The 94546-nt window shown below is 71.1% G+C and carries 77 protein-coding genes and 6 pseudogenes; 48 read left to right on the top strand and 35 right to left on the bottom strand.

The window, feature by feature from the left end:
- Positions 1–1218, top strand: a 1218-nt coding sequence (locus ACF08M_RS30790) for an IS200/IS605 family accessory protein TnpB-related protein (protein WP_392188535.1), incomplete at its 5' end; no start/stop codon positions are given.
- Positions 1219–1529: 311 nt separating this feature from the next.
- A pseudogene (locus tag ACF08M_RS30785) lies at positions 1530–1736 on the top strand (hypothetical protein); the annotation flags it as partial.
- On the opposite strand, the gene ACF08M_RS30780 reads toward ACF08M_RS30785, so the two are convergent.
- Complete coding sequence (locus ACF08M_RS30780; RefSeq protein ID WP_392188534.1) at positions 1657–2061, bottom strand: RidA family protein; 405 nt, start codon at positions 2059–2061, stop codon at positions 1657–1659. The pseudogene ACF08M_RS30785 and the gene ACF08M_RS30780 overlap by 80 nt on opposite strands.
- 186 nt (positions 2062–2247) lie before the next feature.
- Here ACF08M_RS30780 and ACF08M_RS30775 point away from each other — a divergent pair.
- A pseudogene (locus ACF08M_RS30775) lies at positions 2248–2301 on the top strand (hypothetical protein); the annotation flags it as partial.
- A 69-nt stretch (positions 2302–2370) separates the two neighbouring features.
- Here the strand turns inward: ACF08M_RS30775 and ACF08M_RS30770 are convergent.
- The 7 genes and pseudogenes from ACF08M_RS30770 to ACF08M_RS30740 all read right to left on the bottom strand — a co-directional run.
- Positions 2371–2601: pseudogene (locus ACF08M_RS30770) on the bottom strand (transposase family protein); the annotation flags it as partial.
- A gap of 198 nt (positions 2602–2799) precedes the next feature.
- Entirely contained in the window at positions 2800–3339 is a 540-nt protein-coding gene (locus ACF08M_RS30765; protein ID WP_392188539.1) for a GNAT family N-acetyltransferase, read from the bottom strand.
- 797 nt (positions 3340–4136) lie between these two features.
- Positions 4137–5249, bottom strand: a complete 1113-nt coding sequence (locus ACF08M_RS30760) for an ABC transporter ATP-binding protein (protein WP_392188533.1) — start codon at positions 5247–5249, stop codon at positions 4137–4139.
- A gap of 26 nt (positions 5250–5275) precedes the next feature.
- Positions 5276–6313 (bottom strand): ABC transporter ATP-binding protein, encoded by a 1038-nt coding sequence (locus ACF08M_RS30755; RefSeq protein WP_392188532.1) that lies wholly within the window; start codon positions 6311–6313, stop codon positions 5276–5278.
- Between the two features lie 58 nt (positions 6314–6371).
- On the bottom strand, positions 6372–7352 hold the full coding sequence (locus ACF08M_RS30750; protein WP_392188531.1) for an ABC transporter permease: 981 nt from the start codon (positions 7350–7352) through the stop codon (positions 6372–6374).
- A gap of 95 nt (positions 7353–7447) precedes the next feature.
- Entirely contained in the window at positions 7448–9214 is a 1767-nt protein-coding gene (locus tag ACF08M_RS30745) for an ABC transporter substrate-binding protein (protein WP_392188530.1), read from the bottom strand.
- Between the two features lie 80 nt (positions 9215–9294).
- Complete coding sequence (locus ACF08M_RS30740; RefSeq protein WP_392188529.1) at positions 9295–10329, bottom strand: ABC transporter permease; 1035 nt, start codon at positions 10327–10329, stop codon at positions 9295–9297.
- 365 nt (positions 10330–10694) lie between these two features.
- Between ACF08M_RS30740 and ACF08M_RS30735 the strand changes: the two genes are divergently transcribed.
- The 5 genes from ACF08M_RS30735 (at position 10695) to ACF08M_RS30715 (ending at position 16596) form a co-directional block, all read left to right on the top strand.
- Entirely contained in the window at positions 10695–12338 is a 1644-nt protein-coding gene (locus tag ACF08M_RS30735) for an ABC transporter substrate-binding protein (RefSeq protein WP_392188528.1), read from the top strand.
- 121 nt (positions 12339–12459) lie between these two features.
- Complete coding sequence (locus ACF08M_RS30730) at positions 12460–13383, top strand: ABC transporter permease (protein ID WP_392188527.1); 924 nt, start codon at positions 12460–12462, stop codon at positions 13381–13383.
- A complete protein-coding gene (locus ACF08M_RS30725) occupies positions 13376–14350 on the top strand; it encodes an ABC transporter permease (RefSeq protein ID WP_392188526.1) in 975 nt (324 codons plus the stop codon). The genes ACF08M_RS30730 and ACF08M_RS30725 overlap by 8 nt, the downstream gene beginning before the upstream one ends.
- A 13-nt stretch (positions 14351–14363) precedes the next feature.
- A complete protein-coding gene (locus tag ACF08M_RS30720; RefSeq protein ID WP_392188525.1) occupies positions 14364–15341 on the top strand; it encodes an ABC transporter ATP-binding protein in 978 nt (325 codons plus the stop codon).
- Positions 15331–16596, top strand: a complete 1266-nt coding sequence (locus ACF08M_RS30715) for an ABC transporter ATP-binding protein (protein ID WP_392188524.1) — start codon at positions 15331–15333, stop codon at positions 16594–16596. Before ACF08M_RS30720 ends, ACF08M_RS30715 begins: the two co-directional genes overlap by 11 nt.
- Before the next feature lie 210 nt (positions 16597–16806).
- Here ACF08M_RS30715 and ACF08M_RS30710 read toward each other — a convergent pair whose 3' ends face one another.
- Positions 16807–18939 (bottom strand): alpha/beta fold hydrolase, encoded by a 2133-nt coding sequence (locus ACF08M_RS30710; protein ID WP_392188523.1) that lies wholly within the window; start codon positions 18937–18939, stop codon positions 16807–16809.
- A 166-nt stretch (positions 18940–19105) separates the two neighbouring features.
- Between ACF08M_RS30710 and ACF08M_RS30705 the strand changes: the two genes are divergently transcribed.
- From ACF08M_RS30705 to ACF08M_RS30675, 7 genes and pseudogenes are all read left to right on the top strand, one after another.
- On the top strand, positions 19106–19300 hold the full coding sequence (locus ACF08M_RS30705) for a hypothetical protein (protein ID WP_392188522.1): 195 nt from the start codon (positions 19106–19108) through the stop codon (positions 19298–19300).
- Between the two features lie 72 nt (positions 19301–19372).
- Entirely contained in the window at positions 19373–20296 is a 924-nt protein-coding gene (gene mshB / locus ACF08M_RS30700; RefSeq protein WP_392188521.1) for an N-acetyl-1-D-myo-inositol-2-amino-2-deoxy-alpha-D-glucopyranoside deacetylase, read from the top strand.
- Complete coding sequence (locus tag ACF08M_RS30695) at positions 20293–20739, top strand: DUF6113 family protein (protein WP_392188520.1); 447 nt, start codon at positions 20293–20295, stop codon at positions 20737–20739. The genes mshB and ACF08M_RS30695 overlap by 4 nt, the downstream gene beginning before the upstream one ends.
- A gap of 430 nt (positions 20740–21169) precedes the next feature.
- Positions 21170–22972, top strand: a complete 1803-nt coding sequence (locus ACF08M_RS30690; RefSeq protein WP_392188519.1) for a hypothetical protein — start codon at positions 21170–21172, stop codon at positions 22970–22972.
- Positions 22973–23143: 171 nt separating this feature from the next.
- Positions 23144–23395: pseudogene (locus ACF08M_RS30685) on the top strand (ABC transporter permease); the annotation flags it as partial.
- Positions 23392–24582, top strand: coding sequence for a sensor histidine kinase (locus tag ACF08M_RS30680; RefSeq protein WP_392188518.1), 1191 nt, complete (start codon positions 23392–23394; stop codon positions 24580–24582). The pseudogene ACF08M_RS30685 and the gene ACF08M_RS30680, both read left to right, overlap by 4 nt.
- Entirely contained in the window at positions 24579–25190 is a 612-nt protein-coding gene (locus ACF08M_RS30675; RefSeq protein ID WP_392188517.1) for a DNA-binding response regulator, read from the top strand. The genes ACF08M_RS30680 and ACF08M_RS30675 overlap by 4 nt, the downstream gene beginning before the upstream one ends.
- A 229-nt stretch (positions 25191–25419) precedes the next feature.
- Here ACF08M_RS30675 and ACF08M_RS30670 read toward each other — a convergent pair whose 3' ends face one another.
- A complete protein-coding gene (locus tag ACF08M_RS30670; RefSeq protein WP_392188516.1) occupies positions 25420–26166 on the bottom strand; it encodes a class F sortase in 747 nt (248 codons plus the stop codon).
- Positions 26167–26468: 302 nt separating this feature from the next.
- Positions 26469–27173 (bottom strand): hypothetical protein, encoded by a 705-nt coding sequence (locus tag ACF08M_RS30665; protein ID WP_392188515.1) that lies wholly within the window; start codon positions 27171–27173, stop codon positions 26469–26471.
- A 1000-nt stretch (positions 27174–28173) separates the two neighbouring features.
- Between ACF08M_RS30665 and ACF08M_RS30660 the strand changes: the two genes are divergently transcribed.
- Positions 28174–30624: a HelD family protein gene (locus ACF08M_RS30660; RefSeq protein WP_392188514.1), complete on the top strand. Its 2451-nt coding sequence runs from the start codon at positions 28174–28176 to the stop codon at positions 30622–30624.
- Positions 30625–30814: 190 nt separating this feature from the next.
- Here ACF08M_RS30660 and ACF08M_RS30655 read toward each other — a convergent pair whose 3' ends face one another.
- Positions 30815–31672, bottom strand: coding sequence for a tetratricopeptide repeat protein (locus ACF08M_RS30655; protein ID WP_392188513.1), 858 nt, complete (start codon positions 31670–31672; stop codon positions 30815–30817).
- Positions 31673–31688: 16 nt separating this feature from the next.
- Entirely contained in the window at positions 31689–32690 is a 1002-nt protein-coding gene (locus tag ACF08M_RS30650; RefSeq protein WP_392188512.1) for a GNAT family N-acetyltransferase, read from the bottom strand.
- A gap of 117 nt (positions 32691–32807) precedes the next feature.
- On the opposite strand from ACF08M_RS30650, the gene fdxA reads away from it, so the two are divergent.
- Both fdxA and dapC read left to right on the top strand, forming a co-directional pair.
- A complete protein-coding gene (fdxA, locus tag ACF08M_RS30645; protein WP_362200440.1) occupies positions 32808–33128 on the top strand; it encodes a ferredoxin in 321 nt (106 codons plus the stop codon).
- Between the two features lie 195 nt (positions 33129–33323).
- The gene (gene dapC / locus ACF08M_RS30640) at positions 33324–34418 is read left to right on the top strand and encodes a succinyldiaminopimelate transaminase (protein ID WP_392188511.1); all 1095 of its coding nucleotides are present in this window, start codon (positions 33324–33326) and stop codon (positions 34416–34418) included.
- A gap of 91 nt (positions 34419–34509) precedes the next feature.
- Here dapC and ACF08M_RS30635 read toward each other — a convergent pair whose 3' ends face one another.
- Positions 34510–34881: an ATP-binding protein gene (locus ACF08M_RS30635; RefSeq protein ID WP_392188510.1), complete on the bottom strand. Its 372-nt coding sequence runs from the start codon at positions 34879–34881 to the stop codon at positions 34510–34512.
- 349 nt (positions 34882–35230) lie between these two features.
- Entirely contained in the window at positions 35231–36187 is a 957-nt protein-coding gene (locus ACF08M_RS30630; protein WP_392188509.1) for a hypothetical protein, read from the bottom strand.
- Between the two features lie 80 nt (positions 36188–36267).
- On the opposite strand from ACF08M_RS30630, the gene dapE reads away from it, so the two are divergent.
- Together dapE and ACF08M_RS30620 are read left to right on the top strand one after the other, a co-directional pair.
- On the top strand, positions 36268–37347 hold the full coding sequence (gene dapE, locus ACF08M_RS30625; protein ID WP_392188508.1) for a succinyl-diaminopimelate desuccinylase: 1080 nt from the start codon (positions 36268–36270) through the stop codon (positions 37345–37347).
- Positions 37348–37447: 100 nt separating this feature from the next.
- Positions 37448–38206: a TIGR00730 family Rossman fold protein gene (locus ACF08M_RS30620; RefSeq protein WP_392188507.1), complete on the top strand. Its 759-nt coding sequence runs from the start codon at positions 37448–37450 to the stop codon at positions 38204–38206.
- 125 nt (positions 38207–38331) lie between these two features.
- Here the strand turns inward: ACF08M_RS30620 and folP are convergent, their stop codons facing one another.
- Positions 38332–39204, bottom strand: a complete 873-nt coding sequence (gene folP, locus ACF08M_RS30615) for a dihydropteroate synthase (RefSeq protein WP_392188506.1) — start codon at positions 39202–39204, stop codon at positions 38332–38334.
- A gap of 103 nt (positions 39205–39307) precedes the next feature.
- On the opposite strand from folP, the pseudogene ACF08M_RS30610 reads away from it, so the two are divergent.
- Positions 39308–39691, top strand: a pseudogene (locus ACF08M_RS30610) (cell division protein DivIVA); the annotation flags it as partial.
- A gap of 134 nt (positions 39692–39825) precedes the next feature.
- Positions 39826–40413: a DNA-3-methyladenine glycosylase I gene (locus tag ACF08M_RS30605; RefSeq protein ID WP_392188505.1), complete on the top strand. Its 588-nt coding sequence runs from the start codon at positions 39826–39828 to the stop codon at positions 40411–40413.
- A gap of 54 nt (positions 40414–40467) precedes the next feature.
- Here ACF08M_RS30605 and ACF08M_RS30600 read toward each other — a convergent pair whose 3' ends face one another.
- Positions 40468–41280, bottom strand: a complete 813-nt coding sequence (locus ACF08M_RS30600; protein ID WP_392188504.1) for an enoyl-CoA hydratase/isomerase family protein — start codon at positions 41278–41280, stop codon at positions 40468–40470.
- Positions 41281–41593: 313 nt separating this feature from the next.
- On the opposite strand from ACF08M_RS30600, the gene ACF08M_RS30595 reads away from it, so the two are divergent.
- Complete coding sequence (locus ACF08M_RS30595; protein WP_003966491.1) at positions 41594–41761, top strand: DUF3117 domain-containing protein; 168 nt, start codon at positions 41594–41596, stop codon at positions 41759–41761.
- 182 nt (positions 41762–41943) lie between these two features.
- Here ACF08M_RS30595 and ACF08M_RS30590 read toward each other — a convergent pair whose 3' ends face one another.
- The gene (locus ACF08M_RS30590) at positions 41944–42609 is read right to left on the bottom strand and encodes an O-methyltransferase (RefSeq protein ID WP_392188538.1); all 666 of its coding nucleotides are present in this window, start codon (positions 42607–42609) and stop codon (positions 41944–41946) included.
- 180 nt (positions 42610–42789) lie between these two features.
- Between ACF08M_RS30590 and sigE the strand changes: the two genes are divergently transcribed.
- The 5 genes from sigE (at position 42790) to ACF08M_RS30565 (ending at position 47811) form a co-directional block, all read left to right on the top strand.
- Complete coding sequence (gene sigE / locus ACF08M_RS30585; RefSeq protein ID WP_392188537.1) at positions 42790–43551, top strand: RNA polymerase sigma factor SigE; 762 nt, start codon at positions 42790–42792, stop codon at positions 43549–43551.
- Positions 43548–44618 carry a zf-HC2 domain-containing protein gene (locus ACF08M_RS30580; RefSeq protein ID WP_392188503.1) on the top strand — a complete coding sequence of 357 codons (1071 nt, stop codon included), beginning with the start codon at positions 43548–43550 and terminating at the stop codon, positions 44616–44618. The genes sigE and ACF08M_RS30580 overlap by 4 nt, the downstream gene beginning before the upstream one ends.
- 110 nt (positions 44619–44728) lie before the next feature.
- Positions 44729–46447, top strand: a complete 1719-nt coding sequence (locus ACF08M_RS30575; RefSeq protein WP_392188502.1) for a trypsin-like peptidase domain-containing protein — start codon at positions 44729–44731, stop codon at positions 46445–46447.
- Between the two features lie 99 nt (positions 46448–46546).
- Positions 46547–47032 (top strand): sec-independent translocase, encoded by a 486-nt coding sequence (locus tag ACF08M_RS30570; protein WP_392188501.1) that lies wholly within the window; start codon positions 46547–46549, stop codon positions 47030–47032.
- Between the two features lie 119 nt (positions 47033–47151).
- Positions 47152–47811 carry a hypothetical protein gene (locus ACF08M_RS30565; protein WP_392188500.1) on the top strand — a complete coding sequence of 220 codons (660 nt, stop codon included), beginning with the start codon at positions 47152–47154 and terminating at the stop codon, positions 47809–47811.
- Between the two features lie 104 nt (positions 47812–47915).
- Here ACF08M_RS30565 and ACF08M_RS30560 read toward each other — a convergent pair whose 3' ends face one another.
- Genes ACF08M_RS30560 through ACF08M_RS30550 form a run of 3 tightly spaced genes read right to left on the bottom strand, consistent with a single transcriptional unit; the run spans position 47916 to position 50905 of the window.
- Positions 47916–49049, bottom strand: a complete 1134-nt coding sequence (locus ACF08M_RS30560) for an Mrp/NBP35 family ATP-binding protein (RefSeq protein WP_392188499.1) — start codon at positions 49047–49049, stop codon at positions 47916–47918.
- Positions 49050–49083: 34 nt separating this feature from the next.
- Positions 49084–49641 carry a DUF1003 domain-containing protein gene (locus ACF08M_RS30555; RefSeq protein WP_392188498.1) on the bottom strand — a complete coding sequence of 186 codons (558 nt, stop codon included), beginning with the start codon at positions 49639–49641 and terminating at the stop codon, positions 49084–49086.
- Positions 49631–50905: a magnesium transporter MgtE N-terminal domain-containing protein gene (locus ACF08M_RS30550; RefSeq protein ID WP_392188497.1), complete on the bottom strand. Its 1275-nt coding sequence runs from the start codon at positions 50903–50905 to the stop codon at positions 49631–49633. Before ACF08M_RS30550 ends, ACF08M_RS30555 begins: the two co-directional genes overlap by 11 nt.
- Positions 50906–51109: 204 nt before the next feature.
- Between ACF08M_RS30550 and ACF08M_RS30545 the strand changes: the two genes are divergently transcribed.
- Complete coding sequence (locus ACF08M_RS30545; RefSeq protein ID WP_392188496.1) at positions 51110–51877, top strand: hypothetical protein; 768 nt, start codon at positions 51110–51112, stop codon at positions 51875–51877.
- 109 nt (positions 51878–51986) lie between these two features.
- Here ACF08M_RS30545 and ACF08M_RS30540 read toward each other — a convergent pair whose 3' ends face one another.
- Both ACF08M_RS30540 and ACF08M_RS30535 read right to left on the bottom strand, forming a co-directional pair.
- Complete coding sequence (locus ACF08M_RS30540) at positions 51987–52508, bottom strand: hypothetical protein (RefSeq protein ID WP_392188495.1); 522 nt, start codon at positions 52506–52508, stop codon at positions 51987–51989.
- 12 nt (positions 52509–52520) lie between these two features.
- Positions 52521–53636 carry a magnesium and cobalt transport protein CorA gene (locus ACF08M_RS30535; RefSeq protein WP_392188494.1) on the bottom strand — a complete coding sequence of 372 codons (1116 nt, stop codon included), beginning with the start codon at positions 53634–53636 and terminating at the stop codon, positions 52521–52523.
- Between the two features lie 426 nt (positions 53637–54062).
- Here ACF08M_RS30535 and ACF08M_RS30530 point away from each other — a divergent pair, with 426 nt between their 5' ends.
- Entirely contained in the window at positions 54063–54647 is a 585-nt protein-coding gene (locus tag ACF08M_RS30530) for a suppressor of fused domain protein (protein ID WP_392188493.1), read from the top strand.
- 135 nt (positions 54648–54782) lie between these two features.
- Here the strand turns inward: ACF08M_RS30530 and ACF08M_RS30525 are convergent, their stop codons facing one another.
- Positions 54783–56015 (bottom strand): MFS transporter, encoded by a 1233-nt coding sequence (locus ACF08M_RS30525; RefSeq protein ID WP_392188492.1) that lies wholly within the window; start codon positions 56013–56015, stop codon positions 54783–54785.
- A gap of 157 nt (positions 56016–56172) precedes the next feature.
- On the opposite strand from ACF08M_RS30525, the gene ACF08M_RS30520 reads away from it, so the two are divergent.
- From ACF08M_RS30520 to ACF08M_RS30510, 3 genes are all read left to right on the top strand, one after another.
- Entirely contained in the window at positions 56173–56811 is a 639-nt protein-coding gene (locus ACF08M_RS30520) for a DUF6758 family protein (protein WP_392188536.1), read from the top strand.
- 173 nt (positions 56812–56984) lie between these two features.
- A complete protein-coding gene (locus tag ACF08M_RS30515) occupies positions 56985–57851 on the top strand; it encodes a PHP domain-containing protein (protein WP_392188491.1) in 867 nt (288 codons plus the stop codon).
- 197 nt (positions 57852–58048) lie between these two features.
- Entirely contained in the window at positions 58049–58654 is a 606-nt protein-coding gene (locus ACF08M_RS30510; protein ID WP_392188490.1) for a MarC family protein, read from the top strand.
- A gap of 77 nt (positions 58655–58731) precedes the next feature.
- On the opposite strand, the gene ACF08M_RS30505 is transcribed toward ACF08M_RS30510, so the two are convergent.
- Positions 58732–58884: a hypothetical protein gene (locus ACF08M_RS30505; RefSeq protein WP_093549992.1), complete on the bottom strand. Its 153-nt coding sequence runs from the start codon at positions 58882–58884 to the stop codon at positions 58732–58734.
- Positions 58885–59113: 229 nt separating this feature from the next.
- On the opposite strand from ACF08M_RS30505, the gene ACF08M_RS30500 reads away from it, so the two are divergent.
- Complete coding sequence (locus tag ACF08M_RS30500) at positions 59114–60001, top strand: NYN domain-containing protein (RefSeq protein ID WP_392188489.1); 888 nt, start codon at positions 59114–59116, stop codon at positions 59999–60001.
- A 19-nt stretch (positions 60002–60020) separates the two neighbouring features.
- Here ACF08M_RS30500 and ACF08M_RS30495 read toward each other — a convergent pair whose 3' ends face one another.
- Positions 60021–60869, bottom strand: a complete 849-nt coding sequence (locus tag ACF08M_RS30495) for an alpha/beta fold hydrolase (protein WP_392188488.1) — start codon at positions 60867–60869, stop codon at positions 60021–60023.
- A 337-nt stretch (positions 60870–61206) separates the two neighbouring features.
- On the bottom strand, positions 61207–63075 hold the full coding sequence (locus ACF08M_RS30490) for a DEAD/DEAH box helicase (RefSeq protein WP_392188487.1): 1869 nt from the start codon (positions 63073–63075) through the stop codon (positions 61207–61209).
- 486 nt (positions 63076–63561) lie between these two features.
- Between ACF08M_RS30490 and ACF08M_RS30485 the strand changes: the two genes are divergently transcribed.
- Positions 63562–64296, top strand: coding sequence for a ferritin-like fold-containing protein (locus tag ACF08M_RS30485; RefSeq protein WP_392188486.1), 735 nt, complete (start codon positions 63562–63564; stop codon positions 64294–64296).
- 75 nt (positions 64297–64371) lie between these two features.
- Here ACF08M_RS30485 and ACF08M_RS30480 read toward each other — a convergent pair whose 3' ends face one another.
- From ACF08M_RS30480 to ACF08M_RS30465, 4 genes are all read right to left on the bottom strand, one after another.
- On the bottom strand, positions 64372–64641 hold the full coding sequence (locus ACF08M_RS30480) for a hypothetical protein (protein WP_392188485.1): 270 nt from the start codon (positions 64639–64641) through the stop codon (positions 64372–64374).
- 307 nt (positions 64642–64948) lie between these two features.
- Positions 64949–65176, bottom strand: a complete 228-nt coding sequence (locus tag ACF08M_RS30475; RefSeq protein ID WP_189273568.1) for a DUF3107 domain-containing protein — start codon at positions 65174–65176, stop codon at positions 64949–64951.
- Between the two features lie 141 nt (positions 65177–65317).
- On the bottom strand, positions 65318–65959 hold the full coding sequence (locus ACF08M_RS30470) for a TetR/AcrR family transcriptional regulator (protein WP_392188484.1): 642 nt from the start codon (positions 65957–65959) through the stop codon (positions 65318–65320).
- A 168-nt stretch (positions 65960–66127) separates the two neighbouring features.
- Entirely contained in the window at positions 66128–66343 is a 216-nt protein-coding gene (locus ACF08M_RS30465; RefSeq protein WP_392188483.1) for a hypothetical protein, read from the bottom strand.
- Between the two features lie 109 nt (positions 66344–66452).
- Between ACF08M_RS30465 and ACF08M_RS30460 the strand changes: the two genes are divergently transcribed.
- The 8 genes and pseudogenes from ACF08M_RS30460 (at position 66453) to moeZ (ending at position 76141) form a co-directional block, all read left to right on the top strand.
- Positions 66453–67412 (top strand): alpha/beta fold hydrolase, encoded by a 960-nt coding sequence (locus ACF08M_RS30460; RefSeq protein ID WP_392188482.1) that lies wholly within the window; start codon positions 66453–66455, stop codon positions 67410–67412.
- A gap of 8 nt (positions 67413–67420) precedes the next feature.
- Positions 67421–68704: a DUF3152 domain-containing protein gene (locus ACF08M_RS30455; RefSeq protein ID WP_392188481.1), complete on the top strand. Its 1284-nt coding sequence runs from the start codon at positions 67421–67423 to the stop codon at positions 68702–68704.
- Positions 68705–68827: 123 nt separating this feature from the next.
- A pseudogene (locus ACF08M_RS30450) lies at positions 68828–69253 on the top strand (ABC transporter permease); the annotation flags it as partial.
- 234 nt (positions 69254–69487) lie between these two features.
- Positions 69488–71389, top strand: a complete 1902-nt coding sequence (locus ACF08M_RS30445) for a glycosyltransferase (protein WP_392188480.1) — start codon at positions 69488–69490, stop codon at positions 71387–71389.
- Positions 71390–71468: 79 nt separating this feature from the next.
- Positions 71469–72884, top strand: coding sequence for a hypothetical protein (locus ACF08M_RS30440; RefSeq protein WP_392188479.1), 1416 nt, complete (start codon positions 71469–71471; stop codon positions 72882–72884).
- 216 nt (positions 72885–73100) lie between these two features.
- Positions 73101–74066: an NAD-dependent epimerase/dehydratase family protein gene (locus ACF08M_RS30435; RefSeq protein ID WP_392188478.1), complete on the top strand. Its 966-nt coding sequence runs from the start codon at positions 73101–73103 to the stop codon at positions 74064–74066.
- On the top strand, positions 74054–74878 hold the full coding sequence (locus tag ACF08M_RS30430) for a spherulation-specific family 4 protein (RefSeq protein WP_392188477.1): 825 nt from the start codon (positions 74054–74056) through the stop codon (positions 74876–74878). Before ACF08M_RS30435 ends, ACF08M_RS30430 begins: the two co-directional genes overlap by 13 nt.
- An 84-nt stretch (positions 74879–74962) precedes the next feature.
- Positions 74963–76141: an adenylyltransferase/sulfurtransferase MoeZ gene (moeZ, locus tag ACF08M_RS30425; protein ID WP_392188476.1), complete on the top strand. Its 1179-nt coding sequence runs from the start codon at positions 74963–74965 to the stop codon at positions 76139–76141.
- 86 nt (positions 76142–76227) lie between these two features.
- Here moeZ and ACF08M_RS30420 read toward each other — a convergent pair whose 3' ends face one another.
- The 3 genes from ACF08M_RS30420 to ACF08M_RS30410 form a co-directional block, all read right to left on the bottom strand.
- Positions 76228–77814 (bottom strand): alpha/beta hydrolase, encoded by a 1587-nt coding sequence (locus tag ACF08M_RS30420; protein WP_392188475.1) that lies wholly within the window; start codon positions 77812–77814, stop codon positions 76228–76230.
- Positions 77815–78185: 371 nt separating this feature from the next.
- Entirely contained in the window at positions 78186–79793 is a 1608-nt protein-coding gene (locus ACF08M_RS30415; protein ID WP_392188474.1) for an alpha/beta hydrolase, read from the bottom strand.
- Positions 79794–79988: 195 nt separating this feature from the next.
- Entirely contained in the window at positions 79989–82853 is a 2865-nt protein-coding gene (locus tag ACF08M_RS30410; RefSeq protein ID WP_392188473.1) for a lysylphosphatidylglycerol synthase domain-containing protein, read from the bottom strand.
- Between the two features lie 221 nt (positions 82854–83074).
- Here ACF08M_RS30410 and ACF08M_RS30405 point away from each other — a divergent pair, with 221 nt between their 5' ends.
- From ACF08M_RS30405 to ACF08M_RS30395, 3 genes are all read left to right on the top strand, one after another.
- Entirely contained in the window at positions 83075–83530 is a 456-nt protein-coding gene (locus tag ACF08M_RS30405) for an MGMT family protein (protein ID WP_392188472.1), read from the top strand.
- Between the two features lie 314 nt (positions 83531–83844).
- On the top strand, positions 83845–87366 hold the full coding sequence (locus ACF08M_RS30400; RefSeq protein ID WP_392188471.1) for an ATP-dependent helicase: 3522 nt from the start codon (positions 83845–83847) through the stop codon (positions 87364–87366).
- Positions 87367–87447: 81 nt separating this feature from the next.
- A complete protein-coding gene (locus tag ACF08M_RS30395; protein WP_392188470.1) occupies positions 87448–90909 on the top strand; it encodes a UvrD-helicase domain-containing protein in 3462 nt (1153 codons plus the stop codon).
- A 47-nt stretch (positions 90910–90956) separates the two neighbouring features.
- Here the strand turns inward: ACF08M_RS30395 and ACF08M_RS30390 are convergent, their stop codons facing one another.
- Positions 90957–91730 (bottom strand): hypothetical protein, encoded by a 774-nt coding sequence (locus ACF08M_RS30390; RefSeq protein WP_392188469.1) that lies wholly within the window; start codon positions 91728–91730, stop codon positions 90957–90959.
- A gap of 172 nt (positions 91731–91902) precedes the next feature.
- Between ACF08M_RS30390 and ACF08M_RS30385 the strand changes: the two genes are divergently transcribed.
- Both ACF08M_RS30385 and nudC read left to right on the top strand, forming a co-directional pair.
- A complete protein-coding gene (locus ACF08M_RS30385; protein ID WP_392188468.1) occupies positions 91903–93297 on the top strand; it encodes a dipeptidase in 1395 nt (464 codons plus the stop codon).
- 44 nt (positions 93298–93341) lie between these two features.
- Entirely contained in the window at positions 93342–94289 is a 948-nt protein-coding gene (gene nudC, locus ACF08M_RS30380) for an NAD(+) diphosphatase (RefSeq protein WP_392188467.1), read from the top strand.
- Positions 94290–94546: the final 257 nt, after the last annotated feature.

Genomic DNA, 94546 nt, shown 5'->3' with positions numbered 1-94546 from the left:
TGGTTCAACAAGTCCCGCCGCCTGGCGGTCCTGGAACACCGCCTCGACATGGCGCGTGCCGACCGGGAGGCCGGTGTCGTGCACGTCGTACGCGGCGGCCGGAAGCTGCTGGGCAACCGGCACAACCTCCAAGCCGCGCAGCTCACCGAGGCCGAGTGGCGGGAACGGTGGGAGGCCGAGCGCTGGTTCCTGTCAGCGGACGGGGAGTCCGGGAAAAGGTTCGGGAACGAGACGATCCGCGTCACCCCCGACGGCGATGTGTCCGTCAGGCTCCCCGCACCGCTCGCCGGCCTGGCGAACGCCAAGCACGGACGGTACGTCCTGGCCTCGAAGACCGCGTTCGCGCACCGGGGCCAGGAATGGGCCGACCGCATCGAGAACAACCGGGCCGTGGCCTACCGCATCCACTACGACGTTCAGCGTGGACGCTGGTACCTCACCGCCTCCTGGCAGCGGCCCGTCGTCCAGACCGTCCCCCTTCAGACCGCACGGGAGGCAGGCATGATCGGCGTCGACACCAACGCAGACCACTTCGCCGCCTACCAGCTCGACGTCCACGGCAACCCGGTCGGCGACCCGCGCCGCTTCTTCTACGACCTGTCCGGCACCGCCGCTCATCGGGACGCGCAGATCCGGCACGCCATCACCCAGATCCTGCACTGGGCGAAGGACCGCGGCGTCAACGCGATCGCGATCGAGGACCTGGACTTCACCGCCGAGAAGACCCGCGAGAAGCACGGCCGCAAGAAGCGGTTCCGTCAGCTCATCTCCGGCATCCCGACCGGCAAGCTCAGGGCCCGGCTCGTCTCCATGGCCGCCGAGACCGGCCTGTCCGTCGTGGCCGTGGACTCGGCCTACACCTCGATGTGGGGAGACCAGTACTGGCGCCAGCCCATGCAGACGCCCCGCCGCAAGATGTCCCGTCACGATGCTGCCGGCATCGCGATCGGACGACGCGCCCTCGGACACCCGATCCGGCGACGGACGACACCGCCCCACGACGACCGGAGTGATCGTCATGGGCATCGGACCGCCCAGGCCGGACCAGGCACCCGAGGGCGTGAGGAAACCCGCCCACCCGTCACGGAACGTGCACGCGATGCACGCGCCCGAACGGGGACACAACACGGAACGCGGGAGACCAGCGCATCCAAAACCGTTCGGGATACGCGCAGTGCCGGGCAGTGGGTCCAAGACTCACTCCTGCTCACTGACTAGGAACGGTCGGTGACCTAAGGGCTGTTCCGTAATCCCTGGCGGGCGCACGACGACAGCTACTTCCCCAAGCTCTCGGTTGCGCTCGAGCAGGGGAGGCCCCATCCTCGCCGCGTTGTCGGAACGTCCGAATACATCCAGTATGCGGACGTCTCTCCGCCTTGCGATGCACCGCATCTGACGCCGCGCGCTGATCCACCAGGGATTACGGGACAGCCCTTAGTCGGCGGTAGTACAGCCCAACCGCCAGTCAGTGCACAGCAATTGCGGCTGCCGCGCCGAGCCCCGACCATGCCATGCATTCGCCCGACTGGCGACCCGAGCACTACCAGCAGTTCAACCGCGATCACGCTCGGCTCCGGGCTCCCGGAGAACGTGCCTTCGCACAGCTGAAGACCTGGCGACTACTCCGGCGGGCCAGAATCAAGCCGGACTCCTCGCCTATGGCTTCACATCGAGACGCACGAGCGCGCCGATCTCGACGAGTTGGTCCGGCAGCGCCAAGTCGGAAACGCCCATGACCGTGCTGGTGGGCCGGTGCTCCCCGAAGTACTCGGCGTGGAGGCGTGCCGTCGTGTCGAAGTTCTCGCGCAGGTTTCTCACCAGAACCGTGGTCTCTGCTATCTGGCTACGCTCGGCCCCGAACTGCCTCAGTATCAGGTCCAGATTCTCCAGCGTGGTGCGGACCTGCAGTTCGAAGTCGTCGGCACCCACGAAGTTGCCATGACGGTCATGAGACAGCTGCCCCGACACATAAACCGTGTCACCGACCTGGGCGGCCTGACTGTACCCGTACAACGATTCCCACGGCATGCCGAACCCGAACGCCTTCATTTGAGAACTCATGACTTACTCCCTTGATACAGCTTGTGGGCTGTCAGTTGCAGATAGATTCCTTACATGTAGAAGTTACGGGTTCGTGTAAACGATGCTTGTCTGGCAGCGCCGTCGAAGTGTTCTCTGCGCGCACAAAATTGGCTGCAGTGGGTCCCATTGGGCGCCGCCGGTATTGAGTAGAACCATCACGCCAACATCTACGAGGCCCTGCGGAAGCATCCGGATGTCTTCTCGCGATCCATACTGCTGATCACCTACGACGAGCACGGTGGCCTGTACGACCACGTCCCGCCCATCGACCGGGTGGCGGAAGCCGTCGCCGATGTTCTCGTAGCCGAGGTCGGTCAGGGTGGGGATGCCCAGGGTGGCGGCGAGCCGGTTGAGGGTGTCGACCAGGCCGTGGGCGCGGGCGCAGGTGGTGTCGTGCTCGCGGCCCGGGCGGACCGGGGAGACCCACAGTGGCCAGCCGTCCGGGGCGGCGATGACCTGTACATTCCCGCCGTGGTGCCGGTGTTTCCCGGACCACCACAGGTCCGCGCCGGACAGCGGTTACGCACCGCAACCATCACGTTGCCGAGAAGACCTCACTGTGTACTTGAGGGCGCAGGTGTCCTTTGACGTGGTTCTCTTGACGTGGATCTCTTCGCTTTGCAGCTTCATCCTTCGTCTGGCCTTTCGTCTTGCAGAATGACCTTTCGTCGCGGGCTCGGGTTGTCGAGTTGCGGATCCGCGCTGTCCGGCACGAGCTCAATCGGAGGGCGTGGCCGGGGACCTCAGGCCGAGCCACTGCTCGGCGTCCCAGGCATGGAACCGCTCTACCTCGGTGAACCCCAGCTTCGCCGCGAGACGCATCGAGCTGACGTTGGCTGTCTGGGTGTGGAGCACCACCGGCTCGCCGGGAAGGATGCCGTCGAGCCAGTCGAGTGCCGCCGCGCACGCCTCGGCGGCGTACCCGAATCCCCACGCCCGCGGCAGGAACAGGTAGCCGAGATCGACCTTCCCCACGGCAGCCGGGCGACCGTGCTCCGGTGCTCTCCTGAGCAGGATCTCACCGATCATCGCCCCGTCGAGATCGACGACGAAACACCCGGGCCATTGCCCAGGCACCCCAGGCACCTCGCGCTCAAGCTCGTCATGCGGGCGGGGGCCGCCGAGGTAGGTGTGCACCTCTGGCGACGCCAGCAGCTCGATGAACGCCGCACGGTCCCGGGCCTCGGGCTCACGCAGCACGAGCCTCTCGGTCCTGATCGGGGCAGGTGGCCATGCGACGGGTCCAAGGTCAGTCATGCCAGCCACCCAATCAACAGGCTCGGCAGCGATCAAGACTCCCAGTCCGAGGTCTACGAACAGGCCCCACCCGAACCAGGCGTCCCCACCCTCCGAAAACGAAAGGTTGATCTGCACAACTCCTGCGCCGACCGCGCAGACAAGAACTTCATCCCCCTGACCACAGCCACGGCCCCATGCAACCGCCTGCGGCGCTGGACAGCAGGAACCGAGAACACCCTGGGCCGCGCGGTCCTCCTTGCTGATCACGAGCCCGCCGAGGTCCGAGACGCCCTCGGTGCCGTCCACGCGATTCGGACGCATCTGGTAGGTGAAGGAGACCGGGTGCGAGGCGATGCTCGTGCTTCCGGCCTCGGCAGTCCGAGGGACCGGAAGTTTCACCGGCCTTCGAAAACAGAACCGAAGCAACCACCACCACGTATCGGCTGCGCTGTCTTCGAGCACGCCAGAACGCCAGCCCCATGCCCCACCCCAGAGTCACAAGTTGCTCACATGTCGCTCACAAGCCGCCGAGATCTAAACGCCGCCACCATGTAGCCGTCAAGCACATTTCGCGACTGTTCTCCCTCGATTGCGGAGGCCGCTCCTGCTGGGGCCCCGGACGTGGCGAAGCGTTACGCGGCCGCCGAGGAGCGCGCCGACGTGCTGCTCGCCCCCTGACCGGGAGACACCCGAACGTTTTGCCTCGTGATCGTCTTCTCAGCCTTCACCGGGCAGGCGGATGAAGGGAGGGCCCCAGGGGTTCGGGCCTTCCGTTGTCAGGGGCGGCGTACCGTCATCCCCCGTACGGGGCGACGCTAATCGGACGTCTCCGCAGGGGAGTGTCGGGACCCGGCCTCGGGGTCTTCGGTGGTCTTGTCGAGTTTCGGCCCGTCCGAGGCCGTACGGGCCTTCGGGGCGGATGACACGGACCGGGCGTCCTCGGGGTAGTGGCAGGCCGTCAGATGGCCGTCCCGGCTGCCCTCGGCCCGTACCAGCGGCGGGGCCTCGCTCGCGCACGTGTCCGTCGCCTTCCAGCAGCGGGTGCGGAAGCGGCAGCCGGACGGCGGACTGACCGGGGAGGGCACGTCGCCGGTGAGGAGGATGCGGTCCCGGGCCGGCGTCTCGTCGGCCGTCGCCTCGGGGACGGCGGAGAGCAGCGCCCTGGTGTACGGGTGCCGGGGGTTGCCGTACAGGTCGTCCCGGTCGGCGATCTCCACGATCCGGCCGAGGTACATGACGGCGACGCGCTGCGAGAAGTGGCGTACGACGGCGAGGTCGTGCGCGATGAACAGGAACGCGATGCCGAGTTCCTGCTGCAGCTTCTGCAGCAGGTTCACCACCTGGGCCTGGATCGACACGTCCAGTGCCGAGACCGGCTCGTCGGCCACGATCAGCTTCGGCTCCAGGGCCAGCGCGCGGGCCACCCCGATGCGCTGACGCTGACCGCCGGAGAATTCGTGCGGGAAGCGGTTGTAGTGCTCCGGGTTGAGCCCGACGATCTCCAGCAGCTCCCGTACGCGCGCCTCGCGTCCGCCCGCCGGGTCGATGCCGTTGATCTCCATCGGCCCGGCGACGATCTTGCCGACGGTCTGCCGTGGGTTCAGCGAGGCGTACGGGTCCTGGAAGATCATCTGGATCTCGGAGCGGACCGGCGCCAGTTGCTTGCGCGAGGCGTGGGTGATGTCCTGCCCGCGGTAGGAGATCGTGCCGGCCGTCGGCTCCAGGAGCCGGGTGATCAGCCGGCCCGTCGTCGACTTGCCGCAGCCGGACTCGCCGACCAGGCCCAGGCTCTCGCCCTCGCCCACGGTGAAGTCCAGCCCGTCGACGGCCTGCACCGCGCCCACCGTCCGCCGGATCGGGAAGCCGGCCCGGATCGGGAAGTGCTTGGTGAGTCCGGAGACGTCCAGGAGGGGATCTGTGCTGCTCATAGTGGGGAAGTCCCGTCTCTTGTACGTCAGTTGGCCCGGGTGCCGGCGAAGTCGGCGAAGAATTCGACGCGCTGCTCCGGAGTGAGGTGGCAGGCGGCCCCGCGGCGGTCCACCAGCTCCAGCGGCGGCTGAGCGGTCGCGCAGCGCCCGCCGCCGACCTGTTCGGTGAAGGAGCACCGCGGGTGGAAGCGGCAGCCGGTCGGCGGGTTGAGGAGGCTCGGCGGGGACCCGGGGATCGGCGACAGTGGTACGTCGACCGGACCGTCGAGGCTCGGCATGGACCCCAGCAGGCCCCAGGTGTACGGGTGCTGGGGCGTCCGCAGCACCTCCTTCTTCGTACCGCGCTCCACGCAACGCCCGCCGTACATCACCAGCACGTCGTCCGCGATGTCGGCGATGACACCGAGGTCGTGGGTGATGAAGATGATCGCGGTGCCGGTCTCCTGCTGGAGGTCCTTGAGCAGGTCCATGATCTGGGCCTGCACGGTGACGTCCAGCGCGGTGGTCGGCTCGTCGGCGATCAGGAGCTCCGGGTCGCAGACCAGCGACATGGCGATCATCGCGCGCTGGCGCATACCGCCGGAGAACTGGTGCGGATAGTCGTCCACCCGCAGGTCGGGCTGCGGGATGCCCACCTTGGTGAGCATCTCCACGGCCCGCGCGCGTGCCTCCCGCTTGGAGGCGCCGGTGTGCTTGCGGTACGCCTCGCCGATCTGCCGGCCGATGGTGTGGTACGGCGACAGCGAGGCCAGCGCGTCCTGGAAGATCATGGCCATCTTGTTGCCGCGCAGCCGCTCCAGCTCCCGCTCCGATGCGGCGAGCAGATCCTGGCCGTCGAGCAGGATCTCGCCGTCGATCCGGGTGTGGTCGGCGTCGTGCAGGCCGAGGATCGTCAGGTTGGTGACGGACTTGCCGGAGCCGGACTCGCCGACGATGCCGAGGGTCCGGCCCTTCTCCACGTCGAAGGAGAGGCCGTCGACGGCCTTGACGACGCCGTCCTCGGTCGAGAAGTGAACGTGTAGATCCCTGACCGAGAGGAGGGGCTGCTGATCGGTGCTCGTCACGGGGACGCTCCAGGAGGATGTTGCGGGAGGAGGGGGTGGGCCGGAACGGGGAGCGGGGTCAGGCGAGCCGGATCCGCGGGTCGATGAGGCCGTATACGGCGTCCACGACGATGTTGGCGAAGACGATCGCGCCCGCCGCGACGATGGTGACCCCGAGCAGCATGGGCAGGTCGCTGGTGTCGACCGAGCGCACCGAGAGCTGTCCCAGACCCTGGAGGCTGAAGGTCACCTCGGTGATGATGGCGCCGCCGATCAGCGTGCCCAGGTCGATCCCGAAGATGGTGACGATCGGTCCCATCGCCCCGCGCCAGGCGAAGCGGAAGAAGACCGAACGGCGGGACAGGCCCTTGGCGCGTGCGGTGCGGACGTAGTCCTCACTGAGCTGCTCGACGAGCTGGGAGCGGGTCATACGGGTGTAGTTGGCGGTGAAGATGATCGACAGCACCAGCCAGGGCAGCAGCAGCCCCGATGCCCACTTCGCCGGGTTCTCGGTGAACGGCGTGTACGAGGGCTGTTCCAGCAGGCCCATCTGCTGCACCAGCAGGAACATCGCGATGTAGCCGACGAAGTAGATCTGGAGCGAGGAGCCCAGCAGCGAGAAGGAACTGGCGATCTTGTCGAGCGCTTTGCCCTGCTTGACCGCGGCGAGCATGCCCGTTCCGACACCGATGACCAGGAAGAAGAAGGCCGCGCCCAGCGAGAGCGAAAGGGTCAGCGGCAGCCGGTCCATGATCGTGCCGAAGACCGGCTGGCGGTTGGTGAACGAGTAGCCGAGGCAGGGCGCCGGGCAGTGACCGTAGTTCCCGTAGTCACGCCCCATGAAGATACCGGTCAGCCAGTGCCAGTACTGGACGGGCATCGGGTCGGCGATTCCCAGGTTCTGCTTGATCTGGGTGAGGAGTTCGGGGGTGCAGACCTTGCCGCAGGCCATCCGGGCGGGGTCACGGGGGATCGCGTAGAAGAGGTAGAAGGTGATGGCGCTGATGATCAGCAGGATGACGAGAGCGCCGGTCACACGGCGGAGCAGGAATCGAAACATGGGATCGCGACTTTCCGGGTGTGGCGCCGTCGCCGAGGGAGAGAGCGGGGGGTTGCGAGGGGGAGGGGCGGTCCGGTCGCCCCTCCCCGGTCGCGTCACTTCATGGCGAAGAGCTTGGTGATCGCGATGCCGTTGTTGCCCGAGTCGAAGGCCACGCCGCCGACCTTGGAGCCGTGGAGCCAGTTGCGGATCGGCCAGTAGTCCGGAACGCACGCGGCCAGTTCCATGATCTGCCGGTCGATCGCGCCCCAGGCCTTGTTGGCCTCCTCCAGGTCGGTGATCTTGGCCGCGGCGTCGATGGCCTTGTTGACGCCCGCGTCGTTCAGCTGCGGCCAGTTGGAGGCGCCGTCGGCGATCACGCGGCCGTCGAAGGTGGGCTGGAGGGCGGTGTAGCCACCGGGCCAGTCGGCGGACCAGCCCGCCGCGAACATGTCGAAGTGGTTGTCGATCTGGGCGATCTGGCTGTAGAAGGAGGTCTTGTCAACCTGCTTCGTCACCACGTCGAAGCCGGCCTTGTCGAGCGCGTTCTTGATCGCGACGGCCTGCTTGACCTGGTTGTCGGACTGCTGGAAGGCGATGACGATCTTCTGGCCCTCCTTGCCGGCCTCCTTCAGCAGCGCCTTGGCCTTGACCGGGTCACCCGCCGGCTTCGCCTTCTTGCCGTAGAGGTCGAAGTCGGCGTGGCCCGGGGTGAGCGGGCTGATGATGGTGGTGGCGATCTCGGAGGACGAGGCACCGCCGCGGATCAGCTGGGTCTGCTGCGCGGGCCAGGCGTAGTTGAGGGCCTGACGGACCTTGACGTCCGTGATGCGCGTGGTGTTGATCGCGTAGTAGTACGTCGCCGGGTCGAGGTGGTGCAGGACGCGCTTCTTCAGCTCCGGGTCACCGAGGACCTTCTGGATGCGCTCGGGCGCGATCTCGTTGAAGATCGACAGGGTGTGCTGGTCGTTGCCCTGGTCCGCGATGTAGCGGTCCGTGGAGGCCAGCGACTGGAAGCCGAACTGGAACTGGAACGCGTCCGGGTAGGCGTTGCGGATCGGGTCCGTCTTCGGGTCCCAGTGCGGGTTGCGCGACAGCGACATCGACTTGCCGACCTGGCGGGCGTCGATCTTGTACGGACCGCAGGAGAACGGCTTCTTGTCGTAGTCCTCCTTGTTGTCGTGCGCCTTCGGCACCAAGGAGAAGGACCGCATGCTCAGCATGAAGTTGAAGTCGCCGCGGGCTTCCTTGAGGCGGAAGGTGACGGTCTTGCCGTCGATCTCGATGGAGTCCAGGTGCTTGCCCTCGTAGGGGCCCTGGTACTTCTCGCCGCCGATCAGCCAGTCCTGTGGGTAACGCGGTCCGAAGGTCACGAACTTGGCGAAGAGCCGCTCGAAGGTGTGGCGGACGTCGTCCATCGTGATGTCCGAGCCGTCCTCCCACTTCACGCCGTCCTTCAGGGTGAACGACCAGGTCTTGCCGCCGTCCTTCGTGGTGCCGGCGTCGGTGGCGAGGTCACCCACGAGCGTGGTGGTGCCGTTCTGGGCCACCTTGTAGCCGACCAGACCGCGCATGAACAGCGGGGTGATGAGGAACTCGTAGCTCGTCCAGATCTGCGCCGGGTCCAGGTGGTCGCAGTCCATCTGATCCATCGTGTAGAGCGTGCCGCCCTTGACCGCGCCCGGGACCTCGGGGGAAGGACCGGTGGAGTCGGCCTTGGTGCCGACCAGGATCTCGGCGCCCTTGTTGCCGGTGACCTTCGGGGCGTTCTTGTCGCCCCCCTTGCCGCCGCCCGCGTCACCGCTGCTGCATGCGCTCAGGACAGTGGAGCTCGCGGCCGCCACACCGGTGGCGATCAGGAAGTTTCTGCGGGAGAAAGACATGCGTATCGGTCCTTGTGGTCGGTGGACGAAGCAGGTGCGGCGGGCCGGAGGTCAGCGGCCGGGCCGGGTGGAGCCAAGGCTCAGCGCTTCGACTTCGGGTCGAGCGCGTCGCGTACGGAGTCGCCGAGCAGATTGAAGGCGAGGACGAAGATGATCATCGAGATGCCCGGGAAGAGCATGAAGGTGATGTCGTCCGTGTAGAAGGACGCTCCGCGCTGGATCATCACGCCCCAGTCGGGGGTCGGATCGATGATCCCGACGCCGAGGAAGGCCAGACCCGCTTCGGCCGTCACGAAGGCGGGCAGGGCGAGGGTCGCCTGGATCAGGATCGGCGTCCAGAGATTCGGCAGCAGTTCCTTGAAGATGATCCGGGCGGGGGAGGCGCCGGTCACCTTCGCGGCCTCGATGAACTCCCGCTCGCGCAGGGCCAGTACCTGGCCGCGCAGCAGGCGGGCCATCGACGCCCAGCCGAAGGCGGTGAGGGCGAGGATCAGGCAGATGGCGCGCAGGGACGTCGGGATCTCGTCGTCCGGCGACACGAACAGGCCGTAGACGACAGGCATGAAGGCGATGAAGAAGAGCGTCGACGGGAACGACAGCAGGATGTCGATGACCCGGCCGATGAAATAGTCCGTCTTGCCGCCCAGATATCCGGCGGTGATGCCGACGACCACACCGATGAGCGTGACGAGAATGGTGGCCGCCGCCGCGAGCAGGAGCGAGGTGCGGATTCCGTACAGCAGGAAGGTGAAGACGTCGCGGCCGAGTTGGGGCTCGATGCCGAACCAGAAATCGCCGCTGATACCGCCGTTGGGGAGGGCCGGGTAGCCAAATCCGTTGAGCAGTTCGGGGTTGTCCTGGCCGTACGTCGTGTACGGGTTCTTGCCGTAGAGCTTCGCGATCAGCGGTGCGGCGATCGCGATCACGAAGAAGAACACGACGATGTAGGCGGAGAGCACGCCCGTCCTGTCGCGCTTGAAGCGCCGCCAGGCCAGCTGGCCTGGACTCCGTGCGTCGGCGCCCTTGTCGGGGCCTGCGGGCTGCCGGGACTCCTCAACGACTTCGGCGGTGGTCGTGTCCACCGAAGTGATGGGGGCCGGGGATGGCGTGGTCATCGAGCTCCTGTCCCCGTACGGAAAGCGGCATCCTCCGGACAGGAGGAGCTGAGGGGTTGGAACGGACCCAATCAATCGAGTTGACAACGGTCAATCAGCCGTGAAAGTCCACACCTGGTCTTTAGGTTCTTGACTTGAACTTGACAATGCACAGATGTCCCCCAGGTGGACAGCCGTTTTACGGAACGGGGGAACCGGGGCGACTCGGGCGGGGCGTCCGATCACGGGTGTGTCCTTTTCGTTATGCGGCACACCCGAACGGCTTGATGACGCCCCCACACGTACGGCCGTAGATAGGGTGCATTCGTGTCGTTTTGAGCTGATATTGGGCTCTACGTGTGACGAAGATCTAGAGGAGGCACTCCATGCGCGGAGCCACACAGGCCAAGTGGGCTGCATGCGCGGTGGCCGTCGCCCTGGCGGCGACGGCATGTGGCGGCGGGGGCAGCGGCGGCGGTGGTGGCGGCGGGGGCAGCGGGGCCAACGGAATTGTGAGTTCCTCCTGGGGCGACCCGCAGAACCCGCTGGAGCCCGCAAACACCAACGAGGTGCAGGGCGGCAAGGTTCTCGACATGATTTTCCGGGGGCTCAAGAGGTACGACCCGAAGACCGGCGCGGCCATGAACATGCTCGCCGAGAAGATCGACACCAAGGACAACCAGAACTTCACGATCACCGTGAAGGACGGCTGGACGTTCAGCAACGGCGAGAAGGTCACCGCGAAGTCGTTCGTGGACGCCTGGAATTACGGCGCACTGCTGAAGAACAATCAGAAGAACGCGTACTTCTTCGGATACATCGACGGATACGCCAAGGTCCACCCCGAATCCGGCAGTGCCAGTGCGAACACGCTCTCCGGACTCAAGCTCGTCAACGACAAGACCTTCACGGTCAAGCTGACGCAGAAATTCTCGCTGTGGCCCGACACCCTCGGCTACCCGGCCTTCGCCCCGCTGCCCAGGGCGTTCTTCACCGACCACGCCGCCTGGGTGTCCAAGCCGATCGGCAACGGCCCGTACACCATCGACAAGTACACCAAGGGCTCGTCGATGAACCTGCGCAAGTGGGACGGGTACCCCGGGGCCGACAAGGCGCAGAACGGCGGCATCGACCTCAAGGTCTACACCGACAACAACACCGCCTACACCGACCTGACGGCCGGCAACCTCGACCTCGTCGACGACGTGCCCGCCGCACAGCTGAAGAACGTCAAGGCGGACCTGGGCGACCGGTACATCAACACCCCGGCCGGCATCATCCAGACCCTCGCCTTCCCCTTCTACGACAAGAAGTGGGACACCCCCGGCGGGATCAAGGTCCGCCAGGGGCTGTCGATGGCGATCAACCGTGAGCAGATCACCAGTCAGATCTTCCAGAAGACCCGCACACCCGCCTCCGACTGGACGTCCCCGGTCCTCGGTGCGAGCGGCGGCTTCAAGAAAGGGCTGTGCGGCGCCCCCTGCGAGTTCAACGCGGCGAACGCGAAGAAGCTGATCCAGGAGGGCGGCGGCATCCCTGGCGGCCAGCTCAAGATCTCCTACAACGCAGACACCGGTTCCCACAAGGAATGGGTCGACGCCGTCTGCAACAGCATCAACAAGGTGATGGGCAACAACAAGGCGTGCGTCGGCGGCCCGGTCGGCACCTTCGCCGACTTCCGCAGCCAGGTCTCCCAGCAGAAGCTGGCGGGCGCCTGGCGGGCCGGCTGGCAGATGGACTACCCGCTGATCCAGAACTTCCTTCAGCCGGTGTACTACACCGACGCCTCGTCCAACGACGGCAAGTGGAGCAGCAAGAAGTTCGACGGCCTGGTCGACAAGGCCAACGCGGAGTCCGACAAGGCCACGGCCGTCTCGACCTTCCAGGACGCGGAGAAGGTCCTGGTCGAGCAGATGCCCGTCATTCCGCTCTGGTACCAGAACGGCAGCGCCGGCTACTCGGACCGGATCTCCAGTGTGGCGCTCAACCAGTTCAGCGTCCCGGTGTACGAGCAGATCAAGGTCAAGTGACCCGTTGAAGCCGGGTGGCCGGTGCCTGGAACGAACGCGCCGGCCACCCGGCTTCCTCGTCCCCTCGACGCGTCACTTCCCAGTCCCGAGCCTCTGACCACCGCGACCCCCGGAGCCCTTCATGGGACGTTATGTGATCCGGCGGCTGCTGCAGATGATTCCGGTCTTCTTCGGCGCCACGCTGTTGATCTTCCTCATGGTGAACGTGATGGGCGACCCCATCGCGGGCCTCTGCGGCGAACGCCAGTGCGATCCGGCGACCGCAGCCCAACTCCGTTCGGAATTCGGCCTCGACAAGCCGGTCTGGCAGCAATACGCGACCTACATGGGCAACGTCTTCACCGGCGATTTCGGTACCGCGTTCAACGGGCAGAAGGTCACCGAGCTGATGGGCACGGCCTTCCCCGTCACCATCCGGCTCACCGTCGTCGCCATCGTCTTCGAGATCGTCATCGGCATCAGCCTCGGCGTCGTCACCGGCCTGCGCCGCGGCCGCCCCGTCGACACCACCGTGCTCATCCTCACCCTGATCGTCATCTCCATCCCGACCTTCGTCACCGGTCTGCTGCTCCAGCTCCTTCTCGGAGTGGAGTGGGGCGTCATCAAGCCATCCGTCTCACCGGAGGCGCAGTTCAACGAGCTCCTCGTTCCGGGACTCGTCCTCGCCTCGGTCTCGTTGGCGTACGTCACCCGGCTCACCCGGACCTCGATCGCCGAGAACGCCCGCGCCGACTACGTCCGTACCGCCGTCGCCAAGGGGCTGCCCAGGCGGCGCGTCGTCATCCGGCACCTGCTGCGCAACTCGCTGATCCCCGTCGTCACCTTCATCGGTACGGACGTGGGCGCCCTGATGGGCGGGGCGATCGTCACCGAGCGGATCTTCAACATCCATGGCGTCGGATACCAGCTCTACCAGGGCATCCTGCGCCAGAACTCCCAGACCGTCGTCGGGTTCGTCACCATTCTGGTCCTCGTCTTCCTGGCGGCCAACCTGATCGTCGACCTGCTGTACGCCGTACTCGACCCGAGGATCCGCTATGCCTGAGCAGACACCGGACGGGGCGATCTCACCAGCCGGAGCGGGAGGCGTGATGGACCTGGCCCTGGAGGAGGGCACGACTCTCGGCAGGACGCCGGGCGGCCCCGAGGGCACCGGCCCCGCCGAGAAGGCGCGCAGCCTGTGGTCCGACGCCTGGCGGGACCTGCGCCGCAACCCGGTCTTCATCATCTCCGCCGTGATCATTTTCTTTCTCGTGATCATCTCGATCTGGCCGTCGCTGATCGCCGATCAGGACCCCTTGAACTGCAACCTGGACAAGGCCCAGCAGGGCTCGCAGCCGGGTCATCCCTTCGGCTTCGACGGGCAGGGCTGCGACGTCTACACCCGTACCGTCTACGGGGCCAGGAACTCGGTCACCGTCGGCGTCTGCGCCACTCTGGGCGTCACACTGCTCGGTGGCTTCCTCGGCGGCCTGGCGGGCTTCTTCGGCGGCTGGTGGGACTCGGTCCTCTCCCGCCTCACCGATGTCTTCTTCGGCATCCCGGTGGTCCTCGGCGGCCTGGTCTTCCTCTCCGTGGTCACCAGCGCCACCGTCTGGCCGGTGATCGGCTTCATCGTGCTGCTGGGCTGGCCGCAGGTCGCCCGCATCGCCCGGGGCTCCGTGATCACCGCCAAACAGAACGACTACGTACAGGCGGCACGTGCGCTGGGCGCCTCCAACACCCGGATGATGCTGCGCCACATCACCCCGAACGCCATCGCGCCGGTGATCGTCGTCGCGACCATCGCACTCGGTACCTACATCTCCCTGGAGGCGACCCTTTCGTTCCTCGGTGTCGGCCTGAAACCGCCGGCCGTCTCCTGGGGCATCGACATCTCCGCCGCGTCCCAGTACATCCGCAACGCCCCGCACATGCTGCTCTGGCCCGCCGGAGCGCTGGCCGTCACCGTGCTCGCGTTCATCATGCTCGGCGACGCGGTGCGCGACGCCCTCGATCCCAAGCTGCGCTGAGGAGCCCGCTGCCATGTTGCTCGAAGTGCGCGATCTGCACGTGGAGTTCCACACCCGCGACGGGGTGGCCAAAGCCGTCAACGGGGTCAACTACTCGGTGGCCGAGGGCGAGACGCTGGCCGTCCTCGGCGAGTCCGGCTCCGGGAAATCGGTCACCGCGCAGGCGGTCATGGGGATTCTCGACATGCCCCCCGGGAAGATCGGCGGAGGCGAGATCCTCTTCAAGGACCGCGATCTGCTGAAGATGAAGAAGGACGAGCGCCGGAAGATCCGCGGCCAGGAGATGGCCATGATCTTCCAGGACGCGCTCTCCTCCCTCAACCCCGTGCTCAGTGTGGGGGAGCAGCTCGGCGAGATGTTCGTCGTCCACCGCGGGATGTCCCACAAGGACGCCAGGCTGAAGGCCGTCGAGCTGATGGACCGGGTCCGCATCCCGGCCGCGAAGGAACGCGTGGGGAACTACCCGCACCAGTTCTCCGGCGGCATGCGCCAGCGCATCATGATCGCCATGGCGCTGGCGCTGGAACCCTCGCTGATCATCGCCGACGAACCCACCACGGCTCTCGATGTGACCGTCCAGGCCCAGGTGATGGACCTGCTCGCCGAGCTCCAGCGCGAACTGAACATGGGCCTGATCCTGATCACCCACGACCTCGGGGTGGTCGCGGACGTCGCCGACCACATCGCCGTGATGTACGCGGGCCGGATCGTCGAGACCGCCCCCGTCCACGAGATCTACCGGGCACCCGCCCACCCGTACACCAGGGGCCTGCTCCGGTCGATCCCGCGCCTGGACCAGAAGGGCCAGGAGCTGTACGCGATCAAGGGCCTCCCGCCCAACCTGCTGCACATCCCGCCCGGCTGTGCCTTCCACCCGCGCTGCCCGATGGCCCAGGAGGTCTGCCGGGGCGAGGTACCGCCCCTGTTCGAGGTTGCCGAGCACCGTGAGAGCGCCTGCTACTTCTGGAAGGAGACGCTCGATGCACGCTGAACCGGGGAGCACCCGCGCGGGCGGCGAACCCATTCTGGAGGTGCGCGACTTGGTCAAGCACTATCCGCTGACCCAGGGCATCCTGATCAAGAAGCAGATCGGCGCCGTCAAGGCCGTCGACGGGGTCTCCTTCGATCTGGCGGCGGGCGAGACGCTCGGCATCGTGGGGGAGTCGGGCTGCGGCAAGTCGACCGTGGCCAGGATGCTGGTGCACCTGGAACGGCCGACGGCCGGGGCGATCAGATACAAGGGCGAGGACATCACCAAGCTGTCGGGGCGCGCCCTGAAGGCCGTGCGCCGCAACATCCAGATGGTGTTCCAGGACCCGTACACCTCCCTCAACCCCCGGATGACGGTCGGCGACATCATCGGGGAGCCGTACGAGATCCACCCCGAGGTGGCCCCGAAGGGCGACCGGCGCCGCAAGGTCCAGGACCTGCTGGACGTCGTCGGGCTCAACCCGGAGTACATCAACCGCTATCCGCACCAGTTCTCCGGCGGCCAGCGCCAGCGCATCGGCATCGCCCGCGGCCTGGCCCTGAACCCCGAGATCATCGTCGCCGACGAACCCGTCTCCGCCCTCGACGTCTCGGTGCAGGCCCAGGTCGTCAACCTGCTGGACCGGCTCCAGGCGGAGTTCGCACTGAGCTACGTCTTCATCGCGCACGACCTGTCGATCGTCCGGCACATCTCCGACCGGGTCGCCGTGATGTACCTGGGCCGTCTCGTCGAGACCGGCACCGAGGAGCAGATCTACGACCACCCCACGCACCCCTACACGCAGGCACTGCTGTCCGCCGTCCCGGTGCCGGACCCGATGGCCCGCGAGCACCGGGAGCGGATCATCCTGCACGGCGACGTCCCGTCACCCGCCAACCCGCCCTCCGGCTGCCGCTTCCGCACCCGCTGCTGGAAGGCGCAGCAGCGGTGCGAACTGGAGGTGCCGCTGCTGGCGGTCCCGGCGGTCTTCCGGCTGACGGACACCCCGGCCGGGCACGACTCGGCCTGCCACTTCGCGGAGGAGAAGCAGGTGGTGCCGCCGGAGAGACTGCTGGAGACGCCGATGGCGGAGACGGCAGAGAAGGCAGAGACGGCAGAGAAGGCAGAGACGGCAGAGGGGGCAGAGGGGGCAGAGAAGGCAGAGGCGGCAGAGGCGGCAGAGAAGACAGAGAAGGCGGCGGACGAGGTGGGCCCCTCGGACGCCGTGGAGCAGGAGGACGGGCCGCCGGCCTCCGGGAGCACCCGGGCCGTCTGACCACGGATACGTCAACGCGCGGGCAACCCGGCCGCCCCACGTGCTGGCCCGGCGGGGCACCACCGACACTCCCGCCCCGCACCACCAGGGCCATGGGCAGGGGTACGGCTGTCCACGGCCCGGCGTCCTCGGCCCGCCGCCCCCGTCCCAGCCGCCTCCGGGCTGGTGACGGGCGCGGCCGGACGGGACCGCCGGGGAACCCCGGTCAGGTCACCTCGGCAGCCCCAACGACCGCTTCAGGAAGTCCACCTGGAGCAGCAGCAGATTCTCGGCCACCTGTTCCTGCGGCGTCATGTGCGTCACCCCGCTGAGTGGCAGCACCTCGTGCGGGCGCCCCGCCGAGAGCAGCGCCGACGACAGCCTGAGCGAGTGCGCGACCACCACGTTGTCGTCCGCCAGACCATGGATGATCATCATCGGCCGGGCCTGGTCCGCGGCCTCGGAGAGCCCCTCGTCCGTCAGCACCGAGTTGCGCGCGTACACCTCCGGCTGTTCGGCCGGGTCGCCGAGATAGCGCTCGGTGTAGTGGGTGTCGTACAGCCGCTGGTCGGTCACCGGCGCGCCCACCACCGCGGCGTGGAAGACATCCGGCCGCCGCAGCACGGCCAGCGCCGCCAGGTACCCGCCGAACGACCAGCCGCGGATCGCCACCTTGCCGAGGTCCAGCGGGAAGCGCCCGGCCAGGGCGTGCAGCGCCTCGATCTGGTCGTCCACGCTGAGGGCGAGATTGTCCTTGACGGCCTTCTCCCAGCCCGGCGAACGCCCCGGCGTACCGCGGCCGTCCGCGACGACCACCGCGAAGCCCTGATCGGCGAACCACTGCGACGTCAGATGCGGATTGTGGGCGGCGACCACCCGGCGTCCGTGCGGTCCGCCGTACGGATCCATGAGTACCGGAAGCGGGCCGTCCAGCTCCTTGTACCCGTCGGGGAGCAGCACGGCGCACGGAATTCGCCGTGCGCCCCCTTCGGTGAGGCGGACCCGCGCCGACAGAACCGGCTCCTCCGCGAAGTTCGCGACGGTGGCGATCCGCCTGCCGTCCCGGAACACCTCGGCACGGGCCCCCGGCCGCTCCAGGGCATGGGAGACCAGCACCGTCACCCCGCCCGCGCGGACGGCCGAATGCACCCCCGCCCCTTCGGAGACCCGTTCGACGCCCAGTTCGTTGACCCGGTACACATGGCTCTCGCCGATCTCCGGATCCGTGGCCTCCTCGCCCGCCGACGCCGATACCAGGACATCCGACTCACCGATGTCCAGGACCGCCTGGAGCTGCAACTGCGCCCCGGTCAGCAGCCGGTCGCCGACCGCGAGCACCCGCGCCCCGCCCTCGTCGGCGATCCGCACGAGCCGCCCGTCCGGCGCCCAGGCGGGCACACCGGGGAAGATTTCCAGCCACACCGGGTCCTCGTCGACATGAACCGTCCGCGTCGCACCGGTCTCCGTGTCCACCGCGAGGAAGAGCTGACTCTGCTGGTCACGGGCCTGTACGAGGAGCAGCGGAGCTCCGGCCGACGACCAGTGCACCTGGGCAAGATACGGATGACGAGCCCGGTCCCAGACAACTTCCGTACGGGTGCCGTCCAGACCCGCCACGAAGAGCCGCACCTCGGCGTTGGGGGTCCCCGCCGCCGGATAGGCCACCTCGGCCGGCTCGCGGTCCGGGTTGGCGGGATCCGCGATCCACCACCGGCGCACGGGGCTGTCGTCGACCCGGGCGACCAGCAGCCGGTCCGAATCCGGCGACCACCAGAAGCCCCGTGAGCGCTGCATCTCCTCGGCCGCGATGAACTCCGCGAGGCCGTACGAGACGCCGTCCCCCTCCGGCTCCGCGAGTGCTCGGTCCCCGTCGCCCTCGGCGCCCACGACGCGCAGCACGCCCTTGGACACGTACGCGATGTGGCGCCCGTCCGGCGACGGCCGCGGGTCGATCACGGGGCCGGGCACCGGCAGCGCCCGCGCCGTACCCGCCCGCAGTTCCGCGACGTACACCTTCCCGGAGAGCGCGAACGCGGCCAACTCGGCCGCCGCGTCGACCGCGTAGCCGACGATCCCCGAGGAGCCCTCGCGGCTGCGCTCGCGCCGGGCCCGCTCCTGGGCCGACAGCCGCTCCGCCGAACCGCCCAGCAGGGCCTCCGGATCGGCGACGACGCGCTCCTTCGGGGTGCCGCCCGCAGGCAGGTCCAGCACCCACAGCCGGCCCGACCGGTCCGTGCCGGAGCCCGACCGCAGGAAGACGACCCGCTCGCCGTCGGGTGAGACGGTGAAGGCACGGGGAGCGCCGAGAGTGAACCGCATGGTCCTGGCGTGCTGGCGGGGAAATGAGATCTTCTGCGAAGTCATGGGCCCGAACCTAGTGCCCGACCGCCCGGTCGTGCGCCCCTCGTGCTGCTGTGCTCCGATCAATGCGGTGCGACGGATAGTTATGATCCGTAGCGTTCGGTGGGTATGAACCTGCTGGCTCCGTGTGTGCTGCCCGACCCGACCGTACTGATGGAGGTGAACCGCCGTGGCACTCTCGATTTCGGCGGTGGTGCTGCTGGCGATCGTCGTCTTCCTGCTGATCCGGAAATCCGGACTGAAGGGCGGACATGCGGCGGTCTGCGCGTTGCTCGGTTTCTATCTCGCCAGCTCGTCCATTGCACCCAGCATTTCGAACTTGACCACGAACGTGGCAGGAATGATCGGAAGCCTCAAGTTCTGAGACCCGGCTCGTCGCCGGCCGGTGCGTGGGCGCGGTCGGTCCCCGAGGCGCTCGGCTCGTAGGGTGGTCCCCATGACGGACCATCCCGCCCGGCGTCTGCTTCTGGTGCACGCGCACCCCGACGACGAGTCGATCAACAACGGCGCCACCATGGCCAGGTACGCGGCCGAGGGTGCCCAGGTGACCCTGGTGACCTGCACGCTCGGCGAGGAGGGCGAGATCATCCCGCCCGGCCTCGCCCATCTCGCGGCGGACCGGGAGGACACCCTGGGCCCCCACCGCCGGGGTGAACTCGCCGCGGCGATGAAGGAGCTCGGGGTCACCGACCACCGCCTCCTCGGCGGCTCCGGCCGCTTCCGCGACTCCGGAATGATGGGCGCGGCACAGAACCACCGCCCCGGCGCCTTCTGGGACGCGGACGTGGACGACGCCGCCGGGTACCTCGTAGAGGTGATTCGTTCGGTGCGCCCGCAGGTCCTCGTCACGTACGACCCCGACGGCGGCTACGGGCACCCCGACCACATCCAGGCGCACCGCGTCGCGATGCGCGCCGCCGAGCTCGCCGCCGACCCCGCGTACCGTCCCGGACCGGACGCCCCGCACACCGTCGCCAAGATCTACTGGAACCGGGTGCCGCGCTCGGTCGCCGAAAAGGGCTTCGCGCGCCTGCGGGAGACGGCGCCGGACGCCTTCCCGGGGATCGCCGCCATCGACGACGTACCCGGTGTGGTCGACGACACGAGGATCACCGCGCGGATCGACGGCTCGGCCCACGCGGCCGCCAAGAGAGCCGCGATGCGGGCCCACGCCACCCAGATCGCCGTGGACGGCTCCTTCTTCGCCCTTTCCAACGACCTCGGGCAGCCCGTCTTCACCACCGAGTACTACGAGTTGGTACGCGGCACCTCCGGGGCACCCCGAGGGACCTGCGAGGACGACCTGTTCGCCGGGGTACCGGACGTACCAGGAACGGATGTACCGGGAGCGGAGCGATGAGCGGCGGCAAGCAGCGTGCACCGCGCACCGGAACGCCCTCCGGGGGTGTCCCGGGCACCGGCCTCGCCGCGCCCCTCGACCCCAAGCGGATCGCCGTCTACGTGGGCCTCGCCGTCCTCGGCGCGCTCGTCGGGATCGCCGGGGCGCTGGTCCAAGCCGCCTGGTTCCCCGCCGGACTGCTGCTCGCGCTGGTCGCGTGCGCCGGACTGTTCTACGGCGGGCGCTGTGTCTTCGGCACTCAGCTCGGCGCCCTGGCACCGGCCGCGGGCTGGCTGATTTCGATCGTTGTCCTGCTCGGCGGGCGGCCGGAGGGCGACTATGTCTTCGGCGATGAACTGGGCCTCACGCTCTTCATGCTGGGCGGGATGGCCGTCGCCGTGATCTGTGCCACCATGTCGCGGTCGCCCCGGCCGGGCACCGACACCGGCCGACCTGGCAAGTAAAGTGCCACGTCCGATCCCGTAATGCCCCGTGTCCGTCCGGCGGTCGAACAGTCGTTTCCCTCGGTCGCGGGGTGTCTGTCGGCGGCGGCCAGTATGGTGGTTCGCGCGCCGAGCCGTCCCCTGGCCTGCGGCATGGGGGAAGTACGGGCGGCGGAGCCAATCGGGAGAACCTGCTTTGAGTCGTGAAACTGACAGTTCGTCCTCCGGGCCCCAGGGGCGCGGAGGAGCCGCGTACCCCTCGGGGACGCCGCCGTACGGATCCCGCCAGTATCCGTCGCTGCACCCTACGCAGGACGCCCCGGAGGGGGCCCCGGAGCCTGCGGATCCGCCTCAGTCCGAAGAGCCGAGGACCGAGACGACGCTGACGACGCGCATCCGGATCAACATTCCGGGCTCGCGCCCCATCCCGCCCGTTGTCATGCGTACGCCGATGAGCGACGCCGACACCACCGAAGCCGAGCGCACCGCCAGCATCCCGCGCCCCGGCCCGCCCGCGCCGAGCGGTGCACCGGACGCGTCCGACGCACCGGCCGCCGAGGCACGAGCCGGTTCGGCCACCGCGGAACCGGCTGCCGAGAAGCCGGCCAGGGAGAAGAGCGGCAGCGACTGGTTCGCGCCGCGCAAGGCCCCCACGAACACCTCGGTCGTCGGCGGCAGCGCGCCGGGCGGCACCGACGGCTCCAAGGACGCCGCACCCACCCCGCCCCGCGCCGACCTGCCGTACTTCTCGGACGGTCCGCAGCGCACCGGCGACCAGGACACGCCCCGCCCCCGCGCCAGCGCTCTCGACGAGTTCAGCCCCCGTGCGCCCGCGGACACCGCGTCCGGCGGCCCGCGCCCCACGCCGAACCTCGGAGTGCGTACGGAGGGCCCCTCCGGACCCACCACGGGCCCGGCCACCGGCACTTCGTCCCTGACTCCGGACATCGACAGGGCGGGCGGCCAGGGCGGTCTGCGGGGCTCCGGCGGTCCGGCGGGCCCGCAGGGTCCCGGTGCCCCCGGCGGCGCGCCCCCGCGGATGTCCGACGACACGGCGGTGCTTACGCCCCAGTTCGCGGCCCCGGCCTCCGCCGGAGCCGGCGGCAATGTCTCCGGTGACACGCTGACCAGCGGAATCCCGGTCATCCCGTCGGAGCGCCGCTCGCCGTCCCCGTTCGCGGGCGGGTCCGGTGGCCAGGGTCCCGACCTGACGCCCCGTATCGCGGACGACGCCATGGGCACCGGACCGGCCGGACCCGGCGGCCCCGCCGCCCGCCCCGCACCGGCGGCTCCGGACCCGAAGAAGAAGGGCCGCTCCAAGCTGGTCCTCCTCTGCGCCGGTGCCGTCGCCCTGCTCGGCGTCGCGTACGGCGCCGGGCTGCTGATGAACCACTCCGACGTCCCCAAGGGCACCACGGTCCTCGGCGTCGACATCGGCGGAGGCACGAAGGAGGAGGGCGTCACGAAGCTGGACGCCGCCCTCGGCAAGCGTGCCCAGGCGCCCCTCCAGCTGTCCGTGGACGGCAAGAAGACCGAGCTCGCACCCGACAAGGCGGGCCTCGGTCTGGACAGCCAGGAGACCGTGCGTTCGGCCGCGGGAAGCGACTACAACCCGCTCTCCGTCGTCGGCTCCCTCTTCGGCGGCAAGCGCGTCGTCGACCCCGTGATCCCGGTCGACGAGGAGAAGCTCGGTGTCGCGCTGACGGACCTGGCGGGCGTCTCCGGCTCGGCCAACGACGGCACGATCCGCTTCGAGCCGGGCAAGGCCGTCGCCGTACCGGGCAAGCCGGGCAAGTCGCTGGACGTCAGCAAGTCGATGATCTCGGTGCGCGACGCGTACCGGGCGCAGGTGCAGACCGGCCGGTCGGCCACCGTCCAACTGCCCGTCACCACCCGCGAGCCCACCATCACCCAGGCCGAACTGGACCGGGCGATGAAGGAGTTCGCCAAGCCCGCGATGTCCGGCCTGATCACCGTCAAGGCAGGCCCCAAGCAGATCGATTTCGGCCCGGCGAAGTCGCTGCCGCAGATCCTGACGATGGTGCCGGTCAACGGCCGACTCGTCGAGCACTACGACAAGAAGGCCATCGACACCCTCTGTGACGGCGTCTTCGACGGCATCATGGTCACCAAGGGCGACGGCAAGAAGCACCAGCTCAGTGCGGACGACGTGGCGCAGGCCATGCAGACCGCGCTGCTCGGCAAGACCCCTGCCGAGCGGACCGTCACGATCAAGCTCGACGGCAATGGATAGCCACCCACCCCGGCGAACCGCACCGCGCACCCGCCCCCGGCCGGATCCCCGGCCGGGGGCGGCGCCGTGCGCGACGGGCGTGCACCCGAAGAGAGCCCTGCGGCGGGCCCGTGCGGCAGAGGGCGCAGCAGAGCCGTACAGCCAGGACGCGCGACAGACCCGGCGACAGAGCGCCCGATCACGATGATCATCTACTTCGGGCTCTCCATCCTCGGCGGTCTGTGGATGCCCAGCGCGACCTTCCCGCAGTGGCTCCAGAACATTTCCGAATGGCTGCCCACACACGCGTACGCTGCTCTCGGCCAGGCGATCGAAATGGGCGGATCGCCGCACGCCAAGGACGTCGCCATCCTCTGCGCCTACTTCCTGATCTTCGCGGGTGGAGCGGCCTGGCTCTACCGGAAGGACACCCTGAAGGCGTGAACGACGAGGAGTACGTGGGCACGGGGCGCCCGCCCACGGGCCACCGACAGGTCTGGATCAAGCTGCTCTGGATCGGCATCTGGCTCGCGTTCATGGGCGCACCGGTCACGGACCTGGCCGACGGCGGCCACACTCCGTGGGGCACCGCGCTGGGCGTGCTCGGCCTGCTGGTCTTCGCCGGCGCCTATCTGGTGCTGGTCTTCCGCCACACGGCGAAGGCCCTCGACCGGCGCCTCGTCCAGTCCGCCCTCGCCTTTCTCGGCGCCCTCGCCGTCACCCTCTCCCTGACGCTCGGCACCGCGTGGCTGGTCCTCTTCGTGTACGTCGCGGTCTCCGTCGGCGCCACCATGCCGTTGCGGACCGCCCGTTGGCTGATCCCCGCCGTCACGGCCGTCCTGGTCGGAATCGGCCTGACCGGCGACCACCCCCGTGAGATCATCACCGCCCTGGTCTTCCCCGCGCTGCTCGGCGGGTTCGCGATGACCGGCGTACGGCAGATGATCCGCACGACCATCCAGCTCCGCGAAGCCCGCGCGACGGTCGCCCAACTCGCCGCCAACGAGGAGCGGTTGAGGCTCGCCCGCGATCTGCACGATCTGCTCGGCCACTCGCTCTCGCTCATCACGCTCAAGAGCGAACTGGCCGGGCGGATGCTCCCCGACCACCCGGAGCAGGCGGCCGCGCAGGTCGCCGACATCGAACAGGTCAGCCGCCAGGCCCTGGTCGACGTACGCAGTGCCGTCACCGGCTACCGCCGGCCGACCCTTCCCGGCGAACTGGCCGGAGCCCGTACCGCACTCGCCGCCGCGGGCATCACCGCCGATGTCCCGGCCGAGGCCCCCGACGACCTCCCCGAGAAGCCGGAGGAGGTGCTCGCCTGGGCGCTGCGCGAAGCCGTCACCAATGTCGTACGCCACAGCAGTGCCCGGCACTGCACGGTCGCCCTCGCTCCGCGCCAGACCCTCGACGGCCGGGTACTCGAACTCACCGTCGCGGACGACGGCGTCGGAGCCGCGGGTACGGATCCGGGCAACGGCCTCACCGGAATCGCCGAACGCCTGGCCACGGTCGACGGCACGCTGACCACCCGGCCCGGCACATCCCGTACCGGTGCTTCCGGGGCCGGTAAAGGCTTCACCCTGACCTTGAGTGTTCCGCTCGGTTCCGGCCTAGGATCCACGGAATGAGCGTGATCAGACTCCTCCTCGCCGAGGACCAGTCCATGGTCCGCGAGGCCCTCGCGGCACTCCTCGGTCTGGAACCCGACATCGAGGTGGTGGCCCAGGTCGCCCGCGGGGACGAGGTGCTGGCCGCGGCCCACGAGCACCGCGTCGACGTGGCGCTCCTCGACATCGAGATGCCGGGCATGACCGGCATCGAGGCGGCCGCGGTCCTGCGGCGCGAACTCCCGGCCGTGAAGGTTGTCGTCGTCACCACCTTCGGCCGCCCCGGCTATCTGCGCCGCGCCATGGAGTCGGGCGCCGACGCCTTCCTGGTGAAGGATGCCCCGGCCGCTCAACTGGCAGCGGCGGTACGGAAGGTGCTCGCCGGGGAGCGGGTCATCGACCCCACCCTCGCGGCGGCCGCACTCGCCGACGGGGCGAACCCGCTCACCGACCGCGAACGCGAGGTGCTGCGCACCGCGGCGGACGGCTCCACCAACGCGGAGGTGGCGGCCGCGCTCCACCTCTCCCAGGGCACGGTCCGCAACTACCTCTCGACGGCGATCCAGAAGCTGGCGGTCCGCAACCGTGCGGAGGCGGTCCGGATCGCCCGCGAAAAGGGCTGGCTGTGACGCCCTCGTGTCTCACCACCGGGGTGAGGGGCAGCAGCCGCACCTGAGGCCCGGCGCACTCCTCCCGGTGTGACGGGGCGGGACGGCGGTGCGGGCGGCGGTACGGGAGCGGTGCGGCGTCGGGACGGAAACGGGTACGGGGGCGGTACGGACCCCGAGTCCGTGCCGCCCCCGTACGGCTTCCGGTCCGGCGGGCGCTCGTATCGCGGCGTCGGCCGCCGGTCGGTCGTCAGCCATTCTTCGAGGAGTCGAGGTGGGCGAAGGCCACCACGTTGTCCTCGTAGTCCTTGACGGTCTTGTTGTACGGGCCGCCGCAGGTGATCAGGCGGAGTTGCGCGGACGGGGTGTCGGAGTAGACGCGCTTGTCCGGGAACTTCGCCTTGCTGAACGTCTCGACCGAGTCGACCTTGAACGTGGCGACCGAGCCGTCGGCGCGGATGATGTCGACCGTGGCGCCCGGCTTGAGGAACCGGAGCTGGAGGAACACGGCCGGACCCGTCTTCGTGTCGACGTGGCCCGCGATGATCGAGGCGCCGCGCTCGCCGGGGGTGACGCCGTCCTTGAACCAGCCCACCAGGTTGGGGTCGTTGGCGGGCGGCGGGTTCAGCCGGCCGCCGGCGCCGACGGCCAGGCTGGTGAACGGGGCGTTGACGGCGAGAGAAGGAATCTGCAGCCGGGTCGGGACCGAACGCAGCATCGCCGGGCCGACGGGCGGTTTCGCCGGGTCGACGGGCGGTTTCGACGGGGCGACGGGGCGGGGCGCGGCATGGGAGCCGAGGACCTCGGGCGCGGGCATGGCGGGTGCGACGGCGGCGGGCGGGGCCGGCGGCTTGTCGTCGGCCGAGGTGCCGAAGGAGTTGTAGATGAGGAGCATGCCGAGCCCGGCTGTCACGGCGGGCCACATCAGGGCGCGGCCCAGTGTGGATCCGGGGGCAGACCGGGTGGGGGTGGAGCCGGGCGACTGCGGGGCGGCCATGGGAACGTGCCTTTCACTTGCGCGGTGCTGGGGGAGAGGGGTGTGCTGGAACTCGACCGGTGGGACCGGTGGGAACAAGTGGGGGCAGGTGGGGAAACGAAGTCGCCGCGGCCGCCGCCCCGAGGGACGGCGGCCGCGACAACGTAACGACCGGCTGAGTGGTGGGTCCGGTCAGGCGATCACGCCCCCCGACGACTGACGGCGGCGCAGCTTGTACGCGCCGACGCCGAGACCGCCGAGCAGCAGCGCCGAACCGGCGGCCAGGCCGCTACCGGTCATCGCCATCCCGCCGCCCCCGGCGTTCACTCCACCGCGCGGCTTGCCTTCGTCTCCGCCGCTACCGCCTTCGTCTCCGCCTCGGCCGCCTTCGTCGCCGCCACGGCCACCCTCGTCTCCGCCACGGCCGCCTTCGTCGTCGCCGCGCCCGCCTTCGTCTCCGCCGCGGCCACCTTCGTCTCCGCCGCGACCGCCCTCGTCGCCGCCACGGCCGCCTTCGTCGCCCGTGATGACCCGGGCCATGAAGCCGCCACCGGCCTGGACGCCACCACGAGGCTTGCCTTCGTCCCCGCCGCGACCGCCCTCGTCGCCGCCTCGGCCGCCTTCGTCTCCGCCTCGGCCGCCTTCGTCTCCGCCGCGGCCGCCTTCGTCTCCGCCGCGGCCACCTTCGTCCCCGCCTCGGCCGCCCTCGTCGCCGCCTCGGCCGCCTTCGTCGCCACCGCGACCGCCTTCGTCGCCCGTGATGACCCGGGCCATGAAGCCGCCACCGGCCTGGACGCCACCACGAGGCTTGCCTTCGTCGCCGCCGCGACCGCCCTCGTCCCCGCCCCGGCCGCCTTCGTCTCCGCCCCGGCCACCCTCGTCCCCACCGCGGCCACCCTCATCTCCGCCCCGGCCGCCTTCGTCGCCGCCGCGGCCACCCTCGTCCCCGCCGCGACCGCCTTCGTCGCCACCGCGGCCACCCTCATCTCCGCCGCGACCGCCCTCGTCGTCGCGGCCCCCGCGGTCATTGCCGCGGTCTCCGTTGTTGTCCCCTCCGCGCCCGTCGCCGCGCGAGGACGAGGAGCCGTTGTTGTGTCCCGAGTCCGCCGCCGTGACCATGGCGTAGGCGGAGGGGCCGGTGATGGCGAGGACCGCTGTGACAGCGGCCGTAGCGAACAGCGTGCGGGCAGAGCGCATCGGAACACATTCCTTCCGCCGCGACTGCGCAGAGTGACGGGGTGCCGACTCAGTGTGGAGCAGTGGCGACGTGATCCACCGTCAGCCAAAATGCGGGTCCGCGCCATCGGGGAGCGCCGCATTGGAGCTACGCGGTGGGCCCTTCGGGTGGCGAAATGCGGATAATCACCCGTTGGATTGCATGCGCTGCCGCGCGAGGTTTGGGCAGCGGCGGGCCACTCGTTTGCCGGTGTCCCCGCCCGGCGGCCGGGGCGTCCTCGCGGCCTGTGATCGGCCCTGGGGTGGTGTGAACGCCGTGTGGTATCAGGGGAGTTGAGATGTCTTCGGCGGTGCTTTCAGTGAGATGTGCGTGCGCGGTGCCCGGTGGGAATCCGTGCGGCGTTCTCCGCCGTGGAATCCGCGCGGCGGCGTACGCGGTCCGGAGCCGCGCTGCTTGTCCTCGGCCGCCCCGGTGCGATCGCTGCCCCTGGACCGGCAGCCCGGCCACCCCGTCGCCCCCCGCTCCGCGATACCACGACGATCTGCCTGGAACGGCCCAACGGCAGCGGTGTCGAATACCGGCTGGAGGTGGATGGCACGCCCCCGGACCGGCCGCGCACCGACCGTGATCCGCTCAACCGCAAGGAGTACCTGCTGCACACGGTGCGCAGGATCACCAGACACGGAGAGCAGCACCGAGAGCAGCACCGAGAGCAGCACCGAGAGGGCTCCCGGGACTGCCCACCCCGCCCGTACACACGTGCCCCGACCTGCACGACTCCCGTTCTGCCCCGTTGTAAGGCACCCTGTCTCCCTGCCGCCCGCCACCGCCTGCAGGGAGTCGGTACACCCTTGTCCAGAGCTGAGATCGACCACGAACAGAACCATCTCGACATGCTTCACGCCCGCGTGGAGGCCCTTCGCGAGCACGCCGGGCATCAGCTGACCGGTGTGCTGCGGGAAACCGGCGGCACCCGGCAGGGGCGGCTGGAGCGGGAGGCAGCCGCCGCCCGGTACGCCGGACAGGTCGCGCGGTACGACGCCGCCGAGAACGGACTCTGCTTCGGGCGGCTCGACCTGCGCGACGGGGAGCAGCACTACATCGGCCGGATCGGGCTGCCCGCCGAGTCCGCCGACGAGGACCCGCTGCTGCTCGACTGGCGTGCCCCGGCGGCCCGTGCGTTCTACGTCGCCACTCCCGCGGCCCCGCACGGGGTGCGCAGACGCCGCCACCTCGCCACCCGGGGCCGGAGGGTCGTCCGGCTCGACGACGAAGTGCTCGACCGGGACGGCGTGCCGGACAGCGAACTGACCGGCGAGGCCGCCCTGCTGGCCTCCCTCGACGCCGGACGCACCGGCCGCATGCACGACATCGTCGCCACCCTCCAGGCCGAGCAGGACGCGATCATCCGCTCCGACCACCGCGGCGTCCTCGTGGTCCAGGGCGGGCCCGGCACCGGCAAGACCGCTGTCGCCCTGCACCGGGCCGCGTATCTGCTCTACACCCACCAGCAGTTGGCCTCCCGCGGCGTCCTGGTCGTCGGCCCCAACCCCACCTTCCTCGGATACATCGGCCAGGTGCTGCCCGGCCTCGGCGAGAACAGCGTGCTGCTGTCCACCGTCGGCGAGCTGTACCCGGGAATCCGCGCGGACCGCGCCGAGAAGCCGGAGACCGCCGAGCTCAAGGGGCGTACGGAGATGGCGGCTGTGATCGCCGCCGCGGTGCGCGACCGGCAGGTGCCGACAGCGCCCGGGCTCGGGGCCGCCCCGACCCGGGAGGCGGGGGCGGTCGCGGCGGGGAGCGCACCTTCCGAAGCACCGGCGGGGCGCGGGTTCGAGGTCGAGTTCGACGGGGATATCGTCCGCCTCGACCACGAGGAGTGCGTACGCGCCGCCGACACCGCCCGCGCCACCCGGCTGCCGCACAACCTGGCCGCCCCCGTCTTCCGGCGCGAGATCGTGGACGCACTCGCCCGGCGGTCCGTGGCAGCCACCCGGGACCTCGCCGACCGGCTGGAGGCGGACATCGCCGAGGTGCTCGCCGAGGCCGCTCTCGACCGTGCCGTACGCGCCGACCTGGACGCCCTGCCGGGGCTGCTCGGCGACGACGACTCGGCCATCGCGCGGGAACGCACCGAGGCACAGGGCATCGACGACGCCCGACGCCTGCTCGCCGCCGATGCCGACGTACGGGCCGCGCTCGACATCCTGTGGCCGCCCCTCACCCCGCAGCAGCTCCTCGCCGACCTGTACGGGCAGCGTGCGCGCCTGGCCGCCGCCGCGCCCGGACTCACCGACGGGGAAAGGGAGTTGCTGTTCCGTGAGCCGGACGGCGGCGGTTGGAGCGCCGCCGATGTGCCGCTGCTGGACGAGGCCGCCGAACTGCTCGGCCAGGACACCCGCGCGGCCGAGGCGGCCGCCGCGCGCGAGCGGGCCGAGGGCATCGCGTACGCGCAGGGGGTCCTGGACCTGGCGGCGGGCGACGGGGAGGACGAGGAGGAGGAGGGCGGCCTCGCCGGACTGGTCGACGCGCGGACCCTCGCCGACCGGCACGAGGAACGCACCGCCCGTACCGTCGCCGAACAGGCCTTCGCCGACCGGAGCTGGGTCTTCGGGCACATCATCGTCGACGAGGCGCAGGAACTCTCCCAGATGGCCTGGCGGCTGCTGATGCGGCGCTGCCCGACCCGTTCCATGACCCTGGTCGGCGACGTCGCCCAGACCGGTGACGCCGCCGGGGCCTCCTCGTGGGCGTCCGCGCTCGCCCCGCACGTCGGTGACCGGTGGCGGCAGGCGTCGCTCACCGTCAACTACCGCACCCCCGCCGAGATCATGGCGTCCACCACGGATGTGCTCGCCGCGCTCGGCCCCGGGCTCGAACCGCCGCGCTCCGTACGGGAGACGGGCGTCGCCCCCTGGCGGCTGCGCACCGACGACACCGCCCGTGCCCTCGCCGGCCTGGCAGCGAAGGAGGCGGCGGCGCTCGACGACGGCCGGCTCGCCGTGATCGTCCCCGACGCGCGGCGGGACGAACTGGGGGCCGCGGTCGCCCGGGCGGTGCCGGGGGCGGCGTACGGGGAGGAGCCCGACCTGGAGAACCGGGCCGTGGTCCTCGGCGTGCGGCAGGCCAAGGGGCTGGAGTTCGACGCGGTACTGCTGGCCGACCCCGCGGCCGTCCTCGGCGGTTCGTCGCGCGGCCTGAACGACCTGTACGTGGCCCTGACCCGGGCGACCCAGCGCCTGGGCATCGTCCACGAGGGTCCGGTCCCCGGGGTACTGGCGGCGGTGACGGAGCGGCGGTGACGGAGCGGCGGTGACGGTGACGGAGCGGCGGTGACGGAACGGGAGGGCGGGGTACGGGACGAGGGGGGCAACGCGCCCTTCGGCCGTCGGCTCCTCGGTGGTTTCCTCGCCGACGACCCGGCCGTCTGCGGTGACGAGGACGTCAGTGCTGCGCCGGGCGAAGAGCCCGCAGGTCCCTACGGGACAGCCCTCAGTTCAGCAACGCCCGCGCCGCCCGCGCCCTCCGCCGGATCGCTTCCGCCGCTTCGGGCTCGACCCCGTCGACCACATCCGCGTACTCCTCCATCTCCGCCGCCCCGCGCAGAAACTGCCCGCTCTGTACGAGCAGCTGCGCCCGCTCGTACCGCAGCCGTGCCGGGTGGGAGGGCAGCAGCAGGGAGAGGTCCACCGCCCACAGCGCCACATCCGTCCGTTCCGGACGGGCGGCCGCCCACGCCCTGATGTTGTTCAGGATCCGCAGCATGATCTCCAGCGGCCGCGCGGGCACCAGCATCGACTCCTCCAGCGGCTCCCCGGTTGTCCCCGCCACCAGCAGCTCCGCGTCCTGCCCGGTCATCGGGCGACCGCCGTCGAACGGGTCGGCCAGCACCCGCTCGTCCGGATCGCCGAACCCGACGACGAAATGGCCGGGCAGCGCCACCCCGTACACCGGAGCGCCCGCCCGCCGCGCCACCTCGATCCACACCACGGACAGCAGGATCGGCAGCCCGCGCCGCCGCCGCAGCACCTCGTGCAGCAGCGACGACTCCAGCCGCTGGTAGTCCGCCGACGAACCCGCGAAGCCGCACCGCTCGCCGAGCAGTTCGGCCAGCGCCGAGGCCCAGGCCCGGCCGCCCCGCACCCCGTACGGAAGCCGGCCCGCCAGCTCGTCCAGTTCGATCTGCGCCGCGTCGATCGCAGCCGTGCCCAGTGCCGGGTCGGCCACCGCGCCCAGCAGCAGGCAGAGCAGCGCGAGGTCCGGCCGCTCGGCGCGTGCCTCCTCGGCGAACTGCCGGTACAACTCGTCACGCCCGGGGTGTCCGGGCCGGTCGGGCTGGTGAGGACTCATCGTGTTCGCCGCCCCGTCACGCCGGCCGGAAGTGGTGATACCGGTGATGGACCGCGAACCCCATGCCCTCGTACAGCGCCCGGGCCGCGTCGTTGTCCGTCTCCACCTGGAGCCACGCCGCCGAGGCACCCTCGTCCAGGGCCTTGCGGGCGAGCGCGGCCATCACGCCGGAGGCGAGCCCCCGGCGCCGCTGCGCGGGGTCCACCTCGACGGCCATGAAACCGGCCCAGCGCCCGTCCACCACACACCGCCCGATCGCGGCGGGCGCCGCGTCCCCGGTTTCACCGGGCACGGCGGCGAACCACACCGACGGGCCGCCGCGCAGCACCTCCAGGACATGCGGCCCCGGGGTCTCGAAGCGCTGGTACCGGGAGAGCCACGCCTCGTCGAGGTCCCGGCTCAGCCGTACCCGGGACACATCGGCGTCCAGATCGCCGATCGGCGCCAGCGCGGCGATCCGTACCTCCGCCGTCACCTCGCGCCGCCACCCGCGCTCCTCCAGCTCGGCGCAGAGCAACTCCTGGGTGCCCTCGGCGCCGGTCGCGGTCTGGATGTACGCGGGCAGATCCCGCTCCCCGTACCACTGCCGGACACGTTCGAGTGCCTCGTCGAGCGGCATGCCCGGATCGCCGAGCGGCAGCACGGAGTTGGCGCGCCGGGTGAAGCCCCGGGCGGCGCGCAGCCGCCAGTCGCCCAGCGGCTCGCTCTCCTCGGGCGGCCAGGCACGGGCGCAGACGGGCGCGAGCTCGTCGAAGGAGGCCGCGGGGCCGCGCCGCCGGGCCGGGGCGGCGGGTACGACCTTGCCCGCCACCAGCGTCGATTCCGTGATGCGGACGGAATCACCGCTCTTCGTTGTGATGGACAGCACACCGTTGTCCCACGATGTGAGAACGCCGATCGTGTCGGTGAATTTCGCCCCTTGCGAGCCATGCTCCGACATGCGCCGGACTGATACCCGTTTGCCCACGTCAGCCGGTGTAATTCGGACTTCGAGTTGTCCGCCGACGGTGAATTCCACAGCTCTCTCCGCCCCTCCTGTTCGGTTCGTGCCCGGGAACGGAGATACTAGGTGTGGGCATCGACGACGCCGCGCTCCCGCGCGAGAGCCAACGCCCTACCGAGGAGGAACGACAGCGTGACCTACGTCATCGCGCAGCCTTGTGTCGACGTGAAGGACAAGGCCTGCATCGAAGAGTGCCCCGTCGACTGCATCTACGAGGGCCAGCGGTCCTTGTACATCCACCCGGACGAATGCGTCGACTGTGGAGCCTGTGAGCCGGTGTGCCCGGTCGAGGCGATCTTCTACGAGGACGACACCCCGGAGGAGTGGAAGGACTACTACAAGGCGAACGTCGAGTTCTTCGACGACCTCGGGTCGCCCGGTGGTGCCTCCAAGCTGGGCCTGATCGAACGCGACCACTCGTTCATCGCCGCGCTGCCGCCGCAGAACCAGTAGTCAGCGGCCGGCACGTGCGCCGCCCCGGTCCCGTACGGCTCGTCCCCGTGCGGGGCCGAGGCGTTTTTGCCGCCGGGCGGCCCATGACCCCAGCAGACCCCGTGGGCCCGAGCGGACCTCGTCGACCCGAGTGCGCCTCGTAGCCCGGCCGGGCCTCGTCATCCCCGTACGAGAAATACGAGAAAGCAGAGATCCGTGTCCGCAGTCTCCTCCCGTCTCCCGGTCTTCCCCTGGGACAAGCTCGTGCCCTACAAGTCGACGGCCGCCGCCCACCCGGACGGCATCGTTGACCTGTCCGTCGGCACGCCCGTCGATCCGGTGCCCGAGCTGATCCAGCGGGCGCTCGTCGCCGCCGCGGACAGCCCCGGCTATCCGACGGTGTGGGGGACCACCGAGCTGCGGGACGCGATCACCGGCTGGGTGGAGCGGCGGCTCGGCGCGGTCTCCGTGGCGCACGAGAACATCCTGCCGGTCGTCGGCTCCAAGGAGCTGGTGGCCTGGCTGCCGACCCAGCTCGGTCTCGGCGCGGGCGACAAGGTGGCGTACCCCCGCCTCGCCTACCCGACGTACGAGGTGGGCGCCCGGCTCTGCGGCGCCGAGCCCGTCGTCTACGACGACCCGACCGAGCTGGACCCCGCCGGTCTGAAGCTGCTCTGGCTCAACTCGCCGTCCAACCCGACCGGCCGTGTCCTGCCCAAGGACGAGCTGATCCGGATCGTCGCCTGGGCGCGCGAGCACGACGTGCTGGTCTTCAGCGACGAGTGCTACCTGGAGCTGGGCTGGGACGCCGAACCCGTCTCCGTGCTGCACCCGGACGTCTGCGGCGGTACGTACGAGGGCGTCGTCGCCGTCCACTCGCTCTCCAAGCGCTCCAACCTGGCCGGATACCGCGCGGCCTTCATCGCGGGCGACGCGGCCGTGCTCGGCGACCTGCTGCTGATCCGCAAGCACGGCGGCATGATGACGTCCGCCCCGGTGCAGGCGGCGACGGTCGCGGCGCTCGGCGACGACGAGCACGTCGTCGAACAGCGGACCCGGTATGCGGAGCGGCGCGCGGCCCTGCGCGGGGCGCTGGAGGCCCACGGCTTCCGGATCGAGCACAGCGAGGCGAGCCTCTACCTGTGGGCGACGCGCGACGAACCCTGCTGGGAGACCGTGGCGTACCTGGCGGAACTCGGCATTCTGGTGGCGCCGGGCGACTTCTACGGACCCGCCGGTGACCGCTTCGTGCGGGTGGCGTTCACCGCGACGGACGAGCGGGTGGCCGCCGCGGTCAAGCGGCTGGCCTGACAGCCGGCGACACACCACACGCGAGGAGCCTCGGGAGTGCGCACTCCCGAGGCTCCTCGCGTGTGATGGACCGGCCGGTGGCCGGTGCGGGTCAGCCGATCGGCAGACCCTGCGTGGGCAGGCCGCCCCGGGTCGCGGTGCCGGCGCCGCCGAGGACCTTGCCCGCGGTGCCCGCGGCACCGCCGGCGGTCTTCTGCACGACGGGGGCGGCCTTGCCCGCCGCCGGGAGGGCCGTCCCGACGATCTTGCCGCCGGTCTCACCAGCAGCCTTGCTGCCCTGCTGCGACGCGCCGTCGACCGTCTTGCCGAGGCCGCCGCCGTCGACGGCGGTCAGACCGCCGAGATCCGGGGTCTGCGGGAGCCCCGCGGCACCTGCGGCTCCGGCCGCACCGACCACGGGGGCCGCACCCGCGGCGATCAGCAGCGCGGCACGGGCGATCCGGCGGGTCAGGGGGAGGGACATGATGCTCCTTCGACGGAATGAGGAAAGTGAGGAACTGGTCTGCCCGTTGATCGGACGCACTGACAACCGTCGTAAGGGCGGGGGAGGTTGCGGTACATCGAGGTAAAGAGTCGGCAATGCGTCACATAATCCGCGCTGGACGGACCCGGGTGCGCAGCCCTCTCCCGAACGGGGCGACGGACCGTCACTTCTCTTGTTACGCAAGGAAATCGGGGGTTGGAGAAGGGGTGGCGGGAACCGCCGCGCGAGAGGCCGTTCCGGCGGGCCCGGGAAACGCCTCCGGGTGGCCTTTCGTACTCATGAACGACTGCCGTATGGGGCTGCGTGGAGCGGCTTCCGTGCGGGACGGCTACCGCACGAGCCGCATGCGGACCTCGGCGGTGTCCGATTCCTTGCTGTCCGTCCGCCATCCCGACCCCGCCTTCCACACCCGGCCCGCATACGCGACCTCGTCCAGCCGGAGCGTCTCGGACTGCGCGACCGCCCAGTGCGCGATCTCCCAGCCGCGCCGCGACGGGTCGTCGTCCGTGCCGGGGCGGGCCGCCCGCACCGGTACCGAGACGGTGCTCGCAGTCCCCGCCGGTGCACCGGCCGCGCCCTTCCCGTCCTCCCGCGCCGACAGCTGCCCCAACGGCACCACGTCCTTGCCGAAGTCGCGCGCCAGCTCCGCCTGCACCCTCGCCGCGTCGGCCTTCGCGGCCGTCGTCCGCGGCGGCGTGCAGTTCAGCGTGGCGGGTGCACGGCCGGTCAGCGCGGCCGCCAGCAACGCCGCGTCCGGTTCGTGCTTCGCGTACGCCTGTGGGAAGCCGCTGCGCTGGACCCGCTGCGCGGCGACCGTCAGCGGCAGCCGCGAATAGCCGGGGACCTCGGCCAGGTGCCGGTAGAACTCCCCGGCGGAGTAGACCGGGTCCAGGATCTGCTTCTCGGTGCCCCAGCCCTGCGACGGGCGCTGCTGGAACAGCCCCAGCGAGTCCCGGTCGCCGTGATCGATGTTGCGCAGCCCGGACTCCTGCAACGCCGTGGCCAGCGCGATCGTCACCGCGCGTTCCGGCATCCCGCGCGAGGAACCGACCGCGGAGATCGTCGCGGCGTTCGAGGCCTGCTCCGCGCTCAGCCGGTACGTACGGCTCTGGCCGGCCGAACCGTCGGCGGACTCCACGGTGCACCCTTCGGTGACCTGGCTGCCCGATATGTACTGCACGGTCAGATAGCCGCCCAGCGCGGCGAGGACGCCGAGGGCGGCCGCGGTACGGAGGAGACGGCTGCGGCCGGTGTGTCGGCGTGTGGGGGAGACGGTCCGGGGCACGGGGCCACCGTACTGGAGGAACGGGCCCGGCCGAGGGCCCAGTCCATCAGGTCCGGTTCCGTTCCCTTAGGGTCGGTTCCATGCCTGAAAGCACGCTTGACCTCACTCTGGACGGCCCCGCGCTCACCGCCCGGCTCGTCGACTTCCCGTCGGTCAGCGGGCAGGAGAAGGAGCTCGCCGACGCGATCGAGTCGGCGCTGCGCACCTTGCCGCACCTGACCGTCGACCGGCACGGGAACAACGTCGTCGCGCGGACGGACCTGGGCCGTGCCGAACGGGTCGTACTCGCCGGGCACATCGACACCGTGCCGATCGCCGACAACGTGCCGTCCCGGCTCGACGACGACGGCGTGCTGTGGGGCTGCGGCACCTCCGACATGAAGTCCGGTGTCGCCGTCCAGCTGAGGATCGCCGCGACGGTGCCCGAGCCCAACCGCGACCTCACCTTCGTCTTCTACGACAACGAAGAGGTCGCCGCGCATCTCAACGGGCTCGGCCACGTCGCCGCCGCCCACCCCGAATGGCTGGCCGGCGACTTCGCGGTCCTTCTGGAAGGCTCCGACGCCCAGGTCGAGGGCGGCTGCCAGGGCACCCTGCGGGTCTTCCTCCGTACGGAGGGGGAGCGGGCCCACTCCGCGCGCGGCTGGATGGGGTCCAACGCCATCCATGGCGCCGCCCCGGTCCTGGCCCGCCTCGCCGCGTACGAACCGCGCCGCCCGGTCATCGACGGCCTCGAATACCGTGAGGGCCTGAACGCGGTACGGATCGAGGGCGGCGTCGCCAATAACGTCATCCCCGACGCCTGCACCGTCGTCGTCAACTTCCGGTACGCCCCCGACCGCACCGCCGAGGAGGCCCTGGCCCACGTCCACGAGGTCTTCGCGGGCTGCGGCGTCGTCGAATTCATCGTCGACGACCACTCGGGCGCGGCCATGCCCGGCCTGTCCCACCCGGCGGCCAAGGCGTTCATGGCGGCGGTCGGAGGCACCGCCCGGCCCAAGTTCGGCTGGACCGACGTCTCCCGCTTCGGCTCCCTCGGCATCCCCGCGGTGAACTACGGACCCGGCGACCCGCTCTTCGCGCACAAGCGGGACGAGCACGTGGTGGTCGACCGGATCACCCACTGCGAGGAGCGGCTCCGCTCCTGGCTCACCAGCTGACCCACGGCATTCTCCTGTCCGTAACCTCGGTGGATCTACCCTGACCTGACAGAGATGGTCATCGGTGATGGTCATCGATCGTCGTCGGAGGGAGCAGGTCATGGGCAACCCCGAGGGAGCGCAGGTCCCCGAGGAACAGCGGCAGGGGCCGGTACTGCGCCGCAGGGACCAGGTGCAGCCCGGCACCACCGACCAGCGGCTGCTGGACACCGAGGGCGACTCCGAGTGGGTGCACACCGATCCATGGCGGGTGATGCGCATCCAGTCGGAGTTCGTCGAGGGGTTCGGCGCCCTCGCCGAGCTGCCGAGCGCCATCAGCGTCTTCGGCTCGGCCCGCACCCCGGCCGGCGGGCCGGACTACGAGGCGGGCGTACGGATCGGCAAGGCCCTGGTCGAGGCCGGCTTCGCGGTGATCACCGGAGGCGGCCCCGGAGCCATGGAGGCGGCGAACAAGGGGGCGCGGGAGGCGAAGGGCGTCTCGGTCGGCCTCGGTATCGAGCTGCCCTTCGAGTCCGGTCTCAACCAGCACGTCGACATCGGCGTCAACTTCCGCTACTTCTTCGTCCGCAAGACGATGTTCGTGAAGTACGCACAGGGCTTCGTCGTCCTGCCGGGCGGCCTCGGCACCCTGGACGAGCTCTTCGAGGCCCTCACCCTCGTCCAGACGGGCAAGGTCACCCGCTTCCCGATCGTGCTGTTCGGCACCGCGTACTGGAGCGGGCTCGTCGACTGGTTGCGGGACACCGTGGTGGCACAGGGCAAGGCGTCCGAGCACGACCTGCTCCTGTTCCACGTCACCGACGACGTGGACGAGGCGGTCGACCTTGTCACGAAGGAGGTCGGCCGGGTCGGCCACTAGGAACCGGGGACTTCGCACCGACGGGCCGGTCCGCCGCGAACAGCGGCGGGATCAGGCCCGTCCGGCCGCCCGCCCGCCGGGCACCGGGGTCCGGGATCCGGGGTCCGGGGCGGAGCCCCGGTCGTTCACGCCAGCCCGCGCCGCGCGACCGCCGGCTCCCGGTGCCCGGCGATGGACGCCACCATGTCCAGCACCTGGCGCGTCTCCGCCACCTCGTGCACCCGGTACACCCGCGCGCCCAGCCACGCCGACACGGCCGTCGTCGCCAGCGTTCCGATCACCCGCTCCTTCACCGGCCGGTCGAGCGTCTCCCCGACGAAGTCCTTGTTGGACAGCGATACGAGGACCGGCCAGCCGGTCTCCGTCATCTCCCCGAGCCGGCGGGTCGCCTCCAGCGAGTGCCGGGTGTTCTTCCCGAAGTCATGACCGGGGTCGATCATGATCCCGTCCGGCCGCACCCCGAGCCCGATCGCCCGCTCGGCCAGCCCGGCCGTCACCCGCAGGATGTCCGCCATCACGTCGTCGTACGCGATCCGGTGCGGCCGGGTCCGCGGTTCGGCGCCGCCCGCGTGCGTACACACCAGACCGGCGCCGTACCGCGCGGCGACCTCCGCGAGCTTCGGGTCGACGCCGCCCCACGCGTCGTTGAGCACATCCGCGCCGGCCTCGCAGACCGCCTCGCCGACATCGTGGCGCCAGGTGTCGACACTGATCACGACGTCCGGGTGGCGGCGCCGCACCTCGGCGACGAACCCCACCGTGCGACGGGCCTCCTCCCTGGCGGTCACCTCTTCACCGGGTCCCGCCTTCACCCCGCCGATGTCGACGATCGCCGCGCCGTCCGCGATCGCCTGCTCGACCCGGGCGAGCGCCGGCTCGTCCCGGAACGTCGCGCCCTGGTCGTAGAAGGAGTCCGGGGTACGGTTCACGATCGCCATGATCACCGGCTCGTGCGCACCGAATTCACGCCGCCCCAGCCTGAGCGCACCGCTTGGCATCCCGTGTTTCTCCTCTGGTAGATCGCCCGTGGGTCGCCTGCGACCCTAACTGTCGGCACCGCATGGCACGATCGGAGCCGGACAGGTTTCCGCTCCCGGGGAGATGCGCGTGTTCTGGTTCTTGCTGCTGACGATGGTGGTGGTCGTGGCCGCGGTCACCCTCGCGGTGGTCGGCGGGGGGAAGAGCGCAGTCCTGCAGGACGTGGCGCCCGAGCAGCTGACCGACCCGCTGCCGGCGACGCGTCCGGTGGGCCGCGCGGACGTCGAGGCGCTGCGGCTGCCGGTGGTCGCGCGCGGCTACCGCATGACGGACGTCGACGAGGTACTCGGCAGGCTCGGCGCCGAGCTGGCCGAGCGGGACGCGCGGATCGCGGAGCTGGAGTCGGCGCTGGCCGGGGCGCAGGCGACCGCGGTCGGCGGCCCCGATCTCCTCAAGCGGCCGGAGGACCGGCCGCAGCCGCCCCCGGAAGCCCCCGAGGACCATCCGGAGGCGTCGTCGCGGGAAACACCCCCTGAGGAGTCGCGGGAAACACCCCCGGAGGAGGAGACCCGTCCCGACCCGTGGCCGGCCCCGTGGCAGCCCCCACAGCACACCCAGCGACCCGGAGAGGAGCCCCGGCGATGAGCGGCGGCACGGAATCGGCCCCGGACGGCGGACTGCGCTGTCCCTGGGGGCTCTCCACCGAGGACTACCTCGTGTACCACGACACCGAATGGGGCAAGCCCGTCCATGGCGACGACGCCCTGTTCGAACGGCTCTGCCTGGAGGCGTTCCAGTCGGGTCTCTCCTGGCTGACGATCCTGCGCCGCCGCGAGGGCTTCCGGTCCGCCTTCGCCGGGTTCAAGATCCCCGCCGTGGCGGAGTTCACCGACGCCGACAAGGAGCGGCTCCTCGCCGACGCCGGCATCATCCGCAACCGGGCGAAGATCGAGGCGACCCTCGCCAACGCCAAGGTGCTGGCCGAGTGGCACCCCGGCGAGCTGGACGACCTGATCTGGTCCCACGCCCCCGACCCGGCCGGCCGGCCGGTCCCGCGCACCGTCGGAGACGTGCCCGCGGTCACCCCGGAGTCCACGGCGCTGGCCAAGGATCTCAAGAAGCGCGGGCTGCGGTTCGTCGGACCCACGACGGCCTACGCCCTGATGCAGGCCTGCGGGCTGGTCGACGACCACCTGGCCGACTGCGTGGCGCGCGGCACCGGGGCATAGCCCCGGGCGGCCGGTGCGCGGCCCACGCACCGGCGCGTCCGCGCGGCCGGGTGGCTACCGCCCGAGGTACTTCGGCTTCTCCTTGTTCAGGAACGCCTGCACCGCGATCGTGTGGTCCTCGGACGCGCCCGCCTTCGTCTGGAGCTCGTCCTCCTTCTCCAGCGCCTCGCTCAGCGTGTGAGCGGCTCCGTAGGCCAGGGACTCCTTGAGCGAGGCGTACGCCACCGTGGGACCGGACGCCAGGGCGCGGGCCACGACGGCGGCCTCGGCGGCCAGGTCGGCGGCGGGCACCAGCTTGTTCACGATGCCCAGCTCGTGGGCGTCCCGCGCGGAGATCGAACGCGGGAAGAACAGCAGGTCGGCGGCGCGGCTCTGCCCGATCAGGCGGGGCAGCGTCCAGGAGACGCCCGAGTCGGCGGTGAGGGCGACTCCGGCGAAGGACGTGTTGAACGAGGCGGTGTCGGCGGCCACCCGGTAGTCGCAGGCCAGCGCGAACCCGAAACCGGCGCCGGCCGCGACACCGTTCACCCCGGCGACGACCGGCTTGGGCATCTCGGTGAGGGCCCGCACGATCGGGTTGTAGTGCTCCTTAACGGTGCTCAGCGCATTGCCGCCACCGGACTCACGGGCCTCGTCGAGCTTGCCGACGTGCTCCTTCAGATCCTGGCCGACACAGAAGGCACGCCCGGTCGCGGTGAGCAGGACGGCCCGTACGGCAGTGTCGGCCGCCGCGGAATGCAGCGCCTCACGGAGTGCCACCTTGGCCGCGGTGTTCATGGCATTCATCGCGTCGGGACGGTTGATCGTGATCGTCGCGAGCCCGTCGCTCACTTCGTAGAGCACGCTGTCCGCCGGCTGGTCGGCCATTTCGCTGTCCTCTCTGCACCTCGGGCAATGCCTGTCGAGGCAAGCATGGCCGACTCGGGCCGGGGGCGACATGTGACCTGCGTCTAACAATTGCACTCCGGTGAAGGGGTGAAGGGGGCGGAGTATCGCAGCTGGATCGCCGAATTGGGTGGTTTTGAGAGAGCGCGTTGCGCAAGAGATGCCGACCGATGTTGGTCATCGGGGTCTGTGATGCGGGATAATGGCTTGGAAGCAATGTGTTCGATGCCGGTGACACAGCGCCTGTCATGGGGCCGCCGGTTGCGATGAGCTGGTTTCAGGAAGGGGAACGAGCATGGCGGCCATGAAGCCGCGGACGGGCGACGGCCCGCTCGAGGTGACAAAGGAGGGGCGGGGCATCGTCATGCGCGTTCCGCTCGAAGGCGGCGGTCGGCTTGTCGTGGAGCTGACTCCGGACGAGGCCGATGCACTCGGCGATGCCCTCAAGAAGGTCGTCGGCTGAGCAGAGGCGCCCACACTTCTTCACTGCCCCGGCACGGTGCCCGTTCCGGGGCAGTGATGCGTCCACCACCAGTTACAACGAGGAAAACGACGAAACCGGGCCCCTGTATCAAGCCGGTCCGGCGATCGAGGACACACCCCGGTCTGCCCGGGCGAGGCAGGATCTCACCCCGCACCGGGGCGTCAGCCCCTCCGCACCGCGCACAGCAACCCGTCGCCCACCGGCAGCAGCGTCGCCATCAGTTCCTGGCTCTCACGTACCGCCCGCAACAGCTCCCGCAGCCGCAGCACCTCCGCGGGCTGCGCCGCGGAGTCGATCGTTCGGCCGTCCGCGAAAACGCCCTCGAAGCAGACCAGGCCGCCGGGCCGCAGCAGGCGCAACGATTCGGCGAGACAGTCCAGGCTCTCCAGCCGGTCGCCGTCGCAGAACACGAGGTCGTATCCGCCGTCGGCGAGCCGCGGCAGCACGTCCAGGGCGCGGCCGGGAATGAAGCGGGCCCGATTGGCGGCGAACCCCGCGGCCCGGAACGCCTCACGGGCGAACTGCTGGCATTCGGGCTCGGGGTCGACCGTGGTCAGCACCCCGTCGGGCCGCATGCCGTGCAGCAGATAGAGTCCGGACACGCCGGTCCCGGTGCCGATTTCGGCCACCGCTTTGGCGTCCGTCGTGGCAGCGAGCAAGCGCAGCGCGGCGCCGGTACCTGGCGACACCGGGCGAAGTCCTGCCTCCCGGGCCCGGTCCCGGGCCCAGTGCAATGCTTCGTCCTCGGCGACAAAGGCGTCGGCGAACGCCCAGCTCGTCTGCCGGTTGGCGGTAATGACCCTCTCCTGTCCCCGTAGTTGGCGCAACGGTGACTGTATCCGCTGCACCCGGGAACCCGCAGATGGGACCGGGCGTTATCCAGGGGCAGGGGAAAGCGCATGGAATCGGCCCGCGGATCGGGTCCGGGAGCCATGGGCCGGCTGTTCCGGGGGATCCCCGGCCCCAGCAGGAAAAAGGCTTATCCGGAGCTAACGGGCGAGGTGGCTATGGTAGGGGCTCCACTGGACACCACCAGAGCCGATAGGGGAGGTGCGGCTGCGCCTGTGGACCGGAGAGGAGCGCTGCGGCGCTTTCTCAGGCCGGCGGGTGAGCCGAAATCCGTGACCAACATCGCTGACCGTTCTTCCAACGACTCCGCACCGACCGCGACCTTCGCCTCAGATGCGGACTCCCAGGCGTGGACGCCGCCCTCATGGGAAGAGATCGTCAGCACGCACAGCGGCCGTGTGTACCGCCTCGCCTACCGGCTGACGGGCAACCAGCACGATGCGGAGGATCTCACCCAGGAGGTCTTCGTGCGCGTGTTCCGGTCGCTGTCGACCTACACGCCGGGCACCTTCGAGGGCTGGCTGCACCGCATCACGACCAACCTGTTCCTGGACATGGTCCGTCGTAAGCAGCGGATCCGTTTCGACTCCCTCGGTGACGACGCCGCCGAGCGGCTGCCGAGCCGTGAGCCGTCCCCGCAGCAGGCCTTCAACGACACGCATTTCGACGCGGACGTGCAGCAGGCGCTGGACACTCTCGCGCCGGAATTCCGTGCCGCCGTCGTGCTCTGTGACATCGAGGGTCTCTCGTACGAGGAGATCGCCGCGACGCTGGGCGTGAAGCTCGGCACCGTGCGCAGCCGTATCCACCGGGGCCGCTCGCACCTGCGCAAGGCGCTTCGGCACCGTTCGCCCGAAGCCCGTGCCGAGCAGCGCTCGCTGGCGGGCGCGATCCTGGCAGGGGAGGGCGGAACGGCGTGAGTGGCACAGGCCCGACCCCTGCGGAACAGCACCTGGGGGACCGGCTCGCCGCGCTTGTCGACGGCGAGTTGAAACACGACGCTCGCGAACGGGTGCTCGCCCATCTCGCGACCTGTGCCAAGTGCAAGGCCGAGGCCGCGGCCCAGCGACGCCTGAAAAGTGTCTTCGCACAGTCCGCCCCGCCCTCGCCGTCCGAGGGGTTCCTCGCCCGGCTGCAGGGCCTTCCCGGGGGACCGGGGGGTGACGACGACAGCCAGGGAAGACCATTCGGCGGCTCCGGGCGCTTTGCGGACGGGCTCTTCCCCGTGATCCAGCAGTCCGGCAGCCGCACCGATCCGCCGGGAGATCCGTCCCTGGGAAGCTTCGGCTTCCTGCCGGTCCCGCACGGCACGACCGCCGTACTGCCGGGCGCGTCGTCCTCCCGTTCGGGCTTCCGGATCCATGAGGTGGGCCGTGAGTCCGACCGGTCGCTGTGGCGCGGCCGGAGATTCGCCTTCGCGGCGGCCAGCGCCGTGTCGCTGGCGGCCATCGCCCTCGGCGGTGCCCTGCCCACGGGTGCGGGTCCCAACGCCCCGGCACGGGCCGCGGGCGCCGGAAACACGGTGACTCCGCTCGACGCCGCCTCCCGCGGTGAGAGCGGCGGCTCGGCGAGCCGCCGCAACGGTGGCGGCCAGGGCGCGCCCGCCGGGACCAGGGCCGGCGACCGCTCGACCACCGCCGCCCCGCCGCCCCGGCTGGAAGCCGCACCGGTGGCGGTTTCCACCGCTCCCGCACTGCTCTCCTCCCAAGACCCCTTTTCCCGGAACCTCGCGTCCCGGAGCCTCGCGTCCGGGACCCTGGAGTTCGGAGCGCTCACGGGGAACACCTTCGCCGTTGAGGTGCTGACCAATGTGTCCGCGCCACCTCTGATACGCCCGACCGGCACCACCCCGCTCTTCGCACGGGTGCTCGGGCAGCTCGCACCTCCGTCCCCCGCTCCTTCCACGTCGCCGTCCTGGACGCCTCCGTCGGCCTCGGCCCTCCCCACTCCTGCCGATCAGGCTCTGCCGCTTTCCTCCCGGCGCTGACCGGGATCCTGCGCGGACATTCGCAAACCTGGTTGAATTCCGGGAGCAGTTCCGGGAGGGACGCCCCTGTGGGGGTGTGCGAGGCCAGTTGCGGCAGTTGCGGGGAGAGCATGGAAGACGGGAAGTCCACCGGGCCGAAGGCGACATGGTGGAGCCGGCCCGCGCCGGGACGCACCACCCGCACAGCGCCGGACGAGCCTTCCCCCGCAGAAGGCACGGCGCCCACGGCCGGTACGACGGACGCGACGGTCGTCGCGGACACGAGGAACGCACCCGTCGCGGATGCGACGGAGGCGCGCGTGCACCTGGCCGACACTCCGGCGCGGGCGGCGACACCCGAGCCGGTGCCGCCGCCCGCGCCCGAGCCCATGGCGCCCGTACCGGCCGCGCGGCCCGTGGCGCCGCTGCACCAGCCCGACGAGTACAGCACCCCGCCCTACGGCGGGCCCGGCCCCTGGGCACCCGCGCCACCCGTGCAGCGACCGGTCCCGACCCCCGCGCACGGCACCCCCGTCCCCGGGCAGCACGCGGGGACGAACGGCGCGGGCCTCCCGACCGCACCGGCTCACCCCACCGCACCCGGCTTCACGCCCCCGCCGCCGCTGCCTCAGCAGCCGCAGGCCCAGCCGACGCAGTGGCTCCCGTACGACCCCTGGGGGGCGCCCCGGCAGCCGCTGACCAACCCCGGCCCGCCCCTCGGTGCCGACGGCGGCCGCAAGAAGAACCGCCGCGGCTCCCTCCTCATCGGCGCGGTACTGCTCGCACTGGTGGCGGGCGGCATCGGCGGCGGCATCGGCGCCTACATCGAGCGCAACGGCGGTCTCACCCGGGTCGAGCTTCCGCAGACCGGCCGGAACAGCGGCGGCCGTGCTCCCGACAGCGTCGCGGGCATCGCCGCCAGCGCGCTGCCCAGTGTGGTCACCCTCCATGTCAGCGGCACGACCGAATCCGGCACCGGTACCGGCTTCGTGCTCGACAACTCCGGTCACATCCTCACCAACAACCATGTCGTCGCCCCGGCCGGGTCCGGCGGCGAGATCACCGTGACGTTCAGCGGCGGCGAGACCGCGCGTGCCGAGGTCGTCGGCAAGGACAGCGGCTACGACCTGGCCGTGGTCAAGGTCACCGGCGTCTCCGGCCTCAAGCCGCTGCCGCTGGGCAACTCCGACAATGTGCAGGTCGGCGACCCCGTGGTGGCCATCGGCGCCCCCTTCGACCTGTCCAACACCGTGACCTCCGGCATCATCAGCGCCAAGGACCGGCCGATCACCGCGGGCGGCGAGAAGGGCGACGGCAGCGACGTCAGCTATGTCGATGCGTTGCAGACCGATGCCCCGATCAACCCGGGCAACTCCGGCGGTCCGCTCGTCGACACCGATGCCCATGTCATAGGTATCAACAGCGCCATCCGTGCCGCCGACAGCGGATCGAGCACCGAGGGCGGGCAGTCCGGTTCCATCGGACTCGGCTTCGCCATCCCGATCAACCAGGGCAAGCGGGTCGCCGAGGAGCTGATCAACACCGGGAAGGCCACTCATCCGGTGATCGGCGTCACCTTGGACATGAAGTACACGGGGGACGGCGCCAAGGTCGATGAGAAGGGGGCGGCCGGCAAGCCCGTGGTGACGCCCGGCGGCCCCGGGGCCAAGGCCGGGATCAAGCCGGGGGACGTCATCACCGAGGTCGACGGCCGACGGGTGCACAGCGGCGAGGAGCTGATCGTGAAGATCCGCGCGCACCGGCCCGGCGACCGTTTGGACCTCGGCCTGACCCGAGGTGGTAAAGACCTGTCCATCTCTTTGACCCTTGGCTCGGCATCCGGCACGTGACAGCGGTGGGAAGCTACCGCGCGGACAGATTCGACGGGTACCGTGGGCCCGGTCCGGACCTCGACCGACACGGTCTCGGAGAACACGAGGAGCAACAGGGTGTTCAATGACATAGGCGTACTCGAGCTGGCGACGCTCGCGATCCTGGGCGTGTTGATCTTCGGCCCGGACAAGCTGCCCAAGGTCATCCAGGACACCTCGCGCTTCATCCGTAAGATCCGTGAGTTCTCGGAGAGTGCCAAGGAGGACATCCGCACGGAGCTCGGTCCGGAGTTCAAGGACTTCGAGTTCGAGGACCTCAACCCCAAGACGTTCGTCCGCAAGCAGCTCATGGACGGCAACGACGAGCTGGGGCTGAAGGAGATCCGCGAGAGCTTCGACCTGCGCAAGGACCTGGCCGAGGTCACCGACGCGGTGAACGGCCGGGAGAGCGCGGCCGTGGAGTCCGCGGACTCCAGCGGCGGCGTGTCGAGCGGCTCGGCGATCACCGCCGCCAACGGCTCCGGCGGTACTCCGGACCTGCTCAAGAAGCGTGCACAGCCCGCGAAGGACGACCATCCGCCGTTCGACTCCGACGCCACCTGACGGCAGTCAATCCCGGGTCGCCCGGACGGTATGGCTATTCTCCATCTGTCCGGTTGTGAGGACGCCCGTGGGGGGCGGGCCGCTCCGGACCCAACGGATCGAGGAGGCGGGCCGCGCAGATGGAGACGACCAGTCGGGTGGGCGCGGACAACGCGCCGGGCACAGCCACCGCGGAGGAGGCGCCGACGGCCCCGCGCATTGTCGACGGATACCTGGCGGCTCCGTTCCCCTGGTACGCACTGGACGAGGCCTTCACCGGGCCCCGTTGGCTGATGCAGGTGGGCACCGCCGCGGACGGCACGGTGCAGCACGGTTCCCTCGGACACGGTGACGAACCGTCGGTACGGAACGACACCGGTACCGAGAAACAACGATTCGCCGCCGTCGTGACGGTGGCCAGCAGCCCGGTGCGGCGCAGCGGTGACGGTACGGGGGTGCTGGACGCGACCTCGGTCTCCTCCGCGGCCTGGCTGGCCGGGTCGGGACTGCTCTCCTGCACGTGGCCCGCGCAGCTGGACCATTCCCTGCGCGACGACTGGCTGGCCCAGCAGACGGAGACGGCGTTCGAACTCGCCGACGACCTGGACGGCCCCGTGTGGTCGGTGCTGTCACTTCCGGTGGACGGTGTCCCCATGCCGTTCCACTACCGCGAGTCCGAGTTCGGCTGGGTGCTGGCGGGTTCGGCACACGACGGGGTGCACATCGGGGCGTACGGGCGGGGAATGAGCGCGTACGGGCTGGGGTTCTCGGTGGTCGGCGACATCGCGACGTACGCGTAGCGTCGAGGAGGAGGGGCGACCGGCCGGTCCTCGCCCGCCGGACGGGCCGGACGGATCAGGCCCGTCCGCACCGCGGAGAGGACCGGGCCCGGCCCCCCGCCGTCTCAGAACTTGTTGCGCGGGGTGATCCCCAGCGACATGCCCGACAGGCCGCGCTGACGGCCTCCCAGCTTGTCCGCGATGGTGCGCAGCGCCTTGCCGGCCGGGGAGTCGGGGTCGGAGAGGACGACCGGCTTGCCCTCGTCGCCGCCCTCGCGCAGCCGTACGTCGATCGGGATGGAGCCGAGCACCGGCACCTCCGCGCCGACGGTCCTCGTCAGGCCCTCGGCGACCTTCTGGCCACCCCCGGTGCCGAACACATCGACCATCTCGTCGCAGTGCGGGCACGGCAGGCCCGACATGTTCTCGACGACACCGACGATCTTCTGGTGGGTCTGCACGGCGATCGAGCCGGCCCGCTCGGCCACCTCGGCCGCCGCCTGCTGCGGAGTCGTGACGACCAGGATTTCGGCGTTCGGCACGAGCTGCGCCACCGAGATCGCGATGTCACCGGTGCCCGGCGGCAGATCGAGCAGCAGGACGTCCAGGTCGCCCCAGTACACATCGGCGAGGAACTGCTGGAGTGCCCGGTGCAGCATCGGTCCGCGCCACACCACCGGGGCGTTGCCCGGGGTGAACATGCCGATGGAGATGACCTTCACGCCGTGCGCCGACGGCGGCATGATCATGTTCTCGACCTGGGTCGGCTTGCCGTCCGCACCGAGCATCCGGGGCACGCTGTGCCCGTAGATGTCCGCGTCCACGACACCGACCTTGAGGCCGTCGGCCGCCATCGCGGCCGCCAGGTTCACCGTGACCGACGACTTGCCGACGCCGCCCTTGCCGGACGCGACCGCGTAGACGCGGGTCAGCGAGCCCGGCTTGGCGAACGGGACCTCGCGCTCCGCCGTGCCGCCGCGCAGCGAGGAAGCGAGTTCCTTGCGCTGTTCGTCGCTCATCACGTCGAGCGTGACGTCGACGCGGGTGACGCCCTCGACCTTGGCCACCGCGTCCGTCACGGTCTTGGTGATCGTCTCGCGCATCGGGCAGCCGGAGACGGTGAGATAGACCGTGACAGCGACTGCACCGTCAGCGTCGATCTCGACCGACTTCACCATGCCGAGCTCGGTGATCGGACGGTGGATCTCCGGGTCGTTCACTGTCGCCAGTGCCTCAAGCACCGCGTCTTCCGTAGCCATACTGTCGATACTACGGGTGCGTGAAGCAGCCCCGTCAGCGGTCTTCGTCACTCTCGGCCGGGTGCGGGGCTCGCCGGTCGTCCAGGCCCCTCACCAGGTCTTCCAGCTCGGAGCGGATCCAGTCGCGGGTGGTGACCTCGCCGAGGCCGATCCGCAGGGCCGCGATCTCCCGGGTGAGGTACTCGGTGTCCGCGATGGAGCGCTCGTTCTGCTTGCGGTCCTGCTCGTAGGTGACCCGGTCGCGGTCGGCCTGCCGGTTCTGCGCGAGCAGGATCAGCGGGGCCGCGTACGAGGCCTGGAGCGACAGCATCAGCGTCAGGAAGATGAACGGGTACGGGTCGAACCGCCAGGCCGTGGGCGCAAAGACGTTCCACAGCAACCAGATGAAGATGAACAGCGTCATCCAGACGATGAAGCGCCAGGTGCCCAGGAAGCGGGCGATCCGCTCGGAGAGCCGGCCGAACGCCTCGGGATCGTAGGCGGGCACCAGCCGCCGCCGCGGGGCCTTCGGCTGGTCCAGCCGGTACCGGGGTGGCCGCGCGATGCCCGAGGCACCCGTCGACGCCGCCTTCGCGCGGTCCTCAGCGGCCACGGGCGACCTCCCCCTCCTCGTGGAAGTCGGTCTCCCGCCAGTCCTCCGGCAGCAGATGATCGAGCACGTCGTCGACGGTCACCGCGCCGAGCAGCGAGCCGCTCTCGTCCACGACCGGCACCGAGACCAGGTTGTACGCGGCCAGATAGCTCGTCACGGCCGACAGCGGGGTGTCCGGCGTGAGCGGCACGAGGTCGCTGTCGACGATCGAGCTGACCAGGGCGTACGGCGGATCGCGCAGCAGCCGCTGGAAGTGCACGGTGCCCAGGTACTTGCCGGTCGGCGTCTCGTCGGGCGAGCGGCACACGTACACCTGGGCGGCGAGCGCCGGGGACAGGTCCGCCTGCCGGACCCGTGCGAGCGCGTCGGCGACCGTCGCGTCCGGCCGCAGAATGATCGGCTCGGTGGTCATCAGGCCGCCCGCGGTCCGTTCCTCGTACGACATGAGGCGCCGCACATCGGCCGCTTCGTCCGGCCGCATCAGGGTCAGCAGCCGCTCCTTGTCCGCCTCGGGGAGCTCGGACAGCAGGTCGGCCGCGTCGTCCGGGTCCATGGCCTCCAGGACATCGGCGGCGCGCTCCTCCTCCAGCTTGCCGATGATCTCCACCTGGTCGTCCCCGGGGAGCTCCTCCAGGACGTCGGCGAGCCGGTCGTCGTCGAGCGCGGCGGCGACCTCGGCCCGCCGCTTCGGCGACAGATGGTGCAGCGCGTTGGCCACGTCGGTCGGGCGCAGCTGCTCGAAGGTGGCGACCAGGGACTCGGCGCCCTGCCCGTCCTCCTCCAGCGAGAACCCGCTGACCGCCGACCACTCCACCGTCAGGGTCTCGCCCTTGCGCCGGAGCGCCCCGCCCTTGCCCTTGCGTACGAAGTACTTGTCGATCTCCCAGTCGCGGCGGGCCGGGAGCTGCTGGATGGCGACATCGAGGACGGTGACCTCCTCGCCGGTCTCCACGAGGCGGACGCGCCGGTCGAGGAACTCGCCGAGTACCAGGCGTTCGGTGGGCCGCTGTTCGAAGCGCCGCATGTTGACCACGCCGGTGGTGATGACCTGGCCGGACTCGATCCCCGTGACCCGGGTCATCGGGAGGAAGATCCGGCGGCGGCTGAGCACCTCGACGACCAGGCCGAGCAGCCGGGGCGGCCGGCCGCCGACCCGCAACATCGCGACCAGGTCGCGTACGCGGCCCACCTGATCGCCGTTGGGGTCGAAGACCGGGACGCCGGAGAGGTGGGAGACGAAGACCCGGGGGGCGCCTGCCGCCATGATGCGCCTCCTTCTTCCGTGTACGACTTCGCTGTCCGGTCCGTTTGGCAGTTAATTAACCGTTATGACGGGATCAGGCTAGCCCGTACCGCTCCGGGCCGCCCCGGTGGATCCGTCCGGTACGGCTCCCTGCCGGAAGGTATGCACGGCACGGGTACGCTGCCGTCTGCCACCCCCGCCCCGCAGATGAGAGGCAGTGCGCCCGTGACCTTGTCCGCCCCGCCCGTCCGGATCCGTCGCCGCCGGACCGTCCTCGCCGTCGTGCTCAGTGCGGGGCTGACCGCCGCCCTCACGGCGTGCGGGGGAGAGGATCCGGACCAGGGGACCAACGGTGTCGGCAAGCTCGCCGCCGCGGAGATCGAGAAGAAGGCGCAGGCCGCCGCGGACTCCGCCGACGCGGTGCGCCTCGCCGGGACCCTGGTCAGCAAGGGCGGCACCTACAAGCTCAACATGCAGCTCAGGGACAAGGGCGGCGCAGGATCCGTCGTCTCGAAGGACAGCACCTTCGAGCTGCTGCGGATCGGTGACGAGCTCTATCTGAAGGCGGACTCCGGGTTCTGGAGCCACGACGAGAAGCCCGGCGCTCAGAGCGACGCGGGCGGGGCGGCCGCGGACAAGCTCCAGGACAAGTACGTGAAGGTGCCCGAGGACGACCCCACGTACAAGCAGCTGCGCGGCTTCACGGACAAGAAGACCCTGCTCGACGGCTTGCTCAGCCTGCACGGCACCCTCAACAAGGGCGACCGGGAGGAGGTCGGCGCGACCCGGACCGTGCAGATCACGGGCGGCAAGGGCGAGGGCGGCACGCTCGACGTCTCGCTGGAGGGCACGCCGTATCCCCTGCGCTTCGCACGAGGCGGTGGCGGAGGGGTCGTGATGCTGTCGGACTGGGGCAAGGACTTCCCGCTGGAGGCCCCGGCCGAGGGCGACACGGTCGACTACGGACAGCAGCTGCCCAAGACGTCCTCCTGAGAGCGGGCCGCGGCCCGCGCGGGCCGAAGACCGGGCACGGCCCAGGCGCTGCCCGGCGGACCGGCCCCGGTCCTGCCCGGCGGGTCGGGGCCGACGGGCCCGGCCTCCGTCAGCCCTTGCGGCCCCGCTTCAGCAGTCGCGGCAGCCCGGCGGGCACCGGCCGACGGGTGGTCGCGGACGTCGGCAGGGGCGCCGCCGCCAGTGAGCCGTCCGGCAGCTCCGTACGGAATTCGCCGGGGGTCAGCCGAAGCACCCGGCACTCGCGCGCCCACCGCTCCGTCATCTGCTCGGCGTCCGGCGCGTTCAGCCGCTTGCCCTTGAGCTCGGTGACCGCGGCCTCCCACTCCTGCGAGTGCGGCGCGAGCTCCGACACGGCGGCCGTCCAGGCGATCAGCCGGCCGCCCTTGTCCTTGCTGCGCACGGTCACCTCGGCGGTGGAACCGTCGGCGAGACCGGCCGGGAACGGCTGCTCGCCCGGGCCGTCGCCGACCAGATGCGCCGCGCCCTCGTGCCATACGTGCCACAGCGCCCGCGCGGGCCCGGCGCCCCGTACCCAGATGAGGCCCGACTTCTTGGTGGCCTCCTCGACGAGAGCCCGGCCAAGCGGCACGTCAGCGGCAGCAGCAGTCATACCCGAACTCTATTAGAGCCAGCCGTTGCGCTTGAGTGTGCGGTGAATGGAGAAGCAGACCATCCCGATGACACCCAGCACCACCGGGTAGCCGTACTTCCAGCGCAGCTCGGGCATGTGATCGAAGTTCATGCCGTAGACGCCGCAGATCATCGTCGGTACGGCGACGATGGCCGCCCAGGACGTGATCTTGCGCATGTCCTCGTTCTGCGCGACGGTCGCCTGCGCCAGGTTGGCCTGGAGGATCGAGTTCAGCAGTTCGTCGAAGCCGATGACCTCTTCGTGCACCCGCGCCAGGTGGTCGGCGACGTCACGGAAGTACTTCTGGATGTCGGGGTCGATCAGCCGCATCGGCCGCTCGCTCAGCAGCTGCATCGGCCGCAGCAGCGGAGAAACGGCCCGCTTGAACTCCAGGACCTCACGCTTGAGCTGGTAGATCCGGCCCGCGTCCGAGCCGCGCGGGCTGCCCTTCGCGGGGGTGGAGAAGACCTCGATCTCCACCTCGTCGATGTCTTCCTGGACGGCGCCCGCCACCGCGATGTAGCCGTCGACCACGTGGTCGGCGATGGAGTGCAGGACCGCGGAGGGCCCCTTGGCCAGCAGCTCGGGGTCGTCCTGCAGCCGGTGCCGCAGCGCGCGCAGCGAGCCGTGGCCGCCGTGCCGCACGGTGATGACGAAGTCCCGGCCGGTGAAGCACATCACCTCGCCGGTCTCGACGACCTCGCTGGTCGCGGTGAGTTCGGCGTGCTCGACGTAGTGGATGGTCTTGAAGACGGTGAACAGGGTGTCGTCGTACCGCTCCAGCTTCGGCCGCTGGTGGGCGTGGACGGCGTCCTCGACGGCGAGCGGGTGGAGGCCGAACTCCCGGGCGATACCGGCGAATTCCTCCTCGGTCGGCTCGTGCAGGCCGATCCAGGCGAAGCCGCCCTCCTCCCGCACCTGGAGCATGGCCTCGTGCGGCGTGCGGCAGGTGCCGCTCTCCACGCGCCGTCCGTCGCGGTAGACCGCGCAGTCGACGACCGCGCTGGAGGCGGACGGGTCACGCGTGGTGTCGTAGGTGTTGTGCAGGGCGTTGCTCTTGCGCAGGGACGGGCGCACGGCGGCGCGCAGGTCACGGATCATCGACATGGCTGGCTCCTTCACGGAGGGCCGTCGTCGGGCGCGTGGAACAGCCCGGAATGGGGACGTGCATTCACGTCCGCAAAGCGGGCGGCACCGCGGCGGCGCGATGACGGCGTTCGCTACAGACAGGCAAATTTGCTACAGACAGGCAAAGGGGGTGCTCCTCCGTCGTGCGCAATGCCTTGGGCCTTGACCGAGAAGGCTTCAGACCACCGAAGAGCGGTGAGACGCGGAAGAGCGGTTGGTACTGCACGATCGACTTCGATCCATGGCAGCCCCACCTCCTCCGGCCGGTCCCCCGTGGGGGATGACGTGTCGTCGGGGCTGAGAGCGACGCTTCTGCGTGCTGCCCCGACCAGCGGCCAAGACTATCAGCCGACTGAGGGCCAATCCTTTACTTTGCCCGTTCCATACGCGTCCTATGCTCGCGGGATGGGAGAAATTCTTGCTCTGGTCGAGGCCCGGCTGCTTACGGCCCTCGGTGAACCGGATGCGCGCGCGGCGGTGACGTTCCTCGGTACGGAGCGCATCGAGGTGCTCCGCTTCATCGACGGCGACGTGGTGCGCTACGCCACGCTCGGTATGTCCGCACAGCCGATGGCCGACCCGACCGCGGTTCTCGCGGACCCGGTGAAGGGCCCGCGCGCCGAGCTGATCCTCTCCGTGCGCGCCGGCCTCGCCGACACCGACAAGGTGCTGCGCCCGCTGGCCGTGCTGGCGGCCTCGCCGCAGGTCGAGGGGGTGGTCGTGGCTCCCGGCGCCTTGCTGGACGTGGGTGAACCGCTGTGGCCCGGGGCGCCGTTCGGCTCCGTACTGGTCGCCGAGCCGGGCGGGCTGGTGGAGGACCTGGAGCTGGATGAGCCCAGGGAGCCGGTGCGGTTCCTGCCGCTGCTGCCGGTGACGCACAACGAGGCGGCGTGGAAGCGGGTCCGGGGCGCGCAGGAGCTCCAGGAGCGGTGGCTGTCGCACGGGACGGACCTGCGCGATCCGCTGCGCGGCTCCGTACCCCTGGACTGAGAGGTACGTCATGCCGGGCATGCGGGAAACGACCTCGCCCGCGACGCCGCTGACCAGCGCGGGCGAGGCCGCAAGCCCCGCCGCGCGGCAAGGAGGGGGAGCCGCGGGCGGGGCGGAACGGGGTTGACGCGGTGGTCAGTTGGCGAAGACGGTGACGCCGTCCTCGGTGGCGTGCTTCGGCTCCAGCTCCTCCGCCTCGTGGGTCAGTGCCGCACGCCGGATCCAGACGACGGCCGCACCGGCCACGGCCGCGAGCGCGGCGACCACGAACGGGATGTGGATGTTGCTCCACTCCTCGATCTTCGGGGCGAGGTACGGGGCGGCGGCCGCGGCGAACCAGCGGACGAAGTTGTAGCCCGCGCTCGCCACCGGCCGCGGCGCGTCCGACACCCCGAGCGCCAGCTCCGTGTAGACGGTGTTGTTCATGCCGATGAAGGCGCCGGAGACGATCGTGCAGACGATGGCGGTGGTGTGGTTGCCGTATCCCAGGATCACGAGGTCGGCGGCGAGCAGCACCAGCGAGGCGCCGAGCACCTTCAGCGACCCGAAGCGCTTCTGCAGCCGCGGGGCGACGAGCACCGAGAAGACCGCCAGCAGCAGGCCCCAGGCGAAGAAGACCGCGCCCGACTTGTACGGCGTCATGTTCAGCACGAACGGCGTGAACGCCAGGATCGTGAAGAACGCGTAGTTGTAGAAGAACGCCGAGGTGGCGACGGAGGCCAGGCCGCCGTGGCCGAGTGCCTTCACCGGGTCGAGCAGCGAGGTCTTCCTGGCCGGCTTCGGCTGTTCCTTCAGGAACGCCGTGATGCAGATGAAGCCGATCGCCATCAGAGCGGCCGTGCCGAAGAAGGGGTAGCGCCAGCTGGCGTCGCCGAGCAGGGCGCCCAGCAGCGGTCCGCAGGCCATGCCGAGACCGAGAGCCGACTCGTACAGCAGGATCGCCGCGGCGCTGCCGCCGGCCGCCGCACCGACGATCACGGCGAGTGCGGTCGATACGAAGAGCGCGTTGCCCAGGCCCCAGCCCGCCCGGAAGCCGACGAGTTCGGCGACGGAAGACGAGGTGCCGGAGAGAGCGGCGAAGACGACCACGAGCGCGAGGCCGGCCAGCAGCGTCTTGCGCCCGCCGATCCGGCTGGACACGAAGCCGGTGACGAGCATCGCCACGGCGGTGATCAGGAAGTACGAGGTGAAGAGCAGCGACACCTGGCTCGGCGTCGCCGCCAGGCCCTTGGCGATGGACGGCAGAATCGGGTCCACCAGGCCGATTCCCATGAACGCGACAACAGAGGCGCCCGCCGTGGCCCAGACGGCCTTCGGCTGGCGCAGGATGCTGCCCGCTCCTTGATCGAACGGATCCTCTCCTTGCATGGGCTTCTCGCTCTCCACTAGATCGTTGCGTCATGCACAGAATAAGTTAGAGGAGCTAATGAGTGCAAATTACATCTAAATCTGCAGGTGAGGGGCCACACTGCGGACGGGTGATCTTCCTTGACGCGGCGACGGTCGAGGAGGACCGTTGGACGCTATGAGGGGCGAACCCAGTTGCCCGAAGTGTGGAGGCCGGGTCAGGGCGCCCGGTCTCTTTGCCGACACCTGGCAGTGCTCCGTGCACGGCAGCGTGCAACCGCTGCAGTCGGCCATCCCGCCGAGCGTCGAGGCGCTGAGCGCGGTGGTGCGCCGGGCCGAGGTGCCCGTGTGGATGCCCTGGCCACTGCCGGTGGGCTGGCTGTTCACCGGAGTGGCGAGCGCGGGTGACGACCGCAGCGGCGGCCGCGCCACCGTCGTCGCCTGTTCCGGCCCCGGTCCGGTCGGTGGCATCGGAGAGCTGCTGCTCGTCACCGAGGAGCTCGGGGTCGGACTCGGGGCACGCTACGCGGGCATCGACGGCCCCGACCCCGGCCCGCATCTGGACGTCGACGGTCCGCCGGACGTCAAGATGCTCGCCGCCGGGCGCCCCACCCCGCTGTGGCACGTCAAGGACGCTCCCGAGGACCGGGCGGTCTTCGCGGGCGAGGCGCGCGGGCTCTGGCTCTGGGCGATCGTCTGGCCCGAGCAGTCCGGACTCCTGATGTACGACGAGCTGGTGCTCGCCGATCTGCGCGAGGCCGGGGGAGAGATGGACCTCGTGCCGTGCGGGGCGCTCACCCCACGCCTGATCAACTGAGGGACCGCCCGGGCGCCTGGCCGACCAGCGCCTGACCGCGGGACTGTCCGGCGGAGCGGGGCCGGACGGGTCCCGGGTGTGCGGTGGCGCCTTCGGGCCCGGCCGGGTATCACCCGAATGCCGGTTATCCTGGGACGTCACCCTGTCCCGTCCCGAGCACTGGAGTACGCGTCGTGCGCATCGACCTGCACACCCACTCCACCGCGTCGGACGGCACGGACACCCCCGCCGAGCTGGTGCGCAACGCGGCCGCCGCGGGCCTCGACGTCGTCGCCCTCACGGATCACGACACCGTGCGCGGTCACGCCGAGGCGATCGCCGCCCTTCCGGACGGGCTCACCCTCGTCACCGGCGCCGAGCTCTCCTGCCGGATCGACGGTGTGAGCCTGCACATGCTGGCGTACCTCTTCGACCCCGACGAGCCCGAGCTGGCCCGAGAGCGCGAGCTGGTCCGGGACGACCGGGTGCCGCGCGCCCGGACGATGGTGGGCAAGCTCCGGGCGCTCGGTGTCCCGATCGAGTGGGAGCAGGTCGCCAGGATCGCCGGGGACGGTTCGATCGGCCGGCCGCACATCGCCACCGCCCTGGTCGAGCTCGGCGTCGTCGGAACCGTCTCCGACGCCTTCACTCCCGACTGGCTCGCCAACGGCGGACGCGCGTACGCCGAGAAGCACGAACTCGACCCCTTCGACGCGATCCGGCTGGTCAAGGCCGCCGGAGGCGTCACCGTCTTCGCCCACCCGCTCGCCGTCAAGCGCGGCGAGGTGGTGCCCGAGTCGTCGATCGCACGGCTCGCCGCCGCCGGCCTCGACGGCATAGAGGTCGATCACATGGACCACGACGAGCCGACCAGGGCCAGGCTGCGCGGGCTCGCCCGGGAGCTGGGGCTGCTGACGACCGGGTCCAGCGACTACCACGGCAGCCACAAGACCGTCGGGCTCGGCGCGTACACCACCGACCCCGAGATCTACGGCGAGATCACCCGGCGCGCCACGGGAGCCTTCCCGGTGCCGGGCGCCGGGGGACCCCGCCCCGTGTAACGACGCACGCGCAACGACGCACCCGTCACGACCGGGGCGTCAGGTCCTGCCCTGTGCGATCCGGCGGCCGTCCGCGAACCGCCACGCGCCCCTCCTCCACGTTCCACTTCCGCGCACCCGGCCGTCCGGCCGCCGTCATGGCTTCGGGGTGCGCTCCTTCAGGCCGTATCCCCCTCTCTCTTCTCGCAAGGCTCACTGTGTTCGACGTCGCTGTCTTCGGATCCCTTTTTCTCACGCTTTTTGTGATTATGGATCCGCCCGGAATCACCCCGATCTTCCTGGCCCTCACCGCGGGCCGTCCCGCCAGGATGCAGCGCAGGATGGCGCTGCAGGCCGTGGCCGTCGCCTTCGGTGTGATCGCCGTCTTCGGCGTGCTCGGCCAGCAGATCCTCGACTATCTGCACGTCTCCGTACCCGCCCTGATGATCGCGGGCGGACTCCTGCTGCTGCTGATCGCGCTCGATCTGCTCACCGGCAAGACCGACGAGCCGACGCAGACGAAGGACGTCAACGTGGCGCTCGTACCGCTCGGCATGCCGCTCCTCGCCGGGCCCGGTGCGATCGTGTCGGTGATCCTGGCGGTGCAGCACGCCGACAGCGTGGGAAGCCAGATCTCGGTCTGGTCGGCCATCGTCGCCATGCACATCGTGCTCTGGCTGACCATGCGCTACTCGCTGCTGATCATCCGGGTCATCAAGGACGGCGGGGTGGTGCTGGTGACCAGGCTCGCCGGAATGATGCTCTCCGCCATCGCCGTACAGCAGATCATCAACGGGGTCACCCAGGTCATCCAGAACTCCTGACGGTACCCGTGCACACCACGGCGCCCCCGTACGGACCTTCCGTACGGGGGCGCTTCGTCTTTGTGCGTCGTCGTGCGTTACGAAGCCGAGGTCTCGGCCGGGCGGATATAGATGCGCTGGCCCATGGCTGCGGCCTGCTGCACGATCCGGTTGACGGAGGCGGCGTCCACGACGGTGCTGTCCACGGCGGTACCGTCGACATCGTCGAGTCGCATGATCTCGAAGCGCATGAGGCTTCCCTTCGTCTGATCCTCCTGCTGGAGAACTACTGGGAGGACGGTGACCCGTCCACAAGGATGAGAGCGCTCGACACCGCTGTCCCGCGCTCCACAGGGGGTACAACGGATTGCCCATGGCAAACATTCCCTACGCTAAGGAAATTTTTTGGATGTCTAAGTATCAGCGGTTCACCGAGCATGCGCCGGCGGGGTCCGCGACGAGGTCCGCGACGAGGCCCGAATGAACGAGGCAGGGATCCGCGAGCGCCTGGACCGCACCAATGAACTGCTCCAGCGCGTGCTCGCCGAGGTGTCGAAGACCCCCTCGACCCACGCGATCTTCGTCGACGCGGGCTATGTGTACGCGGCGGCCGGACTGCTTGTCACCGGCACCGAGGACCGCCGTTCCTTCGACCTCGACGCGGAAGGGCTGATCGAGGCGTTCATCGACAAGGCCCGCTCGATCTTCGCGGACAGCCGGCTGCTGCGCGTGTACTGGTACGACGGAGCCAGGCGACGCATCCACACCGTCGAGCAGCAGTCCATCGCCGAACTCCCCGACGTCAAGGTCAGACTCGGCAACCTCAACGCCAACAACCAGCAGAAGGGCGTCGACTCCCTCATCCGCACCGACCTCGAATCGCTTGCCCGGCACCGCGCCATCAGTGACGCGGCCCTGGTCGGCGGCGACGAGGACCTGGTGTCCGCGGTCGAGGCGGCGCAGGGGTACGGGGCCCGGGTGCACCTGTGGGGCATCGAGGCGGGGGAGGGGCGCAACCAGGCCGAACCGCTGCTCTGGGAGGTCGACAGCCAGCGCACCTTCGACCTGGACTTCTGCCGTCCGTACGTCACCAGACGACCCGTCACCACCTACGAGGAGGACGTCCCCGTGCCCTCGCGCGAAGACGTCCGCTTCGTCGGCGCGCAGATCGCCGCGGCCTGGCTGGCCGCCCGGGGCCGGGACTCCCTCGCCGACCTGCTGCCCGGACATCCGTACCTGCCGGGCTCGGTCGACCAGGACCTGCTGGTCGAGGCCGAACGGCTGTTGCAGCACTCGCTGCGTGGCCACGCGCAGCTGCGGCGGGCCCTGCGCGACGGCTTCTGGCAGCACGTGCAGTCGCAGTGCTGAGCCCGTTCGCGCCCGTCGGCTACAGGCTGTCCCAGAAGGACACGAGCGCGGCCGCCGTCTCCCCGGGGCGGTCCGTGTTGGGGGAGTGCTCGGCCCCCGCGATCCGGGTGCGGCGCGCGCCCAGCCGTTGTGCCATCTCGTCGAGCAGCGGCACCGGCCAGGTGTCGTCCCGCTCGCCGGAGAGCACATGGACGGGCAGTGGTGCGGCGGCGAGTTCGGCCACCCGGTCCGGCTCGGTCGCCAGCTGGCGGCCGGTGGCGATCAGCTGGGCGGGCCGGTGGCGCAGCCAGCGCCGGCGCAGCGGCTCGCCGTCGGTCGCGGTGTCCTCGGGCGGGTCGAGGGCGCGCATCGCCTCCCACACCTCGGCCATGGTCAGCGTGGTGAGCGCGTCGCTGAGCATCTTCACCTTGAGCTGCTGGGCCTTGGCGACCTGCGCGGGCCCGGACGACATGAGGGTCAGCGAGCGGAACGGCGAGGCGTCCAGCAGTACCGCGGCGCGGGCGATCTGCCCGCCGAGCGAGTGCCCGACCAGGTGCACGGCGCCCTCGCCGGGGGCGCCGAGGGCGGCGGCCTGCGCGAGTACGTCACGGGCCAATTCGGCCTGTGCGTAAGTCTCCTGACGATCCGTTCCCTCGGTCTCGTACTGCCCGCGACCGTCCACGGCGACGGTCCGGTACCCGGCGGCGCAGAGTGGTTCGAGGAGCGCGATGAAGTCCTCCTTGCTGCCCGTGTACCCGGGCAGCAGGAGGGCGGTGCCGCGCGGCTCGGTGCCCGGCGCGGCGTCCAGTACGGCGAAGTCCCCGCGTGCGGTGCGGAGCTGGCGGGCGTGGGCGCAGGGGGGCGGGGTGAAGGTGTGCGGCCGACTCATGGGACGAGGTTATGCCGCATCACGCCGGACGGGCAGAAGGGTGTCCGCGCAGTGCCGGACGGGCGCGGGGGTATGTCCTCGAACGCCGGACGGGCCTGAGAGCCTGTCGGATGACCTTCGATCGGGTGGCGGACGCGGTCTGGTGCGTGAGATTCCAAGGCGCCGGGATGTCCTTGTAGCGGAGCTACTTGGGCATTTCGGCAACGCGGGAAGCGTGCGTGCCAGGGCGTGGCCGCCCGATCAGAGGTCACCCGACAGGCTCTGAGGTTGCCCTCAAGCCCGTCCGGCACGTTCAAGCCCTTCCGGGGCCGGAGCCCCGGGTTCGAACAGGGGCCGCTCAGCCCTCGGCCTTGGCGGCAGCCGCACGGGGGGCGCGCCGCCTCCGCGGCTTCGCCTCGCCCTCGGTGACCGGGGCCTGGGCCGCGGCCTCCGTCTTCGGCTTGGCGGCCGCACGGGTGCGGCGGCGCGGCTTCTCCGGGGTGGGCTCGGAGATCGGCGCGATCTGGAAGTCGACCTCGTCCTCGACCGGCTTGACGACGCGGGCGCGGCGACGTGGCTTCGTCACCGTCCTGGCCTCGGAGACCGGCTCGGAGACGGGGGCGATCTGGAAGTCGACCTCCTCCACCACCGGCTTCACGACCGCGGTCCGGGTGCGGCGGCGGCGCGGCTTGGCCTCGGCCACGGGCTCGGCTTCGGCCGCGGTCTCGGCCACGGGCTCAGCTGCGGGCTTCGTCGCCACGGCAGCGGCCGGAGCCCCCACCGCGCTCACCCCGGCCTCGGCCGCGACATCCGGGGCGCCGGCGCGGGTACGGCGACGGCGGCGCGGCGTGCGCGGCTCCGATGGGGCGTCGGCCACCTCGGTGGACAGCGCGGGCACCGTCGCGGCGGTCTCCTCGACGGCGGAGACGGCGGCCCCGCCCCGCGTACGACGGCGCTGGCGCGGCGTTCGCGGCGCACGCTCCTCGCGGACGGCGGGCGCCGAAGCCCCGGCGGCGGACTTGCGGCCGCGGCCGCCCGTCTCGCCGAGGTCCTCGATCTCCTCGGCGCGCAGACCCGCACGGGTCCGCTCGGCACGCGGCAGAACACCCTTGGTGCCGGCCGGGATACCGAGCTCCTCGAAGAGGTGCGGGGAGGTGGAGTACGTCTCGACCGGGTCGTTGAACTTCAGGTCGAGCGCCTTGTTGATCAGCTGCCAGCGCGGGATGTCGTCCCAGTCGACCAGCGTGATCGCGATGCCCTTGGCGCCGGCACGGCCGGTCCGGCCGATGCGGTGGAGGTAGGTTTTCTCGTCCTCCGGCGACTGATAGTTGATGACGTGGGTCACGCCCTCGACATCGATACCGCGGGCCGCGACATCGGTGCAGACGAGTACGTCCACCTTGCCGTTGCGGAAGGCGCGCAGCGCCTGCTCACGCGCGCCCTGGCCGAGGTCGCCGTGGACGGCACCGGACGCGAAACCGCGCTTCTCCAACTGCTCGGCGATGTCGGCGGCCGTGCGCTTCGTACGGCAGAAGATCATCGCGAGTCCGCGGCCGTTGGCCTGCAGGATGCGGGAGACCATCTCGGGCTTGTCCATCGAGTGGGCCCGGTAGACGTGCTGCGAGATGTTCGCGACGGTCGCGCCCTCACCGTCGGGCGAGGTGGCGCGGATGTGCGTCGGCTGCGACATGTAGCGTCGCGCGAGGCCGATGACGGCGCCCGGCATGGTCGCCGAGAACAGCATGGTCTGGCGCTTCGCCGGAAGCATGGTGATGATCTTCTCGACATCGGGCAGAAAGCCCAGGTCGAGCATCTCGTCGGCCTCGTCGAGCACGAGCGCGCGCACGTGCGAGAGGTCGAGCTTGCGCTGTCCGGCCAGGTCGAGCAGACGGCCCGGGGTGCCGACGATCACATCGACGCCCTTCTTCAGGGCCTCGACCTGCGGCTCGTACGCACGGCCGCCGTAGATCGCGAGAACGCGGACGTTGCGCACCTTGCCGGCGGTCAGCAGGTCGTTGGTGACCTGCTGGCAGAGCTCGCGGGTGGGGACGACGACCAGCGCCTGCGGCGCCTCGGTCAGCTGTTCGGGCGCGGCCCGGCCCGCCTCGACGTCCGCGGGGACGGTGACGCGCTCCAGCAGCGGCAGGCCGAAACCCAGGGTCTTGCCGGTGCCGGTCTTGGCCTGGCCGATGACGTCGGAACCGGAGAGCGCGACGGGGAGCGTCATCTCCTGGATGGGGAACGGGGACACAATGCCGACGGCCTCAAGGGCCTCGGCCGTCTCGGGAAGAATCCCGAGTTCTCGGAACGTAGTCAGGGTGCTGCCTCTTCTGTGAGACGCGGTCCGAGGCGAACGCTGGGGGTCGTACCGTGCCGGGGTTGGTCATCCGGCCGTGGATGGGCCGGGTGGCGCGGGACCACTGCCGTCGCTCGAGCGCTCGTGCCGCTGAGGGGGCCCCTCATCTGCGGTCGTACGTGTCGTACACCCCGCGTGGAGGGCTGTCGGGTCGGAGCCGATCGGGCCACCGACCGGGCATCCTCATTCGTTTTTCACCAATGTTCACGCCGCAAGAACGTCCAAAATACTCACTAAGCGCAATACCACTGTACCCCGGATTCGCGCATGTGTGTTGGGCGAATTCATCGGAACGGTGTGATGTCACTGGCTGACCAGGACCTTCCGTACCCCGCCGGGCGGGCTATTCTGCGCTCCATGGAGACGCCTGACAACGCCAATGAAGCCCCCGCGCTCACCGGAATCGCCGCCCAGGACTGGGCGACCGCGTCCGTGGAGCCGCAGTACCGGGCAGCGGTCGTGGACCTGCTGGGAGCACTCGCGTACGGGGAGCTGGCGGCCTTCGAGCGGCTCGCCGAGGACGCCAAACTCGCGCCGACGCTGGCCGACAAGGCGGAGCTGGCAAAGATGGCCTCCGCCGAATTCCATCACTTCGAGCGGCTGACCGAGCGGCTGACCGCGATCGAAGTGGAGCCGACGGGCGCGATGGAGCCGTTCGCCAAGGCGCTCGACGACTTCCACCGCCAGACCGCGCCGTCCGACTGGCTGGAGGGCCTGGTCAAGGCGTACGTCGGCGATTCGATCGCCAGTGACTTCTACCGCGAGGTCGCCGCCCGGCTCGACTCGGACACCCGTTCCCTCGTCCTCGCCGTGCTCGACGACACCGGGCACGGCAACTTCGCCGTGGAGAAGGTGCGCGCCGCGATCGAGGCCGACCCGCGGGTCGGCGGCCGGCTCGCACTGTGGGCGCGGCGGCTGATGGGTGAGGCGCTCTCACAGGCGCAGCGGGTAGTGGCGGACCGCGACGCGCTGTCGACGATGCTCGTCGGCGGGGTGGCGGACGGGTTCGACCTGGCGGAGGTCGGGCGGATGTTCTCGCGGATCACCGAGGCGCACACCAAGCGGATGGCCGCGCTGGGGCTGGCGGCCTGACACCTCTGGTTCGGATCACGCCGGATCACCGGGTCGCCGGGGCGTCCGCCCCTCACGGGCGGGCCCCGGACGCCCTCAGACCGCCGCTGATCGGCTCAGGGGCCGGCTGGCGGGGCGGATCAGCAGCGAGAGCGTCACGGCTCCGATCAGTGCCGCGCCGATCAGCGTGGCCACGACGTGGCCAGGGCCCAGCACCGAGTGCATGAGAAACGCGCCGAACAGGGCTCCCAGAGCGCCGGTGGTCAAGACGGCACGGCGGGACGGGAGCCGGTGCGACAGCGAGTGGAGCGCCACCCAGGCGAGGGCGAGTCCGAGCACGACGGAGCCAAGAGGTTCCAAGATCACAGATGATCACCTCGCGGGTTGCGGGGCGGGTAAATCGGTCGTTAGCGGTACTACCCGAGGGGTGTGGAACGCAACCCTCCTCGGACAGGGTTCGCATAGGAATCGCCTGGCCGAAGCAGACGGGCCCGGCGAAACGACCGACGGGAGCGCCCGGCGAAACGGCCGACGGAAACGGCCGACGCGAGTGGCCGATGAGAACAGCGGCCGGAAACAGCCCGGTGCGCCCGCCGGTCGCCCGGCGGAACGGAAAGCGGCCCGGTGGGATCCCACCGGGCCGCTTTCCGTTCCGCTGCGTCGAGCGCGCCGCCTACAGCGTGCCGAAGCCCACGCGCCGCGTGCTGGGCTCGCCGATCTCCACGTATGCGATCCGGTCGGCCGGCACCAGGACCTTGCGGCCCTTCTCGTCCGTGAGGCTGAGCAGCTGCGCCTTACCGGTGAGAGCCTCGGCGACCGTGCTCTCGACCTCTTCGGCGGAAAGCCCGCTCTCCAGAACGATCTCCCGGGGCGTGTGCTGCACCCCGATCTTGACCTCCACGGCTATGTCCCTCCGACGGTCAGTCCCTGCGCGGTGAGCCGCGCCGTACGCAGCACACATTAGCCCGCTGAGGGGAGCCGTCAGCGGCCGGTGGGCAACGCCCGCAGCGAACACGGCGCCGGTCGCGCCCGGCCACCGCCGTCAGTGCTGATCGACGCCGTGCAGCGGGAAGCCCGCGATGCCCCGCCAGGCCAGTGAGGTGAGCAGCTGCACCGCAGTGTCGCGCGGGATGGCGGACCGGCTGGAGAGCCAGTAGCGGGCGACGACCTGGGAGACACCGCCGAGACCGACCGCGAGCAGCATGGACTCGTCCTTGGACAGCCCCGTGTCACCGGCGATGACGTCGGAGATCGCCTCCGCGCACTGCAACGAGACCCGGTCGACACGCTCGCGCACCGCGGGTTCGTTGGTCAGGTCCGACTCGAAGACCAGCCGGAAGGCCCCGCCCTCGTCCTCGACGTACGCGAAGTACGCGTCCATCGTCGCGGCGACGCGCAGCTTGTTGTCGGTCGTCGACGCCAGTGCCGTACGGACCGCCTGGAGCAGCGCCTCGCAGTGCTGGTCGAGCAGGGCCAGATAGAGCTCCAGCTTGCCCGGGAAGTGCTGGTAGAGCACCGGCTTGCTGACTCCGGCCCGTTCCGCGATGTCGTCCATCGCGGCGGAGTGGTACCCCTGCGCCACGAATACTTCCTGCGCGGCGCCCAGCAGCTGGTTGCGTCGGGCGCGGCGAGGCAGTCGAGTGCCTCGCGGGCGCGCCGCCTCGGTCTGCTCGATGGCTGTCACGCCGCCTCCCAAATTTGTGATCGGACACAGCCTTTCCGTGCACGCTGCGCCGTACCGCCATCGTACTTTTGGGTAACCGGCGTACGCGCGGCGCGGACGCAGAATTTCACGGACCGGACGGCTGCGGTAGCCGCAGATTCGTCGGCCGACGGGGCAAAGCCGGACGTATTAGCGGTAATCGTCCTCATCCTGCGCGACAACGCGAGCCTGTTCCGCCGCATCCGCCACATTGGCGCGGCCGTCGTCGAAGTCCGTGAGCGGTTCGTCGCGCCGCTGGAGGAGATCGGTCCGCTGCTCGGCGGCGTCCGCCCGGGGCGTCTCCTCGTCCGGTTCGTCCGGCTGGATGTCCTCGAAGGTCTCAGGGTCACTGGGGTCGACCGACATGGCCACTCCCTTCCTTGCTCCGAGCCTAGGAGCAAGCCCTCCGGGCCGCCATGCGGTCTGTGACCGCGAACACATGAATCGCGGTGTGATCGTCTCGTAACATTGCCGCATGTCTTCGACCGAGCTGCCGGGAGTCCATGCCACCGCAGTGGCCCACGCGGTGAGCACCGTCAGGGTCGCGGAGGGGGAGGAGCTGCGCTCCGTCACGCTGCCCGGTCTGACGCTGACCGTCCGATCCCGGCCGCCGGAGCGCACCGGGCTGCCGCCCGCGCTCTACGTACACGGGCTCGGCGGCTCTTCGCAGAACTGGTCGGCGCTGATGCCGCTGCTCCAGGACGTGGTGGACGGCGAGGCGGTCGACCTGCCCGGTTTCGGTGACTCGCCGCCGCCTGACGACGGCAACTACTCGGTGACCGGGCACGCTCGCGCCGTGATCCGCTTCCTCGACGCGGCGGAGCGCGGGCCCGTCCATCTGTTCGGCAATTCGCTCGGTGGTGCGGTGGCCACCCGGGTCGCCGCGGTCCGCCCCGACCTGGTGCGCACCCTCACCCTGGTCTCGCCGGCGCTTCCCGAGATCCGGGTGCAGCGGTCGGCCGCGCCGACCGGACTGCTCGCCGTCCCGGGTGTTGCGACGCTGTTCGCCCGGATGACCAGGGACTGGACCGCGGAGGAGCGCACCCGCGGCGTCATGGCACTCTGTTACGGCGATCCGGCGCGCGTCTCCGAATCCGGCTTCCGCGAGGCGGTGGCCGAAATGGAGCGCCGACTGGAACTGCCGTACTTCTGGGACGCGATGGCCCGCTCGGCACGTGGCATCGTCGACGCGTACACGCTCGGCGGGCAGCACGGACTGTGGCGCCAGGCCGAGCGGGTGCTCGCACCGACCCAGCTCGTGTACGGCGGACGGGATCAACTGGTCTCCTACCGGATGGCACGCAGGGCGTCCGCGGCGTTCCGCGACTCGCGGCTGCTGACGCTGCCCGACGCGGGGCACGTGGCGATGATGGAGTACCCGGAGACGGTCGCCCAGGCGTTCCGGGAATTGCTCGACGAATGCGGCGGGAGCTGATCCGGGGCGTGGGACGACATAGTCGAAAAGGCCCCGGGCCCGCCGGCCCCGAGAGCGAGGTTGCCCTCGCGAACGAGGGCGGCGACCGCGAGGGCGTCCATCAGAAGCCCGGCAACGGGCGCCGCCGGAAGGTGGCCGACGCGGCGACCGGCGCGGACGGGCACACCCCGCTCCGGGAGACCGGCCACGTCCGAGGCGGCCACCCCGAGCAGCATGAGCCCGGCGGTGGCTGGGGAACCGGGCCGCAGCGGACGGTGGACCGGCGTCAGCAGCCGGTCGGTGCCCGGCCGTTGATACCCGGGCCGCGGCGTGAGTTCGTCGAGGCGTTCGACACGCCGCCCGTACCCCAAGGGCCCTCCGTCCCGCCGCCCCGGCCGGCCGGCCCGGACGTCCCGGCCGACGGGCGGGACGAGCGGCCGCCGCGCGGTGACGGCGACGCGTCGGCGGCCGCCGCAGTCGGCACGGGCGCCAGGACCGGCCGGGAGGGCAGGGGTGCCCGAGGCCGTACCTTCACGGGTATCGCGGCCGCCGCGGTGACCACTGTGCTCGCGGTGATCGTGGCCGGGCAGGTCGCCCATGACGGCGGCAACACCAGCGCCGCGCAGCCCACGGGCGTCGACCGGGACGGCGTCGACGACGCCTCCCGCTCGGACGACCGGGCGACCCCGAAGGCGGCGCCGGTCAAGCCCCTTTCGTACGCGGAGAAGATGGCCAAGGCCTATCCGCTCGCCCCGAAGCTCCACGGGTCCGGAGAGTTCGAGGCGGTTCCGGGGTCGGCGAAGGCCCCGGGCAGGGGGCACAAGTACCGCTACCGGATCGATGTCGAGAAGGGCCTCGGCCTCGATGCCGCGCTGTTCGCCCGCGCCGTCCAGGAAACGCTCAACGACGACCGAAGCTGGGCGCATGACGGCGCCATGACGTTCGAGCGGATCTCCTCCGGCGACCCCGATTTCGTGATCACCCTGGCCAGTCCCGGGACCACCGGGGAATGGTGCCGGAAGTCGGGTCTGGACACGACCGAGGACAACGTCTCGTGCGACTCCGCGGCGACCGAGCGCGTGATGATCAACGCCTACCGCTGGGCGCAGGGGTCGTCGACATTCGGCCCGGACGAACTCTTCGTCTACCGCCAGATGCTGATCAACCATGAGGTCGGTCACCGGCTGGGCCACGACCATGTGAGCTGTGACACGGCGGGAGCGCTCGCTCCCGTGATGCAGCAGCAGACCAAGTCCCTGAACATCGACGGGATCAAGTGCCGGCCCAACGCCTGGGCGCACCCGGGAAGTTGAAAGAGAAATGGGGGGCGCCCGGGGTGTGTCGGACCGCCTCCCCGATCGGCCCGTCCTGCGCTGCCGTCTGCCGGACCGGACGGTCATACGTGCGGGCGGTCCGCATGGTGAGATTGCCGTCTCATTCTGCCCCCGCCCCCCGGGGCCCATCCGTTCTGGCAGCGGCTGCGCGCCCGGCGCGCGGCCCTCGTGGCGGCCGGCGTCGTCGCCCTGCTGGTCCTGATCGCGCTTGCCGCACCGCTGCTGGCGGGCATCGAGGGCCAGGGCCCCACCACGTACCACCCGGATCTCGTCGACTCCGCCACCGGCGGGGTGCCGCTCGGCTTCTTCGGCGGGATCAGTGCCGATCACTGGCTCGGCGTCGAACCGCTCACCGGACGCGACCTGTTCGCCCGCGTCATCCACGGGGCACGGGTCTCGCTCGGCGTAGCGCTCGCCGCCACCCTGCTCCAGGTGATCATCGGGGTCGGCATCGGCCTCGCGGCAGGGCTCGGCAACCGCTTCGTCGACCAGCTCCTGGCGGCCGTCCCCGCGCTCGATCCGGCGCTCGCGGCGGTACGCCGCGCAGCCCGCAGGGAGCTGGCCGCAGCCTGACTCTGCGTGACCGATCGCTCCCATAGCGCGACAGAACGTCTTTGGGGTGGGAAAGTTACGACGGTTCACCCCTTTCGGTGGTGCGACGGACAACCGTCCGTCGCGCCACCGGCGTATCCCCTTACGGTCGTCCCGCTGTGAGTCGCCGTTCCAACGGCGGCCGCCCACTAGGGAGATCGGGGTGCACTCGTGCGGATCGGACTCGTCACCGACGGTGGCTATCCGTATGTGAACAGTGAGTCCGGGCTCTGGTGCGACCGTCTGGTGCGCGGACTCGCGCAGCACGAGTTCGATCTCTTCGCGCTCAGCCGGTCCGCGGAGCAGGAGGAGCAGGAGGAGCAGGAGGAGCAGGAGGAGCAGGGCCGGGGCCGGCTCCCGGCGCAGGTCGGCCGGGTGCGGACGGCGCCGCTCCGGACGGCCGGTGAGGACGTCCCGGGCACCCGCGCCCCCACGGGCCTGCTCGCCCGGGTGATGACGGGCGGGGGCGGACGTTCGTACGGACGGCGCGAACGGCGGCGCTTCACGGCGCACTTCACGGCGCTCGCGACCTCGCTCTGCACGGCGGGTACGGCGGTCGGCGCGCACGACGCCGGATACGCGAGCGGGGGCGCGGCTCCCGACGACACGAGCCGGGGCGCGGTTCTCTGCGAACGGAGTGAAGAGGAGCGTGCGGGACGCCCGCCCGCCGGTTCGGCGGACGCGCAGTTCACGGAGGGGCTGTACGGACTCGCCGAGCTGGCCCGCGAACACGGGGGGCTTCCCGCGGCACTCCGCTCCGAAACCGCCGTACGCGTACTCGAAGCCGCCTGCCGCGCCCCGGGTGCCGGGCGCACCGTCCGGACCGCGACCGTCCCCGACCTCCTCGCCTTCGCCCGGGAGCTCGACCGAGTGCTGCGCCCGCTCTCCCTCGACTGGTACGACGAGGAGAGCCTCGGCGCGGTCGATCTCTGCCACGCCGCATCCGGTGGGGCCGCCGCTCTGCCCGGGCTGCTGGCCAAACGCTTCTTCGGGACTCCGCTGCTGGTCACCGAGCACGGCGTGCAGCTGCGGACGCACTACCTCGCCGGCCACGACACCTCCCTGAGCGCGCCGGTGCGCGCCCTGCTCGCCAACTTCCACGGACGGCTCGCCACCGAGGTGTACCGACAGGCCGCGATCGTCACCCCCGGCGACAGCCACGCCCGGCGCTGGCAGGAACGGTGCGGTGCCGAGCGCGAGAAGCTGCGCACCGTCCACCCCGGCATGGAGTCGGACCGGTTCACGGCGCTGGGGGAGAGCGGCGACAGCGGTCCCGACGACACGCTGGTCTGGGTCGGCCGGATCGAGCCCGCCAAGGACCTGATCGCGTTGCTGCACGCCTTCGCGGAGGTACGGAAGGCCGAACCGGCCGCCCGGCTGCGGATCATCGGCGAGGCGGCGCAGGGCCCGGAGGGGGCCACGTACCTCGCGCACTGCCGGGCGCTCGCCGCCCAGCTGTTCCCCGATGAGGCCAGCGGCGCGCACGCCGTCGGCGACAACCCGGTCTCCTTCGAGGACCTCGGCGGGGCCGAGGTGCCGGATCTGCCGGAGGCCTATGCGGCGGGCGGGGTTGTCGTCCTGTCCAGCGTGGCCGAGGGCTTCCCCTCCGGTCTCGTCGAGGCGATGTTCTGCGGACGGGCGACGGTGTCGACGGATGTCGGCGCGGTGGTCGAAGTCATCGGCGGCACCGGGCTCGTCGTGCCACCGCGCAATCCCAAGGCGCTGGCCGATGCCTGTCTCGCGCTGCTGCGGGACCCCGAGCGCCGCGTGCGGCTCGGAGCGGCGGCGCGCGCCCGCGCACTCGAACTCTTCACCGTCGAGCAGAACCTGGCGGCATTTCGCGGTATCTATCTGGAGCTGATCTCGCACGCCCCGGTGCGCAGGGAGGCCGACGCGGTGAACGCCGACGGCGGACCGCGCCCCTTCGCCACCCCGCCGGAGGCGCATGTCGAGGGCCCGTGGACGGCCTCGGGCGCCGCCCCGGCGCGGCCGGCCGACCGCACGCCCAGCTGGGCCGCCGAGTCCCGGGCCGTCTGCGCGGCAGCGCGGGGAGCGGGTGGCGGCGATGCGTGAACGGGGAACGGACCTGCCGGGCCGCAGCGGCGGGGCGGGACGGTCCGAGGAAGCCGGCGACGATCACGGAGGAAAGACGATGGGCCACCCCACCGAGGTGTCCGACGCACCCGTCACACCGTCCACCGGCGGAAGCTGGGACCTTCGCTCCTGGGCGCTGGTCTCCAGGACCTTCGCCGCCAGGACGCCCGCCGCCGGGATCTCGGACCCGGCCTCCGATGCCGAGCCCACACCTGCGCCGCAAGCCGTCACAGCGCGAGCCGCCAGGGAGCAAGCCGTCGAGGGGCGGACCGCCGAGGAGCAGGCCGGCACGGGGAACAGCGACGCGGCGCGGGCTGCCGAGCCCCGGGCCCCCGAGATCCCGCGCGCCGCTCCGGTACGCAGGCTCAACACGTCGCGCCGCGGTCCCGCCGACCCCGTGAGAACACTGATGCACCGCCACCGCGAACTGTGCGAACGCGCCGTCGACCCACTGGAGATCGCCGCCAGGCTGGAAGCCCATGGCCTCACCGACCGCGCCGCCGCCCGCTACCGGCACCGCGATGTCTTCTCGCTCGCCGAGGAACTCTTCGCCCGGGTACCCGCCGTGACGGGGGAGCCCGAAGCAGCGCTCCGCGCGCCGGAGCGTGACACCGGGACACGCGCTGCCTGGTCGCTGCGCGCACTGGTGCCGGGCGCCGCCTGCGTGGCGACCGCCGGCGCGCTGAGGCTCACCGAGGGGGCGCTCGGCGGCCAGGGGCGGCTCGCGATCGCCCTCACCGGAGCGCTCGTCGCGCTCGGCGGCCTCGTCCTCAGCCTGCGCAGCGGCCCCCTGCGCGCCGGGGGCGGCTCCTTGAGGACCGCCCATGTGTACGGCTGCTGGCTCCTCGGCTATGTCCTGTACGGCGACGCACTGCTCGACCAAGTGCTCAGCGGCGGCCCCGAAGGCCCCTGGACGCTCACCCCCGCACCACTTCTGGGGCTGGCCCTCTCCCTCGCCCCGGCCGCCTGGTGCGCGCACCTCTTCTCCGTGCACGCACACCGCAGACTCATCGGCAGCCGCGCGCTGGAGGAGTTCGCCGCAGGCGTGCGCCCCCTGTTGTTCGGAGCCGTCGCACTCCATCTGTGCGCCCTCGCCGGACTGCTGTACCTCGCGCACCTGGGCTACGGGGGCGACGGCGCCTTCGTCGGAGCGGCCGCGCTCGGTGTGCTGCTCCTGCTGGCCCGGATGCTGACCGTGCACGGCTTCCCCGAGCCCGCCACCGCCGGACTCGCCGCCGCCTGCGCGGTGGAAGCGCTGGCACCCGCCCTGGTCCTGACCGGGCGGCTGCCCGGTCTGCACTTCCTCGCCCGCCCCGTCGACGCCCTGGTCGCGGCGGCAGGCACCGGGGCCGTATCCGCCCTCGCCTGCGGCGCCGCCGGGCTCGGGCTGCTGGTCACCGCCGCGGTCGTCCTGCCCCGGGCATCCGCCCACTCCCCGGCCCGGACCGGCGACCGAACCCGCACCTCCGCGTAACCCCCGCGACCGCACCGCCGCCGCCGCGCACCCAGCGCGGCCGAAGCCGATCCACCGCTGCACCCCCGCACAAGAACCACCCGCATGCCCCGCGGAGCCGACGCCGCGGGTCCATTACCCGTACCGAACCACACCTCACTTCCTCAAGGAGACACCGGACATGACCCCCCAATCCCTCGCACCGGCAGGCCGCCGTCGGCTCCCAGGGGGCGCGCGATGAGGGTGCTGCTGCTCGGAGCCAACGGATTCCTCGGCCGGTTCGTGGCCGACCGCCTGCTCGCCGACCCCGCCGTGCACCTCACGGCGCTGGGCCGCGGCGACGACGCCGACGTTCGGTTCGACCTCGCCGGCGGCAGCCCCGGCGCGCTGACCCGATTCCTGGACGCCGTCCACCCCGGCGTCGTCGTCAACTGTGCGGGCGCCACCCGGGGCGGGGCCCGCGATCTGACCCGCCACAACACCGTCGCCGTCGCCACCGTCTGCGAGGCGATGCGCCGCAGCGGTTGTACGGCCCGGCTCGTCCAGGTCGGCTGTTCGTCGGAGTACGGGCCCTCGCAGCCCGGCTCATCGACCGCGGAGGACGCGATTCCGCGCCCCGGCGGCCCGTACGGCGTCAGCAAGCTCGCCGCCACCGAACTCGTCCTCGGCTCCGGCCTCGACGCGGTCGTGCTGCGGGTCTTCTCCCCCGTGGGCCCCGGCACCCCGGCCGGCTCGCCGCTCGGCCGGCTCGCCGAGGCGATGCGCCGGGCCATGCAGTCCGGTGACGGCGAACTGAAGCTCAGCGGCCTCGGTGTGCAGCGCGACTTCGTCGATGTACGCGATGTCGCGCGCGCCGTCCACGCCGCCTCGCTCTCCGCGGCGCAGGGCGTCGTCAACATCGGCACCGGCCGCGCCGTGCGGCTCCGGGACGCGGCCGCCGTCCTCGCCAGGGTCGCCGGATACGCCGGCGCACTCCACGAGCTCGACGCGCCCCCGCCCCGGCTGCCCATCGGGGCCCAGCGCTCCTCGACCGAGTCGGTCATCGAGCATCTCTCGGCGACCCCGTCCCCCTACCCGGACGGCTGCGGCGCCTGGCAGCAGGCCGACGTCCGCACTGCCAGGGACCGGCTCGGCTGGCGTCCCCGGATCAATCTGGAGGAGTCCCTGGCCGACATCTGGATGGAGGCGGCGTGCCGTATCTGAGTTCCACCGGCACCACCCGCCGGACCGGCGGCGCCGGACAACTCGGCTTCGGCGTCCCCGGCTACGCGCATCCGCTGCTCGCGTCCACCGAGTGGGCCGAGCTCACCCGCCCCGGCACCCCGCTGCACTGGGCGGTCCTCAACATCGACAACGGCCCGGGCGCCCGCCCCGACCCGCACTGTCTGGAGGCCGCGGGCCGGCTCCGCAACGCCCGCGAGCGGATCATGCGCGGCGAGATCCCGCGGGAAGCCGCCGGGGGAGCGGGGGGCCGGGTGCTCGGCCATCTCGATCTGGCCCTCGGCAGCCGAGCCTTCGGCGAGCTGATCGCCGACGCGCAGTCCTTCCTCGACTGGTACCGCGTCGACGGCTTCTACCTGGGCCGGTGCCCGGCCGGGCGTGCCGAACTCCCGGCCGTCCGCCGGCTCACCAGCACACTCGCCACGCTCCTCGAACACGACGAGGGCGGGGACGAGCGCGGGCTGCTGGTGCTGGGACTGGGCACCCACCCCCACCCCGGCTACGCCGAGGCCGCCGACCAGCTGGTCACCTACTCCGGACCGTGGACCGACTACCGCTGGTCGCAGGTGGCGGAGTGGACCGCCGCCTACCCGCCGGAGCGGTTTGCGCACTTCGTCCACGGCGTTCCGCGCACCCATCTCGAAGAGGCCATGCGCATAGCCCGCTGGCAGGGCGCGGGCACGATCTTCTTCACGGACCGGGACGGACGACAGGGACAATCGGATCCATTCGCGGCGCTGCCCAGTTACTGGGACGAAATCGTCTCGCGGATCGGACCTGGTATCTCGGAATGAGAAGGGGCGTGGCAGTGTTGGGCAAGAGCAACCGTACGTAGCCGAAGTACGTAGAAACCGACCACCTGCATTGTTGAGGTTCCTGTGTCGCTGCCACCCCTGGTCGAGCCAGCTGCTGAGCTCACCGTCGACGAGGTCCGCAGGTACTCCCGCCACCTGATCATCCCGGATGTCGGGATGGACGGGCAGAAGCGGCTGAAGAACGCGAAGGTGCTCTGTGTGGGCGCCGGCGGTCTCGGTTCGCCGGCCCTGATGTACCTGGCCGCCGCCGGTGTCGGCACTCTCGGCATCGTGGAGTTCGACGAGGTCGACGAGTCGAACCTGCAGCGCCAGATCATCCACAGCCAGGCCGACATCGGCCGCTCCAAGGCCGAGTCCGCCAAGGACTCGGTGCTGGGCATCAACCCGTACGTGAATGTGGTCCTTCACGAGGAGCGGCTCGAAGCCGACAACGTGATGGACATCTTCGCCCAGTACGACCTGATTGTGGACGGCACGGACAACTTCGCCACCCGCTACCTGGTCAACGACGCGGCCGTACTGCTGAACAAGCCGTACATCTGGGGCTCGATCTACCGGTTCGACGGCCAGGCGTCCGTCTTCTGGTCCGAGCACGGCCCCTGCTACCGCTGCCTCTACCCGGAGCCGCCCCCGCCGGGCATGGTCCCCTCCTGCGCCGAGGGCGGTGTGCTCGGGGTGCTCTGCGCCTCCGTCGGTTCCATCCAGGTCACCGAGGCCATCAAGCTGCTCGCCGGTATCGGCGACCCGCTGGTCGGCCGACTGATGATCTACGACGCCCTGGAGATGCAGTACCGCCAGGTCAAGGTCCGCAAGGACCCCGACTGCGCGGTCTGCGGCGAGAACCCCACCGTCACCGAGCTGATCGACTACGAAGCCTTCTGCGGCGTCGTGTCCGAGGAGGCCCAGGAGGCGGCGCTCGGCTCCACGATCACTCCCAAGCAGCTGAAGGAGTGGATCGACGCGGACGAGAAGATCGAGATCATCGACGTCCGTGAGCCGAACGAGTTCGAGATCGTCTCGATCCCGGGCGCCCGGCTGATCCCGAAGAACGAGTTCCTGATGGGCAGCGCCCTCCAGGACCTCCCGCAGGACAAGCGCATCGTCCTGCACTGCAAGACCGGTGTCCGCAGCGCCGAGGTCCTCGCGGTCCTCAAGTCGGCGGGCTTCGCCGACGCGGTGCACGTGGGCGGCGGCGTGATCGGCTGGGTCAACCAGATCGAGCCCGAGAAGCCGGTGTACTGAGTACGAACGCCTCGAAGGGGCCGGTCCGCCCGCCGCGGACCGGCCCCTTCTGCGTACCCCGGGCCCCGGGATGTCCCGGGGCCGCGTTACGAGCAGGTCTTGCCGTCTGCCGGGACCTTCCCGTCGAGGAAGTACGCGTCCACGGTCGACGTCACGCACGCGCTGCCGCCGTACGAGCCGTGCCCCTCGCCCTTGTTGGTGAGCAGAACCCCGACGCCCTCGCCCAGTTCGTCCGCCATCTTCCGCGCGCCCTCGTAGGGCGTCGCCGGGTCGCCGGTCGTACCGACGACCAGGACCGGACCCGCGCCCGGGGCACTCGCCTCCGGATGGTCGCGCTCGCCCTTCACCGGCCACTGCGCGCACCAGCCGGCCGTGTCCCACGCCATGAAGGGGCCGAACACCGGGGACAGCTTCCGGAACTCGGGCAGCAGGGCCCGCGCCTCGGCCGCCGTCGGCCGGAGCCTGCTGTCCGCGCAGGAGATGGCGCGCTGCGAGTGGTTCTGGGTGTCGTAGTGCCCCTTCTCGTCACGGCCGTTGTACGCGTCGGCCAGTTGCAGCAGCATGGTGCCGGTGCCGCTCTTCTCGGCCTCGTCCAGCGCCTGGGTCAGATACGGCCAGCTGCTCCTGGAGTAGAGCGGCATGATGATGCCGGTGATGGCCAGCGACTCGTTGAGCTCGCGGCCCGAGTCCGTCGGCAGCGGCTTCTTGTCGATCCGTTCCAGCAGCCGGGCGATGCGCTGGGTTCCCGCCTCCGGGTCCTGGCCGCGGTCCTTGAGGTAGTTCTCCAGTGCCCGCTGGAAACCGGTCGCCTGGTTGCGGGCGTGCCCGACCGCGTCCGCGGTCGGGTCGACGACGGCGTCCAGGACGGTGCGTCCCACGTTCTTCGGGAAGAGGTGCGCGTAGGTGCCGCCCAGCTCCGTGCCGTACGAGATGCCGAAGTAGGTGAGCTTCCGGTCGCCGAGCACCTCACGGATCAGATCCATGTCCCGGGCGGCGTTCGCCGTACCGACATGCGGCAGGACCCTGCCGGAGCGGCGCTCGCAGCCGGCGCCGAAGTCCGCGCCGTCCTTCATGAACGCCGCCTCCTCCGCCGGTGTGTCCGGAGTCATGTCGACCCGCCGATCGGCGCTCTCCGTCTCCTTGTCGGTGCGGCAGTTCACCCCCGCGCTGCTCGCGACCCCGCGCGGATCGAAACTCACCAGGTCGTAGCGGGAGTTGAGCTTCCCGTACCCGTACGAGTCGGCGGCGCGCGGCAGCATCGCGACCCCCGAACCGCCGGGGCCGCCGAAGTTGAAGAGCATCGAGCCGAGGCGCCGGCCCTTGTCCCGGGCCTCCTTGCGGATCAGTGCGATCCCGATGGTGTCGCCGTCCGGCTTCGCGTAGTCCAGCGGCACCTCGACCGTCGCGCACCGCCAGCCGGTACCGGGCGCGGTGCCGCCCGCCGGGGCCCCGCAGCGCTTCCAGTCCGGCCGCTGGGAGGTGAGCGCGGCGGGCAGGGCGGGTATGCCGGGCTGTCCGCCCGGCGTGGCGGGCGACCCGTCCGGCGAGGACGCCGCACTGTGGTCCGTCCGGTCGGCCGGCTTGTCGTCCGTGCCGCTGTCGCAGCCCGCGAGCAGCCCCGTCAACAGAAGTACGGCGCCCGCCAGAGCGCCGGCGCGTGCGTGTGCGGCCACGTGTATGTCCTCCCCAATGTGCCTGCGCGTACCCCGCAGAGAAAGTGCGCCCATGCTAGGGGCTTGCAGGGAAGCAACACCTTGACTCCCTGCAAGCCCTCGGGCCGCTCGCCGCGGGCGTGCGTGCCGGACCCCGCTCCCTGATCCGGCCTGATCTAAACGAAAGTCCCTAAGGGCTGTCCCGTAATCCCTGGTGGATCAGCGCGCGGCGTCAGATGCGGTGCATCGCAAGGCGGAGGGACGTCCGCATACTGGATGTATTCGGACGTTCCGACAACGCGGCGAGGATGGGGCCTCCCCTGCTCGAGCGCAGCCGAGAGCTTGGGGAAGTAGCTGTCGTCGTGCGCCCGCCAGGGATTACGGGACAGCCCTTAGGTGCAGACGGTCCCGGCCGCCGGGACCCTGCCCTCCAGCAGATAGCCGCCCACGGCGTTCTGCACACACGCGTTGCCGCTGTTGTACGCGCCGTGCCCCTGGCCCTTGTATGTCATCAGCACACCGACACCCTTGCCCAGCGCGTCGGCCATCGCCTTCGCGCCCGCGTACGGGGTCGCGGGGTCGCCTGTGTTGCCGATGACGAGGATCGGGGCCGCGCCCGGAGCGCTGACGTCCGGGGTCACCCAGGCCCCCGCCACCGGCCAGCCGGTGCAGGCCATCAGGCTCCAGGCCAGGTAGTCGCCGAAGATCTTGGAGGCGGACCGGAACTCGGGCAGCTTCGCCTTGGTCTGTTCGGCGGTGAACCGCTCCTTGGAGTCGGCGCAGTTGATGGCGGTGTTGGCGGCGATGGAGTTGTTGTAGTGACCGTTTTCGGAACGGCCGTTCAGCGAGTCCGCGAGGGCGAGGAGCAGCGCGCCGTTCCCGCCGTCGGCCTCGTCCACTCCCTGCTCCAGCAGCGGCCAGGTCGCCTTGGAGTAGAGGGCGGCCGCGATACCGGTGATGGCCAGGGTCTGAGTCAGCTGCCGGGCACCGAGCCCCGGGATCGGCTTCGTCTCCAGCCGGGTGAGAAGGCCGGAGATCCCCTGCTCGATCTCCTTCCCGGTGGAACCGGGGAGCTTGCAGGCCTCGCCGCGGGCCGCGCAGTCCTTGGTGAAGTTGTCCAGCGCGAGCTGGAACCCCCGGGCCTGGCCGAGCGAGATCTGTTCGGAGTCCAGGGTCGGGTCGACCACCGCGTCCAGCACCGACCTGCCGACGTTCTTCGGGAACAGGTGGGCGTAGACGCCGCCCAGTTGGGTGCCGTACGAGATGCCGAAGTAGTACAGCTTCTTGTCGCCGAGCACCTGACGCATCAGATCCATGTCGCGGGCGGCGTTGGTGGTGCCGACGTAGGGGAGCTCCCTGCCGGAATTCTTCTTGCAGGCCGCCGCGAAGGTCTTGGTGCTCTTGACGAAGGCGTTCACGTCGGCGCCGTTGTCAGGGGTGTCGTCGGTCGCGAAGCGGGCGTCGAGCTGCTGGTCGGTCTCGCACTCCACCCCCGCGCTGAGGCCGACCCCGCGCGGGTCGAAGCTGACCAGGTCGTAGCGGGTGCGGAGCTTGTCGTAGTCGGTGCCGAAGGCGGGCAGGGTCGCGACACCGGAGGCACCGGGACCGCCGAAGTTGAAGATGAGGGAACCGATCCGCCGGCCCGGGTTCTTGGCCCTGGCCCGGATGAGCGCCAGCTCGATCGTCTCGCCGCCGGGCTTCGCGTAGTCGAGCGGAGCCTTCATGAAGGAGCACTCCCAGGGCGTGCCGCTGGGCAGCGGCGAGGGGGCCGTTCCGCTGCCCTGCGCGGGGGACGGGGCGGGGCAGGGCTTCCACGTCAGCTTCTGGGAGGCGAGGCCGCCGGGGATGCTGTTCGCCTCGGCGGCGTTCTCGGCGAGCGGAGTGCTGTGCGGCCCGCCCGGGTCGCCCTTGTCGTTGCTCTCCGAGCAGGCGGCGAGGGGAAGGAGCACGGTGACGGCGGCGGCGAGAGCGGCGGCGCGCAGGGCGGGGGAGGTCCTCATGGCCTCATCGTGCGGGGGGAACCGGAGCGGTGCACGGGCACCGGTCCAAGCGGGTGGCCGGGGTCGCCCGATCGCCCGATCGGCTCGGCGGGCATCCGAGGGGCGCCCTTCACGGACCACCGGCCCGGCCCCTCGCGGACAGGCTCGTACGGCGGGCTGGCGAGCCGACAGGCTCGTTCGGCGGCTGGGGAGCCGTCAGAGCTCGCCCTTGCGCGTCAGATGGTTGAAGCAGAGCCAGCCTGGAAGCACCGGCAGCCACAGGGTCAGCAGCCGGTAGAGCAGAACGGCCGGTGCCGCGACCTCCTTCGGCAGGCCGACCGCGATCAGCCCCAGCGTCAGCGCGCCCTCGACCGCGCCCATTCCGCCCGGTGTGGGCGCCGCCGACCCGAGCGCGTTGCCGGCCAGGAAGACCACCGCGATGCTCGCGTAGCTGAGCGGCGGCACGTCCGGACCGCTGAACGCCCGGACCGACGCGTCCAGACACATCACGAACAGGCCGGTCAGCAGCAGCATCCCGCCGATGCCCGTCAGCAGCTTCTGCGGACGCTGCACCACATCGAGCATGCGCGGTACGACTCCGGCGAACAGCGACCGCACCCGCGTCACGACGAACTTGCGCAGGAACGGGACCGCCGTCACCACCAGCACGAGTACGGCGACCGTCAGCAGCCCGGCGATCACGGTCCTGGACGGGGTGAGCGAGGACGGGGTCCTCTCGGTACCCGTCAGATAGCCGAAAGCCGCGAGCAGCAGGATGTGGCAGCCGAGACCGAACAGCTGCGAAGCGCCGACACTCGCCACGGCGAGCCCCGGGCGTACGCCGGCGCGCTGGAGGAAGCGGGTGTTCAGCGCGACACCCCCGACCGCGGCCGGGGCGACGAGCTTCACGAAGGAGCCGGCCACCTGCGCCAGCACGGTCCGGCCGAACGGCACCCGTTCCGGGACGAAGCCCAGCAGGCTCATCGCCGCCGCGACGTAGCTGAGGGCCGAGAAGCCGACCGCGGCCGCCACCCAGCCCCACTCCGCCTGCTCGACGACCGCGCCGAAGTCGGCCTGGGTGACCTGCGAGATGAGGAAGTACGCGGCGATCGCGCCGGCGATGCAGCTGAACAGGGTGCGCGCCTTGATGCGCTCCAGCCGGACCGGTTCGACCGGCGCCTGCGGCCGGATCAGCAGTACCTGCCGCCGCATCTGGGAGAGCAGATCCTCCTCGCGCGCCTCTTCCAGGGCGTCGTCCAGGGCCCGCTTCTCGGCCTGCTTCTCGTTGCGCAGCGACTTGCGGGCGGCCTTGCGGTCGGTCTTGTGGTCGGCCTTGTGGTCGGGACCCGTTCCGGACACGGCGGTTTCCTGAGCCGCTCCGTGTTCGAGCGCCCTGGCGCGCTTGGCCGCGTCCGACGCGTCGAGCACCGCCTCACGCTCGCGCTGCGAGCGCTCCCGGGCGAGCCGGCGCAGGGTCGCCCGGGTGGAGCGGCTCAGCGCGATCGGCTGGAGCAGCGGCAGGCAGTCCGCGACGACATCGGGGCCGAGCACCTCCAGCGCGCCGGCGACGGCCCGCTCGGCGCCCACCCGCAGGCCGGTGGTGGTCAGCAACTGCGCGACGTCCATCCGCAGGACCAGATCACCGGCCGCGATCTCGCCGCCGCGCAGATCGGTGACGAACACCTTGCCGGAACGGTCGACCAGGATGGCGTCCCCGGTGAGCCTGCGGTGCGCGATCCGCCGGGACTGGAGCGCCTTCACCTGACGCCAGGCGCCGCGCACCAGCTCGTCGGTGATCTCGGAGTCCTCCAGCGCGTCCAGGGAACGGCCGCCGATGTGCTCGTACACCAGCATCACGGCGTCGGGCCCGAGCTCGGAGGTGGCGATCAGCTTGGGCGCGTTGGCCCCGGCGGCGATCGCCGCGTACGCGAGCAGCGCCTCCTGCTCCAGCGCCTGGCGCAGCGACTGGAGGGAACGGCGCTGGGTGATGCCGCGCAGGGTGAGCCGGCGCCAGACCCGGTAGAAGAAGCCCTGGGCCTGCTGCTCGCGGTCGACGACCGTCACGTCGAGCGGTGGCCCGTCCTCCAGCGTGACCAGGTAGCGGCGCCCCCGGTCGTTCTGGTCGCCGGAGTCGGGCGTGTCCTCGGCACGCATCGCGGTGACCGGGTGGAAGCCGACATGGCGCAGACCGGCCATCAGATGCTGACCGGTCGGCCGTACGTTCGGCGAGCCGACCGCGTACAGCGTGCCGTATGCCACGGTCCAGCCGATCAGCACGGTGAGGATGATCGAGAACGGAGTCGTGTAGCCGCCGACCAGCATGGCGAACGCGTCGAGCAGCAGCACCACCCACAGCACGACCCGCCAGCGTGGCCGTCTCGCCATTCCGACCGCCGTCATATAGGCGATCACGGGGGCGAGATAGCCGTGTACGGGATCGGTGAGCGCGTCACCGGGCTGCGGCTGGGTCAGGGCGTCCTGGATGGTGCCGGGGGCGGATTTGGCCACCCAGAGATCGGCGGCGAGCGTGACGCCGTGCGCCAGTACGGCGGCGAGCACGCCGTCCGCGATCCGCAGCCCGTCGCGTTTGATCAGCCGTTCGATGGCGAAGGCGACCGGGACGAGCAGCACGGCGATGCTGGAGACCAGGCCGGCGGTCTTGATCAGGATGTCGGGCGCCTGGCCGGTGCCCTTGTTGATGTCCTGTTCGAGACCTGCGGTCGTGCCGTGGGCGAACGCGGCGACCGAGAGCAGGACGGCGATCGCCAGGACCCCGATGAGGAGCCGCATGAGATCGGAGGGGCGGTGCACCCGGGCGGGGAGCAGCGGCTCGTCGCCCGAGACGCGCTCGGCCTCCGCCGCGGCGGTCGAGAGCGTCGCGCCGGCCAGGTGCTCGGGAACGTCCTGGCGCCCGGCACCGGGCGGTGTCCGTCGCGCGCCGGGCGTGGTCTGCTCCGCGCCGGGCGTCCCTTGCTCCGCGCCGGGCTCCGCCCCTTCCGCACCGGGCTTTTTGGCGGGCCCGTCCGGCGCGTCCGAGTACGGCTCGGCGTCAGGGGCGTCCGCCGCCTTCGGTGGCTGCACGCCCTGCTCCTTCGTCGCCTCTGATTGGTCTTCGTGTTCTCGTATCACCGGTCACCGCCCGCACGATGGTGGCACGGCCCGGCGACGGAGGGGGGCATCAGGGTGCACTGCGCAAACACGCGAAGCGCAACATACGCTCCTTTGCTCCCGCACGCACGCCCCGTGAGCGGGCGCGCGCGGATCGGTCCGGGCTGTCGGTGGCGTACGGCAGGATGGGCCGGATGAGCCAACACCGGACGAGCGGCAACGGGACGAGCGGCGACCGCGCGATCGGCGACCGGGCGATCGACGACCGGACGATCGACGAGCTGCCGGAGTACGCGGAGCGGGTCCTCGATGTCGCCGAGCTGATCCCGCCCGGCCGTGTCATGACGTACGGAGATGTCGCGGAGTGGCTGGGCGACGGCGGCCCGCGCCAGGTCGGCCGGGTCATGGCGCTGTACGGGGCCGCGGTGCCGTGGTGGCGTGTGGTGCGCGCCGACGGGGCGCTGCTGCCCGGCCACGAACTGCGGGCGCTGGGCCACTACCGCGAGGAGAGCACCCCGCTGCGCGAGGCGTCGCGCAGCGCGCAGGGCCATCTGCCGCGCCTCGACCTGAAGCGGGCGCGGTGGGACGGCGTCACCGGTGGTGCGGACGCGGACGCGGACGGGGACATAGACAAAGGTGCTCACATCTGACAGCTTCGGCCATTCGGACGCCCAACGGGCGGCGCCGGGCCCGACGCGTGACGCGGAACACGCAGCATCGCGCGACGGCACCCGTGATATGCCCGGCACTTGCGGCACCTGCGCTGCCGGCACCCGTGACGCCGGCACCCCCGCCCCGGAACGTGACGAGGTACGCAGCGGACTCGTCCCGCATCGCGCCCGCGTCGGCGTAGCGTCGTCAGTTCGCGGCACGCACCGCACCCTCACCACCCATACGCCCAGTGCACCCCGTACACCCAGCACCCCCCGTACACCTCGTGAACCCATCAGGACCGGCGATCCACGTGAGCTCCTCCTCCACCACCCGGCACAGTCCGCACCGTCAGGCACGGCAGCGGACCGCGGGCGCGTACCGGCTGGTGCGTACCCCGCCGGGCTCCGTGGGTCCCCCTCTCCTGGACGCGGCGCAACGCGCGGTGGTTGATCACCCCGGCGGCCCGCTCCTGGTGCTCGCCGGACCCGGCACCGGCAAGACGACCACGCTCGTCGAGGCGGTCGCCGCGCGCGTGGCACGGGGCACGGACCCGGCCCGCATCCTGGTCCTCACCTTCAGCCGCAAGGCCGCCGTGGAGCTGCGCGACCGGATGGCCGCCCGGCTCGGTGCCGCCCGCGGTCCGCAGGCCACCACGTTCCACTCCTTCTGCTACGCGCTGGTCCGCGCCCACCAGGACGCCGACCTCTTCGCCGAACCGACGCGGCTGCTCTCCGGACCGGAGCAGGACGTGACCGTGCGCGAGCTGCTCGCCGGCCAGCTCGAACTGGAACGGGACGGCTTCCCGCACATCCGCTGGCCCGACGAGCTGCGAGCCTGCCTGACCACGCGCGGTTTCGCCGACGAGGTACGGGCGGTGCTCGCACGCAGCCGCGAGCTGGGCCTGGGCCCGGACGCGCTGGCCGACTTCGCCCGCCGCACCGGCCGGCCGGACTGGGGCGCCGCCGCCGAGTTCCTCGCCGAGTACCTGGACGTGCTGGACGCGCAGGGAGTGCTGGACTACGCGGAGCTGGTGCACCGGGCCGTGCTGCTCGCGGAGCGCCCCGAGGTGTCGGCGCTGCTGTCCGGGCGGTACGACGCGGTGTTCGTGGACGAGTACCAGGACACGGACCCGGCGCAGGTACGGCTGCTGCACGCGCTGGCCGGCAACCGGGGGAGCGGCCCGGGCACCGGGGGCGGCCGGGACCTGATCGCCTTCGGTGACCCGGACCAGTCGATCTACGCGTTCCGGGGCGCCGATGTGAACGGCATCCTCGACTTCCCGGAGATGTTCCGGCGGGCGGACGGCGCTCCGGCTCCGGTCGGCGTCCTCACCACCTCGCGCCGCTCCGGCGAACAGCTGCTGGCCGCCACCCGGCTGCTCACCCGCCGGATGCCGCTGACCCGGCTGCCCTCGGCGAAGGTCCGCGCCCACCGGGAGCTCGCCGCGGTCCGTGAGGGCGGCAGCGTGGAGGCGTATACCTATCCGACCGCCTCCGCCGAGCTCGACAACATCGCCGATCTGCTGCGCCGGGCACATCTGGAGGACGGCGTCCCGTGGCAGGAGATGGCGGTGCTCGTACGGGCCGGGGGCCGCACGATCCCCTCGGTGCGCCGGGCCCTGACGTCGGCGGGCGTCCCCCTGGAGGTCGACGGCGACGACCTCCCCCTGCGCCACGAACCGGCGGTGGCCCCGCTCCTGACGGCCCTCCGCGCGGTGGCCACAGCGGCCCTGCGCCGGGGCACGCCGGGCGCGGAGTCTCCGGTGGGCGTGGCTGCCTCGGTGGGCGTGACTGCGGAGGGCGTGGCCGTCCCGGAGGACACGGCTGCGGAGGCTTACATTCCGGAGAACACGGCAGCGGTGGGCGTGGCCGTCCCGGAGAACAAGGCTGCGGAGGCTTCCGTTCCGGGGCAGGAACCCGGCGCGCCCACCGAGGAACCGTCTGTCCCCGAAGCGTCCTCCTGGCTGGACACCGAGACCGCCCTGGCCCTCCTCACCTCCCCTCTCGGCTCCATGGACGCGGCAGACCTGCGCCGGCTCGGCCGGGCCCTGCGGGACGAGGAACGGGCCGCCGGACATCGCGTACCGGCCCCCTCCGGCGACCTGCTGGCCCGCGCGCTCGCCGAGCCCGAACGGCTCGTCACGCACGACCCGGCGTACGCCCGCGGAGCCCAGCGCCTCGGCGCGCTCCTGCGCAAGGCGCGTGAGCTCCTCGAAGGCGGCGGCACCGCGGAGGGGGCCCTGTGGGAGCTGTGGGCCGGCACCCCGTGGCCGGGGCGGCTGGAACGTGCCGCGCTGCGCGGCGGCCCGGGCGGCCGCAACGCCGACCGCGACCTCGACGCCGTCTGCGCCCTCTTCGACACCGCGGCCCGCGCCGAGGAGCGCACCGGCGGGCGGGGTGCGTTGAACTTCCTGGAGGAGGTCGACGCCCAGGACATCGCCGCCGACACCCTCTCCAGACGCGTCGTGCGTCCCGACGCCGTACGGCTGATGACCGCGCACCGGTCCAAGGGCCTGGAGTGGCGCCTCGTCGTCGTCGCGGGTGTGCAGGAGGGGCTCTGGCCGGACCTGCGACGCCGCGGTTCGCTGCTCGAAGCGGACCGGATCGGCCGCGACGGGCTGGCCGAGCCGCTCACCCCCGGCGCCCTCCTCGCCGAGGAACGCCGCCTCTTCTACGTCGCGGCGACCCGGGCGCGCGAGCGCCTCGTCGTCACCGCGGTCGAGGCAGCCGCCGACGACGGCGACCAGCCGTCCCGCTTCCTCGCCGAACTCGGCGTCGAACCGCGCGACGTCACCGGCCGGCCGCGCCGCCCGCTCGCCGTCGCCGCGCTCGTCGCGGAACTCCGTGCCACCACCGTCGACCCCGACGCCTCCGACGCCCTGCGCGAGGAGGCCGCCCACCGTCTCGCCCGCCTCGCCGCGCTCACCGACGACGAGGGCCAGCCGCTCGTACCCGCGGCCCATCCCTACCGCTGGTGGGGGTTGTACGAGCCGACCCGTTCCACCGTCCCGCTCCGCGACCGGGACCGGCCCGTGGCCCTCTCCGGCAGCGCGCTCGACCAGCTCGCCCGCACCTGCGCGCTCCAGTGGTTCCTCGGCCGCGAGGTGAAGGCGGACGCCCCGGCGACGGCCGCACAGGGCTTCGGCAACGTCGTCCACGTCCTGGCCGACGAGGTGGCCTCCGGACGCACCCCCGCAGATCTCGCCGTCCTGATGGAGCGGCTGGACTCGGTCTGGGACGGCCTCGTCTTCGACGCCCCCTGGAAGTCCCAGCAGGAGAAGGAGCAGGCCAGGGTCGCCCTCGAACGCTTCCTGCGCTGGCACGTCATGGACCGCGCCGGACGAGCCCCCGCCGCCAGCGAGCACGACTTCGACGTGACGCTGGAGGCGGGGGAGTACGAGGTACGCATCCGGGGCTCGATGGACCGCGTCGAGCAGGACGCCGAGGGCCGGGCGTACGTCGTCGACTTCAAGACCGGCAAACAGTCCCCGACCAAGGACGAGGTCGCCCGCCACCCCCAGCTCGCCGTGTACCAGCTGGCCGTCCGGGAAGGGGCGGTCGACGAGATCTTCGACGGCCGGCGCCCCGAACCCGGCGGCGCCGAACTCGTACAGCTGCGCCAGGCCGCTCCCAGGAAGGAGGGCGGCGACGCCCTCCCCAAGGTGCAGGCCCAGGAACCGCTCTCCGGCGCGTGGGTGTCCGACCTGCTGGCCACGGCCGCCGGACGGGTCCTGGACGAACGGTTCACCCCCACGACCGGCCAGCACTGCACGCACTGCTCCTTCCGGGCCTCGTGCAGCGCGCAGCCGGAGGGCCGCCACGTCCTGGAGTGAGCAGCCGTGTCCTGGGGCGAGCAGGGCGCCGGGCAGGCGGCGGCCCGCACATTGTCGGTGCGCCCGGTTAGCCTCGGTCGGGTGTCCTCACGTATCACCGATCCCGAGCAGCTGAAGGAGCTCCTCGGGATCCCGTTCACCCCGGAGCAGACGGCCTGCATCACGGCGCCGCCCGCCCCGCAGGTGATCGTGGCCGGAGCCGGGTCGGGGAAGACCACCGTGATGGCGGCGCGCGTGGTGTGGCTGGTGGGGACGGGCCAGGTGGCCCCCGAGCAGGTCCTCGGACTCACCTTCACCAACAAGGCGGCGGGCGAGCTCGCCGAGCGCGTCCGCAAGGCCCTGATCGCGGCCGGGGTCACCGATCCGGACGCCATCGACCCGGACAACCCGCCGGGCGAGCCCAGCATCTCCACGTACCACGCCTTCGCCGGCCGGCTCCTCACCGAACACGGGCTGCGCATCGGCCTCGAACCCACCACGCGCCTCCTCGCCGACGCCACCCGGTACCAGCTCGCCGCCCGCGTACTGCGCGAGGCACCCGGCCCCTACCCGGCCCTGACCAGGTCGTTCCCCACACTGGTCAGCGATCTGCTGGCCCTCGACGCCGAGCTGGCCGAGCATCTCGTACGCCCCGAACAACTCGCGGACCACGACACCGAACTGCTCCGTACGCTCGCATCGGCCCGGCTCACCAACGCCGAGCTGCGCAAGATCCCCGAGACCGCCGAGGCCCGCCGCGAGCTGCTGCAACTGACCCGCCGCTACCGCGAGGCCAAGAGGAGCCGCGACCTCCTCGACTTCGGCGACCAGATCGCACTCTCCGCCGAGCTGGCCCTCACTCGGCCCGAGGTCGGCGCGATCCTGCGCGACGAGTTCCGTGTCGTACTGCTCGACGAGTACCAGGACACCTCGGTCGCCCAGCGGCTGCTGCTCTCCGCCCTCTTCGGCCGCGGCCCCGAAGGAGCGGCGGTGACCGGGCACGCCGTCACCGCGGTCGGCGACCCCTGCCAGGCGATCTATGGCTGGCGCGGGGCCTCCGTGGCCAACCTCGACGACTTCCCCCTCCACTTCCCGCACGCCGACGGCGCCCCCGCCACCCGCTACTCCCTCAGCGAGAACCGCCGCAGCGGCGGCCGGCTCCTCCATCTCGCCAACGGCCTCGCCGCACCCCTGCGCGCCATGCACGAGGGCGTCGACGCCCTGCGCCCCGCCCCGGGCGCCGAGCGCGACGGCATCGTCCGCTGCGCACTGCTCCGTACCCATACCGAAGAGGTCGACTGGCTCGCCGACTCGATCGCCCACCTCGTGAGAACGGGAAAGGCACCCGGCGAGATCGCCGTCCTGTGCCGCACCGCGGGCGACTTCCCTCAGATCCAGGCCGCGCTGGTCGCCCGCGACATCCCGGTCGAGGTCGTCGGACTGTCCGGGCTGCTGCACCTGCCCGAGGTCGCCGACCTCGTCGCGGTCTGCGAAGTCCTCCAGGACCCCGGCGCCAATGCCTCCCTGGTCCGGCTGCTCACCGGTCCCCGCTGGCGGATCGGCCCCCGTGACCTGGCACTTCTCGGCCGTCGCGCCCGCCTCCTCGTCCACCGCGCGACCCATGGCGACGAGGACGGCTCCGACCCCGACCGGCGCCTGGCCGAGGCCGTCGAAGGCATCGACCCGGCCGAAGTGATCTCGCTCGCCGACGCGCTGGACACCTTCCTCGAATCGGGCGGCGGCGCGGACGACGGACTTCCGTTCTCCGCCGAGGCCCGCATCCGCTTCGCCCGCCTGGCCGCCGAACTGCGCGACCTGCGCCGCTCGCTGGCCGATCCCCTGATGGACGTGCTGCACCGCGTCCTCGCCACCACCGGCCTGGAGGTCGAGCTCTCCGCGTCGCCGCACGCCCTGGCCGCCCGCCGCCGCGAGACGCTCGCCAACTTCCTGGACGTGGCGGCCCGCTTCGCCGCCGTCGAAGGCGAGGCCACCCTCCTCGCCTTCCTGGGCTTCCTGCGCACCGCCGTGCAGTACGAGAAGGGCCTGGACAACGCCCTGCCCGGCGGCGAGGACACCGTCAAGGTCCTCACCGCGCACAAGTCCAAGGGCCTGGAGTGGGATGTCGTCGCGGTGCCGGGCCTGGTCACCGGCCAGTTCCCCAGCGGCCAGTCCCGCGACGCCTGGACCTCCCAGTCCAAGGTCCTCCCGCACGCCCTGCGCGGGGACACGGCGACCCTCCCCGCCGTCCACTCCTGGGACGCCAAGGGGCTCAAGGGCTTCAAGGAGGAGATGAAGGAGCACCAGCACACCGAGGAGCTCCGCCTGGGATATGTCACCTTCACCCGGCCCCGCACCCTGCTGCTCGGCTCCGGCCACTGGTGGGGGCCGAGCCAGAAGAAGCCGCGCGGCCCGTCGGACTTTCTGCACGTGCTGTACGAGCACTGCGCGGCCGGACACGGCGAGATCGAGGTCTGGGCGGACGAACCGGCCGAGGACGAGGAGAACCCGGCGCTCACCGAGAAGGAGGCCGACCACGCGTGGCCGCTTCCCCTCGACGACCTCGCGCTGACCCGCCGCCGGGCCGCCGCGGACACGGTGATGGCACACCTGGAGGCCCTGGCCACGACGGGGGGTGTGCCGGACGCGTACGAGGCGCCGCCCGGTGTCCCGGGTCCGTACGACGGCCCCGACGACGCCCCGTTCCCCGACGACGAGGCGTACCCCGGCGACGAGGCGTACCCCGACGAGGCCGACGACTGGGACGCGCTGTCGACGGAGCCCCCGCCCGCCCCGGCCCCCGCACCGTGCACCCCCGCACCGCACGTCCCGGCGGCCCGCACCCCGGAGCGCGCCGGGGCACAGCACCTCACCCCCGAGGAAGCCCGCACCCTCGCCTCCTGGGACCGCGACCTCGACGCCCTCACCGGCGAACTGCGCCGCGCCCGCGCCGCCGTGCGCGATGTCCTCGTACCCGCCTCGCTCTCCGCCACCCAGCTGCTGCGCCTCGCCGACGACCCCGAGGGCTTCGCCCAGGAGCTGGCCCGGCCCATGCCGCGGCCGCCGCAGCCGGCGGCCCGCCGGGGCACTCGCTTCCACGCCTGGGTGGAGTCCCGCTTCGAGGAGCTGCCGCTGCCGATGCTCGGGCCGGACGAGCTGCCCGGTGGTGACGAGAGCGACGCCGAGATCGCCGACGAGCGCGATCTCGCCGCGCTCAAGGAGGCCTTCGAGCGCACCCCGTACGCCCGCCGCACCCCGTACCGCGTCGAGACGCCGTTCCAGATCACCCTGGCCGGCCGGGTGATCCGGGGCCGCATCGACGCGGTGTACCGCACCGGGGACACGTACGAGATCGTCGACTGGAAGACCACCCGCACCAACACCGCAGACCCCCTCCAGCTCGCGGTCTACCGTCTGGCCTGGGCGGAACTGCACGATCTGCCGCTCACCGATGTCACCGCCACGTTCCTGTACGTGCGCAGCGGCGAGACCGTCCACCCCGCCCGCCTCCCGGGCCGGGCGGAACTCGAACGGATCCTGCTGGACGAGCCACCGCCCACGGGGTAGGCGGCATCGTCGTGGCCGGACGCGCCGGCGGTCCCAGGGCAATACACCTAAGGCCTGTCGATCAGCAGCTGGGCGCGCGCGGTCGCGAACAGCCGCTGCTGTGCGGCGAGCTTCCCGGAGTCGGCGGTGGTGTCGAAGAGCAGCTGGTAGACCCGGCCCGCCGTGCCCGCGACGAAGACCTCGACGCGCTTGCGGGGTTCGCTCTGGCCCGCCCAGTGGTAATCGATCTCCAGCCAGAGGGCGTCGCGGCCGTTCTGCCGGGTGGTGTGCGTGACGGCCTTGAGACCGGCCATCGACGACTTGACGGTGTCGCGGTACCAGGCGAGCTGCCCGGCGGAGGCCGCCCGGGCGGTCGCTCCGTACGAGGTGTCCCGCTTGACGCTCATGTCATGAGCACCGTCCGGGGAGGTCCAGTTGCTCTGGATGTCGTTCCGCTCCTTCCGGCTCCAGCCGTCCGGCAGGGCGAAGGCGACCGTGAGGCCGGGTTCGCCGATACGGTGCCAGCCCTTGGGCACGGCCGGTGGAGAAGGCTGGGACGGCCGGGAAGGCTGGGATGGCCGTGACGACGCCGAGGGCCCGGTGCCGGGCTCGCCGGTCGCGGCCGGGGAGCCGGGGGTGTCCGTCTCCGGCGGAGGCGGCGTGGACGAGGCTGCCGGGGCACCGGCGTGGTCGGCGACGCTCCGGTTGACCGAGGAGCCGCCGACGAGCGGGACCCCGAACACCGCCAGCAGCAGACCGATGACAGCGGTGATCGCCGAGACCCACGCCGCTATTTCCCCGGCCCGCCGGCTCGGCGGCGTTCCCTCACCTGAACTGCTCAACTCGCTCTCCCCCTCGCGGCCGGGCACCGGGCACTGTCCCGCGGAGCCGTTCGGCGGAGCCATTCAACTGGAGGAGCGGCGCTGCCGACAGGTATCCGGCCCCAGTGGGGGCAGTGCGGCCCGGTGCCGCGGGCGGGCGGACCCCATGGGGCGAGGCACTAGGCTCAAGGCCATGAGCGACACCCCGGACAGCGCCGTCCGTACGTACACCGAGCAGCACCGCACAGCCTTCCTGGACGATCTCGCCGCCTGGCTGCGCATCCCGTCCGTGTCCGCCCAGCCGGAGCACGACGGGGACGTACGGCGCAGCGCCGAGTGGCTGTCCGCCAAGCTCGGGGAGACCGGCTTCCCGGTCACCGAGATCTGGGAGACGCCCGGTGCGCCCGCGGTCTTCGCCGAGTGGGCCTCCGACGATCCGGACGCCCCGACCGTCCTCGTCTACGGGCACCACGACGTGCAGCCCGCCGCCCGCGAGGACGGCTGGGACACCGACCCCTTCGAGCCGGTGATCCGCGACGGCCGCATGTACGGGCGGGGTGCCGCCGACGACAAGGGGCAGGTGTTCTTCCATACCCTCGGCGTCCGGGCCCACCTCGCCGCCACCGGCCGTACCTCCCCGGCCGTCAACCTCAAGCTGTTGATCGAGGGCGAGGAGGAGTCCGGCTCGCCGAATTTCCGCGCCCTGGTCGAGGAGCGGGCCGCCCGGCTCACGGCCGACGCAGTGATCGTCTCCGACACCGGCATGTGGGACGAGACGACCCCCACCGTCTGCACGGGCATGCGTGGCCTCGCCGAGTGCGAGATCGAGCTGCACGGCCCGGAACAGGACATTCACTCCGGTTCGTTCGGCGGTGCGGTCCCCAACCCCGCGACGGCCGTGGCCCGGCTCGTCGCCGCGCTGCACGACGCGGACGGCCGGGTCGCGATCCCCGGTTTCTACGACGGCGTGACAGAACTCACCGACACCGAGCGCGCCCTCTTCGCCGAACTGCCCTTCGACGAGGCGACCTGGCTGCGTACCGCCAAGTCCCGGGCGGCATCGGGCGAGTCCGGCTACTCCACGCTGGAACGCATCTGGGCCCGCCCCACGGCAGAGGTCAACGGCATCGGCGGCGGATACCAGGGCGCCGGAAGCAAGACGATCATCCCGTCCTCCGCCGTGGTGAAGATCAGCTTCCGGCTGGTCGCGGGCCAGGACCCCGACCACGTCCAGCAGGCCGTCCGGGCCTGGGCCGAGGCGCAGATCCCGGCCGGTGTCCGGCACCGGATCACCTTCGCCCCCGCCACCCGTCCCTGCCTGACGCCGCTGGACCACCCGGCCCTGCAGGCCGTGGCCCGCGCCATGGGACGGGCCTTCGGCCAGAAGATCCTCTTCACCCGCGAAGGAGGTTCGGGGCCCGCCGCCGACCTGCAGGACGTGCTCGGCGCACCCGTCCTCTTCCTGGGCATCTCCGTACCGTCCGACGGCTGGCACGCCCCCGACGAGAAGGTCGAACTCGACCTCCTGTTCAAGGGCGTCGAGACAGCGGCCCATCTCTGGGGCGAACTGGCCGCCGCACTCCGCTGAATCCTCTGAACACCCGATCCATCCCGGGGGAGTAGGAAGCACCTGTGAGCACCTTCGACAACGCCACCGCAGACCGGCCCATCGGTCTCACGGCGCCCAGCGGTATCGACCGCGCGGCGCACCACCGCCTCGACGAGGCCTGGCTGTCCGCCGCGTGGAGCCACCCGACCACTCGTGTGTTCGTCGTCTCCGGCGGGCAGGTGCTGATCGACGACACGGCCGACGGCGGTACGGAGATCGTCATGACCCCGGCCTTCGACGCCCCGGTCACCGAGACCCACCGCTACTTCCTCGGCACGGACGAGGACGGCGTCAGCTACTTCGCGCTCCAGAAGGACTCCCTGCCCGGACGCATGGACCAGCCGGCCCGCCCGGCCGGCCTGCGCGAGGCCGGGCTGCTGCTCGGCCCCCGCGACGCCGGCCTGATGGTGCACGCGGTGGCGCTGGAGAACTGGCAGCGGCTGCACCGCTTCTGCTCGCGCTGCGGCGAGCGCACGGTCATCGCGGCTGCCGGTCACATCCGCCGCTGCCCGGCGTGCGGCGCCGAGCACTACCCGCGTACGGACCCCGCCGTCATCATGCTGGTGACGGACGACAAGGACCGCGCGCTGCTGGGCCGTCAGGTGCACTGGCCCGAGGGCCGCTTCTCGACGCTCGCGGGCTTCGTCGAGCCGGGGGAGTCGATCGAGCAGTCCGTGGCCCGCGAGGTCCTCGAGGAGGCGGGCATCACCGTCGGCGAGGTCGAGTACATCGCCAGCCAGCCCTGGCCGTTCCCGTCCAGCCTGATGCTCGGCTTCATGGCACGGGCGACCTCCTCCGAGATCGACGTGGACGGCGAGGAGATCGAGGAGGCCCGCTGGTTCTCCCGCGAGGACCTGACGGCGGCGTTCGAGTCGGGAGAGGTCATGCCCCCGTACGGCATCTCGATCGCGGCCCGCCTGATCGAACTCTGGTACGGCAAGCCGCTCCCGAGGCCGGGCACCGTCGGCTGACGTACGACTCACCGCGGCCGGACGACAGCACCCGCGGCCGGACGGACAGCGCCCCCGACGGACAGGGCCCGCGGACCCACACGGCAACGCCCGCGGACGCGTACGGCAACGCCCCCTCCGGTGCTCGACCGGAGGGGGCGCGGCTGTGCTGCGGAGCGGCGGGGATGCTCTTATGGATGTCAAGCAGCGGTTGCGAGGTGACTCGGGGCCGCTGCGGTGGCGTTCGTGATGGTCAGGACGTGGTAGATCTCGCGGGC

Source organism: Streptomyces sp. NPDC015032, from assembly GCF_043080425.1.
Lineage (GTDB): Bacteria > Actinomycetota > Actinomycetes > Streptomycetales > Streptomycetaceae > Streptomyces.
This window is presented reverse-complemented; position numbering and strand designations above follow the sequence as displayed.

What these genes read in the sequence shown, in the direction of transcription:
- ACF08M_RS30780 (WP_392188534.1), bottom strand. Translation starts at nt 2,061, where the DNA reads ATGAGTTCTCAAATGAAGGCGTTCGGGTTCGGCATGCCGTGGGAATCG.
- ACF08M_RS30765 (WP_392188539.1), bottom strand. Translation starts at nt 3,339, where the DNA reads ATGACTGACCTTGGACCCGTCGCATGGCCACCTGCCCCGATCAGGACC.
- ACF08M_RS30760 (WP_392188533.1), bottom strand. Translation starts at nt 5,249, where the DNA reads ATGAGCAGCACAGATCCCCTCCTGGACGTCTCCGGACTCACCAAGCAC.
- ACF08M_RS30750 (WP_392188531.1), bottom strand. Translation starts at nt 7,352, where the DNA reads ATGTTTCGATTCCTGCTCCGCCGTGTGACCGGCGCTCTCGTCATCCTG.
- ACF08M_RS30745 (WP_392188530.1), bottom strand. Translation starts at nt 9,214, where the DNA reads ATGTCTTTCTCCCGCAGAAACTTCCTGATCGCCACCGGTGTGGCGGCC.
- ACF08M_RS30740 (WP_392188529.1), bottom strand. Translation starts at nt 10,329, where the DNA reads ATGACCACGCCATCCCCGGCCCCCATCACTTCGGTGGACACGACCACC.
- ACF08M_RS30735 (WP_392188528.1), top strand. Translation starts at nt 10,695, where the DNA reads ATGCGCGGAGCCACACAGGCCAAGTGGGCTGCATGCGCGGTGGCCGTC.
- ACF08M_RS30730 (WP_392188527.1), top strand. Translation starts at nt 12,460, where the DNA reads ATGGGACGTTATGTGATCCGGCGGCTGCTGCAGATGATTCCGGTCTTC.
- ACF08M_RS30725 (WP_392188526.1), top strand. Translation starts at nt 13,376, where the DNA reads ATGCCTGAGCAGACACCGGACGGGGCGATCTCACCAGCCGGAGCGGGA.
- ACF08M_RS30720 (WP_392188525.1), top strand. Translation starts at nt 14,364, where the DNA reads ATGTTGCTCGAAGTGCGCGATCTGCACGTGGAGTTCCACACCCGCGAC.
- ACF08M_RS30715 (WP_392188524.1), top strand. Translation starts at nt 15,331, where the DNA reads ATGCACGCTGAACCGGGGAGCACCCGCGCGGGCGGCGAACCCATTCTG.
- ACF08M_RS30710 (WP_392188523.1), bottom strand. Translation starts at nt 18,939, where the DNA reads ATGACTTCGCAGAAGATCTCATTTCCCCGCCAGCACGCCAGGACCATG.
- mshB (WP_392188521.1), top strand. Translation starts at nt 19,373, where the DNA reads ATGACGGACCATCCCGCCCGGCGTCTGCTTCTGGTGCACGCGCACCCC.
- ACF08M_RS30695 (WP_392188520.1), top strand. Translation starts at nt 20,293, where the DNA reads ATGAGCGGCGGCAAGCAGCGTGCACCGCGCACCGGAACGCCCTCCGGG.
- ACF08M_RS30690 (WP_392188519.1), top strand. Translation starts at nt 21,170, where the DNA reads ATGAGCGACGCCGACACCACCGAAGCCGAGCGCACCGCCAGCATCCCG.
- ACF08M_RS30675 (WP_392188517.1), top strand. Translation starts at nt 24,579, where the DNA reads ATGAGCGTGATCAGACTCCTCCTCGCCGAGGACCAGTCCATGGTCCGC.
- ACF08M_RS30670 (WP_392188516.1), bottom strand. Translation starts at nt 26,166, where the DNA reads ATGGCCGCCCCGCAGTCGCCCGGCTCCACCCCCACCCGGTCTGCCCCC.
- ACF08M_RS30665 (WP_392188515.1), bottom strand. Translation starts at nt 27,173, where the DNA reads ATGACCGCGGGGGCCGCGACGACGAGGGCGGTCGCGGCGGAGATGAGG.
- ACF08M_RS30655 (WP_392188513.1), bottom strand. Translation starts at nt 31,672, where the DNA reads ATGAGTCCTCACCAGCCCGACCGGCCCGGACACCCCGGGCGTGACGAG.
- ACF08M_RS30635 (WP_392188510.1), bottom strand. Translation starts at nt 34,881, where the DNA reads ATGTCCCTCCCCCTGACCCGCCGGATCGCCCGTGCCGCGCTGCTGATC.
- dapE (WP_392188508.1), top strand. Translation starts at nt 36,268, where the DNA reads ATGCCTGAAAGCACGCTTGACCTCACTCTGGACGGCCCCGCGCTCACC.
- ACF08M_RS30620 (WP_392188507.1), top strand. Translation starts at nt 37,448, where the DNA reads ATGGGCAACCCCGAGGGAGCGCAGGTCCCCGAGGAACAGCGGCAGGGG.
- folP (WP_392188506.1), bottom strand. Translation starts at nt 39,204, where the DNA reads ATGCCAAGCGGTGCGCTCAGGCTGGGGCGGCGTGAATTCGGTGCGCAC.
- ACF08M_RS30605 (WP_392188505.1), top strand. Translation starts at nt 39,826, where the DNA reads ATGAGCGGCGGCACGGAATCGGCCCCGGACGGCGGACTGCGCTGTCCC.
- ACF08M_RS30600 (WP_392188504.1), bottom strand. Translation starts at nt 41,280, where the DNA reads ATGGCCGACCAGCCGGCGGACAGCGTGCTCTACGAAGTGAGCGACGGG.
- ACF08M_RS30595 (WP_003966491.1), top strand. Translation starts at nt 41,594, where the DNA reads ATGGCGGCCATGAAGCCGCGGACGGGCGACGGCCCGCTCGAGGTGACA.
- sigE (WP_392188537.1), top strand. Translation starts at nt 42,790, where the DNA reads ATGGTAGGGGCTCCACTGGACACCACCAGAGCCGATAGGGGAGGTGCG.
- ACF08M_RS30575 (WP_392188502.1), top strand. Translation starts at nt 44,729, where the DNA reads ATGGAAGACGGGAAGTCCACCGGGCCGAAGGCGACATGGTGGAGCCGG.
- ACF08M_RS30565 (WP_392188500.1), top strand. Translation starts at nt 47,152, where the DNA reads ATGGAGACGACCAGTCGGGTGGGCGCGGACAACGCGCCGGGCACAGCC.
- ACF08M_RS30560 (WP_392188499.1), bottom strand. Translation starts at nt 49,049, where the DNA reads ATGGCTACGGAAGACGCGGTGCTTGAGGCACTGGCGACAGTGAACGAC.
- ACF08M_RS30550 (WP_392188497.1), bottom strand. Translation starts at nt 50,905, where the DNA reads ATGGCGGCAGGCGCCCCCCGGGTCTTCGTCTCCCACCTCTCCGGCGTC.
- ACF08M_RS30540 (WP_392188495.1), bottom strand. Translation starts at nt 52,508, where the DNA reads ATGACTGCTGCTGCCGCTGACGTGCCGCTTGGCCGGGCTCTCGTCGAG.
- ACF08M_RS30535 (WP_392188494.1), bottom strand. Translation starts at nt 53,636, where the DNA reads ATGTCGATGATCCGTGACCTGCGCGCCGCCGTGCGCCCGTCCCTGCGC.
- ACF08M_RS30530 (WP_392188493.1), top strand. Translation starts at nt 54,063, where the DNA reads ATGGGAGAAATTCTTGCTCTGGTCGAGGCCCGGCTGCTTACGGCCCTC.
- ACF08M_RS30525 (WP_392188492.1), bottom strand. Translation starts at nt 56,015, where the DNA reads ATGCAAGGAGAGGATCCGTTCGATCAAGGAGCGGGCAGCATCCTGCGC.
- ACF08M_RS30520 (WP_392188536.1), top strand. Translation starts at nt 56,173, where the DNA reads ATGAGGGGCGAACCCAGTTGCCCGAAGTGTGGAGGCCGGGTCAGGGCG.
- ACF08M_RS30505 (WP_093549992.1), bottom strand. Translation starts at nt 58,884, where the DNA reads ATGCGCTTCGAGATCATGCGACTCGACGATGTCGACGGTACCGCCGTG.
- ACF08M_RS30500 (WP_392188489.1), top strand. Translation starts at nt 59,114, where the DNA reads ATGAACGAGGCAGGGATCCGCGAGCGCCTGGACCGCACCAATGAACTG.
- ACF08M_RS30495 (WP_392188488.1), bottom strand. Translation starts at nt 60,869, where the DNA reads ATGAGTCGGCCGCACACCTTCACCCCGCCCCCCTGCGCCCACGCCCGC.
- ACF08M_RS30490 (WP_392188487.1), bottom strand. Translation starts at nt 63,075, where the DNA reads ATGACGCTCCCCGTCGCGCTCTCCGGTTCCGACGTCATCGGCCAGGCC.
- ACF08M_RS30485 (WP_392188486.1), top strand. Translation starts at nt 63,562, where the DNA reads ATGGAGACGCCTGACAACGCCAATGAAGCCCCCGCGCTCACCGGAATC.
- ACF08M_RS30465 (WP_392188483.1), bottom strand. Translation starts at nt 66,343, where the DNA reads ATGTCGGTCGACCCCAGTGACCCTGAGACCTTCGAGGACATCCAGCCG.
- ACF08M_RS30460 (WP_392188482.1), top strand. Translation starts at nt 66,453, where the DNA reads ATGTCTTCGACCGAGCTGCCGGGAGTCCATGCCACCGCAGTGGCCCAC.
- ACF08M_RS30440 (WP_392188479.1), top strand. Translation starts at nt 71,469, where the DNA reads ATGGGCCACCCCACCGAGGTGTCCGACGCACCCGTCACACCGTCCACC.
- ACF08M_RS30435 (WP_392188478.1), top strand. Translation starts at nt 73,101, where the DNA reads ATGAGGGTGCTGCTGCTCGGAGCCAACGGATTCCTCGGCCGGTTCGTG.
- ACF08M_RS30415 (WP_392188474.1), bottom strand. Translation starts at nt 79,793, where the DNA reads ATGAGGACCTCCCCCGCCCTGCGCGCCGCCGCTCTCGCCGCCGCCGTC.
- ACF08M_RS30405 (WP_392188472.1), top strand. Translation starts at nt 83,075, where the DNA reads ATGAGCCAACACCGGACGAGCGGCAACGGGACGAGCGGCGACCGCGCG.
- ACF08M_RS30385 (WP_392188468.1), top strand. Translation starts at nt 91,903, where the DNA reads ATGAGCGACACCCCGGACAGCGCCGTCCGTACGTACACCGAGCAGCAC.